General features: G+C 33.3%; 103 protein-coding genes and 1 tRNA gene (1 of these 104 cut by a window edge). 49 read left to right on the top strand and 55 right to left on the bottom strand.

Annotation, left to right across the window (positions count from 1 at the left end; translation table 11 throughout):
• The 3 genes from DMB71_RS10465 to DMB71_RS10455 all read left to right on the top strand — a co-directional run.
• On the top strand, window positions 1-531 hold the 3' end of the coding sequence (locus tag DMB71_RS10465; RefSeq protein WP_111365895.1) for a serine hydrolase. It extends 978 nt beyond the left edge of the window; 531 of the gene's 1,509 nt are visible here — the last part of the coding sequence; its start codon lies beyond the left edge, outside the window; its stop codon occupies window positions 529-531.
• Between the two features lie 328 nt (window positions 532-859).
• On the top strand, window positions 860-2,308 hold the full coding sequence (locus tag DMB71_RS10460; protein WP_111365894.1) for a serine hydrolase domain-containing protein: 1,449 nt from the start codon (window positions 860-862) through the stop codon (window positions 2,306-2,308).
• A gap of 161 nt (window positions 2,309-2,469) precedes the next feature.
• Window positions 2,470-2,913, top strand: coding sequence for a hypothetical protein (locus DMB71_RS10455; RefSeq protein ID WP_111365892.1), 444 nt, complete (start codon window positions 2,470-2,472; stop codon window positions 2,911-2,913).
• Window positions 2,914-3,012: 99 nt separating this feature from the next.
• Here DMB71_RS10455 and DMB71_RS10450 read toward each other — a convergent pair whose 3' ends face one another.
• On the bottom strand, window positions 3,013-5,403 hold the full coding sequence (locus DMB71_RS10450) for a penicillin acylase family protein (protein ID WP_111365891.1): 2,391 nt from the start codon (window positions 5,401-5,403) through the stop codon (window positions 3,013-3,015).
• A gap of 107 nt (window positions 5,404-5,510) precedes the next feature.
• Here DMB71_RS10450 and DMB71_RS10445 point away from each other — a divergent pair, with 107 nt between their 5' ends.
• Complete coding sequence (locus tag DMB71_RS10445; RefSeq protein WP_111365889.1) at window positions 5,511-7,067, top strand: hypothetical protein; 1,557 nt, start codon at window positions 5,511-5,513, stop codon at window positions 7,065-7,067.
• A gap of 278 nt (window positions 7,068-7,345) precedes the next feature.
• Window positions 7,346-9,142, top strand: a complete 1,797-nt coding sequence (locus DMB71_RS10440) for a hypothetical protein (protein ID WP_111365888.1) — start codon at window positions 7,346-7,348, stop codon at window positions 9,140-9,142.
• A gap of 58 nt (window positions 9,143-9,200) precedes the next feature.
• Here the strand turns inward: DMB71_RS10440 and DMB71_RS10435 are convergent, their stop codons facing one another.
• The 17 genes from DMB71_RS10435 to DMB71_RS10355 all read right to left on the bottom strand — a co-directional run bounded on the left by DMB71_RS10435 (window position 9,201) and on the right by DMB71_RS10355 (window position 31,833).
• A complete protein-coding gene (locus tag DMB71_RS10435) occupies window positions 9,201-9,626 on the bottom strand; it encodes a YMGG-like glycine zipper-containing protein (protein WP_111365886.1) in 426 nt (141 codons plus the stop codon).
• A 358-nt stretch (window positions 9,627-9,984) separates the two neighbouring features.
• Entirely contained in the window at window positions 9,985-11,259 is a 1,275-nt protein-coding gene (gene kynU / locus DMB71_RS10430) for a kynureninase (protein WP_111365885.1), read from the bottom strand.
• A gap of 320 nt (window positions 11,260-11,579) precedes the next feature.
• Window positions 11,580-12,629 carry a tRNA preQ1(34) S-adenosylmethionine ribosyltransferase-isomerase QueA gene (gene queA / locus DMB71_RS10425; RefSeq protein WP_073415911.1) on the bottom strand — a complete coding sequence of 350 codons (1,050 nt, stop codon included), beginning with the start codon at window positions 12,627-12,629 and terminating at the stop codon, window positions 11,580-11,582.
• A gap of 320 nt (window positions 12,630-12,949) precedes the next feature.
• Window positions 12,950-14,179: a 3-phosphoshikimate 1-carboxyvinyltransferase gene (gene aroA / locus DMB71_RS10420; protein ID WP_111365883.1), complete on the bottom strand. Its 1,230-nt coding sequence runs from the start codon at window positions 14,177-14,179 to the stop codon at window positions 12,950-12,952.
• A 134-nt stretch (window positions 14,180-14,313) separates the two neighbouring features.
• Window positions 14,314-14,640: a nucleotide pyrophosphohydrolase gene (locus DMB71_RS10415; protein WP_012022600.1), complete on the bottom strand. Its 327-nt coding sequence runs from the start codon at window positions 14,638-14,640 to the stop codon at window positions 14,314-14,316.
• 3 nt (window positions 14,641-14,643) lie between these two features.
• The gene (locus DMB71_RS10410; protein ID WP_111365881.1) at window positions 14,644-16,632 is read right to left on the bottom strand and encodes a DUF3857 domain-containing protein; all 1,989 of its coding nucleotides are present in this window, start codon (window positions 16,630-16,632) and stop codon (window positions 14,644-14,646) included.
• A gap of 3 nt (window positions 16,633-16,635) precedes the next feature.
• On the bottom strand, window positions 16,636-18,651 hold the full coding sequence (locus DMB71_RS10405) for a DUF3857 domain-containing protein (RefSeq protein ID WP_111365880.1): 2,016 nt from the start codon (window positions 18,649-18,651) through the stop codon (window positions 16,636-16,638).
• A gap of 33 nt (window positions 18,652-18,684) precedes the next feature.
• Window positions 18,685-20,592, bottom strand: a complete 1,908-nt coding sequence (locus tag DMB71_RS10400; RefSeq protein WP_111365878.1) for a DUF3857 domain-containing protein — start codon at window positions 20,590-20,592, stop codon at window positions 18,685-18,687.
• A gap of 64 nt (window positions 20,593-20,656) precedes the next feature.
• Window positions 20,657-21,109: a D-aminoacyl-tRNA deacylase gene (dtd, locus tag DMB71_RS10395; protein WP_111365877.1), complete on the bottom strand. Its 453-nt coding sequence runs from the start codon at window positions 21,107-21,109 to the stop codon at window positions 20,657-20,659.
• Between the two features lie 140 nt (window positions 21,110-21,249).
• Window positions 21,250-22,227, bottom strand: a complete 978-nt coding sequence (gene rsgA / locus DMB71_RS10390; protein ID WP_111365875.1) for a ribosome small subunit-dependent GTPase A — start codon at window positions 22,225-22,227, stop codon at window positions 21,250-21,252.
• A gap of 266 nt (window positions 22,228-22,493) precedes the next feature.
• A complete protein-coding gene (locus DMB71_RS10385) occupies window positions 22,494-23,576 on the bottom strand; it encodes a bifunctional 3-deoxy-7-phosphoheptulonate synthase/chorismate mutase type II (RefSeq protein WP_026728420.1) in 1,083 nt (360 codons plus the stop codon).
• Between the two features lie 12 nt (window positions 23,577-23,588).
• A complete protein-coding gene (locus tag DMB71_RS10380; protein ID WP_111365874.1) occupies window positions 23,589-24,449 on the bottom strand; it encodes a prephenate dehydrogenase in 861 nt (286 codons plus the stop codon).
• 106 nt (window positions 24,450-24,555) lie between these two features.
• Window positions 24,556-25,701 (bottom strand): pyridoxal phosphate-dependent aminotransferase, encoded by a 1,146-nt coding sequence (locus tag DMB71_RS10375; RefSeq protein ID WP_111365872.1) that lies wholly within the window; start codon window positions 25,699-25,701, stop codon window positions 24,556-24,558.
• 189 nt (window positions 25,702-25,890) lie between these two features.
• On the bottom strand, window positions 25,891-26,730 hold the full coding sequence (locus tag DMB71_RS10370) for a prephenate dehydratase (protein ID WP_111365870.1): 840 nt from the start codon (window positions 26,728-26,730) through the stop codon (window positions 25,891-25,893).
• Window positions 26,731-27,288: 558 nt separating this feature from the next.
• A complete protein-coding gene (locus DMB71_RS10365; protein ID WP_111365869.1) occupies window positions 27,289-29,682 on the bottom strand; it encodes a ribonucleoside-diphosphate reductase subunit alpha in 2,394 nt (797 codons plus the stop codon).
• 264 nt (window positions 29,683-29,946) lie between these two features.
• On the bottom strand, window positions 29,947-30,924 hold the full coding sequence (locus DMB71_RS10360) for a ribonucleotide-diphosphate reductase subunit beta (RefSeq protein WP_111365867.1): 978 nt from the start codon (window positions 30,922-30,924) through the stop codon (window positions 29,947-29,949).
• 339 nt (window positions 30,925-31,263) lie between these two features.
• Window positions 31,264-31,833, bottom strand: a complete 570-nt coding sequence (locus DMB71_RS10355; RefSeq protein WP_111365866.1) for a DUF3109 family protein — start codon at window positions 31,831-31,833, stop codon at window positions 31,264-31,266.
• 321 nt (window positions 31,834-32,154) lie between these two features.
• Between DMB71_RS10355 and DMB71_RS10350 the strand changes: the two genes are divergently transcribed.
• The 3 genes from DMB71_RS10350 to DMB71_RS10340 all read left to right on the top strand — a co-directional run bounded on the left by DMB71_RS10350 (window position 32,155) and on the right by DMB71_RS10340 (window position 33,650).
• Entirely contained in the window at window positions 32,155-32,733 is a 579-nt protein-coding gene (locus DMB71_RS10350) for a MarC family protein (RefSeq protein ID WP_008465051.1), read from the top strand.
• A gap of 106 nt (window positions 32,734-32,839) precedes the next feature.
• Window positions 32,840-33,043, top strand: coding sequence for a hypothetical protein (locus DMB71_RS10345; protein ID WP_095928256.1), 204 nt, complete (start codon window positions 32,840-32,842; stop codon window positions 33,041-33,043).
• Between the two features lies 1 nt (window position 33,044).
• Complete coding sequence (locus tag DMB71_RS10340) at window positions 33,045-33,650, top strand: FAD-dependent oxidoreductase (protein ID WP_111365940.1); 606 nt, start codon at window positions 33,045-33,047, stop codon at window positions 33,648-33,650.
• Window positions 33,651-33,758: 108 nt separating this feature from the next.
• Here DMB71_RS10340 and DMB71_RS10335 read toward each other — a convergent pair whose 3' ends face one another.
• The 5 genes from DMB71_RS10335 to DMB71_RS10315 all read right to left on the bottom strand — a co-directional run bounded on the left by DMB71_RS10335 (window position 33,759) and on the right by DMB71_RS10315 (window position 37,197).
• Entirely contained in the window at window positions 33,759-34,076 is a 318-nt protein-coding gene (locus DMB71_RS10335) for a hypothetical protein (RefSeq protein ID WP_111365864.1), read from the bottom strand.
• A gap of 131 nt (window positions 34,077-34,207) precedes the next feature.
• Window positions 34,208-34,573, bottom strand: coding sequence for a nuclear transport factor 2 family protein (locus tag DMB71_RS10330; protein ID WP_111365862.1), 366 nt, complete (start codon window positions 34,571-34,573; stop codon window positions 34,208-34,210).
• A gap of 16 nt (window positions 34,574-34,589) precedes the next feature.
• Window positions 34,590-36,167, bottom strand: a complete 1,578-nt coding sequence (locus DMB71_RS10325; protein ID WP_111365860.1) for a S41 family peptidase — start codon at window positions 36,165-36,167, stop codon at window positions 34,590-34,592.
• Entirely contained in the window at window positions 36,167-36,598 is a 432-nt protein-coding gene (locus DMB71_RS10320; RefSeq protein WP_008465062.1) for a deoxycytidylate deaminase, read from the bottom strand. Before DMB71_RS10320 ends, DMB71_RS10325 begins: the two co-directional genes overlap by 1 nt.
• Before the next feature lie 5 nt (window positions 36,599-36,603).
• Window positions 36,604-37,197: a HupE/UreJ family protein gene (locus tag DMB71_RS10315; RefSeq protein WP_111365859.1), complete on the bottom strand. Its 594-nt coding sequence runs from the start codon at window positions 37,195-37,197 to the stop codon at window positions 36,604-36,606.
• A gap of 169 nt (window positions 37,198-37,366) precedes the next feature.
• On the opposite strand from DMB71_RS10315, the gene DMB71_RS10310 reads away from it, so the two are divergent.
• Complete coding sequence (locus DMB71_RS10310; RefSeq protein WP_095928262.1) at window positions 37,367-37,798, top strand: TerB family tellurite resistance protein; 432 nt, start codon at window positions 37,367-37,369, stop codon at window positions 37,796-37,798.
• Between the two features lie 73 nt (window positions 37,799-37,871).
• Here the strand turns inward: DMB71_RS10310 and DMB71_RS10305 are convergent, their stop codons facing one another.
• Both DMB71_RS10305 and fbp read right to left on the bottom strand, forming a co-directional pair.
• The gene (locus tag DMB71_RS10305) at window positions 37,872-38,285 is read right to left on the bottom strand and encodes a hypothetical protein (protein ID WP_162614812.1); all 414 of its coding nucleotides are present in this window, start codon (window positions 38,283-38,285) and stop codon (window positions 37,872-37,874) included.
• 277 nt (window positions 38,286-38,562) lie between these two features.
• Window positions 38,563-39,570: a class 1 fructose-bisphosphatase gene (fbp, locus tag DMB71_RS10300; RefSeq protein WP_111365855.1), complete on the bottom strand. Its 1,008-nt coding sequence runs from the start codon at window positions 39,568-39,570 to the stop codon at window positions 38,563-38,565.
• Between the two features lie 171 nt (window positions 39,571-39,741).
• On the opposite strand from fbp, the gene DMB71_RS10295 reads away from it, so the two are divergent.
• The 3 genes from DMB71_RS10295 to DMB71_RS10285 all read left to right on the top strand — a co-directional run bounded on the left by DMB71_RS10295 (window position 39,742) and on the right by DMB71_RS10285 (window position 41,928).
• A complete protein-coding gene (locus tag DMB71_RS10295; RefSeq protein ID WP_111365853.1) occupies window positions 39,742-40,230 on the top strand; it encodes a GNAT family N-acetyltransferase in 489 nt (162 codons plus the stop codon).
• Window positions 40,231-40,333: 103 nt separating this feature from the next.
• Window positions 40,334-41,593 carry an aspartate kinase gene (locus DMB71_RS10290; protein ID WP_111365939.1) on the top strand — a complete coding sequence of 420 codons (1,260 nt, stop codon included), beginning with the start codon at window positions 40,334-40,336 and terminating at the stop codon, window positions 41,591-41,593.
• A gap of 143 nt (window positions 41,594-41,736) precedes the next feature.
• Window positions 41,737-41,928, top strand: coding sequence for a hypothetical protein (locus DMB71_RS10285; protein ID WP_111365852.1), 192 nt, complete (start codon window positions 41,737-41,739; stop codon window positions 41,926-41,928).
• Between the two features lie 3 nt (window positions 41,929-41,931).
• Here the strand turns inward: DMB71_RS10285 and DMB71_RS10280 are convergent, their stop codons facing one another.
• Both DMB71_RS10280 and DMB71_RS10275 read right to left on the bottom strand, forming a co-directional pair.
• Entirely contained in the window at window positions 41,932-44,172 is a 2,241-nt protein-coding gene (locus DMB71_RS10280; RefSeq protein WP_111365850.1) for a TonB-dependent receptor domain-containing protein, read from the bottom strand.
• A 116-nt stretch (window positions 44,173-44,288) separates the two neighbouring features.
• On the bottom strand, window positions 44,289-45,347 hold the full coding sequence (locus DMB71_RS10275; protein WP_111365849.1) for a helix-turn-helix domain-containing protein: 1,059 nt from the start codon (window positions 45,345-45,347) through the stop codon (window positions 44,289-44,291).
• Between the two features lie 186 nt (window positions 45,348-45,533).
• On the opposite strand from DMB71_RS10275, the gene DMB71_RS10270 reads away from it, so the two are divergent.
• From DMB71_RS10270 to DMB71_RS10260, 3 genes are all read left to right on the top strand, one after another.
• The gene (locus DMB71_RS10270; RefSeq protein ID WP_111365847.1) at window positions 45,534-48,968 is read left to right on the top strand and encodes a hypothetical protein; all 3,435 of its coding nucleotides are present in this window, start codon (window positions 45,534-45,536) and stop codon (window positions 48,966-48,968) included.
• Window positions 48,969-49,031: 63 nt separating this feature from the next.
• On the top strand, window positions 49,032-49,607 hold the full coding sequence (locus DMB71_RS10265) for a hypothetical protein (protein ID WP_204251783.1): 576 nt from the start codon (window positions 49,032-49,034) through the stop codon (window positions 49,605-49,607).
• A 597-nt stretch (window positions 49,608-50,204) separates the two neighbouring features.
• On the top strand, window positions 50,205-51,284 hold the full coding sequence (locus tag DMB71_RS10260; RefSeq protein ID WP_111365846.1) for a glycosyltransferase: 1,080 nt from the start codon (window positions 50,205-50,207) through the stop codon (window positions 51,282-51,284).
• A gap of 151 nt (window positions 51,285-51,435) precedes the next feature.
• On the opposite strand, the gene DMB71_RS10255 is transcribed toward DMB71_RS10260, so the two are convergent.
• The 3 genes from DMB71_RS10255 to DMB71_RS10245 all read right to left on the bottom strand — a co-directional run bounded on the left by DMB71_RS10255 (window position 51,436) and on the right by DMB71_RS10245 (window position 54,894).
• Entirely contained in the window at window positions 51,436-52,746 is a 1,311-nt protein-coding gene (locus DMB71_RS10255; RefSeq protein WP_111365844.1) for a porin, read from the bottom strand.
• A 163-nt stretch (window positions 52,747-52,909) separates the two neighbouring features.
• A complete protein-coding gene (locus DMB71_RS10250) occupies window positions 52,910-53,995 on the bottom strand; it encodes a sensor histidine kinase (protein ID WP_111365843.1) in 1,086 nt (361 codons plus the stop codon).
• Between the two features lie 215 nt (window positions 53,996-54,210).
• Window positions 54,211-54,894, bottom strand: coding sequence for a response regulator transcription factor (locus tag DMB71_RS10245; protein ID WP_008465097.1), 684 nt, complete (start codon window positions 54,892-54,894; stop codon window positions 54,211-54,213).
• A 242-nt stretch (window positions 54,895-55,136) separates the two neighbouring features.
• On the opposite strand from DMB71_RS10245, the gene DMB71_RS10240 reads away from it, so the two are divergent.
• From DMB71_RS10240 to DMB71_RS10220, 4 genes are all read left to right on the top strand, one after another.
• On the top strand, window positions 55,137-57,941 hold the full coding sequence (locus DMB71_RS10240; protein ID WP_111365841.1) for a TonB-dependent receptor: 2,805 nt from the start codon (window positions 55,137-55,139) through the stop codon (window positions 57,939-57,941).
• 197 nt (window positions 57,942-58,138) lie between these two features.
• Window positions 58,139-59,326, top strand: coding sequence for a hypothetical protein (locus DMB71_RS10230; protein ID WP_111365837.1), 1,188 nt, complete (start codon window positions 58,139-58,141; stop codon window positions 59,324-59,326).
• A 106-nt stretch (window positions 59,327-59,432) separates the two neighbouring features.
• Window positions 59,433-59,771: a T9SS type A sorting domain-containing protein gene (locus DMB71_RS10225; protein WP_111365835.1), complete on the top strand. Its 339-nt coding sequence runs from the start codon at window positions 59,433-59,435 to the stop codon at window positions 59,769-59,771.
• A 193-nt stretch (window positions 59,772-59,964) separates the two neighbouring features.
• Complete coding sequence (locus tag DMB71_RS10220; protein ID WP_111365834.1) at window positions 59,965-60,945, top strand: LuxE/PaaK family acyltransferase; 981 nt, start codon at window positions 59,965-59,967, stop codon at window positions 60,943-60,945.
• Window positions 60,946-61,164: 219 nt separating this feature from the next.
• Here the strand turns inward: DMB71_RS10220 and tyrS are convergent, their stop codons facing one another.
• On the bottom strand, window positions 61,165-62,460 hold the full coding sequence (tyrS, locus tag DMB71_RS10215) for a tyrosine--tRNA ligase (RefSeq protein ID WP_111365832.1): 1,296 nt from the start codon (window positions 62,458-62,460) through the stop codon (window positions 61,165-61,167).
• Window positions 62,461-62,713: 253 nt separating this feature from the next.
• On the opposite strand from tyrS, the gene DMB71_RS10210 reads away from it, so the two are divergent.
• The 3 genes from DMB71_RS10210 (at window position 62,714) to DMB71_RS10200 (ending at window position 65,172) form a co-directional block, all read left to right on the top strand.
• Window positions 62,714-63,031 (top strand): hypothetical protein, encoded by a 318-nt coding sequence (locus DMB71_RS10210; RefSeq protein ID WP_111365830.1) that lies wholly within the window; start codon window positions 62,714-62,716, stop codon window positions 63,029-63,031.
• Window positions 63,032-63,058: 27 nt separating this feature from the next.
• A complete protein-coding gene (locus tag DMB71_RS10205; protein WP_111365829.1) occupies window positions 63,059-63,946 on the top strand; it encodes an outer membrane beta-barrel protein in 888 nt (295 codons plus the stop codon).
• A gap of 224 nt (window positions 63,947-64,170) precedes the next feature.
• The gene (locus DMB71_RS10200; protein ID WP_111365937.1) at window positions 64,171-65,172 is read left to right on the top strand and encodes an NAD-dependent epimerase/dehydratase family protein; all 1,002 of its coding nucleotides are present in this window, start codon (window positions 64,171-64,173) and stop codon (window positions 65,170-65,172) included.
• Here the strand turns inward: DMB71_RS10200 and DMB71_RS10195 are convergent.
• Genes DMB71_RS10195 through DMB71_RS10185 form a run of 3 tightly spaced genes read right to left on the bottom strand, consistent with a single transcriptional unit; the run spans window position 65,167 to window position 67,729 of the window.
• Window positions 65,167-65,643 carry a DUF4296 domain-containing protein gene (locus DMB71_RS10195; protein WP_204251782.1) on the bottom strand — a complete coding sequence of 159 codons (477 nt, stop codon included), beginning with the start codon at window positions 65,641-65,643 and terminating at the stop codon, window positions 65,167-65,169. The two genes, DMB71_RS10200 and DMB71_RS10195, sit on opposite strands and share 6 nt — an antisense overlap.
• Before the next feature lie 9 nt (window positions 65,644-65,652).
• Window positions 65,653-66,993 (bottom strand): dihydroorotase, encoded by a 1,341-nt coding sequence (locus DMB71_RS10190; RefSeq protein ID WP_111365827.1) that lies wholly within the window; start codon window positions 66,991-66,993, stop codon window positions 65,653-65,655.
• A 10-nt stretch (window positions 66,994-67,003) separates the two neighbouring features.
• Window positions 67,004-67,729, bottom strand: coding sequence for a polyprenol monophosphomannose synthase (locus DMB71_RS10185; protein ID WP_008465116.1), 726 nt, complete (start codon window positions 67,727-67,729; stop codon window positions 67,004-67,006).
• 106 nt (window positions 67,730-67,835) lie between these two features.
• Here DMB71_RS10185 and DMB71_RS10180 point away from each other — a divergent pair, with 106 nt between their 5' ends.
• From DMB71_RS10180 to DMB71_RS10170, 3 genes are all read left to right on the top strand, one after another.
• Window positions 67,836-68,504, top strand: coding sequence for a DUF4271 domain-containing protein (locus DMB71_RS10180; RefSeq protein ID WP_111365825.1), 669 nt, complete (start codon window positions 67,836-67,838; stop codon window positions 68,502-68,504).
• A 14-nt stretch (window positions 68,505-68,518) separates the two neighbouring features.
• A complete protein-coding gene (locus tag DMB71_RS10175; protein WP_111365823.1) occupies window positions 68,519-69,268 on the top strand; it encodes a uroporphyrinogen-III synthase in 750 nt (249 codons plus the stop codon).
• 325 nt (window positions 69,269-69,593) lie between these two features.
• Window positions 69,594-70,064 carry an Lrp/AsnC family transcriptional regulator gene (locus tag DMB71_RS10170; protein ID WP_111365821.1) on the top strand — a complete coding sequence of 157 codons (471 nt, stop codon included), beginning with the start codon at window positions 69,594-69,596 and terminating at the stop codon, window positions 70,062-70,064.
• 202 nt (window positions 70,065-70,266) lie between these two features.
• Here DMB71_RS10170 and DMB71_RS10165 read toward each other — a convergent pair whose 3' ends face one another.
• The 3 genes from DMB71_RS10165 to DMB71_RS10155 all read right to left on the bottom strand — a co-directional run bounded on the left by DMB71_RS10165 (window position 70,267) and on the right by DMB71_RS10155 (window position 73,688).
• A complete protein-coding gene (locus DMB71_RS10165; RefSeq protein ID WP_008465123.1) occupies window positions 70,267-70,953 on the bottom strand; it encodes a zinc metallopeptidase in 687 nt (228 codons plus the stop codon).
• A gap of 103 nt (window positions 70,954-71,056) precedes the next feature.
• Window positions 71,057-71,686 carry a response regulator gene (locus DMB71_RS10160; protein WP_239452955.1) on the bottom strand — a complete coding sequence of 210 codons (630 nt, stop codon included), beginning with the start codon at window positions 71,684-71,686 and terminating at the stop codon, window positions 71,057-71,059.
• The gene (locus tag DMB71_RS10155; protein WP_111365817.1) at window positions 71,676-73,688 is read right to left on the bottom strand and encodes an ATP-binding protein; all 2,013 of its coding nucleotides are present in this window, start codon (window positions 73,686-73,688) and stop codon (window positions 71,676-71,678) included. The genes DMB71_RS10160 and DMB71_RS10155 overlap by 11 nt, the downstream gene beginning before the upstream one ends.
• A 168-nt stretch (window positions 73,689-73,856) precedes the next feature.
• Between DMB71_RS10155 and DMB71_RS10150 the strand changes: the two genes are divergently transcribed.
• Window positions 73,857-74,255 (top strand): MmpS family transport accessory protein, encoded by a 399-nt coding sequence (locus DMB71_RS10150; RefSeq protein WP_111365815.1) that lies wholly within the window; start codon window positions 73,857-73,859, stop codon window positions 74,253-74,255.
• Between the two features lie 71 nt (window positions 74,256-74,326).
• Here the strand turns inward: DMB71_RS10150 and DMB71_RS10145 are convergent, their stop codons facing one another.
• The 4 genes from DMB71_RS10145 to leuS form a co-directional block, all read right to left on the bottom strand.
• Window positions 74,327-74,923 (bottom strand): hypothetical protein, encoded by a 597-nt coding sequence (locus tag DMB71_RS10145; protein WP_111365813.1) that lies wholly within the window; start codon window positions 74,921-74,923, stop codon window positions 74,327-74,329.
• Window positions 74,910-75,383 carry an RNA polymerase sigma factor gene (locus tag DMB71_RS10140; protein ID WP_111365812.1) on the bottom strand — a complete coding sequence of 158 codons (474 nt, stop codon included), beginning with the start codon at window positions 75,381-75,383 and terminating at the stop codon, window positions 74,910-74,912. Before DMB71_RS10140 ends, DMB71_RS10145 begins: the two co-directional genes overlap by 14 nt.
• A 1-nt stretch (window position 75,384) precedes the next feature.
• Window positions 75,385-76,233 (bottom strand): alpha/beta fold hydrolase, encoded by an 849-nt coding sequence (locus tag DMB71_RS10135; protein WP_111365810.1) that lies wholly within the window; start codon window positions 76,231-76,233, stop codon window positions 75,385-75,387.
• 334 nt (window positions 76,234-76,567) lie between these two features.
• The gene (leuS, locus tag DMB71_RS10130) at window positions 76,568-79,432 is read right to left on the bottom strand and encodes a leucine--tRNA ligase (RefSeq protein WP_111365808.1); all 2,865 of its coding nucleotides are present in this window, start codon (window positions 79,430-79,432) and stop codon (window positions 76,568-76,570) included.
• Between the two features lie 444 nt (window positions 79,433-79,876).
• Here leuS and DMB71_RS10125 point away from each other — a divergent pair, with 444 nt between their 5' ends.
• The 4 genes from DMB71_RS10125 (at window position 79,877) to truB (ending at window position 82,740) form a co-directional block, all read left to right on the top strand.
• Window positions 79,877-80,752, top strand: coding sequence for a cell division protein FtsX (locus tag DMB71_RS10125; protein WP_111365806.1), 876 nt, complete (start codon window positions 79,877-79,879; stop codon window positions 80,750-80,752).
• An 83-nt stretch (window positions 80,753-80,835) separates the two neighbouring features.
• Complete coding sequence (locus tag DMB71_RS10120) at window positions 80,836-81,093, top strand: DUF3098 domain-containing protein (RefSeq protein ID WP_111365805.1); 258 nt, start codon at window positions 80,836-80,838, stop codon at window positions 81,091-81,093.
• Window positions 81,094-81,253: 160 nt separating this feature from the next.
• Window positions 81,254-82,051 carry an undecaprenyl-diphosphate phosphatase gene (locus DMB71_RS10115; protein WP_111365803.1) on the top strand — a complete coding sequence of 266 codons (798 nt, stop codon included), beginning with the start codon at window positions 81,254-81,256 and terminating at the stop codon, window positions 82,049-82,051.
• Window positions 82,051-82,740 (top strand): tRNA pseudouridine(55) synthase TruB, encoded by a 690-nt coding sequence (truB, locus tag DMB71_RS10110; protein WP_111365802.1) that lies wholly within the window; start codon window positions 82,051-82,053, stop codon window positions 82,738-82,740. Before DMB71_RS10115 ends, truB begins: the two co-directional genes overlap by 1 nt.
• 334 nt (window positions 82,741-83,074) lie before the next feature.
• On the opposite strand, the gene DMB71_RS10105 is transcribed toward truB, so the two are convergent.
• Entirely contained in the window at window positions 83,075-83,692 is a 618-nt protein-coding gene (locus tag DMB71_RS10105; RefSeq protein WP_111365800.1) for a thioredoxin family protein, read from the bottom strand.
• Window positions 83,693-83,887: 195 nt separating this feature from the next.
• Here DMB71_RS10105 and pyrH point away from each other — a divergent pair, with 195 nt between their 5' ends.
• The 3 genes from pyrH to DMB71_RS10090 all read left to right on the top strand — a co-directional run bounded on the left by pyrH (window position 83,888) and on the right by DMB71_RS10090 (window position 87,852).
• Window positions 83,888-84,595 (top strand): UMP kinase, encoded by a 708-nt coding sequence (gene pyrH, locus DMB71_RS10100; RefSeq protein WP_008465141.1) that lies wholly within the window; start codon window positions 83,888-83,890, stop codon window positions 84,593-84,595.
• A 78-nt stretch (window positions 84,596-84,673) separates the two neighbouring features.
• Window positions 84,674-85,237: a ribosome recycling factor gene (frr, locus tag DMB71_RS10095; protein ID WP_111365798.1), complete on the top strand. Its 564-nt coding sequence runs from the start codon at window positions 84,674-84,676 to the stop codon at window positions 85,235-85,237.
• A gap of 119 nt (window positions 85,238-85,356) precedes the next feature.
• A complete protein-coding gene (locus tag DMB71_RS10090) occupies window positions 85,357-87,852 on the top strand; it encodes a DUF5686 family protein (RefSeq protein WP_111365797.1) in 2,496 nt (831 codons plus the stop codon).
• 222 nt (window positions 87,853-88,074) lie between these two features.
• On the opposite strand, the gene DMB71_RS10085 is transcribed toward DMB71_RS10090, so the two are convergent.
• The 4 genes from DMB71_RS10085 to DMB71_RS10065 form a co-directional block, all read right to left on the bottom strand.
• Window positions 88,075-88,515 carry an ankyrin repeat domain-containing protein gene (locus DMB71_RS10085; protein WP_111365795.1) on the bottom strand — a complete coding sequence of 147 codons (441 nt, stop codon included), beginning with the start codon at window positions 88,513-88,515 and terminating at the stop codon, window positions 88,075-88,077.
• Window positions 88,516-88,791: 276 nt separating this feature from the next.
• Window positions 88,792-91,062, bottom strand: coding sequence for a cation:proton antiporter (locus DMB71_RS10075; RefSeq protein ID WP_111365792.1), 2,271 nt, complete (start codon window positions 91,060-91,062; stop codon window positions 88,792-88,794).
• Window positions 91,063-91,175: 113 nt separating this feature from the next.
• Window positions 91,176-91,895 carry a LytR/AlgR family response regulator transcription factor gene (locus DMB71_RS10070; RefSeq protein WP_111365791.1) on the bottom strand — a complete coding sequence of 240 codons (720 nt, stop codon included), beginning with the start codon at window positions 91,893-91,895 and terminating at the stop codon, window positions 91,176-91,178.
• A complete protein-coding gene (locus tag DMB71_RS10065; RefSeq protein WP_111365789.1) occupies window positions 91,858-92,619 on the bottom strand; it encodes a sensor histidine kinase in 762 nt (253 codons plus the stop codon). Before DMB71_RS10065 ends, DMB71_RS10070 begins: the two co-directional genes overlap by 38 nt.
• A gap of 286 nt (window positions 92,620-92,905) precedes the next feature.
• Between DMB71_RS10065 and DMB71_RS10060 the strand changes: the two genes are divergently transcribed.
• The 3 genes from DMB71_RS10060 to rpoN all read left to right on the top strand — a co-directional run bounded on the left by DMB71_RS10060 (window position 92,906) and on the right by rpoN (window position 98,525).
• Window positions 92,906-95,272, top strand: a complete 2,367-nt coding sequence (locus tag DMB71_RS10060; protein WP_111365788.1) for an efflux RND transporter permease subunit — start codon at window positions 92,906-92,908, stop codon at window positions 95,270-95,272.
• A 202-nt stretch (window positions 95,273-95,474) separates the two neighbouring features.
• Window positions 95,475-96,920: an asparagine--tRNA ligase gene (asnS, locus tag DMB71_RS10055; protein WP_111365786.1), complete on the top strand. Its 1,446-nt coding sequence runs from the start codon at window positions 95,475-95,477 to the stop codon at window positions 96,918-96,920.
• A gap of 144 nt (window positions 96,921-97,064) precedes the next feature.
• Window positions 97,065-98,525 carry an RNA polymerase factor sigma-54 gene (gene rpoN / locus DMB71_RS10050; RefSeq protein ID WP_111365785.1) on the top strand — a complete coding sequence of 487 codons (1,461 nt, stop codon included), beginning with the start codon at window positions 97,065-97,067 and terminating at the stop codon, window positions 98,523-98,525.
• A gap of 63 nt (window positions 98,526-98,588) precedes the next feature.
• Here the strand turns inward: rpoN and DMB71_RS10045 are convergent, their stop codons facing one another.
• From DMB71_RS10045 to DMB71_RS10030, 4 genes are all read right to left on the bottom strand, one after another.
• Window positions 98,589-99,011, bottom strand: coding sequence for a type II toxin-antitoxin system VapC family toxin (locus DMB71_RS10045; RefSeq protein WP_111365783.1), 423 nt, complete (start codon window positions 99,009-99,011; stop codon window positions 98,589-98,591).
• Window positions 99,011-99,265: a DUF6364 family protein gene (locus DMB71_RS10040; protein WP_111365782.1), complete on the bottom strand. Its 255-nt coding sequence runs from the start codon at window positions 99,263-99,265 to the stop codon at window positions 99,011-99,013. Before DMB71_RS10040 ends, DMB71_RS10045 begins: the two co-directional genes overlap by 1 nt.
• Window positions 99,266-99,374: 109 nt before the next feature.
• Window positions 99,375-99,794, bottom strand: coding sequence for a hypothetical protein (locus DMB71_RS10035; protein WP_111365934.1), 420 nt, complete (start codon window positions 99,792-99,794; stop codon window positions 99,375-99,377).
• Between the two features lie 42 nt (window positions 99,795-99,836).
• Window positions 99,837-100,427: a thymidine kinase gene (locus tag DMB71_RS10030; protein WP_066033411.1), complete on the bottom strand. Its 591-nt coding sequence runs from the start codon at window positions 100,425-100,427 to the stop codon at window positions 99,837-99,839.
• Between the two features lie 236 nt (window positions 100,428-100,663).
• Between DMB71_RS10030 and DMB71_RS10025 the strand changes: the two genes are divergently transcribed.
• The 9 genes from DMB71_RS10025 (at window position 100,664) to DMB71_RS09985 (ending at window position 109,470) form a co-directional block, all read left to right on the top strand.
• Window positions 100,664-101,701, top strand: coding sequence for a hypothetical protein (locus DMB71_RS10025; protein WP_111365780.1), 1,038 nt, complete (start codon window positions 100,664-100,666; stop codon window positions 101,699-101,701).
• Between the two features lie 105 nt (window positions 101,702-101,806).
• Window positions 101,807-102,526, top strand: coding sequence for a 16S rRNA (cytidine(1402)-2'-O)-methyltransferase (gene rsmI, locus DMB71_RS10020; protein WP_111365779.1), 720 nt, complete (start codon window positions 101,807-101,809; stop codon window positions 102,524-102,526).
• 170 nt (window positions 102,527-102,696) lie between these two features.
• Window positions 102,697-103,041, top strand: a complete 345-nt coding sequence (locus DMB71_RS10015) for a HopJ type III effector protein (RefSeq protein WP_111365933.1) — start codon at window positions 102,697-102,699, stop codon at window positions 103,039-103,041.
• A 285-nt stretch (window positions 103,042-103,326) separates the two neighbouring features.
• Window positions 103,327-105,030, top strand: a complete 1,704-nt coding sequence (recJ, locus tag DMB71_RS10010) for a single-stranded-DNA-specific exonuclease RecJ (protein WP_111365777.1) — start codon at window positions 103,327-103,329, stop codon at window positions 105,028-105,030.
• The gene (locus DMB71_RS10005) at window positions 105,017-106,300 is read left to right on the top strand and encodes an MFS transporter (protein WP_111365776.1); all 1,284 of its coding nucleotides are present in this window, start codon (window positions 105,017-105,019) and stop codon (window positions 106,298-106,300) included. Before recJ ends, DMB71_RS10005 begins: the two co-directional genes overlap by 14 nt.
• Window positions 106,301-107,215 (top strand): alpha/beta fold hydrolase, encoded by a 915-nt coding sequence (locus DMB71_RS10000; protein ID WP_111365774.1) that lies wholly within the window; start codon window positions 106,301-106,303, stop codon window positions 107,213-107,215. It abuts the gene before it with no gap.
• A 151-nt stretch (window positions 107,216-107,366) separates the two neighbouring features.
• On the top strand, window positions 107,367-107,723 hold the full coding sequence (locus tag DMB71_RS09995; protein WP_091135406.1) for a hypothetical protein: 357 nt from the start codon (window positions 107,367-107,369) through the stop codon (window positions 107,721-107,723).
• 98 nt (window positions 107,724-107,821) lie between these two features.
• On the top strand, window positions 107,822-108,178 hold the full coding sequence (locus DMB71_RS09990) for a hypothetical protein (protein ID WP_111365773.1): 357 nt from the start codon (window positions 107,822-107,824) through the stop codon (window positions 108,176-108,178).
• 83 nt (window positions 108,179-108,261) lie between these two features.
• A complete protein-coding gene (locus tag DMB71_RS09985; RefSeq protein WP_111365772.1) occupies window positions 108,262-109,470 on the top strand; it encodes a cytochrome c3 family protein in 1,209 nt (402 codons plus the stop codon).
• On the opposite strand, the gene DMB71_RS09980 is transcribed toward DMB71_RS09985, so the two are convergent.
• The 4 genes from DMB71_RS09980 to DMB71_RS09970 form a co-directional block, all read right to left on the bottom strand.
• Entirely contained in the window at window positions 109,471-110,214 is a 744-nt protein-coding gene (locus tag DMB71_RS09980; RefSeq protein ID WP_111365770.1) for a UDP-2,3-diacylglucosamine diphosphatase, read from the bottom strand. It lies immediately after the preceding gene.
• Window positions 110,215-110,318: 104 nt separating this feature from the next.
• The gene (locus tag DMB71_RS09975; protein ID WP_111365769.1) at window positions 110,319-110,771 is read right to left on the bottom strand and encodes a 6-pyruvoyl trahydropterin synthase family protein; all 453 of its coding nucleotides are present in this window, start codon (window positions 110,769-110,771) and stop codon (window positions 110,319-110,321) included.
• Between the two features lie 33 nt (window positions 110,772-110,804).
• Window positions 110,805-110,981, bottom strand: coding sequence for a hypothetical protein (locus tag DMB71_RS22080; protein WP_204251781.1), 177 nt, complete (start codon window positions 110,979-110,981; stop codon window positions 110,805-110,807).
• 120 nt (window positions 110,982-111,101) lie between these two features.
• Window positions 111,102-111,866 (bottom strand): enoyl-CoA hydratase/isomerase family protein, encoded by a 765-nt coding sequence (locus DMB71_RS09970; protein ID WP_111365767.1) that lies wholly within the window; start codon window positions 111,864-111,866, stop codon window positions 111,102-111,104.
• A 269-nt stretch (window positions 111,867-112,135) separates the two neighbouring features.
• Here DMB71_RS09970 and DMB71_RS09955 point away from each other — a divergent pair.
• Together DMB71_RS09955 and DMB71_RS09950 are read left to right on the top strand one after the other, a co-directional pair.
• A tRNA-Ala gene (locus DMB71_RS09955) sits at window positions 112,136-112,209 on the top strand.
• 66 nt (window positions 112,210-112,275) lie between these two features.
• Entirely contained in the window at window positions 112,276-112,524 is a 249-nt protein-coding gene (locus tag DMB71_RS09950) for a GIY-YIG nuclease family protein (RefSeq protein WP_111365766.1), read from the top strand.
• Between the two features lie 99 nt (window positions 112,525-112,623).
• On the opposite strand, the gene DMB71_RS09945 is transcribed toward DMB71_RS09950, so the two are convergent.
• Window positions 112,624-112,845: a hypothetical protein gene (locus tag DMB71_RS09945; RefSeq protein ID WP_111365764.1), complete on the bottom strand. Its 222-nt coding sequence runs from the start codon at window positions 112,843-112,845 to the stop codon at window positions 112,624-112,626.
• Between the two features lie 776 nt (window positions 112,846-113,621).
• On the opposite strand from DMB71_RS09945, the gene DMB71_RS09935 reads away from it, so the two are divergent.
• Together DMB71_RS09935 and DMB71_RS09930 are read left to right on the top strand one after the other, a co-directional pair.
• Window positions 113,622-114,029 (top strand): hypothetical protein, encoded by a 408-nt coding sequence (locus DMB71_RS09935; RefSeq protein WP_204251780.1) that lies wholly within the window; start codon window positions 113,622-113,624, stop codon window positions 114,027-114,029.
• Window positions 114,030-114,205: 176 nt separating this feature from the next.
• Window positions 114,206-115,237, top strand: a complete 1,032-nt coding sequence (locus DMB71_RS09930) for an oxidoreductase (protein ID WP_111365759.1) — start codon at window positions 114,206-114,208, stop codon at window positions 115,235-115,237.
• The last annotated feature ends 106 nt before the right edge of the window (window positions 115,238-115,343 follow it).

The raw sequence follows: 115,343 nt of genomic DNA, 5'->3' as shown, positions 1-115,343 counted from the left end.
AGAAAATTCCACAAAACATTGGATCAATTGGCTTCAGAATTAGTTTTTGAGCCATTAAAAATGACCGATTCTCAATTAATCTGGAATGATAAAATAGACCTTTCGAGATACGCTATCAATTATGACAAAAACGGCAATGCTTATGAACCGACAAAAAATAAATCTGCAAACGCAGCAGACGATTTATTGACCACGATTGAAGATTACAGCAGATTTTTATCTAGCGTAATGAACAGCGAAGGATTAAGCAAAAAAGTTTTTGATGATATGATTTCACATCAAGTTCAGACCAAAAAGAATAAATATTTTGGTTTAGGTTTCGAAATTTACGAATTAGGAAATGAAAACTATGCTCTATCTCATAGCGGTGCAGACAAAGGAGTTCAGACTATTTTTGTTTTGCTTCCAAAAACAAAACAAGGTTTAGTCATTTTTACCAATGTTGATAACGGTTATAAAGTTTATGAAAATATCGTCGTGCACTACTTGGGAGAAAATGGACAGAAAATAGTTGATATTGAAACCAAATAATTTCCACTTCAATCAGATATTAACTTTAATCTGAAAACATGCTAAAATTATTTATACTTCTATTATTATATATAAGTAAAATTTTAACTGCTTAATTGCATTAAAAATATTTGTTAGTTATGAGCATAGATCTACTTTTAAAGTAACTGGTCTGTGCTCTTACTTTTTTATATCCTGAAAAAAAAATAAAAAAAATGGATTAATCGTGAAACCAAATCACAAATCAATCGTCTAAAGTTTTAGAGCATCTTTTTTATTTCATTTAAGAAGTTTCAATCATCAATCAAAATCGAATCATTCATTAATCTTAAACCATAATCAATCTATTATGAAAAAATCAATCAAGCTTATTGCACTTTTTGTCGCTTTTCAGTTTTCATCCTTTAGCACTTTTGCTCAAGATAAAGCACAGCAAATTGAACAGCTTCTAAACAAATATAACGAATACGGACAATTTAATGGCTCTGCTTTGATAGCAGAAAACGGGAAAGTAATTTTCAAAAAAGGTTTCGGTTCTGCTAATATGGAATGGAATATTCCGAATCAGCCTGATACTAAATTCAGATTGGGATCCATAAGTAAACAATTTACTGCTCTTTTAATTGTAAAACTGGCAGAAGAAGGAAAAATTAAATTAGATGTTCCTATAACTACTTATCTTCCAGATTATCCAAAAGAAAATGGCGATAAAATCACAATTCATAATTTATTGACTCATACCTCTGGAATTCCAAATTATACCAACGCGCTAAATTTCCTTAGAGATAAAGCAAAAAACCCTTATACTCCAGAAGCATTTGTAAAAACATTTTCTAGTCTTCCATTAGATTTCGCTCCAGGTGAAAAGTTCAATTATAGCAATTCAGGCTATTTTCTATTAGGATATATTATCGAAAAAATTACAGGCAAAACATACGAGCAGAATTTGCAAGAAACTATTTTCACCCCTTTAAAAATGGTTAATACAGGTTATGATCATAGTGAAGTTATTATAAAAAACAGAGCTGCTGGTTATGAAAAAGAAGGAAAGAAAATTGTCAATGCCTCTTATATTGACATGAGTATTCCGTATGCTGCAGGATCTTTATATTCTACCGTAGAAGATTTGTATTTATGGGATCAGGCACTTTATACCAATAAATTACTTTCTGAAAAATCAATGGAATCTTTATTCAAACCTTACATTAAAGCTTGGAATGGCTTTTACGGATATGGATGGTCAACTTATGAAGTGCCAAACGGAAACGATAAATTAACTGTTATTGAACACGGCGGCGGTATCAACGGATTTAATACGGTCATTTCTCGTATTCCAGCAAACAAAAATCTTGTTGTTTTATTGAACAATACTGGCGGAACTGTTTTAGGCGAAATGAATACTGCAATTCGCAATATTTTATACAATCAGCCATTTAATCAGCCGAAAAAATCTCTAGCTCTTGATCTATTGGATGTTTATACTGAAAAAGGTACAACAGCAGGAACAGAAACTTATAAAAAACTAAAAAATGATCCAACTTATGCCATTAAAGAAAGCGATATCAATAGAGTTGGATATCAATTATTGCAAACTGGAAAAAAGAAAGAAGCAATTGAAGTTTTCAAAATCAATGTAGAAACTTTCCCAAAATCTGGAAATGTTTATGATAGTTTGGGCGAAGCTTATCTAGCAGATGGAGACAAAAAACTAGCGATAGTCAACTATAAAAAATCTGTTGAATTGGATCCTACAAATGAAGGCGGGAAAAAGGTTTTGGAAGAACTTTCTAAAAAATAAAAGCAGGCAATTATAGATAAATTGCTTATAAATGGCTCCGAAAAAGTAGATTTAAAATCTATTTTTTCGGAGTTTTTTTTGTTACAACTTGGGACATTCAAATTTGGTGAATTATTCTTTTTTCACACTATTTTAGCCCGCCCAAAATAACTGAATAACCCATGAAAAATCTAAAAAATTACAGTTTCTTAGTTGTATTGTTGTGCCTTTTTATTTCTTCTAAAGCTGCATCGCAAAACAGTCAGCCGTTGATGCCAAGTCAGCAAAACAAAATTGTAATCGATAAAATTGTTGAAGCAACTCGCTACAAAAACTATGTGATTGATTTCTGCTTATCTAAAATAAATGAAGCTTCTGCAAAAGAAGGTTGGAACGAGCAAAAGTCTATGGAAATTACCCAAAGCATTAATTACAAAAATTTCAGAGATGCTATCTATAATAGTTTTGTTGTTTTTGACGAAGTGGAACTGGAAACTTTATTAAAAGCCTATGAAAAAGACTCAGCTTATCAGACCCAAAATGTAATGACCAATAATAAAGTGCTTATTAATAATCTCAACATTTTTGCTGATGATATTGTTTTAGGAAAATATATTTCTAAGTAAGCTACAGAGTTACAAAGGAACAAAGGCTCAAAGATTTTTATAAACTTAAATCTCTGAGCCTTTATTTTTTTGAATCAACATGAAACTTGAAACCAAAAACTATTTCTTCGGTTTCAAAACTAACTTGGTAGATGTTTTTACAATTTCATCTTTGTTCAATTTCATTTTTCTGAACTTTCCTGCGTTGTACATTTCGGCTTGATCATCGTAATGCTTACTAAACGGATTCCCAGATTGTCCAGTTGGTAAAATACTCCAGCTGTTTTCTACATCAGCAAAATCGACAATTCTTCTTGTTGAAGGTCCGCCTTTGGTGTAATACTTTCCTTCATCATTAAATCCGAAGAATAAATTATTGATTACTTCATTTGAACCTGGAGAATTGAACGGACCAACATTAAACAATCCGCGAAGCGCTTTGACTTTTCCTAACGGATGTTCGTGTTCTACGGTGTGTACTTTCCCCCAATTCCATTCTGAAATATTTTCTCCTAACTGATTTTGTAGAGCAATAACAGCGTCATGAAAAGATTTTGAAACAATGTCTGTTCTCGTTTCTTTTACATTTTTTGTTTTGATATTATCCCACCAAATCGAATTTTCGTTTTTTATCTGGTTGGCAATAACTTGCTTTCCTAGAGAAATTCCCAAAAATAAATTGAAATTATCTTTGCCCATTTCATCTTCAAACGTATTTTTCAAATACAGATAAATCCATTTGTTGTAAATCGTTGGTGCAACGTCTTCAGTATCTGTTGTTCCTTTCCAAGATTTTAAAACTCCTAAAACCTCTTTTTCATTATAGGAAAGCGACTTATTATCTAAAGCTGCAATTAAGTTTTTAGTAGTTTCGACCGCAACATCAGAAGTATTATCATAAATCATTTTACTGATGGCTTCTTTATCCCAATCTGATTTAGCATCTAAAATTCCTGAGATTCTTTTGGCACGATCTTCTGGCAGATAATATCCCGGATATAAATAGCCATTATCTATAGCTTCTGGCTGATTATTGGCAGAATAAACATATCCCCATTCTGGATTTTCAGCTGATGGATTTTCTTCAAAATCTAAAAACTTCGTAATATCATCTTTTCCGCTTGAACCGTCTAAAATCAAATGTGTATTAACACCTTCATTATGTCTGTATAATTTCCCGCTCGCCCACCAAGCTACGTTTCCTTTGGCATCGCCGTACATCACATTCAATCCAGGCGCAGCAATTAAGCTAACAGATTTCTTAAAATCCGTAGTATTTTTTGCGTGCGAAAGTCCGTAAGCAGCGTCGAGAATCAAGATTGGTTCTCGCGTATACGTCCAAGACATTGCAATTGGATTTTTCTTATCCAGACGATCTATAAAATCATTCATAACTGGACCATGATGTGTAATTTTAACCGTCAAAACCACATCTGAAGAATCTTTTACTTTTATCGTTTTTTTTCTGATTTCATATTTGCTGAAACCTGTCGGTGTCTGATATTGCGAAGCATCATCTGCTTTGTTTTTTTCTTGATAAAAATCGATATCATCATTTTCAAACATGGTCAAACCATAAGCATAATCTCTATTGTGCGCTAAAAGCGGAAATGGAGTTCCTGCCAAATAGCAGCCGTATAATTCATGTTTTGGTGTTACTATATGCGCCTCGTACCAAGTTGCTGGCTGCGAAAATCCGATATGCGGATCATTGGCAAAAATAACTTTACCCGTTTTCGATTTATGTGGCCCAACAACCCAACTGTTACTTCCAACAAATGGCGGAATTGGAGACTGATCCAGCATTGCAGTTATAGATTTTGAAATCTCAGTGTATTCCTCAGTTTTTTCTTTTGAGATTTTAATTCTAGTATTATTGAATTCTCCTTCAATACCTAAATCTTTCAAATAAGCAACGCCGTATTTATTTTTAATATCTGTCAATAATGGATCGGTTTTCTGCGCCATAGCAAAACTAAAAGACATGTAACCAAAAATATTATAAACGTCTTTTATGGTAAACTTTTGCTTTTTTACGCCAACCAAAGTAAATTCTATTGGTGTCACTCCTTCTTCTAGATATTGATTAATTCCGTCCAGATAAGCTTGAGTCAGTTTATAGCTTTCACTGTTTTTATCCAACTTTGCAATGGCTTTTGCTGAAGCTTCTTCAATTCCTATTCCAGCAAAAAACTTGTCGTTTTTAAGCGCGACGCCACCAAAAATTTCAGAAAGGCGACCCGGAGCAATTCGACGTAACAATTCCATTTGCCACAATCTTTCCTGCGCATGAACATAACCAAGTGCCGTCATCGCATCTTTTTCAGAATCCGCATAAATATGAGGCACGCCAAAATCATCAAAATAAACTGTTGTTTCTTTTTCAAGATTTTTTAATTCTAATGAGCCTTCATATTTAGGCTTTAAATGAAAAATATAGGCGCACAAACCAATCGCAAGAATCACAATAAGAACCAATAAGGTCAACAAGATTTTTTTAATTATTCTCATATTCTAAAAAGGATGAAATTTGTAATAATGTAATTTTTCTAAAAAATTTTATAAGAAACAACCGTCTTTAAAACTCTAAATTTATGTATTTAAAATTAATACTATAAATGTCAATCTATAAAAAAATAGCGATTGTAGTAATTTCTCTTTTTGCAATTGTAATTCTCGCCAATGTCGGACTGAATTATTGGATCAAAAAACAGCTCCCGATTATTATTCACGAAAAAAATAAAACCGCATACAATATCAATTATGAAAAAATTGAAGTTTCTCTTTTTTCTAGAAATATCAATGCCCAAACTTTGCTTGTAAGTCCGAAAAATGAACCGAAAGACAGTAAAAACGGGCTTTTCTCCAAAATTGAATCCATCACTATTAAACATTTTAATATTTGGGATTTAGCTTTTCGCGATATCATTCAGGCAGAAAGTATCATTATCAATAAACCGAGAATCATTTTATACAAAAAAGGTGAAAAATTAATCAATAACAGTAAAAGCATTGAAAAAGAAATTGTTGATCCGTTCCGAAAAATTATAGCAGTTTCTAATATTTACCTCAACGAAGGATCGGTTGATGTTGTTTCTTTAGACACGGAAAAACCTATTTTCAGTATAAAAAAAATCCTCCTAAAACTAGAAGGCATTTTAATTACAGATGCAACTTTAAAAGAAAAAATTCCGATTCGATATGAAAAGTACGCTCTCGTTTGCGACAGCTTGTTTTACAGACCAAATGGCTTTTATTACATCAATATTGGAAAAATAAGCACCGAAAAGAATTTCCTAAAGATTAATAATTTCTCTAATCTGCCTCAATTTGAACGATACGAATTTGTAAAACGTCTAGAAAAAGAAAAAGACATCTACAATTTAAAATTTGACTCGGCGCAAGTTGCGAAAATGGATTGGGGTTTCAAAAATGACCGTTTTTATTTCAAAGCCAATTCGCTTGTAATTCATCATTTTGATGCCAATATTTACCGCGGAAAAATGCTGAAAGACGATCCAAGCAAGAAATACCTTTACAATCATTTATTACGAAATCTAAAATTTCCGCTTCAAATTGACACCTTGCAGGTTCTAAAATCGAAACTGGTTTACGAAGAAGAACTTAATGTTTCTAAAGGACCTGGAATTTTAACTTTCGACAAATTCAATCTTCAGGCAACCAATTTAAAAAGCGGTTTTGATTTAACAAAAACAGACGATGTAAAAATCAAAGTCAAATGTATTTTTATGAAAAATTCTCCTCTCGATGTCGATTGGAGTTTTAATGTTTTGGATAAAAGTGACGGATTTCATATTCAAGGTGTGATTTCAAATTTTGATGTTAGAGGAATGACCAGATTCACAAAGCCATATATCAACACTACCTTTACTGGAACTTTTCATAAATATCGTTTTAATTTCTACGGAAACGATAATGGCTCAAAAGGAAATGCTTCTCTAAATTACGATGACCTCAAAGTAAAATTATATAAAAAGAATAAACCCGAAAAAGAAGCCAAACTCAAAACTGCTGTCGCCAATTTATTAGTTAAAAACGATTCAAAAGATGGAGCCAAAACTGCAGAAGTCGAAGTAGAAAGGCTTCAAGACAGATCGTTCTACAATCTTTTATGGAGAAGCATTGCGGAGTCTTTGAAGAAAATTTTGATTTAGTTTTTTTTTCTCCACGACCCGAGCGACAGCGAAATGGCGAAGCAATTCACGAATTAGCTCAAATCTTAGAGGTTATTTATTTCAAATTACACAAATTAAAAGAATAATTCATGAATTCGTGGAGAAGCGAAACTATTTAATTCAAACTACACAAACTAAAAGAATATAATTCGTGAATTCGTGGCGAAAAAACCTTTCTCCCAACGTGAACCTGACATTTATCAGGTTTTAGGAGAAAATATTTTTTTTCATTTGTCTCTATTTTAATCCGAATACAAATGACAAAAAATAGCCTGCATACTTTTCATATTCCGGTTATGGGACTTGCGTATACAATTGACAGTCCTATCCGAGTAGCGCAGTACGGAATTTCATCTGTTATTGCTTTGGCAGACGATGATCTGATTGAGAAGATGCGTAATTTTTACAGCACAAAATTCAACATTCCCTACGAAGAAATTACTCAAAAATTTCATGATTACCGCGCTGAAAGAATTACCTCTTATTTAAATTTAGTCGATAAAATTGTAAAAGAGAAATTCGAAAATTTCAAAACAGAATTGGCAGAAAGTAAAACAGCTCTTGAAAACTTCATGTCGATGCTGCCAAACACTTCTGATATTAAAAAAGGATTTCAGACTTTATTGGATGACGGAATTGCTTTTAAGGAAAACATTCAAAATTACATTGAATCACATCTTTTTCCTGGAGAAATTGATGTAAACATTATGACGAAATTAGACAAAGATAATTTTGTCAAAAATGAACAACTTCCAATTGAGTTTAATGACGCGCATGCCGCATTAAGAGGTTTCGCTAATAGTAATTTAGAATCTTCTGTAGTGCTTTCTGCTGGAATGAATCCGAGATTGTTTGGTTACTTCGAAAACTTCAACGATTTTTTCCCGAATGAAAATAACGAACTTAAAAAGAAAATCATCTTAAAAGTAAGTGATTTTAGATCGGCGATGATTCAAGGAAATTTCTTGGCCAAAAAAGGACTTTGGGTTTCAGAATACCGAATCGAATCAGGATTAAACTGCGGCGGACATGCTTTTGCAACTGACGGACTGCTTTTGGGTACCATTTTAGAAGAATTCAAGCAGAAAAAAGATCAATTGATACAATCTGCCCATGATTTAATGATTAAAGCTTTACAGGCCAAAAATCAGCATACTCCAAAAAATCCACTCAAATTAAAAATTACAGTTCAAGGCGGTGTTGGAACAGCGACAGAGCATGAATTTTTATTAGATGAATATAATGTTGATTCTGTTGGTTGGGGTTCGCCATTTTTATTAGTTCCCGAAGCTACTTCCGTCGATAAAGAAACTCGTAATTTATTAATGAAAGCCAAAGAAGATGATTTTTATTTAAGTAATATTTCGCCTTTGGGAGTTCCTTTTAATACTTTGAAGGGAACAACTAATGAATTTTTAAAACAAAAACGAATTCATGAGAATAAAGCAGGAAGTTCATGTCCGAAGAAATTTTTAGCTTTAAGCAAAGAATACGATCCACATGGAATTTGCACAGCATCAAAAAAATATCAAGATATAAAACTAGAAGAATTAGAATCAAAAAAAGATTCTTTATCTGCTGACGAATTTGAAAAGAGCAAAATCAAAATCACCGAAAAATCGTGTTTGTGCGTTGGTTTGGCCAATGCTTCTTATTTAGAAAATGACATTAAAATAAAAGGCCAAGCGCAAGGAGTTGTAATTTGCCCTGGACCAAACTTGGCATATTTTGATCAGGAAGTTTCTTTAAAAGAAATGATTCAGCACATTTATCAAGGAAAATCGGTTATTAGAACTGAACGTCCAAACTTGTTTATAAAAGAGCTTAAAATGTATGTTGAATATTTTAGAAACGAAATTCAATCTGTTTCTGGAGAATTTACAGCAGCTCAGCTTAAAAAATGGAATTCTTTTAAATCTAATCTGTTAGATGGAATTGAGTATTATAAAAATTTATTTGAATCGACGACAGTCTTTAAAGGTCATCTTGATCAACTCGATTCTTGTAAATCAGAATTAGTTGGTATAAAAATTCCCGTTTCAGAGTTGGTTTAAAATTGAAAACCCCAAATTATCATCTAATTTGGGGTTTGTTTTATCTATAGAATTTAAACTATTCTTTCTTCTTGTTTTTACTATCAATAACAGCTCCTGTTCCTGTTCCAACTGCAGCTCCAGCTAAACCACCAATAATAGCACCTTCTCCTTTTTTCTTACTGACAATTGCTCCAGTTGCCGCTCCGACTCCAGCGCCAATTACGGCACCTTTAGCAGTTGCACTCCAACCTTTCTTTTTAGCTGGCGCTGCTGCTGTCGCGTCTTGCTGATGTACTACAACTACTTTTTCTTTTTGAGCTTCGATCTTCTCTTCATTCATTTTAGCCATTTCGGTCTTCATCGAATCGATAACACGCTGTTTGTTAATCTCAACTTTCATTGAATCAATGCTGGCTTGTTTGGCTTTATTTATATCTTCTTTATTTTGCTGTTGGCAAGAAGTTAAAAATATCACGGTCAATAAAATATATAAGCCTTTCATGATCTTGTAATTTTAAAGTTATACAATACAAAATAAGCAAGATCTGTTATAACAGTTGTTACAGAATTTTTTTGAAAGGTTATAAGATTTGAAGATTAATGTCTGTTTTGCGCTGAGTTTTATTCGTCAAGCTGAAAGAAATTAATCTCGCAAAGTCGCGAAGACGCAAAGTATTTTCTCAGTTTTGTCATTTCGAGGAACGAGAAATCGCACTAGAAACTCGACAAAGATTGACGACATACCTTGCGGAATAACTAGTGCGATTTCTCGTTCCTCGAAATGACAAATGGTACGCTTAATTATTTCTTTTAAATAAAAAAACTTTGCGCCTTCGAGACTTTGCGAGATTAATAAACTCTTACTTCCCTAAAATTCCTTTTTTCAGAATTTGTCCAAAGTCGTACATATCTTCATAAGAACAATACAACGGAACTGGCGCTAAACGAATAACATTTGGTTCACGCCAATCTGTAATTACTCCATTTTTCATTAAATAATCAAATAAAGCTCTTCCTTCTCCATGAAGGAAAACAGATAATTGTGAAGCTCTTTCTTCAGGATTTGTTGGCGTAATAATTTCGAAAGTACTTTCTACTTCTTTATCAATTTCATGAAGAATAAATTCTAAGTAAGAAGTTATGTGATCACGTTTTTTAATTAAAGCATCCATTCCAACTTCAGCAAACATTTCTACTGAAGCTAAATATGGAGCTAAAGACAGAACTGGTAAGTTACTAATCTGCCATCCGTCTGCTCCATGAACGGGATCAAAAGTAGGTTCCATTTTAAAACGGCGCTTTTTGTTGTGTCCCCACCATCCAGCGAATCTTGGTAAATCTGAATTATGATGCTTTTCGTGAACAAAACATCCAGACGCATTTCCTGGCCCTGAGTTCATATATTTATAACTGCACCAAGCAGCAAAATCTACATTCCAATCATGAAGTTCCAATTTGATATTTCCGGCAGCGTGTGCCAAATCCCAACCTACTTTTGCTCCAACTTTTTGTCCGGCAGCAGTTATGGTTTTAATATCAAAAACTTGTCCCGTATAATAATTTACTCCGCCAATTAAAACTAAAGCCAATTCATCACCAACTTCTTCAATTTTTGCCAAAACATCTTCTAGGCGAATATTGTGTTCTCCCTCTCTACGTTTAATTTCTACAATTGCATCTTCAGCTTTGTATCCATGAAAGTTTACTTGACTTTGGAACATATATTGATCTGATGGAAAAGCTTTTTCTTCACAGATAATTTTGTAACGTTTTCCTTTTGGCTGGTAAAAAGAAACCATCAACAAATGAAGATTTACGGTCAAAGTATTCATAACGGTAACTTCTGATGGAAGCGCACCAACAATTTTACTCAATGGTTCTGCAAACCTTTCTTGATAATCCCACCAAGGTTTTTCAGCATAAAAATGACCTTCAACCGCCAGTTCTGCCCAATCATTCATTACTTCATCGATGAATGCTTTGGTACGTTTTGGCTGTAATCCTAATGAGTTTCCAGTAAAATAGATAACTCGTTTATCGTTTACTTTCGGAAAAATAAATTGTTCTTGATAATGTTTTAATGCGTCTTTCGAATCTAGCTCTCGTGCAAATTCGCGTGTATTTTGAAAAGTCATTGTTTTTTGTTTTGGATGCTAAAATAACAAAAATTGTTTGTTTTGTTTCAGGTTTAAAGTTTCATGTCGATATATCTTGTGTGATTTAACGCAAAGTTCGCAAGGATTTTTTGCTCAGTTTGTGTTTGTCAGATGCAAAAGAACGCAAAGCTTTGCGAACTTTGCGTTTGTAAACGTTAACCTTGATATAAAATCTTTGCGAACTTTGCGTTAAATCACACCAAACTTCAAACTTCAAACCTGAAACTTGAAACGTTAAAAAAACAAAAACCCGACAGCTTATAAAAACTAGTCGGGTCTTTTTATATGATAAATGCTAATTACAAGATTAACATCGCGTCTCCGTAAGAATAGAATTTGTATCCTTCTTTGATTGCTTCTTCGTATGCTTTTTTCATTAAATCGTGTCCACAGAAAGCAGAAATCATCATTAATAAAGTTGATTTTGGTGTGTGGAAGTTTGTAATCATACAGTTTGCAATACTGAAATCGTGAGGAGGGAAAATAAATTTATTTGTCCATCCTTCATAAGGATTTAAAGTATTAGCAGAAGAAACCGAACTTTCAATTGCACGCATAGAAGTTGTTCCTACAGCACAAATACGTTTTTTCTTTGCTTTTCCTTCGTTTACAATATCACAAGCAGCTTGAGTAATAATCAATTCCTCAGAATCCATTTTGTGTTTAGATAAATCTTCAACCTCAACTGGATTGAAAGTTCCTAAACCAACGTGTAAAGTCACCTCAGCAAAGTTCACTCCTTTGATTTCTAGTTTTTTCAAAAGGTGTTTTGAGAAGTGTAAACCAGCAGTTGGCGCCGCTACAGCTCCCTCTTCTTTTGCGTAGATCGTTTGGTATCTTTCTGCATCTTCTGGAGTAACATCTCTATTGATGTATTTAGGAATTGGAGTTTCTCCAAGTTCTGTCAATTTATTTCTGAATTCTTCATAAGAACCATCGTATAAGAAGCGTAAAGTTCTACCACGAGAAGTTGTATTGTCGATTACCTCAGCAACTAACGAATCGTCGTCACCAAAATAAAGTTTGTTACCAATACGGATTTTTCTAGCTGGATCAACTAAAACATCCCAAAGGCGTTGCTCTGAATTTAATTCTCTTAATAAGAAAACCTCAATTCTAGCTCCAGTTTTTTCTTTGTTTCCGTACAAACGAGCAGGGAAAACTTTTGTATTATTAAGAATTAAAACGTCTCCGTCATCAAAATAGTTGATCACGTCTTTAAACATTTTATGTTCGATTGTGTTTTTTTTACGGTCAATTACCATTAAACGAGATTCATCTCTATTTTCTGCTGGAAATTCAGCCAAAAGTTCTTTCGGTAAATTGAAATTGAAGTGTGATAATTTCATATTTGAAGTTAGATTTTAAAATATCAATCTTAGATTTTTTTATCTAAAATTTTAAATCGACTGCAAATATACGATTGTGAAATAGGCGTTGTCAAGTGTTTTTGCTATTATTTTCAAAAGTCCTTGATTTACTGAGGTTTCAGATTGGCTTAAAAAGCTATCCTTTAAGTCAATTTTAACTTTTTAATGTCATTTCGACAAACTTGGAGATAATAAAATTTGCATATAAAAAAACCTCTGGTAAAACCAGAGGTTATGTTTTATAAGCTTTGCATTGAGCTTTTATTTATGAACTTATATATCTTATAGGTTCAAAAAAATTATAATTCTGAGATTTGGAAATTTAAAGCTTTTAAATCATTCCAGAAATCTGGATACGATTTAGAAACAACTTCTGCATCATCAATAATAATTGGTACATTGATCGCTAAAGGTGCAAATGCCATTGCCATACGGTGATCGTTGTATGTTGCAATATGCACATCGTGTTTTATATTGTCAGATTTAACTAAAGTTAAACTGTCATTAGTCACCGAAATATTAGCGCCTAGTTTTGTCAACTCAGTTTTTAAAGCCTCAAGACGATCTGTTTCTTTAATTTTTAAAGTATGAAGTCCTGTTAAATGACATCCAATTCCTAGGCCTAAACAAGTAACAACAATTGTTTGTGCGATATCTGGAGTATTGTTCAAATCAAAATTTACATCTTGATAATTAAATCCAGCCACTTTTTCCAAAGTCATTTTATTGTTTTGGAAAGTCGTTTTCACACCCATTTTTTGGTAAAGAGAAACTAATTCTGAATCTCCTTGAAGACTGTTTTCTTTATAACTGCTTAAAGTGATTTTTGCTGCATCAGACAAAGCAACTAAGCTAAAGAAATAAGAAGCCGAACTCCAGTCAGATTCTACAACCATTTCTTTAGTTTCAACAGTTTCTTTTGGATAAACTTTGATTACGTTTCCTTCAAAACTTGTTTTAATATCTAAATCATTTAGCAAAGCTAAAGTCATTTTGATATACGGAATCGAAGTGATTTCTCCTTCTAAAGTCAGTTCTAAACCATTATCTAACTTTGAAGCTACAAGCAAAAGTGCCGAAATATATTGACTGCTCACATTTGCTGCCAAGGTTACTTTTGATGCCGTTACTTTTTTCCCTTTAATTCGAATTGGCGGATAACCTTCTTCTTTTTCATAAGAGATTTCAACTCCCAATTGTCTTAAAGTATCAACCAAAATTTTGATTGGGCGTTCTTGCATTCTGCTTGAACCCGTCAGAACTACTTCTCTACCTTCATTAACAGAAAAATAAGCCGTTAAGAAACGCATTGCAGTTCCTGCGTGGTGAATGTCTACAATTTCGTCATTTCCAGCTAAAGCTTTTTGCATTACTTCGCTGTCGTCTGAGTTGGAAGTATTCGCTAAAGTAATATTTGGAAATAATGCTTTTAATAACAATAAGCGGTTCGTTTCACTTTTTGAACCGGTGATATTTAGTTGCGAATCATCAATAGCAAATATTGGATTCGTGCTTAATTTTAAATTCATTTTTTTAATTGTAAGTTGTGACTTATGGATTATGAATGATTAGAAACATAATTCAGCCCTGCAATTTACCACTCCCCATTCATAATTCAAAATTCAAAACTCATAATTCAAAACTTATGAGTGATATTTCACAATTATTTCAATTTATCATTGTTTTTGTGACGATCTTTATCTCTGACCGATTTCAGATCCATTTTTTTGTCGAAAGCAGCTTGTAAATCAATTCCTGTTTGATTAGCCAAACACAGCACTACAAAAACAACATCTGCCAATTCTTCTCCTAAATCTTTGTTTTTATCGCTTTCCTTTTCAGATTGTTCTCCGTAACGGCGCGCAATGATTCTCGCAACCTCTCCAACTTCTTCTGTAAGCTGTGCCATATTGGTCAATTCGTTAAAGTAACGGACACCATGTTCTTTTATCCAGGTATCAACATCTAGCTGTGCATTTTTCAAATCCATCTTCTATATCTTTTTAAGAATTATTTTTTCATTTTGGCTTACGATCATCTTCTGAAAAAATTCTTTTATCATTCCGTAATCCTCTGCTGCAAAAATACTATTGTTGATTTCTTTTTGGCTCACAATTTGAATTTTGTTTTCTGTAACTGAAAAATTTAAAATAAACGACATCTGTTTGTCCTCTGAAGTTATCTTTACCGGTTTTGGAATAGATTCTACAGCGTAACCTTCTGGAATCTCAATACTAAAATTATACTTTTCCATGTTTTTATATCCGAAATAAACTGGCATTTGTCTTTTTTCCTGATTGAAAGGATTTTTACTTCGGGTAAAAAACAATAAAGGATTGACAAAAATCTTACCCTGGATAATATCTGAACGACTGCCTGAAGCAAAAGAAAAAGTTTCAATAACAGACTGATCTAAATTTGATTTCTGATTCTCTATTTTATAATTTGAAATATTCAAACCTCCCAAATTATTTTCAAATTTTTCAAGATAAGCGTCTTCCGTTTTGGCTTTGTTTTCTTCTCTAAAACTATATGCATCGTATTCTGTTCGCTGCACTCTACCTTGACCATTCATTTTTCCATCAGGATCAATTTTGACGATAATGCTGTAAATTTCTTTCGACTGTGTTGCTGGATCTAATTCAATTTCTTCTGAATTTCCATCTTTTTTAATCAGTCTTCCTTTCCAGTTTAAAACATTTAATGGCAAAATGTTAGGCGCTGTAAGCTTACGAGATGCATCCAAAAGGATTCTTTTACCATCAATTTCGGCTGCCGCTATAACGTAATTAAATCCTGTTCTTGTGGGATAAATCGGAAGTCCATTTTGGATTGTACTTACTAAAACAGGATTTGCTTCTATACCAGCGGCGCGAAGCATGTTTATCAAAATAAAATTTATTTCTGCAACATTTCCTGTTTGTTCTTTATAGGCCTTTTCAACTCCTTTTTCTGTGTAACAGCTATTAATCTCATTCCAGTTCATTCGATTTTTAACATACATAAAAATCAGATTCAACCTTTCTTTTTTATCTTCTACGTTAGTCAATAATTTATTCAAATCATCTGTAAATAAATTACCTTGATTAAGCTGTTTTCCAAAACTTTCATCTTTAAAAATAGTTTTAGCAACGCCTTCCCAGGTTAAACTGTAGTCTTTAACAGGCTGATCAGGAAGTCGAACTCTCTCTAATTCTTGCTGAATACTTCCTCGATAATTTTCTAGATTATTAACATAAGGTTCTTCTTTTAAAGCAGGAACGTCTTTTCCTTTAAAAAAAGTTTCAATTTGTTTATAGGTAAATGAGCTTGTCTGGCTGTAAGCATTATCAAAACTCTGACTACCACTTGTAAATTTAGATTCCGTTTCCAGAGGGATTCCTCCAATCAAAAGCGGTTTATAGATATAAAACTCTGGAATCTGTGTTTTATAATAAAAATAGTCAACAGGAATATCAAACTGAATATCAAAATCTGGAAATTTCACAAGGTTTTCTGATCTTAAAACATACTTGTACTCAATAATAGATCCGACTTTTACATTTGGTAAAGTAATCGTCTTTTCTTTCCAATACTTATTAATCTTCGTTTTAAATTCTCCTTGATTGTTTAGTTTTGTTTTTACAATGTTTCCATTCTCCAAATTATACGTGACGGCTTCTGAAAACTCTAAGCGGTCTTCGTTTAAATTTTCATATCCAATATAAAAACGCACTTTCTGGTCGGCCCAGCTTAGACCTTCTTTTTTATAGATTTTGATTTTTACTTCACAAACATGATTGGCATAAAATCCGACATCTTTATTATACCCAAAATAAGTTCTCCCTTTTTTAAACAAGATAGCAGCGGGTGCGCTGCTATCTTTCGGATGAATTTTCTCATTTAATTCTGCAATTGTCACTTTGCCTAATTCATAATTTTGAGCTTGAATTGTTATTGTGCTCCAAAAAAAGGCAATACATATTAGAAGAAATCTCGGCATAATTTAAATACGTTTTAAAACAATTTTTTCTGCTTGTTTAGCAGTCATCGCCTTATAATATTCTTTTAGCATATCATATTTTTCAGCAGAAACAATTGCTTCATTTATTTGATGTACAATAGACAATTGTAAAATATCTCCATTTGCTACAATGTTAAATTTAAAAGCACCTAGATTATCTTCCATTGTTATAGCTGCAGGAGCAGGCAATGTTTCAACTGTAAAACCTTCTGGAATTTTAACCGTGATATTATACTTATCAGCAAAAGGATAACTAAAATCAACTGGATATTCTCGTACTTCCTGCTTGAAAGGGTTTTTATCATTGGTGAAAAATAGCATTGGACTTACATATATTTTATCGCCAATGAGCTCACACAGATTATTTCCGGTAAAAGAATAGGTTTCTATAATAGGAAGGAGAATATCTTTTTCATTTGTTTTTGAGTACTCACTAATTTCTATTTTATTGTTTTGGTTTTCTAGTTTTTCTAAATATTCTTCTTCTTTTAAGCTTTCAATATTACTTCTTGTTATCATTGCATTATAATCCATGCATTGTCTTCTTGTTTTGCCTGTAATTTTTCCTGTACCATCAATACTATAATTCATAAAGACATTATCAGCCGAAGTTTTTTCTGGCATTAGATTAATTTCTTCCGATGACCCGTCTTTTCTGATCAATCTTCCAGACCAGTTTAAAACTCTTAGCGGTAAAATATTTGGAATCGAAAATTTTTCTGAAGCATCTAGTAAAATATTTCCGTTTGGTGTTTCAACTGCAGCAATTACATAATTGAATGCCGTTCTGTTTGGAAACAGAGCAATTCCGTTTGAGCGTGTGCTCACTAAAACCGGATTTGCTGTTAAACCTGAATAGCGCAGCATTGCTGTTAGCATCAAGTTTATATCTGCAATATTTCCTGTTTTTTCTTTGTATGCTTTTTTAACTCCATTATCACAGCTATAACCTGTGTAATTGTTCCATTTCACGTTTGATTTTACATGATTAAAAATAACCCAAATTTTTTCTTCTGGTGTTTTAGTATCTGCAAGCAGCTTTTTCAAATCCTCTTCAAAATATCCTGTCTTATTTAATTCAGGGCCAAAATCATCATATTCATAAATTGTTTTTACAACAGAATTCCAATCTGTAGAATATTCTTTCATCGGAGAATTTGGAAATTTTGTCAATGATAACTCATGAGAAACCGACGACATATAGTTTTCTATATTATTTACATAAGCTTCATCTTTCATTGCTGGTAAATCTACTGCAATAAAAGTGGTTTGATTCTCTATATAATCATGCTTCTCTGTTGAAAAAGAAGTAGCTCCAGAACCATATCCGCTGTTTCTTTCTTTAACATTAAAAGTTATAGATTTTGGATTTTTTAATGTCGTAACTTTCGGAAAAACATATCCTTTTTGTCTTGAATTAAAAACATAATACTCAGGAATAAAAGTTGAGAATTCAGAATAATTAACAGGAATACTAGATTGAAAAGCCCATTCTCTAATGATTCTATCACTCGGACATTTTATAGTGTATCGAAACTCTATTACAGCCCCTTCTTTTACATTTGGCATTGTCATTTTCTTCTGGCCTCTGTATTTACTCAAGACTTCATCAAAAATTCCATCACTTTTTAGCTTTGTTTTCTCAATTTTACCATTCACTAAATTATAAGTAACGGCATCATAAAAAAAAACTTTTTCTTTTAAATTAGTAGTATTGTAATACCATACTTCCTGATTGGCCCAATCGTATCCTTCTTTTTTATAAATTTTAATTCTAGTTTCCACATCAGTTAATGTGACAAAACCGTCATTAGGGTCATATTCAATTCTTGCTGTTCCTTTTTTATACAAAATAGCTGCAGCGGCTGCAGAATCTTTTGGATGTACTTTTTGTTCCAATTCTGCGATGGATACTTTTCCTAATTTAAATTCCTGTGACATCGCTTTTGAAGCGATCAATAAAATCACAGTGAGACTAAATAATTTAATAATTTTCATTGGTAATTTTTGGTTTGCTTTTGGTTATACTTGTTAGTTTTTGGTCAATATTATTTTAGCGTTATCGTTTCGAGAAACTTGTTCCATAAAAAGGCGATACTCATCATATTCTTTGTTCGAATATTTTCCTTTGTTTACAAACATTGATCTTTTATAAGTCAATTTGTTATTGTCTTTTTTAATAATTTCTGTTTTGTATTCACCAAATTTTCCCTTTAACTCATAATTTGAAGGAAGAAATTCAATGTTATAACCTTCTGGAAGATTTATCTCAATTTCATCTGTATCTAAATAGCCACGCTGAATTTGAAATGGATTTTTACGGTTTCGAATTCTTTTTAAATTTCCTGTATACTGATTAAAAGCATCAACTACAAAAATCATTTTATTACCCGTCAGTGTTCCATAATTTGCAGCGCTTAACTGAACATCTTCAGTAAAACGAATATTCTCTTTATCGTTGGTAAAAGTTATTTTACCCAATTTCAAGTTATTTATATTATCCCAGTAATTTTTGTAATGCTCTTCTTTTTCGTTTGGCTGCATGGTCTCAACTCGTGATTTAGTGGCGTACTGGCTTCCCTCTGATGCTATTTTTAATGTTCCCGAAAAATTTCCTGCTCCATCAATTGTGTAAACTCCTTTACCGTCTTGAGTATTTCCTTTGTCATCGTAGATTTTAGTACGAACAATTTCTCCACCTTCTGGCTTTACAACCAAAACATCACGATCATCAGTAAAAGTTCCTTGATAACCAAAAGGATCATCTTGACTTGTGCACTCTAGCCAGATGTAATTATCTTTATTTGGAATTGCGAGAATCATATGATTTCCTTGCATCGATACAAAATCAGACTGAATATCGGCTTTATACCGATCACCATATAAAATAGTGTTGTACGAAGGAACATCTACAACTTGTAAAAGTGCTTTTGTATAATTTGATAATGCTTTACAGTCTCCGTATCCTAAACGATCGACATCATTGGCTAACATAGGTTTCCAACCACCAATCCCCACAGCAATGTTTACATATCGTGATTTTTTCTGCACATAATCGTAAATGATCTTGGCTTTCTTGACAGGATCTTTTTCGTCTCCAACAAGAGCTTTGATTTTTGTTTTGCTTTCTTCGGGTAAAATAGTAGTTCCCGTTAAGATTTTATCACCATACCATTTCCCGAATGCTTCCCAAGTAGTAGCATTTCCATCGACTCCTTCTAAATGGAAGTTTTCTAATCCCATCATAACTTTAGGAAAAAGATCTGAAGGAGAAGGACTAAGATCTTCTTGTTTTTGAGCAGCAATATTGGTTGCTGTATAACTTAAACTAGTATCGGAATCGGCTGTTTTTTGTATATTAAAATTGTCAAATCGAAACTCTTTTTTCTTGAATCCCAATCCTTTCGGAAAAGTAACATTCAAAATACATTTTTCTACGCTTACGTAATAATTGCCAATAAAATACCATTGTGGTATAAAAGCAGTATTTGAAGTTTCAGTCTCGCACGAAAAAGCAACTGTAAATGGATACGAAATTGGGGTATAATCTAAATAAAGCACTCGATTATCTGAGAAAAGTGTACTCCCGCTTACTGCACTCTGATCTCTAAAATCTTTTCTTTTTATTTTTTTGATTTCATTTCCTAAAGCATCATAAACTACAGCTTCAATATTCTTCACCGAAGTTGTTTTATCATAATGACTAAAGGCATCGATATCTTTTAAACCTTTTTCATTTAAAACCGAAACGACCCTTTGAGTTTTGATATTCATACTTCTTTGCGAAGCAATGACGATATCCATTTGATCTAAACGAAGAACAGCATTAGCATTTTGTTTTAAGCTATCAGGAATGGCAACTATAGGATAAATGTTCTTTTGAGCAGAAATATTGGCGGTAAATAATATAAAAAATAACGCGCAAAACAGGTTTTTCATTAGTAGGTATTTTCGTCAAATATATATTATTTTCAGAAACCCTTAACAAATGTTTAAGAATATTTTACTCCCTGTTTTTGCTATCCATTACAATCGTAACTGGCCCGTCATTTAGAAGAGTGATTTTCATATCTGCTCCAAAAATTCCTGTTTGCACTTTCTTACCAAGTTCTTTTTCCACTGCCTGAACAAAGTTCTCGTACATTGGAATTGCGAAGTCTGGCTTAGCCGCTTTTATATAAGAAGGACGATTTCCTTTTTTAGTCGATGCATGAAGCGTAAACTGACTTACAACAATAATATCTCCGTCGATATCTTGAACCGAGCAATTCATAACATCATTTTCGTCTCCAAAAATTCTCATTTTTATAATTTTTCCAGCAAGCCAATCAATGTCTTCCTGTGTATCAGCTTCTTCAATTCCGACTAATACTAATAATCCTTTTTTAATGTCTGCTGTTTTTTTATTATCAACGGTTACTGATGCTTCTGAAACTCTTTGGATTACAACTTTCATTTATTTTATTTTTTAGCCACAGATTAAAAGGATTAAAAAGATTTTAAATTCTAATGTTAGATGCACTGCAGTACATTTCTACAGTTAGAATCGGTCTCACCTTCTGTTTGGAATTTGTTTTTTTTAAAATTGGAATTTATTTACTTTCTTGTTTCATCGCTCGCAGCGCGATCTTCTCCATACGTATCGGTACGATAATGCTCATCGTCACCTTCTAGAATTTTAAGGTAGCTATTGTAGCGTGACCAAGCAATTTCATCTTTTTCTAAAGCTGCTTTTATGGCACAATGCGGTTCTTCTTTATGAAGACAATTATTAAACTTACATTGATCCTTCAACCTAAAGAATTCTGGAAAATAATCGGTGATTTCTGTCGGTTCCATATCAACGATTCCGAAACCTTTGATTCCTGGAGTATCGATAATTCGGGCATCAAAAGACAAATCATACATTTCTGCAAATGTTGTAGTGTGCTGTCCTTGTTTGCTTTGCTCTGAAATTACTGTTGTTTTTAAATGAAGACTTGGTTCTAAAGCATTTACCAAAGTTGATTTTCCAACACCAGAATGTCCAGAAAACATACTTACTTTCCCGATCATCATTTCTTTCAATTTGTCAACTCCTTTATTTTCTGTTGAAGAAATTCTCAAACACTTATATCCGATTTCCTGATAAATGTGTTGTAGATAAAGCTGATCATCTAAAGTCTGATCATTTAGAGTATCGATTTTATTAAAAATCAAAATAGCTTCAATTCCGTAAGCTTCGGCAGTAACCAGAAAACGGTCAATAAAACTTGTAGTTGTTGGCGGGTTATCAATTGTGACCAATAAAAAAACCTGATCAATATTGGAAGCAATAATATGAATCTGTTTAGACAAATTAACCGATTTACGAACGATATAGTTTTTCCTTTCATGAATATTATGAATCATTCCAGTAACAGCATCAGAAGTTTCTTCTAATTCATAATCAACTATATCGCCTACAGCAATTGGGTTGGTACTTTTGATACCTTTTATTCTAAATTTCCCTTTCATACGGCATTCTATAAAATCTCCTTTTTCAGATTTTACGGTATACCAGCTTCCTGTAGATTTATAAACGGTTCCTGTCATTCTTTTATTTTAGATTGCTGATTTTAGATTTTTAGATTCTAAACCTAAATCTTTGCAAAGATAAATGAATAATTTAAACCATATAAGTTATATAAGTGAATATAAATAGCCACTTTTTAAAACAAAAAAAATCCCCATCACTTTTTTCAAAGCAAAAGGGATTTTTAAAAAACAATCTAATTTTAAATGTGTGATATAATTAAACTCAATAACAAAGTTTTCAAAAAGCTAAAATTATCTTATATCACTTATATAATTTAAGAAAATTATGCGTTGAAAATTTTCTCTTGGTGACCAATACTTTCTTGGTGAATTGCTTTGAACATTCTCAAAACGAACTCTTCAGTAAGACCTTTTTTCTCACCTTCAAGAATCATTTTTCCTAAGATTTCGTTCCAACGGTTGTTTTGAAGAATCGCAACGTTTGCATCTTTTTTCACCTGACCAATTTCGTCAGCAACTTTCATACGTTTTCCTAACAATTCTAATAAGTTAGCATCCAAAACGTCGATGTTAGCTCTTAGTTTTTTCATTTTTTGGCTGTACTCATCTGTAGTGTCATCTGTTTTTCTGATAGTCAAATCTTTAATGATTTGTTTCAATGCATCCGGAGTAACTTGCTGCGCAGCATCAGACCAAGCGTTGTCTGGATCGATATGCGTTTCGATAATCATTCCATCGTAGTTCAAATCTAAAGCCTCTTGAGTTACTTCGAAAATCATTTTACGATCTCCTGTAATGTGAGATGGATCAATGATTAATGGCAAATCAGGGAATTTATTTTGCAACTCGATAGCAATTTGCCATTCTGGAATGTTTCTGTATTTTGTTTTTTCGTAAGTAGAGAAACCTCTGTGAATAACACCTAATTTCTCGATTCCAGCCATATGTAAACGCTCAACACCACCTAACCATAAAGCTAAATCTGGGTTTACAGGGTTTTTAACCAAAACAATTTTATCAGTTCCTTTTAAAGTATCGGCAATTTCTTGAACTGCGAAAGGGTTTGCCGTTGTACGTGCTCCAACCCATAATACGTCGATATCGTGTTCTAAAGCCAGTTTACAGTGAGCTGCAGTTGCAACTTCAGTCCCCATTAATAAACCTGTTTCAGCTTTAGCTTTTTGCAACCATTTTAATCCAATTTCACCAACACCTTCAAATCCTCCTGGACGAGTTCTTGGTTTCCAGATTCCAGCTCTGAATACGCTAACTTTTGAATCTTTTAATTCGTGAGCGATTTTCAAAACTTGATCTTCAGTTTCTGCACTACAAGGTCCAGCTATCACAAGTGGGTGATTTAAATTGAAATCTTCTAACCACTTTCTCATTTCTTTCTTATTTTCCATCTTAATTCTAATTTACTTTTTAGTTGTTGTTAATCCGTTTAGTATTTCTTTAATTTTATTTGTGCTTTCCATTTCTTCAAAAATGGCATTGTAATCTTCTTCTTTTAGCAAATCTCTAAACCGACTCAGGTTCGAAATATAAGCTTCTAATGTTTCTAGAACGTATTCTTTGTTTTGTTTAAAAATTGGTGTCCACATGGCTGGCGAACTTTTTGCTAAACGAACGGTACTTTCAAATCCACTTCCCGCCATATCAAAAATATCCTGTTCGTCTTTTTCTTTATTCATTACCGTTTTTCCAAGCATAAACGAACTGATGTGCGATAAATGCGAAACGTAAGCAATGTGTTTGTCGTGCGAAACGGGATCCATATATCGAATCCTCATTCCGATTGAGGTAAAAAGATTCAATGCTTTTTCCTGTAATTTAAAAGCCGTCTTTTCGACTTCACATATAATGTTTGTTTTTCCTTGAAACAAACCTCTTATTGCTGCTGATGGCCCAGAAAACTCTGTCCCCGCAATTGGGTGCGTTGCAATAAAATTTCTTCTTTTCGGGTGATTGGCTACTGCTTCACAAATTGGCTTTTTAGTAGATCCTACTTCAAAAACAATTGTTTTATCTCCTACTGCATCCAAAACTTTAGGTAAAACCGTCAACGCTACATCTACCGGAACCGAAACGATTACAAAATCTGCTTTTTGTAAATCTTCGAAGCTTCCTGCTTCATCAATAACTCCAAGATCAATTGCTTCCTGCAAATGCTTTTCGTTATTATCGATTCCTAAGATAGTTGCGTCAGGATAACGTCCTTTGATGTCTAACACCATCGAACCGCCTATTAACCCTATTCCTATTACGTATACTTTCATAATTTTTCTTTTTCCTGCAAGGTTTTAAAAACCTTGTAGGTTTATAATTAAAGCTTTCGAATTCATACCTACAAGGTTTTTAAAACCTTGCAGGAAATCTTAATACTTAAAATCTATCAATCGCTTCTTGTACTTTTTCTTCTTTTACACACAATGAGAATCTGATATATCCTTCGCCGTTGCTTCCAAAAATGGTTCCCGGTGTGATGAAAATATGTTTCTCATATAATATTTCGTCAATGAACTTCTCCGCTGATTCGATTCCTTCTGGCAATTTTGCCCAAACGAAAAGACCAACTCCTTCTTTATATACTTTACAGTTTAACTTTTCAGCTAACTTTTCGGTTAATTCTCTTCGTCGTCTGTAAATTTTGTTTTGGTCTTCGAACCAAGATTTATCACATTTTAAAGCTGCGATTGCACCTTTTTGGATTCCGTAATACATTCCGCTGTCCATGTTGCTTTTTACTTTTAGGACTGCATCGATAATTTCAGGATTCCCTAAAACCATTCCGACTCTCCAGCCTGCCATGTTGAATGTTTTACTTAACGAATTCAATTCTAACGCTACATCTTTCGCTCCTTCAACTTGTAATAAACTTATCGGATTATCATTCAAAACAAAACTATACGGATTGTCGTTAATCAATAAGATGTTGTGTTTTTTAGCAAAAGCAACCAATTTTTCAAATAACGCTAAACTTCCTCTTGCTCCTGTCGGCATGTGTGGATATCCCAGCCACATAATTTTTACTTTCGAAAGGTCTAATTTTTCTAAAGCTTCAAAATCTGGTTCCCATCCGTTTTCTTCTTTCAGATCATAATAAACTGGAACTGCCTGAACCAAATTGGTTACCGAAGTATAAGTTGGATAACCGGGATTCGGAATTAAAACGTGGTCGCCTTCATTTAAAAAGGCTAACGAAATGTGCATAATTCCTTCTTTCGAACCCATTAATGGCAAAATCTCATTGTTCGGATTCACTTCAACACCAAACTGATCACGATAAAAATCGGCCATCGCCTGTCTCATTTCTGGCAATCCCTGATAGCTTTGATAGCCATGCCCGTTTTCGTCTTGAATTGCCGCAGCGACTGCTTCAATTACTGCTTTTGACGGACTCAAATCAGGGCTTCCAATTCCCATATTGATGATCGATTTTCCTTCAGACATCAACTGACGAACTTCTCTAAGTTTTGATGAGAAGTAGTATTCTTCAACTGTGTCTAATCGTTTTGCTGTTGTAATCATTTCTATTTTTATTAAAAAATGCTTTAGGCTTTATGCCGTAAGCTATATGCTTTTTCTCTTCTTGACTTGTCACCCTGAGCGATCCCGAGGCTTCGGGAGAAGGGCCTTCCAATTGGAACTTGGGCTTCGACTTCGCTCAGCCTGACAATTTAAAATCTTAATTCGTTAATCTTCAATCTAAAATCAACTTTATGACTCAGTCAAAGGTTTTGTATTCTTATATTCTCCCAACACTTTAAAATACTCCGCCATAATATTTAATAACGTTTTGGCTTTTGCAAAATCTTCATATTTCTCAAATGTTACGTCAACGAAGAATGAATATTTCCAAGGTGTCTCAATTTTTGGAAGCGACTGGATTTTTGTCAAATTCAGTTTGCAATCACTCATTACATTTAAAACCGCTGCTAAGCTTCCTCTTTTATGATCCAATTCAAATTTTACAGATGCTCGGTTGATTTCGCTTTCTGGCAAAAATGAATTTTGCTTTTTAATGATTACGAAACGCGTCATATTGTTTTTGATCGTTTGAATCGATGACGCGATAATATCAAGATCGTACATTTCAGAAGCGGTTACACTCGCAATTGCAGCAATTCCTGTCAACTGTTTTTCCTGAATTCTTCTTGCTGTTTCAGCTGTATCTTTATCCTCAACCAATTTGATATTTGGATATTGTTTCAAGAAATCCATACACTGCAAAAGTGCCATTGGGTGCGAATGAACTTCTCTGATATCTTCAATTTTCTGACCTTTTAAAGCCATTAAATTCTGCTGAATATTTAAATAATGCTCTCCAATTATGTGTAAATTATTCTTGTCAATCAATGCATAATTCGGAATAATTGGCCCAGCAATTGAATTTTCGATCGCCATAACGGCCTGATCTGATTTTCCGGCAATAAGGCTGTCGATCAATTCTTCAAAAGATAAGCACTCATCAATATCCACATTTTCAGAGAAATACTCTTTCACAACCTGATGATGAAATGATCCTTTTATACCTTGTATTGCAATTTTCGTTGTCATATAGTCAAAAAAAAATCCTGATTTGCATCAGGATTGTATATTAGTTTTATTTGTCTTAAAATTCGATCTCAAATAACCATAGCACAATCCTGACTTCTACTAAAGAAGAAATAAAAATTGTTGCTAAAATAAAAACGGTTACTTGCCATTTTGTTTGTGTTTTGTTTTAAATTCTCTGCGAATGTATAAATTATTTTTAGTGCACCAAAAAAAAGATTGCATTTTATTAAACAAAAAAGGATTTCTTAACAAATTTAGCAGGTTTTGTATGATAATATAAAAATATCGGCTTAAAATGAGATATTTACAATGGCTTTTTTTAAGATGCTAAGATACTAAGCTCCTAAGATTCTAAGTTTTTTTTTCCACGAATTCGCGAATTGACTCAAATCATTGTAGTTATTTAATTCAAATTTCACAGATTTAAAAAATAAAATTCGTGAATTTGTGGCTAAAATTAAAACATAAAAAAGCAGCTATCATTACAATAACTGCTTTCTATAACTAATAAAGAATAAAATCTTTCCTCTTTATTCTATTTTCTTTTTTCTAAAAGAATTAAGATCCACACATTTCACAATCTTCAGGATCTGCCGCTTGTGCTTTTAAAAGCATTGCTTTGTAATCCTCAACACTGATTGATTCAGTTTCCTGAACTAAAGATGGAGCTGTTTCTTCTTTTTTATCGTTGTTCAATGTGAATTTAATCGCATCTACAGCCGCTTTTGTTCTTAAGTAATACATTCCTGTTTTTAAACCAGACTGCCAAGCGTAGAAGTGCATTGACGTCAATTTAGAATAGTTTGCGTCTTGCATGAACAAATTCAACGATTGAGACTGGTCAATGAAATATCCTCTTTGACGAGACATATCGATAATATCTTTCATTGACATTTCCCAAACTGTTTTATAAAGATCTTTTAAGTCTTGCGGAATCTTATCAATATTTTGAACAGATCCATTATGACGCATAATTTCTTGTTTCAAATCTTCGTTCCATAAACCTAATTTTACTAAGTCTTCTAGTAAATGTTTGTTTACTACGATGAACTCTCCAGACAATACACGACGTGTATAAATGTTTGAAGTATATGGCTCGAAAGCTTCGTTGTTTCCTAAGATTTGAGAAGTCGATGCAGTTGGCATTGGTGCAACTAACAATGAGTTACGAACTCCATGCTCCATTACTTCTTTTCTTAATGAAGCCCAGTCCCAACGGCCAGATAATTCTTCATCTTTCATTCCCCACATATTGTGTTGGAATTCTCCTTGTGACATTGGCGAACCTTCGAAAGTAGAATATGGTCCTTCTTCTTTTGCCATTTCCATAGAAGCGGTTACAGCAGCGAAGTATAATGTTTCGAAAATCTCTTGGTTTAATTTTTTAGCTTCATCGCTTGTAAACGGCATACGTAACATGATAAAAGCATCTGCTAAACCTTGCACACCTAAACCAACTGGACGGTGGCGCATATTTGAATTTTCAGCTTCTTTTACTGGATAGTAGTTTCTGTCGATTACTTTGTTCAAGTTACGAGTTACACGTTTTGTAACGTTGTAAAGTGCTTGGTGATCAAACTGTCCATTTTCAATGAACATTGGCAATGAGATTGAAGCCAAGTTACAAACTGCAATTTCATCTTTAGATGTAAACTCCATAATCTCTGTACACAAGTTTGAAGAACGAATTGTTCCTAAATTCTTGTGGTTCGATTTGCGGTTTGCTGCATCTTTGTACAACATATACGGTGTTCCAGTCTCGATTTGAGATTCTAGGATTTTCTCCCATAATTCACGAGCACGGATTGTTTTTCTTCCTTTTCCTTGAAATTCATAATCAGTATACAATGCTTCGAATTCGTCTCCGTAAACATCATATAAACCTGGACATTCGTTTGGACACATTAAAGTCCAAGTTGAATCTTCTTGAACACGTTTCATGAATAAATCCGAAGTCCACATTGCGAAGAATAAATCTCTTGCACGCATTTCTTCTTTTCCGTGGTTTTTCTTTAAATCCAAGAAATCGAAGATATCGGCATGCCAAGTTTCGATGTAAATCGCAAAACTTCCTTTACGTTTTCCTCCACCTTGATCTACATAACGAGCTGTGTCGTTGAACACTCTCAACATCGGAACAATTCCATTTGAAGTTCCGTTCGTTCCACGAATATAAGATCCAGTCGCACGAACGTTATGAATAGAAAGTCCGATTCCTCCCGCTGATTGCGAAATTTTTGCTGTTTGTTTTAAAGTATCATAAATACCATCAATACTATCATCTTGCATTGCCAAAAGGAAACAAGAAGACATTTGAGGTTTTGGAGTTCCTGCATTGAACAACGTTGGCGTTGCATGTGTAAAGAACTTTTTAGACATTAAGTCATAAGTTTCAATTACCGATTTTAAATCGTCTAGGTGAATACCAACAGAAACACGCATTAACATGTGCTGCGGACGCTCTACGATTTTTCCGTTTATTTTAAGAAGATAAGAACGCTCTAAGGTTTTGAAACCAAAGTAATCGTAATTAAAATCTCTTGTATAAATAATATGAGAATCTAAAAAAGCAGCATTTTCTTGAATTACTTTGTATACGTCATCAGCAATTAACGGCGCATCTTGTCCGTTTCTTGGATTTACGTAATTGTACATATCTTTCATCGTTTCTGAGAAAGATTTTTTGGTATTTGAATGCAGGTTAGAAATTGCTACACGAGCTGCCAATTGAGCATAATCAGGATGCGCAATTGTCATAGAAGCCGCCGTTTCTGCTGCAAGATTATCCAATTCAGAAGTCGAAACCCCATCATACAATCCTTCGATAACTCTCATGGCTACCTTAACTGGATCTACGAGCTCATTTAAGCCGTAACACAATTTTTTGATTCTTTCTGTAATCTTATCAAACATTACGGGCTCTCTGTGGCCATCTCTTTTTACTACATACATAAGCTTACCTTTTATAGTTATTGAAAAAATGAAAGTAACTAGAGAACGGACTCCAGTACTTAAACATTGCGTGTTTTAAAATTAATTTTAGAGAATTACCAAATTCTCAATAGTTACTCGTTTCAAATTCGAAAATCGAATTTAAATGCGTCAAAAATTGCTATTGAACCTGCGACTTGGGGAAAGAGATTCAACCTTAAAATATTCTTGTAATCTTTTTTTTTAGTGTCTCTAGAAGATAGACGCTAAAATATTTTTTGTTGTCTAAAAATCTGCATCAAATGAAATTTTCTGAGCATCACTATCTGTGTTCATCACACCAGATTTTTGATACTCCGCAACACGTTTTTCAAAGAAATTAGTTTTTCCTTGAAGAGAAATCATGTCCATGAAATCGAATGGATTCGCTGATCCGTAAACACGCTCACAACCTAATTCTACTAAAAGTCTATCAGCAACGAACTCTAAATATTGAGTCATTAAAGTTGCATTCATTCCAATTAAACTTACTGGAAGAGATTCAGTTATAAATTGTCTTTCGATATCCAATGCATCGACAATAATTTCTTTAATTCTGTCTTTTGGCACTTTGTTTACCAAATGGTGATTGTGCAAGTGAACAGCAAAATCACAATGTACGCCTTCGTCACGAGAAATCAACTCATTTGAGAAAGTTAAACCTGGCATTAAACCACGTTTTTTCAACCAATAAATTGAACAGAAGGCTCCTGAGAAAAAGATTCCTTCAACTGCAGCAAAAGCAATAAGTCTTTCCGCAAATGAATCTGACTCGATCCATTTTAAAGCCCATTCTCCTTTTTTAGCAATAGCCGGGAATACTTCTAAAGCATTAAACAATTCTGTTTTCTCAGCTTCATCTTTAACGTAAGTGTCAATTAATAAAGAATACGTTTCGCTATGAATGTTTTCCATCATAATTTGGAAACCATAGAAAAACTTCGCTTCAGCATATTGAACTTCATTTACAAAGTTCTCAGCCAAATTTTCATTTACAATTCCGTCAGAAGCAGCAAAGAATGCTAAAATATGTTTAATGAAATATCTTTCGTCGTCATTCAGTTTGTTATTCCAATCTGTCAAATCTTGGTGCAAATCGATTTCTTCAGCAGTCCAGAAACTAGCTTCCATTTTTTTATACCATTCCCAAATATCATGATGTTTGATAGGAAAAATAACGAAACGATTTTTATTTTCTTGTAAGATTGGTTCTACTTGAGACATGACAATTTTTATTTAATTTTTATACCGAATTTTTTGCTAATTCAATAGACTACAAAGATTGTCAATTAACGCCAAAAATGAAAGTCAAACTTATTCACAATTTGCTGTAGTTTTTAACAACGCTAGTTTTTTGAGAAACTTTTCATACAATAATTAATTTACTGTAAATGAAACACTTAAAACCAACAATTATACCTGAAAGTCCCGTAAAATATAGACTTTTAAATATAAAAAGCAAGAAATTTTAAATAGTTTTAAAAAGTTTTTTTTTGAGTCAAAACTTTGTTTCTTTGAGTCAAAAAAGCATATAAAAAAAGCCTATAGAAATAGGCTTGTTATTTATGAATTTTTAAGTTCTTCGGCTACTTTTTCAAGCTCCAAATACCAGTCTTCACCAAAACGGCGAATCAGTGCTTCTTTTACAAATTTGTAAACGGGAACTTCCAATTCTTTACCCAACGAGCAGGCATCATCGCAGATATCCCATTTATCATAATTTACCGCTGCAAATTCTGTAAAGTCTTTTACGCGAATTGGATATAAATGACAAGAAACGGGTTTTTTCCAATTCACCACTCCTTGATTATAAGCTTGTTCGATTCCACAAAGCGCAGTTTTCCCGTCAAAAATAACATAAGCGCAATCTTTATTATCAATCAATGGAGTTTCTAGATCACCATCTGTTCCTTTTACCCAAGCTCCTTGCGCTTCGATTGCTTCAATTCCTTCTTTACGTAAAAAGGGTTTCACTTTTGGATAGATTTCTTCTAAGATTTTAGTTTCAGCCTCATTCAAAGGCGCACCTGCATCTCCATCAACACAACAAGCTCCTTTACAAGCAGACAAGTTGCACACAAATTCTTTTTCCAGAATGTCCTCTGAAATAATAGTTTTACCTAACTGAAACATGATATTCTAATACTGTTGTTTTTAAAGTGCAAAGATAGTCAAAGAAAACAGATAAAACACTGTAAATGTTTAACCGCAAAGTGCGCGGGGAATTAAGCAATCCCGATAGCTATCGGGAGCAAAGTATTATTAATTTTTAGCCTTGCGCACTTTGCGTAATTTCTTTGCGAATCTTTGCGGTTAAATTATCAATTGTTATAAATATCACTTTTTTAACCAATAAAACATGTTTTTATAACAAAAGTGCATTGTAACGAAAAAACACCTAACTTTATTAACTACTTTTGCAGCAGTTTTTTAAACCCTAAAAATCAAAGCGATATGTTAGAAATCGATTTTAAAGAAATCATTACCGTTAGTATGGTGCTTTTTGCCGTAATTGATATTGTTGGTTCAATTCCGATTATTGTGAATTTAAGAGCTAAAGTCGGACACATCGAATCTGAAAAAGCTTCTATTGTGGCGGGTGCCATCATGATTGTTTTTCTTTTTGTTGGAGAAGGTTTACTAAATTTAATTGGTATCGATGTTCACTCGTTTGCCGTTGCAGGTTCTTTCGTTTTGTTCTTTTTAGCTTTAGAAATGATCTTAGGAATCAGAATCTACCGTGACGAAGAACCAGGATCTGCCTCTATTGTACCCTTGGCTTTTCCACTAATCGCTGGAGCAGGAACCATGACCACTTTATTATCGCTTCGATCTCAGTTTCATACTATTAACATCATTATCGCGATTGTACTTAATATAATCTTAGTTTACATCGTTTTAAAGTCTTCTAAAAAAATCGAAAACCTATTAGGAGAGAACGGACTTGGAGTGGTTCGCAAGACATTTGGAGTAATACTTTTGGCAATTGCTGTTAAATTATTCGCTGCTAATGTTAAAGGTTTGTTTGTCTAAAATTTATTTTTATAAATTTACCCCATAAAATTTCTAAAATACAACTTTAAGGCAATTTCCCCATAAAGTTCTACTTTATTATTTTAGACAAAAACAAACCAATCTTATGAAAATTTTCACTTCAATCTTAGTGCTTTTGGCATTAGCTTTAATCGTTTTTAATATTACGCTATTAGACTTTCAAAACCCTTTTCAAGGAGATAGTATGGTAGCTTTTATTGGAATCGCCGCTTCATTTTGCGCTGTTTTGATTCTTTTGATTTTTAGAATTTCAAAAAGAATTGAAGAAAAAATGAATGACAACAGATAATATGTTTGATGTTTTAATTATTGGCGGAGGAGTATCAGGAATGTCCTGTGCTTTGGTCTTAGGATCCGCAAAAAACAAAACTTTTGTTACTGATAAAAAAATCGGAATTTTTACCCATCAGAAAAATTCTTCTTTACAAGAGGCCATATTTTATAACGCTTACGGAATTACACCAGGAAAATTAGGTTCTGAACTTTTAACTGAAAGCACACAGGATTTAGCGACAACTTACCCGCACATTACTCAGATCCCAAATGAAAAAGTAATGAAAATTGAGGGCGGTTATCCTGAATTTACCATAGTGACCAACAAGAATTCATACCAAACAAAAAATATCGTAGTCGGAATTGGTTCTGCCAATACTTTTGACATTGAAGGTTTAATGCAATTTGTTGAACCTCATAAAAAAGCACTCCCAGAAAAACAGCGTATTCAGCTTAAAAATGAAGATCATAAAGTAGCAGACGGCATTTATGTAATCGGAACTTTAGCGGGCTGGAGAAGTCAATTGGCAATTGCTGCCGGAAGTGGTGCAGCTGTAGCAACAGACATTCTTACTTTATGGAACAACGGCACGCAAACTCACGCTCACGATAGTATTCGATAAAATTATTAAACCATATAAGTGATGTAAGTTCATATTATACTTTGCGTATAGATTAAATGAACTTACATCACTTATATGGTTTATTTTTTTGAGTGACTGTTTTTTTTTTTATTTAACAGAAACAATCTCTGTTACTTTGATATGGTTTTCTTCTTCGGTTTTCCATTTTTCTCCTTTTACAGATACCACATCTCCAATTTTTAGCTGTTTGTAGTTTTGAGGTCCTCCTACGTTTACAATACTAATTGTGGCGAAATATACCTCTTTAACATCTGTTGTAATTTTGGCTGTGTAACCATCTTTACCTGCTTCTATGCCATCAACTTTTCCTGAAACTATAGCATTCGTGTCGTTTTTCATAGTTCTGCAAGAGATTACAAAAGTCATTAGAAGCACTAGAAAGCTTATTCTTTTTAGGTTTTTCATATTTTAAAAATTTAAATGTGAGTAATCTCCAAGATTACGATATCTTTTTTTGCCACAGATTAAGAGGATTAAAAAAGATTATAATCTGTGTTAATCTTTTTAATCTGTGGCTCTATATTTTTAACCAAAGTTTATGCCAGCTGAACACAGCTTCCTGCTATAACTTTTAGATTTTTTCCTATTTTTTTCCAGACTCTTATATACTTGAAAACTCCATTAATCGGATTGCCATCATAAGCCCCTTTTAACGCGACAGTAACGGTAACTACAGCCGAATCGCCAATTATATTCACGATTTGATCTGAACCTTCCAAAGAATCAATTTTAATCTTTCCAGAACGGTATGTTTGTAAATCAAAATCTTTAGTGATGGTTTGTCCGTCGGGCATATTAAACAATAAATCATCATGAAGGATTGTTTCCAAAGCCATAACATCCGATTTTTTAATTGCAGTTAGGAGTTCGATTTCTGCATCAACAACGGTTTCTATTTTCATGATATAAGGATTGAAGTTATTTCTTCGGAGTCAGAATTGTTTTTATCATGGCATCTTCTTTTAAGATTACATCATAATAATACAATTCTCCAAACAACTGTCGCGCAAATTCAGCAGTGATATGACGGTTTACTAGCGCTTTTGTTTTGTCTAATTTCAAATCCAGACCCGTCATCAAAATGTAATTTTTAAATCTTTTGAAATAAAGATCTGAATTCTTCATTTTAGTCAAAAACGAATTGAAATTATCGCCTGCAAAAGCATTTCTGTTTTTGTCTAATTCTTCAAAGACAAAATGGCCAACGATTCCTGTTTGCAGCAAATAAGCAACATTTTCATTTCCGTGCTCTGCTTCCATTGGTACGAAAACATCTGGAACAATTCCGCCACCGCCGTATACTATTTTTCCTTTTGGAGTTTTGAATTTTAATGAATCAGCTACTTTTATACTATCTTTTGCATACAATTCTCCCGTTGCAATTCTCGACTCTGATTCTTTAAAATATTCTTCGTTACCTTTTTTATAAGGCTTTTGAATCGATCTTCCCGTTGGTGTATAATAGCGCGCCACAGTCAATCTCACAGCAGATCCGTCATTAAAGTCCATTTCACGTTGCACTAAACCTTTTCCAAAAGAACGGCGTCCAACAATCGTTCCGCGGTCATTATCTTGAATGGCTCCAGCTAAAATTTCGCTCGCAGAAGCACTATTTTCATTAATTAAAACATACACTTTTCCAGTTTCAAAACTTCCTGCTTTTGTAGCATACGTTTTTTCAGTAGAACCGTTTTTGCTTTTCGTGAAAACGATTAACTGTTTATCTTTCAAAAATTCATCTGCAATGGCAATCGCTTCTTCCATGTAACCGCCACCATTATCGCGAAGGTCAATTACAAGCGACTGAATTCCTTTTTGCTTTAATCTTGTTAAACCAGTTTTAAACTCATTAAAAGTGGATTCTGCAAAACGGTTTATTTTGATATAGCCAATATTATTTCCAAGAAGCATAGAAGCATCGACGCTTTTAATTGGAATAACATCTCTTTTGACTTTAAACTTTAATTTCTTTTGTTCAGATTTTCTAAAAACAGTCAATTCAATTTCTGAACCTTGAAGTCCTTTTAGTTTAGAAAACAAACTATCTGAAGGCAGTTTTCTGCCATATAATTTGGTTTTTCCTGCGAATAAAATTCGATCGCCAGATTTTATACCCGCTTTTGCTGAAGGTCCGTTTTCAACTGGTTTTATAATCGCAACCGAATCTTTATACATATAAAAATTGATTCCAATTCCGACGAAATCACCTTTCATACTCTCGGCAACCTCAGCTTGTTCACTTGGCGGAATATAAACAGAATGCGGATCTAATTTGGAAAGAATATTATCGACTGTAAGATTTACAATCGAATCGGTATTGACACTATCAACATATTCTGTATTGATAAAGTCAATGAGTTTATTGAGTTTGGTTTTTGAGTAATTTTTAGCCAAAAGCTGATCACTTGCGGGAGCATTCATCAAGCTTCCGGCAATGGTTCCAAGAGCAAAAGTAGCCCCTATGACTATTGGCAAATATTTTGGATTAAATTTCATTACTCTTCTAAAACAGGAATATGTTCTACCTCTACACCTGCTTTTATTAAAAATTGAATTCCTGAATCGTCACGATATCCATCTTTGTACACCACTCTTTTTATTCCAGACTGATGTATTAATTTGCTGCATTCCTTACATGGCGAAAGCGTGATATATAATGTCGCTCCTTCGCAAGATTGTGTAGATCTTGCCACTTTAAGAATCGCATTTGCTTCGGCATGCAAAACATCCCAACGCGTTAATCCGTTTTCGTCTTCGCAGCAATTTTCAAATCCAGACGGTGTTCCGTTGTAACCGTCAGAAATAATCATTCTATCTTTTACGATAATAGCGCCAACTTGTTTACGTTTACAGTAAGAAAGCAGGCTCCACTCTTTTGCAATTCGCAGATATGCTTTATCGTATTTATTCAGTTTTTTTACTTCCATTTAATTTATCTGTTCCAAATTGGGCTTTCAATAATCATCGGAATTACAACTCCAATAATAAAAGCCGACATTACAAGCGCCCAGTCACGTTTTGAAAAACGGAAAACTGTCTGCACTATATATGAAATTACCAGAACAACAAAAACTACTACTAGCTGAGCAGCTTCTATTCCTAAGGCAAACTCTCCTAAAGGCAACAATTTTGAAGTTGCAGAACCTCCTAAAATTGTTTTGAAATAATTAGAAAAACCTAGTCCGTGAATAATTCCAAAGAATAAAGTTATGAAAAATACTAGATTTACGCCATCATTTTTTGAGGTCTTTCCTGCCGTAAACAAATGATAAAGAGCTGTTACGAGAATTGTAATCGGAATCAGGAATTCTACAACATTTACTTTTATGGCAATAATGCCGTAAACAGAAAGAACTAAAGCCAAAGTATGGCCAATTGTAAAAAGCGAAACCAATAAAAAAATTCTTTTCCAGTCTTTAAAAAGATACGGAACAGTTAAGGCGATTAAAAAAAGAACGTGATCGTAAGCATTGATATCTAAAACGTGTTTTAATCCTATTTGAAAATAAATCCAAAATTGTGACATAGGTAATCTATAATTTAAATAATTAGGGGTTGTAAACTTACGATTAATTTTCAAACTTAAAGATTCAGGCTACTAAATCGTGCAATAAAAATAAGTTAAATTTTATGAGAATTTTAAAATCGATAATTTAAAAATTAGGCTATATTTGTTTAACAAAAACTTTACAATTATGTCATTTTCAGAATTATTTGATAGCGAATTCAAGCAAAGAAACAAAGGACACTTTTCTGCTATCGTTAGAGTAGCATTAGCTGATGGAGTTGTATATCCAGAAGAAAAAGCCTTTTTAGACAAACTCGCTTCTCGTTTAGAAATTACAGAATCGGAATACGAAGAAATTCTTAGCGATCCATTAAAATATCCGATCAATCCACCTTATTCATATGTTCAACGTTTAGAGCGTTTGTATGATTTGACAAGAATGGTTCATGTTGATCATCATCTTGAAGACAAACAAGAAGTATTATTGAAAAAAATAAGTGTTGCCCTAGGATTCACGCCAAGCAACGTAGATTACATTATTGCTAAAGCTTTATCATTAGTTGATAAAAAAGTAGATGCTGATACTTTTATCTACGAAATGCAGCACATGCATAAATAGTATTTTGTTTTAAATAAAAACGAATTTAAATAAACCCGATAATTGATTTTATCGGGTTTTATTTTTTTGCCGTTTATTTTGACTGAACAACATTTATACTCTCAAAATAATTCCCCGCTTGCAATACTATATTGAGAATTCTTTCTCTACCAGTTGTATTTTTACTCATTGTAATAATCAAAGTGTTTCCATTTTTCTTTTCTACCTCAAAAACATCATTTTTAAAGATAAAATTTTCAGCATACAAATTTACAGTTCCTTTATCGATTCTTACTTTATCTAACGCAAAATCATCTACCCACCATGTTTTATATTCTGCAGTAATTGTAACTGTATTGGCCTCTGCCGTAAAAAAAGCTTCTTTTTTGGAAAGCTTAATATCATCCTCAGATCGTCCAATTGGAGGATCAATATGCTCTTCTCTACTGCAGGCAACAAACAAAACTGAAAACATTCCCAACAGAATCATCAATAGTTTTTTCTTCATAATAATTTTACTTTTTAGGTTTTGATTAGTTTTAAGGCGCTTACAAAAAATTAATCCATAATTTCTCATAAACATTTGGTTCTTTTTAAAGATTGACAAAACTAAAAATGGTTGCGTCTTATTTTTTAGTTTTCAGTATTCAGTAACAGTCAACCGTTTTACGCTTAAACTTTTAAAATTTAACTCAAAACAAAACCCGACAGGTTTTTAAAACCTATCGGGCTTGATGTTTATAGTCAAAAACAACTTGGAACCTGAAACTTGAAACAAAAAAACTTTAATTCGCTTCAGCCATAAATTCTTCAGCTTTTTCTACCATATTATAACTTCCGCAGAAGAAAGGCACTCTTTGATGCAATTCAGTTGGCTGGATTTCCATAATTCTACCGAAACCGTCTGTTGCTTTTCCTCCTGCTTGTTCTGCCAAAAATGCCATCGGATTACATTCGTACAATAAACGTAATTTCCCTTTTGGTGCTTTTGAACTTGTTGGATAAATATAAATTCCGCCTTTAATCATATTTCGATGAAAATCGGCAACTAAACTTCCAATATATCTTGAAGTATAAGGTCTGTCTCCCTCTTCTCGCTGGCAGTATTTAATGTAATTTTTTACTCCCTGCGGAAAATGCACATAGTTTCCTTCGTTTACCGAATAAATATTTCCGTTTTCTGGAAATTTCATGTTTGGATGTGAAAGATAAAATGTACCAATCGCTGGATTTAACGTAAAACCATTTACGCCATGTCCAGTGGTGTAAACCAACATCGTTGAAGTTCCATAAATTACATAGCCTGCTGCAACTTGATTGATTCCCGGCTGTAAAAAATCCTCGCTAGTTACCGGAGTTCCTATTGGAGTTACTCTTCTGAAAACAGAAAAGATAGTTCCCACAGAAACATTCACATCAATGTTTGAAGATCCGTCAAGCGGATCCATTAAGATCACGTACTTATTATTATGACTGTTGTCGCTCCCCTGAACAGTAATAAAATCGTCGTTTTCTTCAGAAGCAATACCACAGACAATCTCACGGTTTATTAACGTCTGGATAAATACTTCGTTTGCATAGACATCTAATTTTTGCTGGTCTTCACCTTGAATATTCTGTTCGCCTGCCGCTCCCACAATATCTACTAAACCCGCTTGGTTTACTTTATGATTGACCACTTTTGCTGCCAATCGAATAGAGTTGATAATTCGCGAGAGTTCTCCCGACGAATACTGAAATGCTTTTTGGTTCTCAATAATAAACTCTCCCAGTGTTTTATTGCGTTCTTCCATTTCTAAATCGTTATAGTTTTATTTTTAAGTCACAAATATCGCTTATTTTGTGAGAATGATTTAAAAATTATGTTGTTAGTTTGCTACTATTGTATATTTGCTAATAATCTGCAAAAAGCACTAGCTAAAATGAAGCTTTTTTAGATATTAAATAGTTAAAAATAGGAATATATGAATATTAGAAAAGGAAATCCTGAAGATATGAAATCGGTGTTAGGGCTTATTCAGGAGCTGGCTATATTCGAAAAAGAACCTGATGCGGTTGTCATTACAGAAGAAGATTTAGTGCGTGACGGATTTGGTAAAAAACCATTATTTAATGTTTTTGTAGCGGAAATCGAAAATGAAGAAAAACAGAAAGAAATTGTTGGAATTGCGTTGTATTATTACCGCTATTCTACCTGGAAAGGAAAAACCATACACCTTGAAGATTTGATTGTTAAAGAAAAAATGCGAGGCACAGGTTTAGGCTCTGCTCTTTATGCTGAAATCATGAAACAAGGAAAAAGAGATAATGTTAGAAGAGTAGAATGGAATGTTTTAGATTGGAATACTCCAGCCGTAAAATTCTATGAAAATTCTGGAGCAAAAATCCTTGACACTTGGAGGGTAGTGCAAATGGATCAAGCTGGAATTAATTCGTTCTTAGAAAAATTATAAAAATATTATTCGTCAAGAATTCACGAATTTTTATTCGTAAAGATTAGAAAAAATAATTCGTGAATTCGTGGCGGAAAAAAAATCTAAAAATCTAAAATTAAAAATGAGAGTATTTAAATTTGGTGGTGCATCAGTAAAAGATGCAGATGGAATTAAAAACGTATATGACGTTTTACAAAAAGTGGGTTATGAAGACGTGATTTTGGTAGTTTCTGCGATGGGAAAAACTACAAATGCTCTCGAAGTTGTAATCAAGAATTACTTTGAAAAATCGACAGAATTAAATGCTTCTGTTCAAGAAATTAAAAAATATCACAATCAAATCTTATTGGATTTGTTTGAAGATGAAAGTCATGCGGTTTTTGCAGCTGTAAATGCTCAGTTTGACGAATTAGAATATTTCTTAGCTCACAATAAATCTCCAAACTACAACTTTGTTTACGATCAGGTTGTAAGTTTCGGTGAATTGATTTCGACTAATATCTTAAGTCACTATATGAATTTCAGAGGAATTCAGACGCAATGGCTTGACGTTCGTAATTTCATTAAAACCAATGCAAATTATAGAGATGCAGAAGTTGACTGGGAAACTACGCAACAAAACATCAGCAAAAATGTACCTAGAAAACAATTAAATATCACGCAAGGTTTCTTAGGTGCTGACGAAAACAATTTCACAACAACTCTTGGCCGTGAAGGTTCTGATTATACTGCCGGAATTTTTGCCTACTGCTTAAATGCAGAAAGCGTAACGATCTGGAAAGATGTTCCTGGAGTTATGAATGCCGATCCGCGTTATTTTGAAAATGCAAGTTTGTTAAACCAAATTTCATATCGTGAGGCTATCGAATTGGCGTTTTACGGAGCAACGGTTATTCACCCAAAAACATTACAGCCGTTACAGAAAAAAGAAATTCCGTTATACGTAAAATCTTTTATCAACCCGTTATTAAAAGGAACTTGCGTTTCTAAAGGAGTTGATTTGGAACCACAATATCCATGTTTTATCGTAAAAAGAGAACAGCTTTTAATTTCGCTTTCATCAATTGATTTCTCTTTCATTATGGAAGAAAACATTAGTGAGATTTTTGGTTTATTCCACGAATTTAAAATCAAAGTAAACTTGATTCAGAACTCTGCAATTAGTTTCTCTGTTTGCGTGGAAGATAAATTTGGAAATTTCCCAGAATTGAATGCTATTCTTTCTAAAAAATTCAAAGTAGAATACAGCGAAAATGTAACCTTATATACAATCCGTCACTTTACAGAAGAGGCAGCGCAGACTGTTGAAGCTAACAAAGAAGTTTTATTGAAACAAGTTAGCCGCGAAACGATGCAGATTGTCACTAAAGAATTAATCTAATATTGCTTTATAAAAGGTAATTATTTAATTCAAAAATTATTGAAAAGGCTTCACTTAATTGTGGAGCCTTTTTTATTTCGAAAGAATTTTCTTTATTTAATCAATTTTTGATTATATTTACTTTTCTTTCTAAAGAACTTAAAATGAGCAAAAAAGGCTTTTTATTAGTTTTCATTATTCTTGGTTTATTATACATTAGTATATCTTTAAGTCCATTGCTTGCAAAGGACATAAAAGACATTTCTTATTCAGATTTTAAATTGGTAATTGGTCCGTTTTTATCTACAGTTGGAATCCTTGTAACCTATACCCAACTTAAAAGAAGAAAAAATTAATTGCTACCTCGCCCTATTATTCTCCGACTGCTCAACTTCCGATTTTTTATAAGTCGTCTTTTTTGAATCTCCAAAGCTATACGTTGCAATTAATTTAAAATAATCAGTACTATAAGTTCGGTGATAATAAATCTGAGTTTGTCCGACATTATAATCGCCAGAAACCATAAACTTATGAAAGATGTCGTTTGCAGTAAAATTAAGTTTTAATGCATCTTTAAAAAAGTTTCTCTCTATTCCTAAAGTTACTGTCGAACGTCCGTTTTCGCTTCCTAATCCATAACTTCTATCGCTTAAATACCAGGCCAAAAGCTGCAGTCTAAAAAGATTAGGAATCGTAAATGTATTATTGGTATATAAATAAATCTGGGGTTTTACAGGACTAAATTCAAACTCATAATAATTGTCTACCGATTTCTGCCATGTAATGCTCGCAGTATTGACAGAATTCCACCATTTAACATTAAAAGACCTTGAAAGGGAAGTAAAAAAAGTATGTCCTTTTTCCAGATTCAGCGCTCTTAAAATATAGCTGTTTGGCGTATCTCCGCGCAAAGCTGCTGCTGAAATTGGATCAATTTTATAAGTGTAGCCAATTTTAAAATCGAACTTTTTGTACATCGTACCTATTTCAAAAGCGTGTGTTTTTTCTGGAAGCAGATTTGGATTTCCTTCAATCGTCGTAAAAGGATCCTGATAAATCACATACGGATTTAACGCTTGATATCTAGGTCTTGTAATTCTGGAAACATACGAAAAATGTCCCTTCCAATCTTCTGAAAGATTAAAATTTAAAAGCATGTTTGGGAAAAAATTGCCGTACGATTTCTCAAATTTCTGAATTCCGTTTGCATTTGTAAATAAATTATAACTGGTTCTCTCAGCTCTGGCACCAAGCGAAAAATTGACTTTTTCATTTAATGTCATAATATAATTAAAGTAAGCGGCAGCAATTTTTTCGTTGTATTCAAAATCACTCGAAAGCTCATCATCCAACTCAAAATCTATATTATCATTAGAAATCAAAAAATCTGTTCCTGAATTTATGGTGGCGTGGCTAAACTTTGCTCCTATTTCTAGTTTTGTTTTTTCATCTATTTTCTTCGAATAATCTGCTTGAATTGCAATTATATTGATTCGGCTTCCCACATTATTCTTTAAAAATCTTTCAGAATCTGTTTGTTCTACCAAACTGCTTTCTTCAATAAAATCTCTTATGGTTTGATTGTAATTTGAAAATTGCGATCCAATAAATAATGAAGAACCTTTAGCTGTTGTCCAATTATAATTCAAATTGATGAACTGATTCAACAAAACATCATTTCGGTCAACATCTGTGGCGTAAAAACTCTTTCCTGAATTATTGGTTATTGAATTTCTACTTTCTGTAATTCCACCCAAATCATTCACATTTCCGCTATAAGCCAATGAAATATAATTATTTGGAGAAAAACTATACTGAAGTCCGAATCCGAAATTTGAATAATTATTGAATCTTCTTTTCCAATCCGTTGTCAATTCAGATTTCATAAAGTCGTCAGGATTTGGGCGAGTTCTTGTGGTGTAAAGTAACTCGCGGTTTCTTCCTAATTGCAAACCGTAATTGGTTACAAAAGAGAATTTTCCTTTAGAATAATTAAAATCCAAAAGCGTGTTATAAAGTGTTCCGCCAAATTTAGAAATCGTTACATGCTGATTGACAGAGCCCATTATGTCGCTATCCATATTTCGCTTGGTTATAATATTGATTACTGCTTTTCCTTCGGCATCGTATCTGGAAGAAGGATTAGAAATGACTTCAATTTTATGAATCTGCGAAACGGGAATTGCGGCAAAACGTTCGTAATTAATCAGAACTCCGTTAAGATAAATAATCGCTTCGCCTTTTCCGACAACGCTTATTTCTCCGTCAGCAACCACAACATTTGGCACTCTTCCAAGCAATTCGCTTACCGTACTGCTGGTTGCGAGGACAGTTCCGTTTACATTGACATCAATGTTTCCGTTGGCTCCATATTTTAATAATGAAGCTTGTCTTTTTATAATCAGTTCATTTAACTCATTGTGCTCTTTCTCTTTAATAAGCACAGTGTCTTGAGCGGACTTTAATGGCTTTTTTCCGAGGATTACATCATCGCTATAATAACTTTTGTCTTTAACATTTTTTATGCGTTGCGCTTTTATTTCCATTGATAAAAAAGCAAGGAAAAAAATAGAAATGATAACCAATTTTAGAAATCTCATAAACTTTAACGATTAGCAGTTTGACTTTTATTTAGAACAAAAGTCATCTGAAAATCAATAAATGAGATTCCAAAAAACGAAATCAGGAGTACGGATTTATAAATTAATACTCCTATTTACGATTGCAAAGCCTGAATCTGATAGTTAAGCGGAGTGGTTCCTTTATGTTTTTTGAACGCCGTGAAGAAGGTAGATTTAGAATTAAAACCAACATCGTAACCAATGGATTCTAACGTTAATTTATCTGAAGAAGTGATAATTTTACAAGCTTCGTTAATCCTGAATTCGTTTACATAACTTGTAAAATTCTTTCCCAAATTATTATTCAGAAACTGCGATAATTGATGGCTTGAAACATTAATTTCTTGTGACAAATCTTGAAGCGTAAGATTCGGATTTTTATATAAACTTTTTTCAGACATAACCTTTTCCAGTTTTTCTGACCACATTATTGCATCCGCTGATTCTATTTTTTTATTCGAAATCTTTCCATTCAATAAAAATAAATCGTCTGTTTTTTTTCTATACAAAAGAATTGAAATTCCTAAATATAAAATGAATGAAAAAACTACTGCCCCACTTATATAAGTTGCAGCAGAAGCTCCCATAATTGCCAAGAAGTAAAACAGGAATAATAAACAGTTTCCAAAATAGAGCATTGAAAACCACATTTCGGCAGGAGTAGTTTTTTCTTTTCGGCTGAGGATGTTTTTCAAAACACTACGAAGTGCAAAACCAGCAGAAACAATGTAAACCAACCATTGAAAATAAATGATTCTTATAAAAATGCCATTCCAAAGTTTTGGATATACTTCGTACGGATACAAAATGCCAACGACAACAATTAAAGTTCCCCAAAAAGTCAATATAAATTTCCATAGTTTGGGCATTATCTGAACTTCGTCAACTGCCGATTTGATAAAATAATACAAACAAGGTCCAATGAAAAAACAAGCTGTAAGTCCAAATTGCAAGTACATTCTTGGCAATTCGGGATGAAAATAAACAAATACAGATTTTGCAATTCGGATGCTTAGCGCAAACAAAAGCGCGCCCAGAAAATAATTCGTCAAGTATTTTTTCTTGGTAAAAAAGAAAAAATAAACTCCGAGAATAATTCCGTTGAAAGCTCCTAAAGCACTAAAAAAGAATAGAAGTTCTTTGCTAGTATCCATAATTTAAGTTAGTTATATCCTAAACAAAGCTAAAAAAAAGATTGGCTTAACATGAGATTTTTTCTGCGAATATTTTTTATTCTCCAATTTTAAAAACCTCAGAACTACTTCATTTTTCAATAAATAAAAGCCTCGTAATTTCTTGATTATAAATACTACTTTTGACTTTTTAGAGTTAGAGTATTTATGTTGAAAAAATTACTGTTTTTGACGGTTTTCTTCTGGTTTTCTGCGCTTCAGGCTCAGGAAACTGAATCACTGTACAAAACCAAAAAAGTCATCGTTTCAAAAGATACCATTCGGCTTGAAAAAATGTCCATCAACTCTGGATTTTTTCAGATTCTGAACACTAAAAACGAACCTATCGATTCGGCTTTTTATAAGGTTGATTTTCAAAAAGGATATTTGCTTTTAAATGAAAATTTTCAATCGGTTTCAGATACTTTAATTGTAAATTATCTTAATTATCCAGATCTCTTGACTAGAGAATACAGTTTGTACAAATCGGATCAAATTGTAAACGGTGATATTGGAACAGATAAACTATATAGAATAGACAATAACTCAAATGCCAAAAAAGCAACTCCTTTTGACGGACTTGAAACTTCCGGAAGTATTACTCGTGGCGTTACGGTTGGTAATAATCAAAGTACGGTTTTAAACTCCAATTTAGATTTACAGATTACAGGAAAACTTTCAGAGAAAGTAAGTTTAAGGGCTTCGCTTCAGGACAATAATATTCCGCTGCAAGATGGAGGCTATTCGCAGAAACTCGATCAGTTTGATAATATTTTCATAGAACTTTTTAGCGATGACTGGAACATTCGCGCCGGCGATGTATTTTTAGAAAACAGAAAAACTCAATTTTTAGGCTTTAATAAAAAGGTTCAGGGACTTTCTGCCAACTTTGATTTTGATACCGATAAAAGTAAAACCAATGTTTTTGCTTCGGTTGCTTTTGTAAAAGGACAATATGCCAAAAGTACTTTTACAGGTCAGGAAGGCAATCAAGGTCCGTACAAACTAAAAGGCCAGAATGGCGAATTGTATGTTCTCGTTATTTCGGGTTCAGAACGTGTTTATGTAAATGGTGTTTTGCTAAAACGTGGTGAAAACAATGATTATGTGATTGACTACAATGCAGGAGAAATTGTCTTCACTTCCCTTTTTACCATCACGTCAGAAATGCGTATTAATGTCGAATACCAATACTCTGAAAGAAATTATAATCGTCTCGTAACATACGCAGGTGCAACGCACGAAAATAAAAATTGGAGTTTTGGCGGATATATTTATTCTGAAAATGATATGAAAAATCAGCCTTTGCAGCAAAATCTTTCTCCAGAACAAATTCAGATTTTAAGTCAGGCGGGCGATGATGTGAATTTGATGAAAGCGCCTTCTGCCTATGAAGATACTTATGCCGAGAATAAAATTTTGTACAAAAAAATATTGGTCAATTCGGTTGAAGCTTATGAATATTCGAATAATCCTGCCGATGTTTTGTACAATGTAAGATTTAGCCAAGTTGGGGCAAATGCTGGAAATTATATCATTCAAAACAATAATTCTGTTGAACGAATTTATCAATATGTAGAACCAGTTAACGGAATCCTGCAAGGAAATTACGAGCCAATCGTTCAGCTTGTCGCACCAATGAAACTTCAGGTGGCGACTTTTTTAGGAAAATATAATCCGAATGAAAAAACTCTGGTTGATTTTGAATTGGCTGTTAGCAATAATGACCAAAATTTATTTTCTGGAATTGATGATGCTAATAATCAAGGAGTCGCTTTTAAAACCAATCTTAAAAAACGTCTTTTTTCTAGAAGCTGGAATTTAGACGCTTTCGCAAATTATCAATTTGTACAGCAAAATTTTAAATCGGTGGAACGTTTGTATAATATTGAATTTAATCGCGATTGGAATTTAACGGGAACTCTTTATGGAAATCAGAGTCTTTTGGTTACGGGTTTGAATTTTGATTTATTTTCGAAAAAAGAAACTTCAAATATTGGTTTGCTAACCTATCAATTTGAGAAATTAGATTACAGCGAAAGCTATTCTGGAGCAAGACATACAACAAACGCTTTATTCAAATTGAAAAATTGGACTATTGAAAATAATGGAAGTTTCCTAAATTCTGATGAGATAGCTTCGACTTCAAAATTCATTAGAAACCAAAGCAGAACCAAATATCATTTTGGAAAGAATTGGGTTGGAGGAACTATGCAGTTGGAGGATAATCAGCAAAAAGATAAAATTACCGATCAGTTTTCGGCTTTAAGCCAAAGATTTTCAGAATATGGTGTATTTACAGGACGTGGCGACAGCACTAAAGTTTTTGTTGAAGTTGGTTTTCTTCAAAGACGAAATGATAGTTTGCAAAACGGATTATTACAGCACGTCAATAATTCGCAGACGTATTATTTAAAATCAAAATTAATTCAAAACAAAACAACCGATTTGGCGGTTTATGCGAGTTATCGAAATTTAGATTTTACAGACAAATCGAGACAGAACGAACCTTCATTAAATTCGAGAATTTTGTACAACGATCGTTTTTTTAATCAGTTCATGCAGATTGGAACAGCTTACGAAACCAGTTCGGGAACTATTGCTCAACAAGAATTTACATATGTAGAAGTGCCAACAGGTCAAGGAGTTTACACTTGGAATGATTATAATGGCAACGGAATTCAGGAATTGGAAGAGTTTGAAGTTGCCGTTTATCAAGATCAAGCGCGTTATGTCAGAGTCTTTTTGCCGAATCGGATTTATATAAAAACCAATCAAAACAAGTTTTCACAATCATTAACTTTGAATCCGTTGCAATGGCAAAATGAAAAAGGATTTAAAAAACTGCTGTCTTATTTTTATAATCAGACCTCATTTATAATGGATCGAAAGGTAAAAAGCGAGGGCGGAAAACTAGAACTTAATCCGTTTAATTCATCTGAAGACAATATTTTGGGTTTAAATTCGAGTTTCAGAAATAGTTTATTTTACAACCGAGGCAAACAGAAACATTCGGTTACGTATTCTTATCTTATAAATAAAGGTAAAATTCTGCTTTCTGTTGGTTCGCAGCATGTGCAGAATTATTCGCATCAAATTCAATACACCCATTTATACCAAAATAGCTGGCTATTTAATTTCTTCACCAAAACCATAAAAACCGATTTGGTTTCTAAAGATTTCGCGGAGAAAAATTATGATATTCAAGGCTGGCAGCTGGCACCAAAAGTCAGTTATTTATTTTCTAAAAACACCAAATTGGATTTCTTTTATGAACTTCAAAACAAAAAAAACCAAATTGGGAATCTTGAAACTTTAGACCAAAACAGAATCGGAACTTCTTTTTCTTATGCAGGCGAAAAGAAAGTTACGGTTAATGGAGAATTTTCTTTTTATGAAAATAAATTTAATGGAAATGAATTTTCGTCAGTCGGTTTTCAGATGCTCGAAGGACTTCAGGCGGGATCAAATTTGGTTTGGAAACTGCTTCTGCAAAAGAACATTACGTCTTTTCTCGATATTAATTTAAATTATCAGGGAAGAAAAAGCGAAACAGGAAATACAATTCACACAGGAAATGTGCAGCTTCGTGCATATTTTTAATGTAACACGAAAAAGATGACAATAAATTGCTTAATTTTAATTGAAATTTAAACTTTTAGCCTTATGAAAAAATTAGTATTATTATGTTTAATGGTGGTTTTCTCTTCTAATTTTTACGCACAGGAAACAACTGCAAAAACTACGAAAAGTAAAACAGAAGCTTCGGCAAAAAAAGCTAAAGCAAGCGCAGACAAAGCTTCGGCTGACGCAAAAAAAGAAGCTGCAAAATCTAAAAAAGCTGCAGATGACGCAAAAACTGCTTCAACAAAAGCCAAAAAAGAATCTGCTGACGCAGCTAAAAAGACTGCAGACAAACAAACATCTAAAGCTAAAGCTGATGCCAAAAAAGCTACTGTAGAATCTGACAAAGCAAAAAGTACCGCTGACAAAGCAAAAAGCTCTGCCGACAAAGCAAAAGCTGACGCAAAGAAAACAACTGCAAAAGCTGACGCTACTAAGAAAGATGCCACAGCTGCTAAAAAATCGGCAACAAAAACTTTAAAAGAAACTAACGAAAAAGCGCCATCTGTACCAGATAAAGTTACTGGCGAGTACAATGGCAAAAAAGTATATACTGGACCAAGAGGCGGTAAATACTACATTAACAAAAATGGAAATAAAACGTATATTCAGGATTAAATAAAGGTGCTGAGGGACTAAGGTTCTGAGGTGCTAAGGTTTTAATACGAAATTTTAAAGAAGCTGTCCTTTTGGACAGCTTCTTCTTTTTGTAAGCTTTGAAAAAGCGAAATATTTATAGTTAAAAATATTTTTACAATATAAAGCTCCAGTGGAGCGACATATTTTATTGCGAAAAATTATATGTCGCTCCGCTGGAGCTCTTTGTCTTTTCGCAATAGATTTCTATAGATATGTTACCCCGCTGGGGCTTTTTAATATGTTTGTAAAATCTTTTTTTAGGTAAGCTTCGGAGAAGCGAAATGTTTATAGCCAAGGATGTTTTTTGCAATCTAAAGCTCCGGAGGAGCGACATATTTTTTTATTTGTCTTATTGGAATTCTATAAATATTTTACCCACTGAGGCTTGCTCGTAAAAAAAATTATAAATATTCTTTTAACTCAAAATGACTGTATTTTTGAGATAACTTCTTTTTATTCAAACCAACAAACCTTAGTCCCTCAGCTCCTCAGAACCTTAAGTTAATAATTTAGTAATACCTTCGAAATAACATAGAAAACATATTTGTCTATCTTCGTTTTTAAAACGTGTTAAAAATGAGCATAGATTATTCTGCGAATAAAACTATTTTAGTGGCTCCATTAAATTGGGGACTTGGACATGCTACTCGATGCATTCCGATTATCAAAGCGCTTCAAGAGAATAATTTTATTCCGATTATTGCTTCTGATGGAGTTGCTCTGGCTTTATTACGAAAAGAATTTCCTTATATACAGACTTTAGAACTGCCTTCTTATCATATTGAATATGCTAAAAATGGTAAAAACTTTAAATGGAAGCTGATTAAAAATCTTCCGAAAATGATTACTGCTATTTTGGATGAGAAAAAAATGGTGAATCATTGGATCAAAAAACATGGCATTGACGGTATAATTTCAGATAATAGATTGGGAGTTATCAGTAAAAAAGTGCCTTCTGTTTTTATTACACACCAGTTGAATGTAATGACAGGAAACACAACGTGGTTTACCAGCAAATGCCATCAGCATTTTATTAAAAAATACAATGAGTGTTGGGTTCCTGACACTAACGAAAAAATAAACCTAACTGGAGATTTAGGCCATTTAAAAAATAACGAGCTGAATCTAAAATACATCGGCCCATTGAGTCGCATGAAAAAGAAGGATACCCCAAAGGTATTTGATCTCATGATTATATTGTCTGGCCCGGAACCGCAGCGTACTTTCTTGGACGAAAAACTGCAGAAAGAAGCGGCAAAATATCCTGGAAAAGTAGTTTTTGTACAAGGAAAAGTAGAAAAATCGCAGGAAAAATGGCAGGCTGGAAATGTTACCTATTATAATTTCATGAACTCCAAACAGCTTGAACAGACTTTTAACGAAAGTGAGTTTGTATTGTGCCGTTCGGGTTATACCACTGTTATGGATTTGGCAAAGTTGGGCAAAAAAGCCTTTTTTATTCCAACACCAGGACAATATGAGCAGGAATATCTCGCAGTAAAACTTCAGGAAGAAAATCTTGTGCCTTATGCCATGCAAGACGACTTCACTCTTGAAGATTTATCAAAAGTAAAATCGTTTAAAGGATTATCTCAATTTGAAAATAATATTGATTGGGATTCACTATTTAAAGTTTTCGAAGACAAAATTGCGTAATTGAACGCGGATAAAACGGATTTTATCTATTGTTTCTTCCTATAAAAAAACCTCCAGCTAAAGCTGGAGGTAATTGAATTTTTTCTCAAATATAAATCAGTTTTTATCCGCGTCTTTGCAAAAGCAAATCCGTTTTATCTGCGTACTGATTTTAGAAGTTAAACTGCACTTGCAATCTTAGAACATTTCCTTGCTGTCTGTTTATTGGCAGTGCGCTATCTTCAAAAGTTCGGTCGGCTACTACGTATTCTGCAGTAAGTTCGAAAGCTTTAATCGGCTGCCATTCTACACCAAATTCATAATCTCTAACTATATAACTTCTTGCATCTTTCTCATATTTTTTTCCTCCATCATAATATTGGAATTTGGCGAAAGGATAAATACGTTGCTTTTTTAGATCCCATTTATAGTTTAATAAAACGTAACCTCCGTTCAAATCGGTTTGGTCAATTCTATTTGTTGCTGGATTATATCGAGGCCCAGTTCCGATATTGTATTCAGTTTGGATTCCGAAAGGTCTTGGGTATAAAACAAAAGTTGCTCCAACTCGCTGATCTTTTACATATTGAGGATCGTTAACCGTAACTCCCGGTGAAACTTCTCCAGTAAAAGCCCATTTTCCAGTGTAAGCCTGAATTCCAGGTTCTATAATCTGACTTCCAATAACAAAAGGATAAGTTACTCTCCCGACAACATTTAAGTCTCTATTTCCATCCAATTTGTTTGCAATTTGACCGTTGTAAACACCAAGCGCAAAAACACCAAAATCTCCAGAACCTTTGTAACCGTCTTTAACGAGCATTTCAAAACGTTGTCTGATTTCGGCTGGAGCCCAATAAAAGAATATTCCCAAATCACGCTCATTTAAAATTGAAGAGTTAATCGCATCAGCACGGTCTAAAGTTAAACGCTGCGAACTTGACTGCATGTTTTCAAATCCGTATGGAATTTTACTCTGTCCAACACGTACTCGATATTCTTTTTTCTTATCGAAAGAAAGATCAAAATACAAGTCACGAATCTGTACGAAGTTATTAATTCCGCTTGACGGCGAACTTGCAAAATCAGGCTGAAAGTAGAAAAATACATTTGGATGAACTTGTCCAGAAAACACTAAACGAGCACGACGAATAAAAAGCCCGTTGTTTGCTTTTGCATCTGGAGCCGTAGAAGTTGTTCCCCAAGATCTATCACATTGCTCGCAAGAAACTTTATCGTTTGTAGAAAGTAGGCCATTGTACCTAATTTGTGCATAACCTCTTAAAGAGATTCTATCGTACCAATGTTCCTCAACTCCTCCTCCAGATTTAGTTTCCGGAAGTTTTGCTTTGTTTATAGAATCTAAAATACGCATTACCTCGTTTTTTACATCCTGTTTATTCAGCTCTTGCTTATTTGTTTCTTGTGCATTGGCCGCACAAGTTAGCAGTAATAAAACGGCTAATAGTTTTCTTTTTATCATTAGTTCTGTAATTCCCTTAATTTCAGGATGCAAAGATGGAGCACCTATGTTAAGAAATCATTAACCAGATGTTACTATAATAAAAATTTAATGTTATGACCTAAACTGAAATGTTTATTTATTGTTAAACACCTTTGTTTTAGGGCTTTCAGCAAAACTGACGTTACGATTTTTTAACGTCAGTTTTTGTTATTTTATTTGCTTTTTCGAGTGTAAAAGAGAATTCAGAGCCAATTCCGAACTCACTTTCTACATAAACTTTCTCTTTATGTGCTTCAATAATATGCTTTACAATTGCCAATCCTAAACCAGAACCACCTTCTGATCTTGTTCCGCTTTTATCCACTCGATAGAAACGCTCAAAAAGTCTTGGAATATTTTGTTTTTCAACACCTTCTCCGTTATCGCTAATACGAATTAAAACTTTTTTCTTGGTTAAATTTACGACGCCAACTTCAGTCAGACCGCCTTCTTTTCCGTACTTAATAGAATTCACAATCAGATTCTCGAGCACTTGCTGAATTCTGTCCTGATCCCCTCTAATCATTACTGACTGAACATTTTTGCTTTCAAAAGCCAATTTAATTTTCTTTTTATCAGCTTTCATTTCAAGCAACTCAAAAACGTTTTGAATTAATTCGACAATATCAAAATCAGTCATGTTTAGATCTAAATCGCCCGATTCTAATTTGGTAATCATATCCAAATCTTCTACAATATAGATAAGACGCTCTACACCTTTTTCGGCGCGTTTTAAATATTTTTTTCTAATATTTTTATCGTCCATTGCGCCATCAAGCAAAGTCGAAACATAACCTTGAACGGTAAAGAGAGGCGTTTTCAATTCGTGCGAAACGTTTCCTAAAAATTCTCTTCTATATTGCTCACGAATTTCAAGCATTTCGATTTCTAGTTTTTTATCGGTTGCAAACTTTTTCACTTCACGTGAAAGCGTTTCCATATCGGTATTAATCGGCTGATTGATTAATGTTGTTGATTCTAACAACGAAACCTCATCGTAAATTTTCTTTACTCTTCTATAAATAAATCGTTCTACACGATATTGCAAAACCAAAAAAGAGAAAATATAGACTGCAATTATAAAAATTATTCCAAACGCAACTTGATGTTTTAATTGATTTTTATAAAATAATGACATTAACATCAGTACAAATGCCGTTGTAAAGAGACTGATATACAATGCCGATTTTATGGCAAACTTGTATGTTTTTTTAAAATTAATCTTCATTGAAAAAATTGAACCATTAAGAAATTAAGAAAATTAAGTTTTGCTTTTAAATTATTTTCTTTTGAATAAACCAGAAAACAAAAAAGGAATAACTCAAAAACCATATAAGAAAATGAAGATTGTACAACTTCAATTCTTATATGGTTTAAATGTATTGAATATTTTTAAAAAAATTTGAAAGGGTTTAAATCTTAGCAACTTAGTATCTTAAAAATCTAAACTTCAAATTTGTAACCAACACCTTTTATGGTTTTAAAAAGATCTTCGCCTATTTTTTCGCGCAGTTTTCTGATGTGAACATCGATTGTTCTACCTCCAACTACAACTTCGTTACCCCAAACTTTATCCAAGATTTCGTCTCTTTTGAAAACTTTCCCAGGTTTTGAAGCTAATAAATAAAATAATTCGAATTCTTTTCTTGGCAAGGCAATTTCTACATTGCCTTTTATGATTTTGTATTCCTCACGGTTAATTTCGATTCCGCCTACATTTAAAGTATCTGTAACAACTTCTTGTTCTTTTAACCTTCTTAACAGCGCCTTTACTTTTGAGACCAATAATTTTGGTTTAATTGGTTTTGTAATATAGTCGTCGGCACCGGCATCAAAACCAGCTACTTGAGAATAATCTTCGCTTCTTGCTGTAAGGAATGTTATGATAACATTATTTAATTCTGGAATTTTTCTAATATGCTCGCAAGCCTCCATTCCGTCCATTTCTGCCATCATTACGTCCATAATGATTAGTTCTGGCAGCTCTTTCTGTGCTTTTGCTATAGCATCTTTTCCGTTAGAAGCTGTAACAATCTGGTAGCCTTCCTGAGCAAGGTTATAGCCAACGATTTCTAAGATATCTGGTTCGTCGTCAACTAATAAAATCTTAGTTTGTGTTTTTTTCATAAATAGCAAAAATTGAGATTTTTATATCGAAACTTCTTCATTAAACATTCGATATTTCTTATTTCACAGGGTAAATATACTAACAAAAGAACCTTTAAAAAATGGTGTTAACCGTAATTTAATCTCGTAACAATTTGATAATCTTAACAACACAAAAACATAACAAGTCGGTAACATGGACTTCACAGAGCGGTTCTTTCTTTGCACAAAAATAATAAGACACAAACACAACACTGAAAAAAATGAAATTCAATTTAAGATTTCTCTTTATTGCATTATTTATCTGTACGATCTCGATCGCGCAAAACAAAGGTACGATTTCTGGAGTTCTAACCGACAAGGACATGAACAACGAAGCGCTGCCATTTGCTAATGTTTTAGTTAAAGGTACAAATATTAGCGTAAATACCGACGTAGATGGAAAATATTCCTTAAGCGTAAATCCTGGAAATTATACTTTAATCTTTAGTTTTTTAGGATATGAATCTGTTGAAGCTCCAGTAGCTGTAAAAGCAAACGAGACTGTAACGATTAACAAAGGACTTTCTTCTGGAAGTTATACTCTTAAAGATGTAGTTGTAAAATCAACTGCTAACAAAGAAAAAGAAACTGCTTTACTTTTAGATCAAAAAAATGCTGTGGTAATCAAGCAAAGTATTGGTGCACAGGAAATGTCTCGAAAAGGTGTAAGCGATGTTGAAGAGGGTTTGACAAAAGTAACTGGAATCTCAAAAGTAGGTTCAAGAGGGATATTTGTACGTGGTCTTGAAGATCGTTACAATAACTTATTGATTAATGATCTTGCCGCTCCATCAAACAGCCCATATTCAAAAATCGTTCCGCTAGATTTATTTCCAACGAACATTGTAGGAGTAATTGATGTTTACAAAACTTTCAATCCAAATATTTACGGAGATTTTGCTGGAGGAACTTTCAATATCCAAACTTCAAAACCAACGAAAGATATCACTAAAATAAATATTGGAGCAGGATACACAACTGGAAACAGCTTCAAGGATTTCTTGCTTTCTGGAGATGCAGATACTGCTGCTGGTTTCTTCGGATTTAATGGTAAAGACAGAGAATTGCCAAGTTTCTTAGGTGAAACTGCTGGAAGAACAACTTTCACAAAAGATCAGGCATTAAACTCTGTAAGCGGAGACAAAGGTTTTAACGTAAGCAAAAGCAAAAGCCCTCTTAACTCAAGCTTCAATTTTCTGCATGCTGAAAAATTTGACTTAAGCGACAACCGTAACATTTCCTATTTATTATCTCTTAATTTTGATAATAGCTATGCAGTTAGAGAAGGTGTTAATAGAACATTGCAAACACTTGGTGATAAATATAACAATGACTTCATCAACACTGAATACCGTTTCAAAACTAGCACTTCTGCTTTAGTTGGTGTAAATTATTCAGCTGAACGATATAAATTATCTTTCAACACTTTATACTTAAAAACCACATTAAACTCAATCTTAGATCAATACGGGGTTTTAAGCAATAATGGTATCACGAATAACTTTATCCGTACGAATCAATTAGACAAAACGGATTATTTAAATGCTCAATTATTAGGTGAATACAATTTGACAGAAGATAAAAACCAAACTTTAAAAGGTGGTGTATCTTATGCAAATACTAAATACGGTCAGCCAGACAGAAAATTCTATACTGGTACTCAGGAAGCAGATAACCAAATCAACACTTCTTACGGAGGTAACAACTTCTTACGTCAATATTTAACTGTAGACGGAAATGTATTTGTTTCTGGATTATTAGAATACAATTTGAAATTCGGAAAAGACAAACAAAACAAATTGACTGTTGGTTATAACGGAAATGCATCTAAAATGGAATCTTCTTACCGTTTTGTATCAAGTTATGGTGGTACTTTTTCATCAAACGATATCAACAATATCGATTCGAAAATTACAACTGACATTAACAACAACGTAGTTGCTTTTGCTGAAAGTTCAAACACAACTTATAAAGTAAAACTTAATGAAAGCGCAAATGCAGGATACGCAAACTTATTCTGGAAATTTGCTGACAAGTTTGAACTTAACGGAGGTGTAAGAGTTGAAAACACAATTAAAGAAACATACTTCAGAACTTTAGGTTCTTTTGATGATCCATTCAAAAAGAAAACATACAACAATCTTTATGTTTTGCCTTCTGTAAACTTGAAATACCTAATGACAGAAACGTCTAATATTCGTTTCGCTGCAAGTAAAACATATACAAAACCAGTTGTAATGGAATCTTTCCCTATCTCATATATCAATGCAGATAACACTTCAACACAAGGTAACTCATTATTAAAAAACAGTGACAACTATAATGTTGACTTGAAATACGAATTGTTCCCAACTGCTAAAGAAATGATCACTTTTGGAATATTTGGAAAATATATTGACAATCCAATTGAAAGAACCTTTATTGCAAACGCTACATCGGGAACAGTAACTACTTTCTTAAATTCTGACAATGCAACTTTGTACGGAGCAGAAGTTGAATTCCTTTTAGGATTAAACAGAATTAGCGAAAATCTTGAGCATTTCTCTTTCGGATTAAATGCCTCATTAATGTCTACGAAAGTAAATGTTGCAAAAACTTACGAATCTCAGGATGAGGACGGAAATGTAACGGTTAAAAATTCAATCGAAACACATAGCTCTAGATCATTGCAAGGTGCATCAGATTGGTTAGTAAACTCAGATTTGAAATATGAATTCAATTTAGGCAAAGACTGGACAAACACGATGTCTCTTGTTTATGGAGTATTTGGAAAAAGAATTTATGCAGTAGGAACAAACGGTCAGGATAATACTTACGAATTGCCTGTATCTCAATTAGATTTTGTTTGGGGAAGTAAAATCTCAGAACATTTTGATGTGAAATTTACAGCAGACAACTTATTAAACCCTGCAAGACAATTAGAATTTGGAAATAACGGAACTGTAAAAGTTGATGAGCCATCTTTATTAGCAAACAGCTACAAAAAAGGCGTTGGATTCTCAGTAAAACTTGGTTATACTTTTTAATGTTAATAATAAAGATATCAAAAGCCCCAGAAATTCTGGGGCTTTTTTTATGGCAGCAATTTGCATAAACCCACTTAACATTCCCTTCACATTTTGGTCAATTTTTGATAACCGTAATGTAATACTCAGATAACACCCTAAAAAGATTAACCTCATAATTTTGACAAAAATAAAAACGAATAATACAACACAAAACTATGAAAACTAAAATTCTTGCTTTAGCACTTGCTACAGGTTTATTTTTTAATTCTTGCTCAAGCAGCGACGATCCGACTCCTGCACCGACACCTGCTACAGGAGAAATTACAGGTCCTATCACTGCAAACAAAACTTATGCTTACGGAAACTACACATTAAAAGGAATTGTAAAAATTAATTCTGGTGTAACTGTAACTTTTGATGCAGGATCTACAATCACTATAGACAAAGCTACTGGAGACAACGCTTTAGTTGTTTTAAACGGAGGAAAACTTATCATCAACGGAACTGCTGACAAACCAGTTGTTTTTACAGAAAAATCTAAAGTTCCTGGTTCTTGGGGAGGTATCATCATGTACGGTGATGCACCTGCAAAAGTTGCTGGAGGAGGAACTTCTTCTACTTCAGAAGATGGAAACAATATTTCTTACGGAGGATCTAACGCAACTCACAATGGTGGTTCATTAAACTACGTAAGAGTTGAGTACGCTGGTTCTAAATTAGCTGACGGAACAAAAGAAAACAACGCTTTCACATTCTACTCTGTAGGTTCTGGAACAACTTTAGATCACTTAGTAGCTTACAAAGGTGCTGACGACGGATTCGAATTCTTCGGAGGAACTGTAAGTATGACAAACGCTATCTCTTATGGTAACTATGATGACGCTTTTGACTGGCAAGATGGATGGCAAGGTACTGCTAATACAAACTGGTATGCTTACCAAACTGGAAAAGGAAACTACGGAATGGAAATCGAAGCATCTGCTAATGACAATTCTTTCGGACCAAAAGTTACTAACATTACTTTAAAAAGAGAAGCTGGAAACGTTCCTGAAGTTGGTGATAACCAAGTTGATGCTTTCCAATTCAAAAGAGAAGGTAACGGAGAATACAGCAACATCATTGTTGATGGTTATGGAAACTTCACAACCGGAGCTACAACTTACCAAGGTTCAGTAGTTAGCATCTTAGACGCAGCTACTAACACACACCAAGTAAATACATCTAAAATTAAAATTTTAAATGTAAAAATTTCTAACACAACAAATGTAACTCCAATTGCAGGCGCTGCTGGTTTTACAGTTGCTTTCCCTACAGGAACTTTTACAACAAGCACTACAGCTACTGGAGCTTCATTAGCAGCAGGAGCTTGGGCTTCAGTTGATGGAGCTAGCTTAATCAAATAAGAATAGCCTTATACAATGTTAAAAACATCCTAAATATTTAGGATGTTTTTTTTTGGCGTCATTTTTGTAATTTTTTTTGTATATTTACGGTAATCAAATACATGCGATGGCAAAAAACTACTTTTATATTACTTTCTTATTGGCATTTTTCTTTACTCTAAGCGTTTCGGCGCAAGATAATAAGCAATTACCAAAACCTCAAGAATCTACTTCTATTGAGGGTCTAAGCTTGTATCCTAACCCAGTTACAAATGGAAAAGTGTACATATCATCTAAAAACGATTTAGAGAAAGAAATTATTGTGTTTGATCTTTTAGGCAAAAAAGTATTGCAAGCACATTTAGTATCAAAAGAACTAAGTGTTTCAGAACTGCCTCCAGGTGTTTACATCATCAAAATAAGCGAACAAAACGCATCGGCAACACGAAAACTCATTATAAGATAAAGCTCCTTTGGAGCTTTTTTAGTTTTCAGTCACAGTCACAGTTTTCAGTTTATATGCTTTGCTGAATACTCCGACTAAAAACCGAGACTGAATACTTCTTTCAATTATACCCTTTCGTAAAAATCCTCACCGAAAACTGAGACTGAAAACCGAGACTGAAAACTAAAAAAAAGTATCTTTGCAAAAAAAAGTTTTGATTACAGCCAACGATATCTTTACCATTTCAAGTCAGAAGCAATTTGAAAAAATAGCATTAAAAGTTTTTCGTTTTCAGTACGAGAACAATAAAGTTTATCGTGAATTCTGTGATTTTTTGAATGTTAATCCACAACAGGTAAAATCACTGCAACAAATTCCATTTTTACCTATTCAGTTTTTCAAAAGTCACGATGTGGTTTCTAATACTGATCCTGCACAAGTAACTTTTACCAGCAGCGGTACAACCGGAATGATTACCAGCAGACATTTAGTGACCGATATTTCCCTATATGAGGAAAGTTACCGCAAAGGATTTTCTCAATTTTATGGCAATATAGAAGATTACGTTGTTTTAGCCCTTTTGCCGTCTTATTTAGAACGCGAAGGCTCTTCGTTAATTTATATGGTAGAAGATTTGATAAAACTCTCCAATCAGCCTGAAAGCGGGTTTTATTTGCACAACCACGACGACTTAATCAAAAAACTTCTTGAATTGGATGAAGCAGGTCAAAATGTAATTTTAATTGGAGTTACGTATGCTTTGTTGGATTTGATCGAAAAACACCAATTCAATCTTCGAAATACCATTATTATGGAAACTGGAGGAATGAAGGGAAAACGCAAAGAAATGATTCGTGAAGAACTGCACGAAATACTTTGCAAAGGTTTTGGCGTTTCTTCTATTCATTCAGAATACGGAATGACAGAACTTTTAGCGCAAGCCTATTCTCTGGGTGAAGGTGTTTTTGAATGCCCTTCTTGGATGCATATCTTAGTTCGTGATCCAGAAGATGCTCTTACTTACGTGAATGATGGAAAAACGGGTGGCATAAACGTAATTGATTTAGCCAATATCAATTCATGCTCTTTTATTGCTACGCAAGATTTAGGCAAAAAATATTCAAACAACTCTTTTGAAGTATTGGGACGTTTTGATAATTCTGATATTCGAGGTTGTAATTTGATGGTACTTTAAATCGGTTAATCGTTGATTTGATTAATCGGTTAATCGATATTCACTGTGCTGTTCAAACGTTCCTACGGAAACTGCAAAACAAATTTTAATTCTACCGACGAGACATTCCTACGGAATGTTTTTTTCAATAAAAAATCCCAATATTCTTTCGAACATTGGGATTTATATACTCAAAATTAAGATTTCATGAATCGATTAAACAATTAACCGATTAAACGCTTAAACGACACGAATCACAAAATAGTTTTTCTTTCCGCTTTGCAATAAAACGAATTGATTGTTGATTAAATCATTTGCTGATAAAACGAAATCTTCTTTTATTTTTTCTCTGTTTACAGAAATTGAGTTTGCAGTTAAAGCTCTTCTTGCTTCTCCGTTAGATTTAAAAAAACCTGTTTTTTCGTTTAAAACCGTAATAATATCCAATCCGTTTTCTAAATCTGCTTTTGCGATTTCAGCTTGTGGAACTCCATCAAAAACTTCTAAAAAAGTTGCTTCGTCCAATTTTTTCAAATCTTCTGCAGTTGAATTTCCGAACAAAATATTCGAAGCCTGAATTGCTTTTTCTAGTTCTTCTCTATTGTGAACAAAAACAGTAATTTCTTCTGCTAATTTCTTTTGTAAAACTCTTAAATGCGGAGCCGTTTTGTGCTCTTCAATTAAAGCTTCAATAGTATCTTTATCTAAGAAAGTAAAGATTTTAATGTATTTCTCAGCATCAACATCTGTGGTATTTACCCAAAATTGGTAGAATTTGTATACAGAAGTTTTATCAGCATCCAACCAAACGTTTCCACCTTCAGATTTACCAAATTTAGATCCGTCTGCTTTTGTAATAAGAGGAGTTGTTAAGGCGTAAGCTTTAGCATTCTCACCTCCCATTCTGCGCACTAATTCTGTTCCTGTGGTAATATTTCCCCATTGGTCAGAACCTCCCATTTGCAGAATACAATTGTTGTTTTTATATAAATGATAGAAATCGTAACCTTGAATTAACTGATATGTAAATTCTGTAAAAGACATTCCCTCACCTTCTCCGCTAAATCTCTTTTTTACAGAATCTTTAGCCATCATATAGTTTACGGTAATTCTTTTTCCAACTTCACGTGCAAAATCGATAAAAGAGAATTCTTTCATCCAATCGTAGTTATTCACCATTACAGGTGCATTTGCTTCGGTTGAATTAAAATCTAAGAAACGAGACAAAACACTTTTGATTCCAGCTACGTTTTTAGCCAGAGCTTCTTCATCAAGCAAGTTTCTTTCATCAGATTTACCAGAAGGGTCACCAATCATTCCTGTTGCTCCACCTACTAAAGCGATCGGTCTATGCCCGAAATTCTTTAAGTGAACCAATAAAATAATCTGTACCATACTTCCGATGTGCAGTGAATCTGCCGTTGGATCAAAACCGATATAGGCAGTGGTTGCTTCTTTTAGCAATTGTTCTTCCGTTCCAGGCATACTATCATGGTATAACCCGCGCCATTTTAATTCTTCAACTAGATTCTTCATTTTTTTAAATAATTTGCGCAAATGTAATCAATGTCAATGGCAATCACAAAAAGCAGTTTCATTATCAACCATAAAAAGCAGTTTCAATATAAAATTTAATCATTTAAGCTAAAAACATGGTAATGAGATTAATTCAAAACTCAATTTTCTAACGCAAAAGTCCAAAAGGATAGTAAAAAATCATTTTACGTAAACCCGTAAAAATCTATTCTATTTTTTCTTTAGATTCGCCCACCAAAAACTACCAAAAAAAATGAAAAAAACTTTATTACTAATTCTTTTTCTTTACTGCACCTTTAGCAATGCACAGATTTCATTTGAAAAAGGATGCTTTATTTCCAACAATGGAATACGAACAGAATGTTTCATCCGAAATTTGGACTGGAAAAACAATCCAACCGATTTCAAATATAAATCCCAGATTAGCGATAATGATTACAAAACAGAAACCATTGCTAATGTTCAGGAATTTGGTATCGACAATACTGTAACTTTCAAAAGAGCCAAAGTAAAAATGGATCGTTCCAGTGACAATTTAGACAAACTATCAGAAACCGGACAACCTGTATAGGAAGAAAACACTCTTTTTCTAAGGTTATTGGTTCAGGGAGAAGCAACATTATACTCGTACACAGAAGGAAATCTTATCCGATATTTTTACGAAACAAAAAGTACTCCATTAGAACAATTACTATACTTAAAATACAATTTGACAGAAGGTAGTCTCGCTAGAGAATTAAAAGAAAACAATTCCTACAAACAGCAGTTAAACAATAATGTAAGATCTGCAAATATAACCGATAGCGAGATTACGAATCTAAAATATAAAAAATCTGATCTTACCAGATACTTTCTAAAATACAACAATACTGACAAGAAAACAAAAAACAGCGTACTATCAAAATCTAGTGAAGGTCATTTTCATTTAAAAATAACACCTGAACTTAGTTTCATCTCAGGATCTATGAATGATGGAGACAGCCCATCATTAGATGTAAATTTAGATAGCAATACTAATTTCAAAATAGGTTTAGAAGCAGAATATCTTCTTCCTTTTAATAAAAACAAATGGAGCCTCTTTGTAAATCCTGCTTATCAAAAATACGAAACCACCAAACAATATAGCAGACCAGGCCTTTTTGCGGGATCTCCGACTATAACTCGAAATGTAGACATTAAATACACTAGCATCCAGCTTCCGATAGGACTACGTTATTATTTTCTTATCAATAGTAATTCAAAAGTTTTCATAAATGCCGCTTACTCTTTTGATATAAATGGTAAAGCGAGTTTATCCTTTGATAAAAATGCAGAACTTGAAAGCAAAACAGGATCCAATTTTGCTTTTGGCGTTGGCTATAACTTCAAAAACAAATTCAGTGCTGAAATTAGAACAAATACAAATAAACAGCTATTAGGAGATTACAACACCTTTTCTGTTGAATATAATGCAATTGATTTGGTATTTGCCTATACTATTTTCTAATAAACAACAGAAATTCTATAAAAGATAATAAAGCAATGGGTAAACATTTATCCGTTGCTTTATTTTTTAAATAATTTACGCAAATGCAATCAATGGCAATCGCAATTACAAAAAGCAATTGCAATATCAATAACAAAAAACACTTTGAAACTCTGCCTTTGAAATTTTGCAACTTTGTCCCTCTGCAACTTTGCACCTTTCCAACAAAAACTTATCTTTACAACATGATATTAGTAACTGGAGGAACTGGTTTAGTAGGCGCGCATTTATTGCTTCATTTAGTTGAAAATGGAGAAAATGTTCGGGCAATTTACAGAACCGAAAAGAATATTCAGAAAACAAAGTCGGTTTTTGATTTATATAAAAAAACAGATTTGTTTGAAAAAATCAATTGGCTTGAAGCTGATATTCTAGACATACCTTCACTTGAAACCGCATTTATTGGCATCAACCAAGTCTATCATTCAGCAGCATTTATTTCTTTTGAACCAAAAGACGAAGAAACCCTTAGAAAAACCAATATAGAAGGCACTGCAAACATGGTCAATTTTGCTATTGCTAAAGAAGTAGAAAAATTTTGCTACATCAGTTCGATTGCCGCTTTAGGAGATATTACTGCTCACGAAACACACATTACCGAAGAAACAGACTGGAATCCTGAAAAACCGCACAGCGATTATGCCATTTCTAAATATGGTGCCGAAATGGAAGTTTGGCGCGGACATCAAGAAGGCTTAAATATTATTATTGTAAATCCAGGTGTAATTTTAGGCCCGCCAAAAATGATGGATATTTTTGATGAAGGCAGTAGTGAGATTTATGGGAAAGTTTCAAAAGGGCTTCCATTCTATACATTAGGAAGCACTGGTTTCATCTCTGTTGATGATGTCGTAAAAACTACTTCTGAACTAATGAAAAGCGACATAAAAAACGAACGCTTCTCATTAATCTCTGATAATATCGTTTTTAAAGACCTTTTAAACACTGTTGCTGATGCTCTAAAAGTAAAGAGACCACATATTCATGCCACACCTTTTTTAATGAATTTCTTGTGGATGGCTGACGGAATATTTTCGACTTTATTCTTTAGAAAAAGAAGCATTACAAAAGCAACAGCAAAAGCTTCTTACTCAAAAAACCTCTATAGTAATGAAAAAATAAAAACCGCTCTAGGAACGGTTTTTACAGATATTCATCAATATATTATTAATAGCTCAAAATTATAGTTTTCTTCTATTTCTGTGAGCTTGTTGTATAGAATCAATATTAACTTTTGGAGTTGTTTTTTGAACAGGATCTTTTGACATTTCTTTCAGTTTTTTTCTTGCTTCCTTCGCTGCTTTTTTCTCATCAATTTTAACTAAAGAATCAGCTGCTCTCTGATTGACTTCAATTCTTTTATTGACTTGATCAAACATGTCTTTATAACTATCATAATCAGAAGCATAATACATGTTACTCTGCGCAAACTGAAGACTGTCTACTTTGTATTTTTTCAAAATAAACCTTTTCGGATCATTATCTACTGAATCCATAGACAATGGTTTCTGATATCTCATTGCTTCCAAAAGAGATAAATCATACATAATATCAATCATTTTATCTTTCTCGATAAGCTTTGCAGGCTGTTTTACCACATCTTTTTTACAGCTGATAGAAAGAAACAAAACCAATATTATTACTATAAAATTCTTCATAGTTGCTTTTTATCTGTCAAACAATAATCTTTTACCCGCTCTGGTATCTTTTACTTTGAAATTATTGTAAACCAATTCACCATTTACAAAAGTATGCGTAATTCTAGATTTGAAAGTATAACCTTCAAACGGAGACCATCCGCATTTGTATAAAATATTTTCTGGTTTCACGTTCCAAGGCAGACTTGGATTTACGATTACCAAATCGGCGTGGTAACCTTCTCTGATAAAACCTCTTTTTTCTATTTTGAAAAGCTTAGCTGGATTGTGGCACATTTTCTCCACGATTTTCTCCACACTAATTTTTCCTTGATGATGTGCTTCAAACATTGCCACAACAGCGTGCTGCACCAACGGACCTCCAGAAGGAGCATTCAGATAAGATTGCTGTTTTTCTTCTTTGGTATGTGGGGCGTGATCTGTCGCGATTACATCAATTCTTCCGTCATTAAGAGCTTTCCAAAGTTCTGCCCGATCTTCGGCTGTTTTAACGGCAGGATTCCATTTAATGAAATTTCCTTTTGTTTTATAATCTTCGTCAGTAAACCAAAGGTGGTGTACACAAACCTCAGCAGTGATTTTTTTCTCTTCTAATGGAATTTTATTCGTAAACAATTCCATTTCTTTTGCAGTTGAAAGATGGAAAATATGCAATCTTGCGCCAGTTCTTTTTGCTAAAGCTACTGCTTTTGATGAAGAAATATAACAAGCTTCTGCACTTCTAATTAAATTATGCGCCGTAACAGGAACGTCGTCTCCATATTGCTCTTTAAAAGCCGCTAGATTATTTTTAATCGTAGTTTCATCTTCACAATGAACTGCAATTAACATTGGTGTGCTTGAGAATATCTTTTCTAAAACTGCTTCATTATCAACCAGCATATTTCCCGTAGATGAACCTAAGAAAATCTTAATTCCAGCAACATTTTTTGGATTGGTTTTTAAAACTTCTTCCAAATTATCGTTTGTTGCGCCCATCATAAACGAATAATTCGCAAATGATTTTTTAGACGCAATTTGATATTTATCTTCTAAAATTTCCTGAGTAACCGCATTAGGAACTGTATTAGGCTGTTCTATAAAAGAGGTAATTCCGCCCGCAACTGCCGCACGAGATTCCGATTCAATATCTCCTTTGTGCGTTAAACCTGGTTCTCTAAAATGCACTTGATCGTCTATCGCGCCTGGCATTAAATAATTTCCTTCAGCATCGATTACAATACAATCTGAAGTTTTTAATGAAATGCTGTCTGCAATTTCAACAATCAGATCGTTTTCAATTAAAACATCACCTTCAAAAATTGTCCCTTCGTTTACAATTTTGGCATTTTTTATTAAAATCCTGTTCATTTCGGTTGGTTTATAATGAATTGACTAATTTTCTTAATCTAAGTGAAATCACTCCAAGAATAGCTTCTTTGATAATGGCATTACTCATTTTAGAAACTCCTTTTGTTCTATCTGTAAAAATAATTGGGACTTCGGTAATTTGAAATTTGGCGCAATACGTTCTGTACTTCATTTCAATTTGAAACGCGTATCCGACAAACTTTATTTTATTCAAATTGATTTTCTCCAGAACTTCTCTTTTGTAACATACAAAACCCGCAGTTGCATCGTGAATTTTCATTCCGGTTATGAATTTCACATAAACCGATGCAAAATAAGACATCAAAACTCGGCTTAAAGGCCAGTTGACAACATTTACACCTTTTACATAACGAGAACCAATAGCAAGATCTGCTCCTCCAAAATGACAAGCATCATATAATTTTTCTAAATCATTTGGGTTATGCGAAAAATCGGCATCCATCTCAAAAATAAATTGATAGTCGCGCTCCAAAGCCCATTTAAAGCCGTGAACATACGCTGTTCCTAATCCTGATTTTTTAGTTCTCTGCTCTAAAAACAGTTTTCCTGGATATTCTTCCTGCAATGCAATTACTTTTTTTGCAGTATGATCAGGAGAATTATCGTCGATAATCAGCAGATGAAAAGATTTATGTTGTGAAAGTACAGCTCTAACTATACTTTCTATGTTTTCAATTTCGTTATAAGTGGGAATTATGACAATGCTATCATTCATTTTTTCTCGGTAATTTCACCGCAAAAGTAAACTTTTTATAGCATTTGATTCATAATAAATATATAATAAAAGTATTGCATCAAAAAATTACTAATTTTGTATCGCTATGATTGAACAATTACACCCTCGAATTCTTGAAAACAAAGACTGGGCAACACTTTTATTTGTGCTGACCTTTGCTGTTGTTGCCATGACAAAATCGGCTTACGAAACAAGATTTAGTGAGTTTAGTAAACTTATTTTTTCTGACAAATACGCCAAAATTTATCGAGATAACAGCCACATGAAAAACAGCTTTACGGTTGGATTATTTTTTGTGCAGGTTGTATCGTTTGCTTTTTTTATTCTGCTAACGATGAATATTTTTGGCTATGCTTCAAAAACCGACTGGCTTTTATTTATCCGAATTGCAACTTTTCTGCTTTATTTCATTCTTGGAAAATATTTAATCGAGAAAATTGTAGCAGCTTCTTTCAACATTGATGAATTTGTAGAGCTTTTTAACTTACAAAAAGTAACGTACAGAACTTATATTGGCGTTTTAATCCTTCCAATCAATGCCGTTTTGTTTTATTACAACAATATTCCGCAAATTATACCCTTAGCAATCATAGGCATTTCGCTGTGTATTAGCGTATACTCTTACTTTATTTCAATTAAAACGTATCAAAACGTAATTATCGGCAAGTTATTTTATTTTATTTTGTATCTTTGCGCTCTTGAAATAGCCCCTTATTATTTTCTCTATTATTGGATAACAAAAGGGAGTGCTTAGAAAATATTTATAATATGAAAGTGAAAACAATTTTGGTGTCACAGCCTGAACCTAAAGTGGAGAATTCTCCTTACTTTGAGCTCCAACAAAAACACAAAATAAAAATTGATTTCAGACCATTTATTCATGTAGAAGGGGTTAGCGCAAAAGAGATTCGATTACAAAAAATCGATCTTAATCATTACACTGCGATCATTTTAACAAGTAGAAATGCTGTAGATCATTTTTTTAGAGTGGCTGATGAAATGCGTTACAAAGTTCCTGAAGGGTTGAAGTATTTTTGTCAATCTGAGGCTGTTGCGTTTTACCTTCAAAAGTATGTTGTGTACAGAAAACGTAAGATTTACGTTGGAGCAAAAGATTTTGCAGATTTATCTCCGCTAATTAAGAAGTACAAAGATGAGAAGTTTTTACTTCCTGCATCTGACCAATTAAATGCAGATGCTCCTGTTACATTAAACGGTTTAAAAGTAGATTGGGCACAAGCAATTTTCTACAGAACTGTAATGAGTGATTTATCTGATTTAGCAGATGTTTATTATGATGTCTTAGCTTTTTTCAGTCCGACAGGAATTAAATCATTGTTTAAAAATTTCCCAGATTTTAAACAAAACGACACCAGAATCGCCGTATTCGGAAGCACAACTCAAAAAGAGGCTTTGGATCATGGTTTAAGAATTGATATTCTTGCTCCAACTCCTGAAACGCCTTCTATGACAATGGCTTTAGAAAAATACGTTGCAGAAGCAAACAAAGGGAAATAATCCTTTTTAAAATATACAATTTTTAAAATTCCAAATTCCAAGTTAATCGCTTGAAATTTGGAATTTTTGTTTTTATGATTTATTCGATACGTTTCCCGTGGTTTCAACCATGGGAACACAACGCATATCAATACGTCTCCAGTGGTTGAAACCACGAGCTATGTTTAAAAACGAACTTGAGCGATAACGAACAGGTGAAGCAATTTGAAGTTTGGGATTTGGGATTTGGGATTTCAATATTGGAATTTCCATTTCTACAGCATTTTGACTACATTTGATTTCTATTGATAACCCAAATCTTAAAAATAGTTTCAAATTATAAGTTATGAAAATCAACTCCCTTTTAATTGAAATTGACGGAATCGACAAAGAAATACTTCGCTATCTCATGGACGATGCCCGAAAACCAATCTTGCAAATTGCTAATAAAATAGGAATTTCAGGCGCCGCAATCCACCAGAGATTAAAAAAGCTAGAACAATCTGGTGTTATTTCTGGATCTAAATTTACTGTAAACCCAAAAGTTTTGGGATATAATACAATGGCATTTGTTGGAGTTTATCTAGATAAAGCTTCAAGAAACTCTGAAGCCGTAAAAGAACTTAGAAAAATCCCAGAAGTTTTAGAATGCCATTATACTACAGGAAACTGGTCGGTTTTAATTAAAATTATCTGTCGTGACAATGAACATTTAATGCAACTTTTGAATAATAAAATCCAAGCCATTGAAGGAGTTTCGAGAACTGAAACGTTCATCTCATTAGATCAGCAGATTGATAGGCAAATACAGCTTTAGAATTAGATAATGTGCCAATTTGAAAATTAGATAATTTTATGTTAGCTGTTATCCTGAGTGAAGTCAAAGGGCTTAATTACCTATAAAGGCTTCGACTCCGCTCAGCCTGACAACTTAATAAAAAAACAAAACCCGACAGATTTTAAAAAACTGTCGGGTTTGCAATAAATTATCTAATTGACTAATTATCTCAATTAACTAATTAGTTCCTTCTACTTCCAGAATAAATTGATATATAGTACAGCAACGTTGCAATAGAACCAATTGCTGCTACCACATAAGTTCTTGCTGCCCATTTTAAAGCATCTTTTGCTCCTGCTTGTTCTTCTTGCGTCAGCATATGCTTATTTTCTAACCAAGCCAACGCACGGTTACTAGCATCATATTCTACCGGAAGTGTAATAATTGAAAACAAAGTTGTAGCCGCGAAAATGATGATTCCTATTAATAATAAACCTGGAAAAACTTTAATCATTAGAATTCCTGCAATCAAAATCCATTGTACAAAATTAGAAGCCACGCTTACAATCGGCACCAATTTAGAACGCATCGTCAGCCACTCGTAACCAATTGCATGCTGCACTGCGTGACCGCATTCGTGTGCTGCAACAGCCGCCGCTGCCGCGTTACGATGATTATAAACTGCTTCGCTTAAGTTTACTGTTTTATCTGATGGATTATAATGATCTGTTAACTGACCTGGCGTTGAAATAACACGAACATCTGTAATTCCGTTATCGGCAAGCATTTTTTCAGCAATTTCACGTCCGCTCATTCCGTTTCTTAATTGCAACTTCGAATACAATTCAAATTTGCTCTTCAGCTGCGAACTTACTAGCCAGCTGAACAACATTATAGCTCCAGCAATAATTAAATATCCTGATCCCATTTTTTTTGTGTTTTTAGATTGATTTTTAAATTTACAAAACAAACTGCAAAATGCGAACCATTTTAACAAAATGCCATTTTGACATTTTTTTACCACTTTTGACTTAATTCAACATGTTGTTTTTAAGCAAAAAGGCAATCAATTCTGCCACATTTTTCATTTTATACTTCTGAAGAATATTGCGTCGGTGTGTTTGAACGGTTAGAAAGCTCAAAAACAAATCATCGGCGATTTCTTGAGTCGATTTTCCTTGCGAAAGCAATAATGCAATATCGCGCTCTCTTCGGCTTAACCCTGGAATTCTTTCTAAATCTTCAGACAAAGGCTGGCTAATTATGGTTTTCACTTCTTCGCTAAAAACAATTTCGCCATCAATAGCTTTATAAATACATTCTTTAAACTCATCAAAAGAAGCGTTTTTCAGAATATATCCGTTTCCGCCATTCTGAATAAATTGCATCACCAAACTTCTTTCAGATTGGCTGCTCATACCTATAATTACAATTTTAGGATGCTTTTGCTTGATGGTTTTACATAGATCAACTCCATTTATTACAGGAAGAAAAATATCCATTAAAATCAAGTCGACTTTATTGTCTTCTATATAATCTAAAAGTGCAATTCCCGATTCGAATTTTTCGACAATTTCTATATTATCTAAATCTGAAAGCAAACCTGAAATTCCAGAAATCACAATCGGATGATCGTCTACTATTACCGTTTTATACTTCATAATCATGATTTGGGTTATATTTTAATTCGATATAAGTTGAAGTTCCTTTATCCAGAACCGAATCAATTTCTATTTTTCCATTCAAAAAAGCCACGCGGTTTTTAATATTCCGCAAGCCCATTCCGTCCCTTTTTTCAGCATATTCTACATTAAAGCCAATTCCATTATCCTCTACTGTAATAAAAAACACATCTTTATTTTGCGAACAGGAAACTAAAATCTGCGATGCTTTGGCATATTTTAAAGAATTATTCAAAAGTTCTTGAATAATTCTGAAAATCATGATTTTAAAATGCTGTGGCAAGGTTGTCTTTTTAATCAAATACTGAAATTCGATTGTGGTTTCGGTCGTTGAATGCGAAGCGCACAAATCTCTAAGCGCATGCTCTAGACCCAATTTCATTAAACTTTCGGGCATTAGATTCTGAGAAATATTGCGAAGTTCTTTTATCGAATCATTTAATAAACCATTAATGTTGGGCGCATTTTCTTTATTCTCGCGATCAGCAAGATTCAAATGCATTTTAAGACCAGAAAGCATACTTCCAAGTCCGTCGTGAAGATCTCTGGCAATTCTTTTACGTTCAATTTCTTCCCCTTCAATCAAAGCGTTTGAAACAGATAATTTCTGCTGATTTTCTAATGCTTCAAGTTCTTGTTTGTGATTGACTTCTTTTTGAAAACTTATTTTTTTCTGATAGTTATTCCAGCTCCACAAAAACAAAACTGTCAAAAACAAAACAAACGAAAGCACTGCGAAAAGCAACATATTCAAACGGTTATTATTAACCTGCAAAACTGCTTTTTCATTCTCCGACTGCAGCAAACCAATTTTCTTTTCACTTTCGGCTTTTTTATATTTTGCTTCAAGCTCAACAATTTCCGTTTTCAGTTTAGCATCGTTTAAACTATCGTTTATAACATTGTATTTATTCGAATAATAATAAGCTTTCGGATATTCTTTTGTCGCATTATAAACTTTAGACAGCTCTTTGTAATAATTTTTTTTATCTACAATAAAAGGTGTTTTTGCAATTAGATATTCTAAATTGCTTTTAGCTTTATCGTAATTTTTCAGTTTAAAAAGCACTTCATATTCTGCAAATTTCAATCGGTTTACTGCAATGGCATTTTGATGGTTTTCTGCCGATTTTATTCCTTTTTCAAAACTCACTAGTGCTTCTTTGTGTTTGTTCTGTTTCGCATAATAAAGCCCTTCCGAATAAAAATAAGAATCATTCAAATTGGATTCAGGATATTTTTCTAAAGTCTCATAAGCTTTATCCAGAATTTCTTTAGCGTCATAAAAATGTTTCAGCTCAACTAAATTTTCCGCATTTATAATATACGTTTCCATCTTAGACTCTGCTAAAGTTGCAGATTTTTTGGTAGCACTCTCGATATATTTCTGCGCTTGATCTAGATATTCAGCTGCTTTTTCGCGTTCATCATTATTCATAAAAATAATGGCAACTGCTTTATTTAACGCACTGATCAATTCGTAATCGCCACTTCTTTTAGCAATCGGAATAGCCTCATTAACCAGCAATTTCATATAAGCGTTTTCGTTGTTCTTGCGCTGTTGCATAATTCCATAATTCTGAAGTATGACAGCACGAAGTTTATAAGCTTCTTTATTACGGTATTTTTTAAGTTTAGAATTGGCTTCTAGTAAAGCTTTTTCAAAACCTTCCAAATCGCCCTTTTCTATAAAATTATAGGCATTATAGAAAATAGAAGCATCTTTTAGAAAAGGAAATTTGGCTTTAAGCTTATTTGCCTGTTCCAAATATTCTTTAGACTTTTTTGCATCCTGCGCCATCAAAAACAGTTTTGACAATCTGAAACTATTCAAACTTTTGACACTATCAGATTTTGTGTTTTTTGTGATTTTAACAATACTGTCAATATAAACAGTATCATCATCTAAGGAAAGAATTACTTGTGAATTGGAAATTGCAGTGAAAAACAAAAAAAATAAAAAGGCGTAGAGTTTCTTCATAAATGTGGCATTTACCCAAAGTTATTAAAGCTTAATGACTTTCAAAAAGAAATTGCTTGCTTTTACCTGATATCAGGTAATAAAAAATACACTTTATCAGGTATTGTTGTCTCGTAGGTAAGGGTCTAATTTTGTTGTAGATCTTACTATTAATTAAAAATATATACTATGAAATCAATTTTGAAAACCTTAGCAATTGTAATGACTCTTGCTTTTACAGCAGTTTCTTGCAGCAGTGATGATGATAATAAAGGAGGAAATAACTCAAGAGACGTTAAATATGAGATAACAGGAAACTATTCAGGAACAACATCTGTTACCTATTTTGAAAAAGGCGGTAACGCATTGAATGAAGATCTTACTAAACTTCCATGGACTAAAGAGTTCACTGCAGAAGCAAAATCTATGGGAGCTTCATTAAGCGCTGGTGGATACGGTGGAGTTGCTGGACAAACATTAACTGGAAAAATTTACATTGGAGGAAAACTAGAGAATGAATTGACTGCTACAGCAAATAGTGATGGAATAATTGTATTATCTCTTACACCTTACGTTTTCGGACAATAGTTTATAGAAATTTAAAATTTTAGATTTTTGTTTTTGGTAAAAGAAAGCTTCGCAATTGCGAAGCTTCTTTTTTATAACTCTAATTGATGATTAACTTCTTCAAATTTTTCAATTAGACTATTTATTTTTTCTTGCTGTTTTTTGGTTTGTTTTGGATGAATATACAACCAGTTAAACAACATCCAGAACAATGTGATTCCATAAGTTAAAATCGCCATCCAAGCTGCCATCCTGCTTGCATATTCATACATATACAAACAAATTCCAACCGTTAACAAAACAAAATATAAAGTCATCAGTTTCGTCTGCATGAAGTTTTGTTTCTTTTTAATTAAAATTAAGTTTTGCAAATACTCCTGATTGGTTTGATTTGCTTCTATATTTTTATAATTGCCTAATAGTTTGTTGTAGACCATTAAATAAATCACCATTGCCAAAATCACCAAAACAATTCCGATTTTAGTCGAAATAAATTGTGGCTGATAATAAAACCAAACAAAAGCAATGAAGGCGCTGGTTGCTAAAAGCAGAATATTGGTAATCCATAAACAACGCAGTCCAGTTTTTTTAAACTTATTTATTCGTGCCAGCAAATCGGTCATATCTGGCTGACTTACGGATTGTTTTTTCCATAAATCTTTAAAATCTATATTATTATCGTTGTCCATTTTCTTTAAATTTTTGAGTCAGTTTTTCTTTTATTCTGTGAATTTTCACTCTAACATTGGCTTCAGAAAGTCCGACGATTTTGGCAATTTCATTTTGTTTGATATCCTCTAATTCTAACGAAATAATAATACGATCGGTTTCTGGAAGCTCGGCAATACATTTATACAAGAATTGAATCTGAGGTTCTAATGAGGTTTGTTTTTCTTCAGAAAGATGAACAGGAAGTTCAGATTTTGGAAAACGTTTCTGCTTTTCTATCTGCCTCAGGCAATTATTGGAAGCGATTCTGAAAATCCACGTTCCAATAGAAGATTCATTTCTGAAGGTTTCCAGTTTCTGCCAGACAATTATAAAAGTTTCCTGAGCCAAATCCTGAGCGGCATCATAATCGTTTACGAAACCCATACAAAGCCTGAAAATTCTATCCCAATAAGTTTTATATATCTGTTCGAATTCCATTTTAAGATTTTAAAAAATTATTCAATTGTGCCAAATACCAATCTTTATCATCATACATAATAAAATGAAGGCCTTTATTAGCGTATTTAAAATCGGCTGTTTTCAAATTTGCATATTGTGTTTCAATTGCTGGTTTTAAATTTATAAAATAAGATTCTAATAAAACTAAAGATGGACATTTTATCTGTGAGATTTTCGCTCTTAAATCGGTATTATAAAAATCACAATACATTTGTCCAAAAGTGTTTCGGTCTGACTTTACGCTCCAGCTTACAACTGTTTCCAACTTTGATTGATCTTGCAAAAGCCTTGGCATCATTTGTTTCTGCATATCATAGAATTGAGTTTCGTTCATTCCCGTCATTTGATTTACAGTTGCCGAACAGTCATTATTTTCTTTTGATTTAAAAGATGGATCGCTCAAAGCCGCCAAACACGGAAGCGCATCCACAACCACAATTTTTCCAATTAATTCTGGATAATCTGATGCAATAGCAAGTGCTAATCCTCCTCCCATACTGTGGCCAATTACAATTGGCTTTTCAATTTTATTGTCTTTTATATAAGCTGCAATTTCGTTTTTCCAATTTTCAAATGATGGATTTGCTTGTGGTTTTACTCCTGCAAAACCTGACATTGTAAGCGTATAACAAGTGAAGTCTTTTTCGAATGCTGTTTTGGTATCATTCCAAACTTCTCCAGAAGAAGCAAACCCAGGAATGAAGATTATTGATTGTTTCCCTTTTCCAGTTTTTAAAACTTCAAACGGATATGATTTTGTTTGTGCAAAAACATTTAGACATAATGCTGAGAATAAGAATGCGATAATTAAGATGATATACTTTTTCATTTTTAATAGTTTTAAGTTGTTAAAATTTTAATAGCAATAAATTGTTAATTAAATCGGATCCATGCTTTTGATACGGCAACTACTAAAATGTTACAAAAGTTTTTAAATTTTTAATGAAAAAATTACAAATCCCAATGTTTACGGGGGAAATTCCAATACTAAAATTCAAAATTCCAAACCGATTTGGGTAATTTTTCGCCACGAATTCACGAATTTTTAGTCTCAAAGATTGTCAAAAATAATTCGTGAATTCGTGGCGAAAAAAAATTACACAAAAAAAATCCCAAACTCCAACAATTGGAATTTGGGATTTTAAATATTTGAAATTTAAATATTAACCTACTAGGTTAATTATTTTCCCAGGAACAATAATCACTTTATTTGGCGTTCTTCCGTCTAAGTGTTTTTGCGTTCTTTCGTCTTTCATTACGATTTCTTCGATTTGTTCTTTGGTTAAATCCAAAGGCAATTCGATTGTGAAACGCATTTTTCCGTTGAAAGAAACTGGATATTCTTTATTTGTTTCAACTAAATGTTTTGCATCAAAAGCTGGGAAAGCTACTTCAGAAATTGAAGTTGTATGTCCTAACTGTGACCATAATTCTTCAGCGATATGAGGAGCATAAGGCGACACCAAAATTGCTAAAGGTTCTAAAATTGCTCTAGAATGACAGTTTTGAGAAGACAATTCATTCACACAAATCATAAACTGAGAAACTGAAGTATTGAAAGAGAAATTCTCGATATCTTCTGCTACTTTTTTGATGGTTTTGTGTAACGATTTCAAGTTGTCTTTTGTTGGCTCGTCGTTGTTTACAATTAAACCGTTATCATCAAAATACAATCTCCATAATTTTTTCAAGAAACCAAATACTCCAGAAATTCCAGCAGTATTCCAAGGTTTTGCCTGCTCTAATGGCCCTAAGAACATTTCGTATAAACGTAATGTATCAGCACCGTATTCTGCGCAGATATCATCTGGAGTTACAACATTATAGTATGACTTAGACATTTTTTCTACTTCACGTCCTACAATGTATTTTCCGTTTTCGTCTAAAATAAATTCTGCTGTATTGAAGTCTTCTCTCCAAGTTTTGAACTTTTCGATATTCAATTCATCAGAAGAATTTACAAAATGAACATCAACACGAATTGGTTGTACATTTTGACCTTCAATTTTATTTTTAGACACAAAAGTATTAGTTCCTTCCAATCTGTAAACATAAGCCGTCGTACCCAAAATCATTCCCTGATTGATCAGTTTTTTGAATGGCTCTTCAGTCGGAGCAAATCCTTTGTCTTTTAAAAATTTATTCCAGAAACGAGAATACAATAAGTGACCCGTTGCGTGTTCGCTTCCTCCAATATATAAATCTACATTTTCCCAATACGCCAAAGCTTCTTTGCTTGTAAATTCATTTTCATTGTGCGCATCCATATAACGCATCCAATACCATGAACTTCCCGCCCAACCTGGCATTGTGTTTAATTCTAAAGGAAAAATCGAAACATTATCAACTAAATCAGTTGCAACAACTTTATTTTGTTTTGTATCCCAAGCCCAAACCGCTGCGTTTCCTAATGGTGGCAAACCGTCTTCAGTTGGCAAATATTTCTCAACTTCAGGCAAAATAATCGGCAAGTGTTGTGTGTCAATCATTTTAGGCAATCCATTTACATAATAGACTGGGAATGGCTCTCCCCAGTAACGTTGGCGAGAGAAAACTGCATCACGCAAACGGTAATTAGTTTTACCTTTTCCTTGACCGATTTCTTCTAATTTCTCGATCGCTTTTTTAGTTCCTTCTTTATAATTTAATCCGTTTAAGAAATCAGAATTTGCGATTTCAACGTTGTCTTTTGATCCATAAGCAGCCTCAGAAATATCAACATTCGCGAAGATATTTTTGATTTCCTGCATTCCGTTTTGACCTTTAAAGAAATTAGCAAAAGCGTAATCTCTTTCGTCTCCGCAAGGAACCGCCATTACAGCACCAGTCCCATAACCTGCCAAAACATAATCTCCAATCCAAACCGGAATTGGTTCTTTTGTAAACGGATGTTCTGCATAGGCTCCTGTAAATGCACCAGAAATCGTTTTTACATCAGCCATACGCTCACGCTCAGAACGTTTTGCTGTTTTTTCGATATACGCTTCAACTTCTGCTTTTTGTTCTGGAGTTGTAATTTTAGCAACCAAATCGTGTTCTGGGGCCAAAGTCATAAAAGTTACTCCGAAAATTGTATCAGGACGAGTAGTAAAAACCTCGATTACTTCATTGTGATCTTTCACATTAAAAGTTACCAATGCTCCTACTGATTTTCCAATCCAGTTTCTTTGAGATTCTTTGATAGACTCACTCCAATCAATATCATTTAGACCTTGAAGCAAGCGTTCGGCATAAGCAGAAATTCGCATACTCCATTGTGTCATTTTTTTTCTTATAACAGGAAAGCCTCCACGTTCTGAAACTCCGTTTACGATTTCGTCATTTGCCAAAACAGTTCCTAAGCCTGGACACCAGTTCACTTCAGTTTCTGCCAAATACGTTAATCTGTATTGCAAAAGGATTTTTTCTTGCTCATCTTTAGAAAATGCATTCCATTCGCTTGACGAAAAAACGGCAATATTATCATCAGAAACTGCATTTACATTTGCATTTCCTTCTTTTTCAAAAACAGCAACTAAAGTTGAAATATCTTCTGCTTTGTCAGCCGTTTTATTATACCAAGAATTAAACAACTGGATAAAAATCCATTGTGTATGTTTATAGTAATCAGGATTCGATGTACGAACTTCACGCGCCCAGTCAAAAGAAAAACCGATTTTATCTAATTGTTTTCTGTAACCCGCAATTTGTTTTCCTTCTTTATCAACTCCACCATCAATATTTACACGCGTTGTATCTTCTGGACGCTGACCTGTCTGGATTGCATATTGTTCTGCTGGCAATCCGAAACTATCGTAACCCATTGGATGCAAAACATTGAAACCTTGATGTCTTTTGAAACGAGAATATACATCTGAAGCAATATAACCCAGCGGATGCCCTACGTGTAATCCTGCTCCAGACGGATAAGGAAACATATCGAGAACATAATGTTTCGGCTTTTCAGAGTTATTCTTTGCTGCAAAAGTTTGATTTTCTGCCCAATATTTTTGCCATTTGGCTTCAATTTCGTTTGGATTGTACTTCATTTTTTAAAGGTTCAAAGTTGCAAAGTGACAAAGGCTCTAAGGTTTTCTCACTTTGTGAATTATGGCGCAAATTTACATTTATTGCGCATTGTAGCAAAGCTATTTCACTGACAAACAAATAAAATAATAAATTACTTGTTCAGGATTAAGTAAAAACAGGCATTATTCCGATTAAAAATACGTACTTAATTCTTTTTCTGCCACAGATTAAAGAATTTACGCAGACTTAAAAATCATTTTTAATCTTTTTAATCTGTGAAAAACTTCTTACTTTTCAGACCTTATGAAAGACTTTGCGTTCTTTGCGTTAATTTTTCATGCAACACTTTGCACTAAATAAAAACTTCTTTTCTAGATTTAAATCGTACTTTTAAGTATAAAAGTTTGTTATTAACTTTAAATAAAGAAATTCTTTATTATTTTTACCACATAATTTAAGTATCTATGAGTTCTAACTTTGATAAATTTCAAAAGCGCAGGTTAATTTCCTCTTATTTTTCGGTAGTTTTAAGTGTATTCTTGGTTTTATTCCTTTTGGGAGTATTAGGATTATTCATCATTAATTCTAAACAATTGGCTGACGATTTTAAAGAAAAAATCGCCATGACGGTTTTCTTCAAAAATGAAGCGAATGATAGTATTATCAAAGCATTTAATACAGAACTTAAAAGAGCTCCTTTCGCTAAATCTTTTGTTTATGTAACGAAAGAGAAAGCGGCAAAAGAACACACTGATATTATCGGAGAAGATTTCTTAACCTTTTTGGGAGAAAATCCGTTATTGAATTCATACGACATTCACTTAAAAGCAGACTATGTTGAAAGAGATAGTATTGTAAAAATTGAAAGTCGTCTTCGTAAAAATGCTATGATTTCTGACATTGTGTACGACAAACAATTGGTGAATCTGGTAAATGACAATATCAAAAAAGTAAGCATGTGGATTTTGATTATTAGCGGTTTCTTGACAGTAATTGCAGTTTTACTAATCAATAGTTCATTGCGTTTATCGATACATTCAAATCGTTTTATTATCAAAACCATGCAGATGGTTGGAGCAACAAAAGCATTTATACGTAAGCCTTTTGTAATGCGAAGCGTAAAATTGGGAATGCTTGGTGCTGGTTTGGCCATTATTGCTTTAATCGCGCTTTTATTATATGTAGACACTAATTTCCCTGGTTTAGGAATTCTAGAAGACAAAGTTTTAACTGGTTTGGTTTTGGTTGCTGTTTTCGGATTAGGAGTTCTAATTACTTGGGTTAGTACACATTTTGCAACACAACGTTTCTTGAATTTAAGAACTGACGACCTTTATTAATTTTTGATTCCAGATTTTAGATTGCAGATTTTAGATTTAAAAAAAATGCCTTTGACTTCGCTCGGGCTGACAAATACATAAAAATGAAAAACAACAATAATAAAGAAGAACAACAAGTTCAAAAACAGGAATTCCTTTTTGACAGCATCAATTATAAAATTTTATTGGTTGGTATTGCTGTAATTGCGCTAGGATTTATTTTAATGTCTGGCGGAGGAAGTAAAGATCCAAATGTTTTTAACGAAGAAATTTTCAACTTTAGACGTATTCGTTTAGCACCAACAACTGTTTTAATCGGTTTTGGAATCACGATTTACTCTATATTTAAAAAATCTAAATAGACTTTATCAGACATCTTAGACATCTTAGACATCTTAGACATCTTAGACGTCTTAGACAAGTTAGACAAGTTAGAATTTTAGATTAAACTTTTCTGAAAATCTAAGAAGTCTAAATAATCTAAAGATCTAAGAAGTCTAAATATCTAACAATCTCAATTAAATGAACACATTACAAGCTATTGTTCTTGCCATTATTGAAGGAATTACAGAGTTTTTGCCTGTTTCTTCGACAGGACACATGATTATTGCTTCTTCTTTTTTCGGAATCGCTCATGACGATTTCACAAAACTTTTCACCATTGTAATTCAGCTTGGCGCGATACTTTCGGTTGTAATTTTATACTTCAAACGTTTCTTTCAAACTTTTGATTTCTATTTTAAACTTTTAGTCGCTTTTATTCCTGCGGTTGTTTTAGGATTACTTTTAAGTGATTTTATTGATAGTTTACTAGAAAATCCAGTAACGGTTGCGATTTCCCTTTTAATTGGAGGTATTATTTTATTGAAAGTAGACGAATGGTTTAATAAACCAAACGATCCAGAAGTTTCAAATGAAATTACTTATGCAAAAGCTTTTAAAATTGGATTATTCCAATGTCTTGCCATGATTCCTGGGGTTTCTCGAAGCGGTGCAAGTATTGTTGGAGGTATGGCGCAAAAATTGACTAGAACTTCTGCAGCAGAATTTTCATTTTTCCTAGCTGTTCCAACTATGTTAGGTGCAACTGCAAAAAAATGTTACGATTATTACAAAGCTGGTTTTGAATTATCTCATGACCAAGTTAATATGCTGGTTATTGGTAATATTGTTGCTTTTGCTGTAGCATTATTAGCTATAAAAACGTTCATCGGATTTTTGACTAAAAACGGATTTAAAGTTTTTGGTTATTACCGAATCATTGCTGGAATCATTTTATTACTGATTCACTTTTTCATTCATCCGCTTACGATTATATAATGACACCTGAAGAATATTTAGAAGGACAAGTTTTATTGATTGACAAACCTTTAAAATGGAGTTCATTTCAAGCTGTCAATAAATTAAAATACCTTTTAATTAATAAAGTCGGACTTCCTAAAAAGTTCAAAATTGGCCATGCAGGAACTTTAGATCCTTTGGCAACTGGGCTTTTATTAATCTGTACAGGAAAATTCACTAAAAAGATTTCTGAACTTCAAGGTCAAGCAAAAGAATATAAGGGTACTTTCTATATCGGAGCCACTACTCCATCTTATGACTTGGAAACTGAAATCGATCAAACATTTCCAACAGAACATATCGATGAAGCTTTGATTCACGAAACTGTAAAACAATTTTTAGGCGAAATCGATCAGAAACCGCCAATTTTTTCTGCTATTAAAAAAGATGGTGTTCGTTTATATGAACATGCGCGTGCGGGAGAATCTATTGAAATTGAAAGCAGAAAAACTACTATTCACGAGTTTGAAATTACAAGAATTGCACTTCCAGAAGTAGATTTTAGAGTAGTTTGTTCTAAAGGAACTTACATTCGTTCTCTAGCTTACGATTTTGGAAAAGCCATGAATTCTGGTTCGCATTTAACTGTTTTACGCCGAACAAAAATTGGCGATTACGATGTAAAAAATGCGATTGATATTACTTTGTTTGAACAAAGCTTTAAATAACAAAAAAAGCACATTACATTGTTGAAAAAGTAATGTGCCAAAGCTCTTAAGAAAAGTAATTTTATTCCATACTCATCTTTGATTTAATAGTGAGGCACATTTTTCCCTCCAAACAAAAACTTAGAAAAGAAATCATAAAATCTTTCGAATAACTTTTTCATAATAGTGTATTTTTTAATTGTGAAACATTAAATAAACACCAATAAAAAGAGTAAATCAGAAAGTTATAATAGAAGTGGGTTAACATCACTAAGTTACAAAATTCTTTTGAAGCCGAAAAGACTTTAAGATAATTTTATTAACAAACAACCTGTTTATCAACACATTAATCCGATTAAAGGCGATTATACTTAATATTTTCCATAATCTCAACCAGTTCTTCCTGAACCGAAATTCCTTTATCGGCCAGATACCATAACTGTAAATCGGTTTTTATCTTTTCATCGATAGCACCAACTTCTCTTTTATGTTTTTCCATTAATTCGGTTGCTCCTTTTGGTCTTGGTCCCCAATCGGCACGCACAATTCCAGCTTCTTTACAAATCACGATTATTTTTGGAATTGCTCTTCCCCCATTTGTTAAATAATGACTCATCAAATCGTCGTTTTCATCGCGAAATGCAATTCTCAAATCGATCTTTTTATGAGAAGCCAAAGCCATTTTATTTAAAATAGGAAGTATCTGCGCCGCGTCTCCGCACCAGCCTTCAGAAAGTACCAGCCAGATATAATGATTATCCAAGTTTTGAAGTTTCTCAGCAACAGAATCTGAAATAGTTATCGTTTTTTCCAGCCTGTTCATTCTGGCTTCATTCAATTTAGAATAATTGGTAAGACTTTCAGATTGTTCGTTTCCCGTTGATTTTCCTTCGGTCAATAAATCGGTTACTATTTTTCTGTATTCAGCATAAGAATGACTATTGAATAATGCTTTGGCTACGATGCTTTTCATATTTGTTTCATTTTTTAGGATATAATAAAAATACAAAATTTAGGAAGATGAAGGAAATGACATATGTCACATTTCAAATAAAATAACTGCAAAGCCGTTTTAAATCTAAAATTGAAGCAATAATTAATTTTTTGCAAACATTATTTTTAAAAATCAGAATATGTCTATATTTGCACAAATTAACGCAACACACACATGAAATATAAAAGAATTCTTCTTAAACTTAGCGGCGAGGCCTTAATGGGTGATTTACAATACGGTATTGACCCGAAAAGATTAGGCGAATATGCAGATGAAATCAAGCAGATTCACGACAAAGGAGTAGAAATTGCTATTGTTATTGGAGGAGGAAATATTTTTAGAGGCGTTGCCGGAGCAAGCTCAGGAATGGACAGAGTGCAAGGAGATTATATGGGAATGCTTGCAACTGTTATCAACGGAATGGCTTTGCAAGGCGCTCTTGAAGATAAAGGAATGAAAACGCGTCTGCAGACAGCTTTAAAAATGGAATCTATTGCAGAACCATATATCAAAAGAAGAGCTGATCGCCACCTTGAGAAAGGCAGAATTGTAATTTTTGGTGCAGGAACTGGAAATCCATATTTTACAACTGACACTGCTGCTGTTTTAAGAGGTATCGAAATCAATGCTGATGTTATCCTAAAAGGGACTCGCGTTGATGGTGTTTACGATTCTGATCCAGAGAAAAATGCTTCTGCAGTAAAATTTGATTTTATCTCGTTTGACGATGTAATCAAAAAAGGATTGAATGTAATGGACACTACTGCGTTTACATTGAGCCAAGAAAACAAATTGCCAATCGTTGTTTTTGATATGAATAAAATCGGAAACCTTTTGAAAATCTGCGAAGGCGAAAACATCGGAACTGTAGTAAATATATAGTCATCAGTAACAGTTTTACAGTCGCATAATAAGACTTTAACTGAAAACTGAGAATGAAAACTGAAAACTAAAGAAAAAATGACTGAAGAAATAGACTTTATTTTAGAAAGTACTGAGGAATCAATGAATGGTACTATTGCACACTTAGAGAAAGAATTTCTTAATATTCGTGCAGGAAAAGCTTCTCCAGCAATGCTTGGAGGTGTTTTTGTAGATTATTACGGATCTGCAACGCCGCTTTCTCAAGTATCTAAAATTAGTGTTCCAGATGCTAGAACAATTACATTACAGCCATTTGAAAAAAATATGCTGCAAGCAATTGAAAAAGCAATCTTAATCGCTAACATTGGTTTTAACCCAATGAATAATGGAGATATGGTAATCATTAGCGTACCGCCATTAACTGAAGAGCGTCGTCGTGATTTGGCTAAACAAGCAAAATCTGAAGCAGAAGATGCTAAAATTGGTATTCGTAACTCTCGTAAAGATGCTAATACTGATATCAAAAAATTAGAAAAAGAAGGAACTTCAGAAGATATCTGTAAATCTGCAGAAGATGAAGTTCAAAACTTAACAAATGCTTACATTAAAAAAATTGATGAGTTATTGGCTGCAAAAGAAGCTGAAATCATGAAAGTCTAAGTAAGATTTGGTTATAAAATAAAAATCCGTCTGGTTTATTGCATCAGACGGATTTTTTTATTGCTATTTTTGCATACGAAAATTAATTTCTTTTCGTTTTTGAAACTATATCATTCTGTATGAAGCTATTTTGTTTTTTGACTTTGTTTTTTACGCTTACACTTCAAGCGCAAATTCAAATAAACGGAATCGTAACCGATTCAAACAACAAACCTCTTCCGTTTGCCACCATTACCACTTCAGAAAACAATAACACGATTACAGATGTTGACGGAAAATTTATTTTTAAAATCAGTTCCTCTGCGACCTCTCTTACGGTTTCTTATATCGGTTTTCAATCAAAAAATATTGCCTTAATTAACAGCAAAACCTTTTATTCGATTTCACTTTTACAGAAAACAGACGATTTAAAAGAAGTTGTAGTTTCTAATGAAAACCCTGCTTTAACGATAATAAAAAAAGTTATTGCCAATAAATCGGCAAACGATCCGCAGAAGAAACTCAATAATTTTGAATATAAAACCTATAACAAACTTATCGTAACTGCCAATCCAGATTCGATTGACGGGCGTATCGATACTTCGGCAGCATACAAAGATTTAAACAAAAAGATCATTAACATTGACTCTTCTGATTATAAGTTTAAAGAAATTGTAAGCAAACAGCATTTGTTTCAGACCGAAAAAGTTTCTCAATATCAGTTTGGAAACAACAAACTGAAGGAAACTGTTTTAGGAACAAAAATAGCGGGTTTCAAGCAGCCTATTTACGAAGTTTTGGCTTTCAACCTTCAATCTATTTCGATTTATGATTCTAATTATGAATTATTCGAAACCAAATACGAAAACCCAATTTCTAAAAATGCTCCTTCAAGCTATAATTACAAATTATTGGACACTGTTACCATAAAAGGCCGTGATGTGTATATGATTTACTTCAAAAATAAATCTAAATACAGAACTTCTGGACTGGAAGGGGTTTTATATATCGATAAAGAAAATTACGCTGTCGCGAAAGCGGTAATGCGAATTAAAGGCGTTTTGGACATCAGCGGCATTCATGAATTTGAATATATTCCGAAAGAAAAAATCTGGTTTCAGAGCAATACCACTTTTAAAATCGTAAAAGGAAAAAATGACGACGATATTAGAATTTTAGGAGGTACCATTCAATTTGACGGAGATGTTGAGGACAATTTCGAACGCAGAAAAAAAGTGGCTTCAGACTTTACCTATCTGCTTTCAGAAAGCAATAGCTTTGATATTCGCGTAAATACTGACACTCCAATAAAAACCCCGTCGCTTTATATCGAAATTAAAGATGATGCAGCAAAAAAACCTGAAAGTTTCTGGGAAGCTTATAGAAAAGAAAATCTTGATTTAAAAAGCCAAAAAACATATTTACTACTTGACAGTCTTTCGGTTCGAAATAGGATTGAAAAACGTTTAGGAATTGGCCGAAAAATCATCAATGGTTTTTATCCAATTGGCCCTATCGATTTAGATTTAAAAAAAATCATAAGTTATAACAATTATGAAGGTTTTCGCTTAGGTGTTGGAGGTATTACAAATGATCGTTTGTCTAAATATTTCCGTGTTGAAGGTTATGGCGCTTATGGAACAAAAGATGGTGTTTTTAAATATAGCATCGGCGGTGGCGTTTTGCTAGACAAACATACCAACACTTGGTTTAATGGATATTATGCAGATGATGTACGAGAGATTGCAAGTACAGTTTTTTCTGTTGATAAACGCGTTTTTAAAATTTACGATCCGCGTCCAATCAACATTAGTACTTTTTATGAATATGTTGGATGGCGTGCCAATGTTCAAACCAAATTTATTCCGAAAACTGAGGCTGTTCTAGAGCTTTCAAGAAATTATATCGAACCAAAATTTGATTATCTCTATAATCTTAACGGAAAACTGTATTCTAACTATATTATGACTACAGCAATGCTTTCTATAGTTTGGGCGCCTTTCAGTAATTATATGCAAACTCCAACTGGAAGAACTGAAAGTGATAAAAAATTTCCTCGTTTTACGTTCCAATACACACAATCATTGCCAAATGTTTTTGAAAACGATTTTACTTTTAGCAAAATAGATTTTAAAGCTGAATACGAAAAACAGTACTTAAACCGTCAGAAAACAAGTTTGCTTTTACAAGGAGGTCTAGCAATGGGAGATGTTCCTATTACGCATTTATACAACACAGCTCCTAACAACTTAACAAAGGAAACAGTTATTCAGCGTATTACTTTTGCAGGGAGAAATTCTTTTGAAACGATGTTTTTTAACGAATTTTTTTCGAGTCAATATCTGATGTTTCAAATTAAACATGGCTTCGACCGAATTAGAATAATGAGGAAAGTTCGTCCATCATTGGTTTTAGTTACCAGAATGGCTTGGGGAAGCATGGAAAATCCAGAACAGCACGTTGGTCCAGCTTACAAAACGTTGGATAAAGGTTATTTTGAATCGGGATTAGAATTGAACAGAATTTTTAAAGGTTTTGGTTTAGGCGGATTCTATAGATATGGACCAAATCAGTTAATGAGGTTTGAAGACAATATCGCCGTTAAGATTTCTTATGTTCTTGATTTGGGGCTTTAATTTCTCAAAATCATTTTTTCGCCACGAATTCACAAATTTATCTACTTAAACTTTATGAAAACTTTACCGATGAATTTCACAAATTAACCTAGCGGTAATTTGTGAAATTATTGACAAGTACCGCGTAAAAAAATTCATTAAAATTCGTGAATTCGTGACTAAAAAAAATCCCAAACTTCAATAACTAAAATTGGAATTTAATCTTTAAAAATTGAAAAAATATCACCCTAAAAGATCTTTAGGAGAGACACCATTTTTGTTTTCTAAATTTACATCTGCTCCATTTTCTAATAGGAGTTTAATTATCTCTGAATCACTTTCCAATTCCATCGCAGCACGCCATAAAGCTGAATTTCCCATATTATCTACAAGATTAACATCTGCTTTAAAATCAAGTAAAATTTTAATCGAATCCGTTTTATTATTCATTGCAGATAAATGTAAAGCCGTTAAACCTTGTTCGTCTTGTTTATCAATATCGCAACCAATCAATAGAAGATTTCTCACCAATTCTTCATCACTATCTACAACTGCAGTCATTAAAAAAGTACGACCATTTCGATCAACGCTATCTAAACCGTATTTTTCTAAGAAATCTTTAATATTAGAAAAATCTTTTCCATATAATAATTTATAAAGTTGGGTATCATCAAATTTTTTCATGACAAAATTTTAAAATAAAATCCTACAAATATAGCTGCTTTATTGAACATATATGATACGAGACTTCGTAAAAAAAAATCCCAAACCCCAATTTGAAGGCAAAAATTAACACAACCTATATCTGCGTAGACGCACCACAGTGCGTCTACGCAAAGAATATCATCATGGACTAGACGCACTGCATGCGTCTCTACAGAATATTGGTACAGAATAAAAAATCCCAACTCCAATTGATTCTTGGAATTTGGGATTTTAAAATTTTGGAACTTAAAAACTCTATGGTTTAAGAATCAAAACTGATGGAGAATTATTCAGCCAAATACTTTGAGATTCTATTAGTTTTTTCCAGCTTTCTAGACTGATAATCATCAAATCTTGGCTTTCTAAAAACTCTTTCTTCAAGGTTCTGTCATTCATAACCATGATGTGATTTGGGGCAATCTGCTCAATAGAACGAATGGTTTCTTGAATATCTCTTGTATTTTTCACTTCTCCACCAGCATCTAAAACTGTAATTTGAGAACCGTTATTATTGATTAGTTTTTTAGCATAATCAATTAAAAAAGCATCTTCCTTGCTAAAAACAGGTATAAAGACTTGATTGACTTCTTCCAGATTTTTTTCGATGAAAATTCCAACTGGCATTTTAGCTTTAGCAATAATATGTCGTGTTCTTTCATCAAATGGAGAATTTTCAAACAATCCTTCTTTTCCTGTAAACTTGTCAATCAAACGATCTGGATTTACAATTCTAGTCGTAAAACCAAGAATTTTTCCGAGTAAAGTTCCTTCAAAAATAGATTGTCCTAAACCAATAAGCAGTAAATCATATTCGCCTTGATTTGCAGTATCAATAATATCCGAGTCAATATCATTAGAAACTTTAAACAAACTCACCACATTCTGATTCAAACGTTCTGATTCTTCAATTACAGGAACCAACATTTTGCGTTCGTGCTCTTTAATATCAAATGAATGGACTTCAGTACTTAAAGACAAATGCATTGCCGTTACAATAGAATTGTCTCCTTGTTTTTTGACTAAGCTATTTGCGATTTGAAGTAATTTTTTGCCTCTTTCTGGAGTGGCAAATGAAAGCAGAATTTTATACTTGCTTTTGGCTCCGATCTCTTCTGGAACAGCTGTTGCTTTATCTTTAAAAATAAATCCGATAAAATCTAATGCTGGGCCTGTCATAAAAGTAGTCACCAAAGCCATAATTACCATCATAGTAAAAATCTCTGTTGATAACACTCCTAAGTCATAACCAATATTTAAAACCACCAATTCCATTAATCCTCTGGTGTTCATTAAGGCACCAATGGATAAACTGTCTTTCCAGTTCTGTCCCATGAATTTTGCAGCCAAAGCGCTACCGAAAAATTTACCAACTACAGCAACCAAAATGATCAAACCAGTAATTTTCCATAATTCTGGATCATTCAATAACCCTATTTGTGTACGCAAACCAGTAAACACGAAAAATAATGGCAAAAGAACAATGATTGAAACGTCTTCAACTTTTTCAATAAATATATTTCTGAATTTATTGTTTTCAGGCATTATTGCTCCCGCTAAAAATGCTCCAAACAAAGCGTGAATTCCGATTAATTCTGATGCGTAAGCAGAAATTAAAAGCGTAATAAAGAAAATTGCAACAACAGGTTTGTTCAAGCTTTCGCGCGTTGCATTCAAATCTCCTACTCTTTTTAAGAATGGACGAACAATTTTAAGCATTATTATTACATACAAAATCGCCATTCCGATTACATATAGCGAACTTAAAAGCGAACCTGCTTTTACAATTGCAATAACCACTGCCAAAATACACCAAGCTGTAATATCATCTGCAGCTGCACAAGTAATAGCAATAGTTCCTAGTTTCGTTTTCTGCATGCCTCGTTCTTGGACAATTCTAGCTAAAACAGGAAAAGCTGTGATACTCATAGCAATACCCATAAACAATCCGAAAGAAGAAAATTCTACTCCCATCGGAGCATAGATTTCATAAATAAAATAAGCCAATGATAATCCTAAAGCAAACGGAATTACAATACTTGCGTGACTGATAACAACAGCATCATGCGCTTTATTTTTTAGCACTTTCAAATCCAATTCCATTCCGATAACAAACATGAAAAGGATTAAACCGATTTGGCTTAAGAACTGTAGATTGCCTAAAGATTCTTTTGGAAACAAAACCGCCGAAAATTCTGGAAAATACATTCCGACCAAAGAAGGCCCTAAGACAATTCCCGCGATCATTTCGCCAATTACAGACGGCTGTCCTATTTTTCTAAAAAACCATCCAAATAAACGTGCTACTAAAATGATGGTAACGATCTGCGCCAATAAAATGGCCAAAGGATGCTGTAGATTATCAACCATAGAATGAAGAAAGTCTTTCCAATGATTGCTTTCAACACTTTTCTTTACAATATTTCGCCCCACTTCTAATGCGGCGCCTTTTGAAATTACCCAATAGATTAGCGCTGTAAAACCACCAATAATGGTTACGTAGAATAAAGAGTTCTTAATGTTATTCATAACTCGTTCTTTTGATTTATTGCAGCAAATATCAGAACTGAGTTTTAAGTGAAAAAGCAAATTTCCAGCTAATTTTCAATGTATGTAACAAGTCGGAAAAACTTTGTAATAAGTTATAATTTTACCTTTTTCAAAAAATCAGAACGATAGGTTTCGCTCAGAATTAGAGCAGTATTTTTATTATTTTCTTCTAAATGATGAAGCACAATTTCATTGTGATTAAAGAATTTGATGGCTTTTACAGCTACAATTTCTTTTTTATTGATTCGGCAGAAATCGGAATCGGGCAATTCGTTTAAAAGTGTATCGAATTTTACGTTTTTTAAATTCAGAAAACTACCGTCAGTTAACAAAACTGTTTTATCCCGACTGTCGCTTAATGTTGTTGTGATATACTGGATTTTATTAAAATACAATAACGTTTTTCCTTTGTCAGTATTAAGTTGAATGAATTTTTTCGAATTATCCGATTTATCGAAACGTTCAAAAGCCTTAGAAACTGCTTTTTGGAGACGTTCCAATTTCACAGGTTTGGTGATATAATCTACGGCATCAATATTAAAAGCTTCTGCCGCATATTCTTTATAGGCCGTACAGAAAATAACCAATTTGTTATCTAACATTTCGGCCAAATGCAAACCATCAATTCCTGGCATTTCGATATCAGAAATTAAGAGATCAAAATCCAGTTCGGGAATATCAGACAAAAGTTTTTCAGGATTATTAAATGTTTTTACAATTTCCAATTCTGGAATTTGCTCACAAAGCATTTTCAAATAAGTCAATCCTGGAATCTCATCGTCCAGAAGCAAGCATTTCAGTTTTGTATTCAAGTAAATCTATTTTTAGATGAGCAATGTAAACGTCATTTTCTACAAACTTATCGAGTTTGAAATTATTCTTGTAAATAATTCGCAGTCGATGTTCTAAAGTCGCGTGGCCAAAACCGCTTCGCTCTTTTTTCAGTACTTTTTTATCAGAGATTTTGTTGGAAACCGTCATAAAAAAAGCATTATTTTTAAATTCAAAAACTACCGAAATAAAAGCATCTGCACTTTGAAGATCGGCGTGTTTAAAAGCATTCTCAATTAAATCAATCGAAATTAAAGGCGCCAGCAAAGGCTGATCGTACAATTTGTCTTCTTGATTGATATTGGTTTTGACTTTAAGTTCAAAAAGCGGACTGATTTTAATTTTATTGATTTCGATTAAATTCATCGCAAAATCAATTTCTTCTTTGGCCGTTACAAATTTCTTTTTGCTTTCGTAAAGAATATAATCCAGAACATTGGCCAATTTATCTAAAGCAAAATACGTCTGGTAAGCATGCGACTGGATCGAGTTTAAAATATTCTTAAACAAATGCGGATTCAGTTTTGATTCCAAATTTTCCAATTGCAAATCATTGACTTTTGATTCTAAAGCATAAAAACTTTTTTCGGCATCTTCTTTTGCTTTTTTGGTTTGCATTAATTGATACACCATAAAACAAATAATGACAACTAAAAGCAATAGAATTGCCAGAAAAATAAAAGTGGTTGTATTGTTTTGCTGCATTTGCGTGATTTTATATTTAAGTCAATTCAAGAATAAAATTACTGAATCTGCTTCAATCTGTTGAATCTGCGTGAGTCTTTTTCGTTAAGAAAACAATTCAAATTAAACTTTCTTAAAATCGAAATTGTTTGCAAATATGAGAAAACCTAACGGTTTACAGATAAAACAAGGCAAATTATCGCAAAAACAGCACTATCAAATTTGTGTTAACGTTAAGTAAAATAGAAGGGAATATTTATGATTTCGAGCACTTTTCACTACATTTGCATCCATTTTTAAAGATTTTATGAAAAACGCTGTCCAAGTTGGATTTTGGGAAAAATTGGCCCGAATCATACTTAAAAACCGAATTACGATTCTGGTTATACTTTCTGCTTTAACTCTTTTCTTTGGTTATCAGTGGAAGAATCTTTCTATGACTTATACCGAAGCCAACTTGCTTCCAAAAGATCATATTGCAAATAAAGATTATCAAAAATTCTTAGACAAATTTGGTGAAGAAGGGAACTTAATTGTTATTGGTTTTAAAGATCCTAAGTTCTTTACACCAAGAAATTATGCTGCTTGGACTGAATTAATGAACGGTTTGAAAAAAGCCAAAGAAGTTGATTTGGTAATTTCTTTGAATGATTTAAAGAAACTTGAAAAAGATACTGTAAACCAAAAGTTTGTTTTAGCGCCATTTATTGAAGAAAGCAAAGCACTTGACGCCAATTATTTAAAAAGTGTTCAATATGATTTGTTTCACAATCTTCCTTTTTACGAAGGCCTTTTGTTTAACAAAGAAAGCGGAAGCGTTCGTTCTGCGATTTACATGAACAAAGCGCTGGTAAACACGGCAGAAAGAAAGACTTTTATCTTAAATGATTTAGTTCCAAAAATCGATAAATTCGAAAAAACGACCGGAATCGACCTTAAAGTTTCTGGAATGCCATACATCCGTACAATCAATGCGGATAATATGAAAGGCGAAATCGGACTTTTCATTGGAGCGTCTTTATTGACCGTTTCTTTGATTTTCTTTTTCTTCTTCCGTTCGTTCAGAGCTACGTTTATTTCGATTTGTATTTTAATTGTCGGCGTAACTTGGTCGTTTGGGACACTGGGATTGTTTGGTTATAAAATCACGATTTTAACAGCAATTATTCCACCACTGATTATCGTAATCGGAATTACCAACTGTATTTTCCTGATCAACAAATATCAGCAGGAAATCAAAATACACAACAATCAGGCAAAAGCTTTACAGCGTGTGATTTCAAAAATTGGGCATTCAACTTTTATGACCAATTTAACTGCTGCAATTGGTTTTGCAACCTTAATGATTACAGGAAATGAACTGCTTTTTGAGTTCGGATTGGTAACTTCTATCAACGTGATTTCTGTTTATACTTTGACACTTTTTATCGTGCCAATTATTTACAGTTTTATGCCACTGCCAAAAGAAAAACATTTATATCATTTGGACAAAACGTATATTTCGACACTTTTAAATACAGTTACAACTATCGTTAAAGGCAAAAAGACAATTGTTTATTGCATTTACGCTGTTCTGTTTCTTGTGAGTTTGAATGGAGTTAGACAGATGAAAGTTTCAGGAAGTTTGATTGGTGAAATGCCAAAAAGCGCTTCTTTCTTTAAAGATATTTTATTTTACGAAAAAGAATTCAACGGTGTTATGCCTCTTGAAATCATGATTGACACCAAAAAGAAAAAAGGTGTTATGAAACCGTCAACCATTCGTAAAATGGACGAATTGCAGAATACTATTTCTGAAATTCCAGAATTGGCAAAACCTGTTTCGGTTGTCAATTTGGTTAAATATGCAAAACAGGCTTTCTACAACGGAAATCCTGAATATTATCAATTGCCGACTTCTCAAGAACAGACTTTTATTTTGGGCTATGCTAAAAATGCAACCAAAAACAGCAAAGAAAACTTAATGAAAGCGTATGTGGATTCGACGGGACAATATGCGAGAATCACGACTTTCATGAAAGATATTGGAACGGATGAAATGGCAAAAGTGGAAGGAAAACTTCGCAAAAAAATTGACGAAATTTTCCCTAAAGACCGTTATGAAGTTACGATTACAGGAAAAGCATTGGTTTTCCAAAAAGGGACAACTTATTTGGCGCATAACTTAATTGAATCATTATTGTTTGCCATTTTGACTATTGCAATTTTGATGCTGTACTTGTTTAGATCGTTCAAAATGGTAGCAGCTTCTTTAATTACGAATATTTTACCGCTTTGTATTACTTCTGGATTAATGGGTTATTTCGGAATTCCGTTAAAACCTTCGACGATTTTGGTATTCAGTATCGCTTTCGGAATCTCGGTTGATAATGCTATTCAGTTTATGGCGAAATACAAAGATGAATTAACTCAAAATAGAGGAAAAGTAAAAAAATCTGTTTTCAGCGCTTTGAGAGAAACTGGAGTAAGTACATTTTACACTTCTATCGTTTTGATCTTAGGTTTTGCCACTTTTACTTTATCAAGCTTCAGCGGAACAATTGCTTTAGGAGGATTAATTTCTTGTACTTTGGTTTTTGCGATGTTTGCTAACTTGGTTGTTTTGCCATCGCTGGTTTTAACTTTCGAGAAGAAGAAAACGAGAAAAGAGGAATTGGAGAGTTTGGAGAAGTAAGTTTTCTTCATAACCTTAAAGATATCCGCCACGAATTCACGAATAAAAAAACAAATAATTCGTGAATTCGTGGCGAATAAATTTATACGAACAATTATCAGAACAACAAAAGGAACTGGAAACAGCTTCAAAAATTAATTATTATCGATTATATTTGCAGTTGTTCAAAACGAATATTATTTAATATCAATTATATATAAAAATGAAACACACAAAAGTTAGAGACTTATTAAACAGTACGACGACGTTACAGGAAGTGAATGCAAAAGGTTGGGTGAGAACTTTTAGAAATAATCAGTTCATCGCTTTAAATGACGGTTCTACAATTAATAATATTCAATGTGTTGTTGATTTTGAAAATACACCAGAAGAGACTTTAAAAAGAATCACTACTGGAGCTGCAGTTTCTGTAATCGGAACTTTGGTTGAAAGCAAAGGTGCAGGTCAGAAATACGAAATTCAGGTAAACAAACTTGAAATTCTTGGAGATTCTGACGCTGAGAAATTCCCAATGCAGCCTAAAAAACACTCTTTAGAATTTTTACGTGAAAACGCTCACTTACGTGTTCGTACAAATGCTTTTGGTGCAATTATGCGTGTGCGTTCGGTATTGTCTTATGCGGTTCACAAATATTTTCAAGATAAAGGTTTCGTTTATGTAAATACACCAATTATCACTGGGGCCGATGCTGAAGGTGCTGGAGAAATGTTTCAAGTTACTTCTTTGCCATTGGATAATCTTCCAAAAAATGAAGAAGGAAACATTGATTTCAAAAAAGATTTCTTCGGAAAACATACGAACTTGACAGTTTCTGGACAATTAGAAGGAGAAACTTTTGCAATGGCTTTGGGTCAGATTTATACTTTTGGACCAACTTTTAGAGCAGAAAACTCAAACACTTCTCGTCACTTGGCAGAATTCTGGATGATCGAGCCTGAAGTTGCTTTCAACGACCTTGACGACAACATGGATTTGGCTGAAGATTTTATTCAGTATGTAATTAAATATGCTTTAGACAACTGTAAAGATGATTTGAAATTCTTAGAAGGAAGACTTCTTGAAGAAGAAAAATCAAAACCACAGGCTGAAAGAAGCGAAATGACGTTGTTAGAGAAATTAAGTTTTGTTTTAGAAAACAACTTCAAACGTGTTTCTTATACTGAGGCGATTGACATTTTAAGAGATTCAACTCCAAATAAAAAGAAGAAATTCCAATATTTAATCAACGAATGGGGAGCTGACTTACAATCAGAACACGAGCGTTTCTTGGTTGAAAAACACTTTAAATGTCCTGTAATTTTATACGATTACCCAGCAAACATTAAAGCGTTTTACATGCGTTTGAACGACAACACAGAACCAGGAAGAGAAACAGTTCGTGCAATGGATATCCTTTTCCCTGGAATTGGAGAAATTGTAGGCGGTTCTGAAAGAGAAGAGCGTTACGATGTTTTAGTTGAGAAAATGGAAAAACTTGGAATTGATAAAGAAGAATTATACTGGTATTTAGACACCAGAAGATTTGGTTCTGCAACTCACGCAGGTTTCGGTTTAGGATTTGAACGTTTGGTATTGTTTGTAACAGGCATGACAAATATTAGAGATGTAATTCCTTTCCCAAGAACTCCTGGAAGTGCTGAGTTCTAAGAAGTTTTAAAAAGTTTCAGGTTTCAAGTTTCAGGTTGTTGGAACTTGAACTAAAATAATAATATTTGTTTCAGGTTTCAAGTTTCAAGTTGTGGCACGTTCTGCAACCTGAAACTTGAAACTTGAAACTTTTAACAAAAACAAATGCTAAAGCAATTTTTAAATTTAAAATTATCCCAAAAATTATCTCCACAGCAAATTCAGCTGATGAAGTTAATTCAATTGCCTACGCAAGCTTTTGAACAGCGTTTATTAGAAGAAATGAACGAAAACCCAGCTCTTGAAGCGGGTAAAGAAGACGAATATGAAGCTGATGAATACGCTAATGACGACTATGACGATTATGATGATAATGAATCCGACAGAATCGAAGCAGACGACATTAATATTGACGAATATCTAAGCGACGACGATACGCCTGACTACAAAACTCAAGTAAACAATTACAGTGACGATGAAGAACGCGAAACTCCTTTTGCGGCTCCGATTAGTTTTCATCAGGATTTAATCAATCAACTGAATACTTTCATTTTAAATGATGAGGAACGCGAAATCGCCGAATTCCTTGTCGGAAGTATTGATGATATGGGTTATATCCGAAGAAGTATTCCGGACATTGTAGACGATATGGCTTTTACTCAGGGAATTTATACTGACGAAGCAATGGTCGAAAAAATGTTGACCGTAATTCATGAATTAGAACCTTCAGGAGTTGGCGCACGTGATTTACAGGAATGTTTACTGCTTCAATTAAAACATAAAACGCCAACTGAATATGTTGATTTAGCCATTGACATTATCGAAAATCAGTTTGATGCTTTTACGAAGAAACATTACGATAAGCTTTTACAGAAATACAGCATTTCAAACGAACAGCTTAAAAAAGCAATTCACGAAATTGAAAGATTAAATCCAAAACCGGGCGGTTCTTTTGCAGGAAACAATAAAGTTACAGAAAACATTGTTCCCGATTTTGCTATCAGAATTGTTGACGGCGAACTGGAACTGACTTTAAACGGAAGAAATGCTCCTTCTCTGCACGTTTCTAAAGATTATCAGGAAATGATGCAGACATACAAAGAATCTCGCGATAAATCGACTGCACAAAAAGATGCCGTTCAGTTTATCAAACAAAAACTGGATTCTGCTAAATGGTTTATTGATGCTATTAGACAACGTCAGGAAACGCTTTTTGTAACGATGAATGCCATAATGCATTATCAGGAAGAATATTTCTTAGACGGCGACGAAACCAAACTAAAACCAATGATCTTAAAAGACATTGCTGATATGGTTGGTTTAGATATTTCAACCATTTCGCGTGTGGCAAACAGCAAATATGTTGAAACTCCATACGGAACCAAACTTATTAAGGAATTCTTCTCTGAAGCCATGAAAAATGATCAGGGAGAAGATGTTTCAACTTTAGAAATTAAAAAAATTCTTCAAAATACAATTGAAGAAGAAGATAAGAGAAAACCGCTTCCAGATGATCAACTGGCAGAAATCTTAAAAGAAAAAGGATATCCGATTGCGAGAAGAACTATTGCAAAATACCGTGAGCAACTTGATATTCCGGTAGCAAGAATGAGAAAGAAAATCTAAGATTTTTAAACCATGGAAGAGATATAAGTTCATTTAAAATAATAAACCCGATAGTTTTAAAAACTATCGGGTTTTATTTTTTATTGAAGTAAGAAATTCCGAAGGAGTCATGACTGGAATTTCGGAATTTTTAAAATCTTTTTTATTTCTGGTTAGCAACACACTACATTTATGATGTAATGCACTAAAATACTGGACAGCATCTTCGAAATCATTAAAGTTTGAGATTAGACTTTTATCAATTACAATTTCATCAATATCAGAAACTTCACATATAAAACGAAATTTTCTCAAAGCTTCCAAAACAACTTTCTTTTCTACAACTTTGGAAATTACATAAACCGTATTTACAAAAGACAAAGATGAGCTTGCTAATCTAAAATTTTTATTTTCTGCAAGTGAAGCTATCGTTGCAATATCGTTAAAAAAGGGTTCTCGTTCTCCTATTAAATCAATTAAGACATTTGTATCTAAAAACAGCTTCATTACTTATATTTTTCAGACAAGTAGTCTTGTCTATCTTTTTTATAGTCAAAATCATTATCAATTTTGCCTTTCCCAACTGCAAGACTTTTCACAAAAGCGCTTATTTCACAATTCTCCGAATTACTATCTTTTTCAATTATTGTTTTTAAATAATTTTCGACCAAGAGTGACAAGCTTTGCTTATGTTCTGCGGCATATATTTTGGCCCTATCGATAACGTTTTTATCTAGTTTCAATGTTAATTTCGCATCCATAATTTTCACACTTTATTCTATACGTACAAATATACAAAAAACATCCGTACAAAAATAAACCCGACAGGCTTCAGAACCTGTCGGGTTTAATTATAATATCTATAAATCTTTATTTATATTCGTCTGGCAATATTTTTATATCAAACAAAAAATCTTTCTTTTTATCACTATAACTATAATTCAGTGTATAATCATTTTCTCTGAAAACCTGAAGTCCTGTATTTTCTTTTGCAGTACTTAGAAGACTTTTTCTAATTTCTTCTTGAATTACGCTAACTTCAGCAGTTTCTTTAATCACATTCAATAATGTCAAATTGTATTGAACTGTTTTTTCTTCATGTAAACTTACACTGTCCAAACGAATTCCTTCTTGAATATTTAATGGACAGCTTTTATTATATTTTGCAATTAATTCTACTACTTCAGTGTTTACTTCATCTTCTTTTGCGCCTAGGTAAAATTGAAAATAAACTACGAAAGCGACAGCAATTCCAATTAATACTAACAATAAAACAGTCGATTTTCTCATATTTTTGTACATTTTGTTAAGGCTTATATTAAGTAAAACAATCTATTTTTCGTGATTCTTTTTCATTGCTTTAAAATACGCTGCACGGCTAAGTGGCTCGTATTCTTCTGTTTCTCCAAGCATTACTAATTTATCATTATCAGTCTTTCTAAAACTATAATTGGCTAAATTTCCCGTTCTGGTACAAACGGCATGAACTTTCGTTACATATTCTGCCGTTGCCATAAGTCCAGGCATTGGCCCAAACGGATTTCCTTTAAAATCCATATCCAATCCAGCCACAATCACACGGATTCCTTGATTAGCCAAATCGTTGCAAACAGTGATAATTTCATCATCAAAAAATTGTGCTTCGTCAATACCGATTACATCGCATCCTTGAGCTAAAATCAATATGTTAGCTGCTGCTGGAACAGGCGTAGAACGAATTTCGTTGGCGTCATGAGACACAACCATTTCGTCATGATAACGAGTATCAATAGCTGGTTTAAAGATTTCAACTCTTTGTTTGGCAAATTGGGCGCGCTTTAATCTTCGGATTAACTCTTCGGTTTTACCCGAAAACATTGATCCACAAATAACTTCAATCCAACCAAATTGTTCTTTGTGATTTACTGTATTTTCGAGAAACATTTTGTATTTTTCTACCTTTAAAAATGAATAGTTTTTATTACTTTGTACTGGCAATAAATTGATGTAAAAATGTACTGTTTTACATTTTTTCAAAAGTAGAAAATTTTTATCAAACCTTAGATTCGCGAAAGCGTATTAACAGAAATAAAAAATTATCTTTTGAATTTCCTTGAGAATAGAGACATTCAAACATTAAATACACTAAAATACCTTATTCACTATAATTTTCAACAGTTATGAAAAAAAAATTGGAAGCTGATTTAATTAGCATTGCACATCGAATTTTAAAACTTAAAAATAAATCCGATATCAATCAATTGTACCTTGAAACTCAGAAATTATACGAGAAATTAGCGGTATTAAAATTTGTAGAAGAGAATTTCGACACTGCAAAACCAACAATCGGGCAAAATGATATTACGGCCGAATTGGAAACGATTTTTGAAAAAGAAGAAATCGCAACTCCTGCTATAATTGAACTTGAAGCTCCTGCCGAAGAAAAAGTGATTGCGCTTGAAGAATCTTACGAACCTGAAATTTCAGAGGAAAAACCAGCAGAAATTGTTGAAGCTGCTGAACCAATTGTTGAAGCTGAAGAACCTCTAATCGAGGAAACTGTTGAGCCAATTGTTGCTGAAATAGAAGAAGCTGTTATTGAAACTCCAGTTATTGAAGAAATTGCTGAACCTATTGCTGAAAAGACAGAAGAAGCAGAAAAAGCTATTGATGATCTTTCGTTCACAACTATAAATGAATTGAAACCAATTCCAGATTTCAAACCAGCTTTTGAATTGGAAACGGAACCAATCATAGAAGAAGTTAAAGAAGAACCAAAGAAAGAAACTCCTGCACAGCCAACTATTCAATTTGAAGATTTCGGAATTAATTATGCCGATGCGCAGTTTGTAAAAGTGGATAGTTTTGAAGCTATTCCATCAACTCCAACTCCTTCAATAAATGATTTCAAAGAACCTAAAAAAGTAGAAACAGCTATTCTTGAAACTCCAGTTCAGCCAAAAGCTGTAAGCTTAAATGAGAAACTGGCAAGAGGATTTCATATTGATCTGAATGACAGAATTGCCTTTACCAAAAATCTCTTTGGAAACAGCACAGAAGATTACAGCCGTGTTTTAAACCAATTAATGACTTTTGATTCTTATAGCGAAGCAAAAGATTTTATAGAAAATATGGTAAAACCAGACTACAATAACTGGGAAGGAAAAGACGATTACGCAGAACGTTTTATGGGGATTATCGAAAAGAAATTCTCTTAAAAACACAAATTTCAAGAATTCACACGAATTTACTGGATGCAGTTTTTAGATAAATTAGAATTTGTTCCAATTCGTGCAATTCGTTTTCAAACATTAAAATAAATTATGTCAAAATTATATATCGTTCCAACGCCAATTGGCAATCTTGAAGACATGACTTTTAGAGCCATTCGGGTTTTGAAAGAAGTAGATTTGATTTTGGCTGAAGATACCCGCACAAGCGGAAAATTATTGAAGCATTTTGAAATTGGCACGCACATGCACAGCCATCATATGCACAATGAACATAAAACGACCGAAAATTTAATTGCACGTTTAAAAGCTGGCGAAACCATCGCTTTAATTTCAGACGCAGGAACTCCAGCGATTTCAGATCCAGGTTTTCTATTAACGCGCGCTTGTGTCGAAAATAAAATTGAAGTTGAATGTCTTCCGGGTGCAACGGCTTTTGTTCCGGCATTGGTAAACAGCGGACTTCCAAATGATAAATTTGTTTTTGAAGGTTTCTTGCCTGATAAAAAAGGACGCCAGACTCGCTTTTTGGCTTTAGCCGAAGAAACCCGAACCATGATTTTATATGTTTCTCCGCATAAACTCGTTAAGACTTTAGCTGAATTTGTTCAGTATTTTGGAGAAGACAGACAAGTTTGCGTTTCGAGAGAATTATCAAAATTACACGAAGAAAATGTACGCGGAACGGCAAAAGAAGTTCTAGCACATTTTGAAAAAACAGCACCGCGAGGAGAAATCGTAGTTGTCGTTGCTGGAAAAACAATAACCAAAGAACCTAAAAAAAGTAAATTTTCTAAGGACGAAGAAGAATAAAAATAATGTTAGCCACAGATTAAAAAGATTAACACAGATTAATAAAAAAGTTAGCCACTAATTGCACAAATTATCACGAATTAAATTAGTGGAAATTCGTGCAATTCGCAGCAAAAAAAATCCTTTTAATCCTTTTAATCTGTGGCAAAAAAAAAAATCAAATCATAATCATGAGCATTCAAGCCTTTTTAGAAAAAGTAAAACAAACTCCAACACAAATTACATTTCCTGAAACTATTGCGGTAATTGAAGAAAATTACAATTTTACTCCAACTGCTTTTCAAAACGGAACACAACATAATGCAGCAGGCGAAAATTCAGGTTCTTGCAAATTGTTTTCATTCGCAAAACTGCAAAATTTAAGTAAAGAAGAAACTTTAGCTTGTTTTGGCGCTTTTTATTTTGAAGAAGTTCTAGGAGATCCAAATGGAACAAATCACCAAAACATTAGAAATTTCATCAACTTAGGTTGGAACGGAATTGAGTTTGAAGGAAATGCTTTAGAAGCAAAATAACATTTGTCAAGCTGAGCGTAGTCGAAGCCTTTTTTTGTACAAAATATTTCGCCACAGATTAAAAAGATTAACACAGATTAATAAAAGTTTGCCACGACCCAAGCGATAGCGAATAGGCGAAGCAATTACACAAATTAGCACGAATTAAATTAGTGAAAATTTGTGTAATTCGTGGCAAAAAAAATAATCTTTTAAATCCTTTTAATCTGTGGCAAAAAAAATTACCAATAAGATTAAACGATTTCAAAAATCTGAAGTCTAAAATCTAAAATCCAAAATCAACCCATGCGTTGGACATTAAAACCAAAACCTTCTGAAGAAAAAATTAAACATTTAGCGCAAGCTTTAAATGTAGAAGATTTTGTAGCATCACTGCTAATTCAGCGTGGAATTGAGACTTTTGAAGATGCGAAAAATTTCTTTCGTCCCTCTTTAGAACATCTTCACGATCCGTATTTGATGAAAGATATGGATAAAGCCGTTGCGCGAATTGAACGCGCCATTCAAAACGAAGAAAACATTCTAGTTTTCGGCGATTATGATGTAGACGGAACAACAGCAGTTTCTTTGGTTTCATCCTATTTAAAATCACATTATCCTCATATTGCCACTTATATTCCCGATCGTTACGACGAAGGTTACGGAATTTCATATAAAGGAATTGACTACGCAGACGATAACGGAATTTCTTTAATTATTGCTCTCGACTGCGGAATCAAATCTATTGATCATATCGCTTACGCGAAAGCCAAAAACATAGACTTTATTATTTGTGATCACCACCGTCCTGGCGAAATTCTTCCTGATGCCGTTGCTGTTTTAGATCCGAAAAGAGAAGACTGTCAATATCCGTATGATGAATTATGCGGTTGCGGTGTTGGTTTTAAACTGATACAGGCTTTAGGTCAAAATCGAAACGAGACAATAGAAGATTTAGTTCCGTATTTAGATTTGGTCGCTACAGCAATTGCTGCCGATATTGTTCCGATAACGGGAGAAAATCGTGTTTTGGCTTACTTCGGTTTGAAAGTCATTAATAGCGAACCAAGACCTGGAATTAAAGCACTTGTTCATCAAGTCAAAAAGAAAGTTTTAGATATTACCGATGTCGTATTTATTATTTCTCCTCGAATTAATGCTGCTGGAAGAATCAAACACGGGAATCATGCCGTTGAATTATTAACTGAATTTAACTTAGAACAGGCACAGCAATTCGCTTCAGAAATTGAACAATACAACGCAGATCGAAAAGATTTAGATAAAAAAATCACCAAAGAAGCTTTTCAGCAGATTTTACAAAATAACGAAGAAGAGCGTTTTTCAACCGTTGTTTTTCAAGAAGATTGGCACAAAGGCGTAATCGGAATTGTAGCTTCAAGATTAATAGAAACGTATTATCGTCCAACTTTAGTTTTCACTAAAAGTGGAGATAAATATGCAGCCTCTGCCCGATCTGTAAAAGGGTTTGATGTTTATAATGCTTTAGATGCGTGTTCAGAACATTTGGAACAATTTGGTGGACACATGTACGCGGCTGGAATGACTTTGAAAGCCGAAAATTATCAGCTTTTTAAAGAAGCTTTTGAGAAATGCGTACAAGAAACCATTCAACCCGAAATGCGAACTCCAGAAATTGAAATTGATGCTGAAATTGATTTTTCAGACATCACTCCAAAACTAATCCGCATTTTAAAACAATTTGAACCGTTTGGCCCCCAGAATATGACGCCAGTTTTTATGACCCGAAATCTTATAGATACAGGTTACGCCAAAACTCTTGGAGCTGAAGAAGAACATTTAAGACTTTTCGTCAAACAAAATAATTCTGATGGAATCGCCGCAATTGGCTTTGGACTCGGAAAAAAATTAGACATAGCAAAAAATCAAAATCCGTTTCAGCTGGCGTATACAATTGCCGAAAATGAATGGAACGGAAACATTTCAACTCAGCTTATGCTGAAAGACATTAGAACAGATGGAAGAAATTAAATCCAACAAACCTGATCCGTATCAGGCACTTCGTTACAGAGAATTCAACGTGTTTTTATTATTGCGTTTCGCGATGGTTTTTGCCTGGTCAATGCAGTTTATTGTAATCGAATGGGAAGTTTATAGCTTAACCAAAAATCCACTTTCTTTAGGAATTATTGGTTTAATGGAAGTTATCCCTGCGGTCGGAATGGCTTTATTTGCTGGACATATCGTCGATCAAAAAGAGAAAAAAGGATTATTGGTAAAATGTATTTTAGGTTTTTCTGTAATTAGTTTTGGATTATTTTTATTGACTTGGCCAAAAGTAGTTGGAGGCTGGTCTTCAAATATTATACTTTATTCTATTTACGCTTTAGTATTTTTTGGCGGATTAGTTCGTGCTTTTCTTGGACCAACTATTTTTGCTCTTCTATCGCTTATTATTCCTAAAAAAGCATATCCAAATGCCGCTACTTGGAGTAGCACCGTTTGGCAAATTGGAGCTGTTATGGGACCGGCATTAGCAGGATTTTCAATTAACTGGATTGGTGTTCATTGGTCAATGTGTCTAGTTTTCGGGTTCTCAATTCTTTCTTTAATTGCTTTGTCACAAATCAGTGCAAAACCAATTATAAATCCGAAGATTGGAGAATCAATCAAAGACAGTTTAACTGAAGGTTTGACTTTTGTCTTCAAAAATAAAATTGTTTTAGGCGCATTATCTCTTGATATGATTGCGGTTCTTTTTGGAGGCGCGGTAGCGTTATTGCCTGTATTTGCACAAGATATTTTGAAAGTCGGTTCTGAAGGTTTTGGTATCTTAAGAGCTGCGCCTGCTGTTGGAGCTTTTATAACCATGATTGTTTCGGCCTATATTCCTTTGTATAAAAATGCCGGTAAAAAACTTTTGGCCGCCATTTTTGTTTTTGGATTATCTATCATCTTGTTTGGATTCTCAACTTCGTTCTGGCTTTCTGTTTTCGCTTTATTTTTGAGCGGTCTGGCCGATGGAATTTCGGTAGTAATTCGCCAAACCATTTTACAGCTTAAAACTCCAGATCATATGCGTGGCCGTGTGGGTGCTGTAAATTCAATTTTTGTTGGATCATCTAACGAATTAGGTGCTTTCGAAAGTGGTGCAACCGCAAAACTAATGGGAACTGTTACTTCTGTAATTTTTGGAGGAAGCGTTACACTTTTGACCGTTTTAGGTTTTGGATTTGCATCTCCTACTTTTAGAAATTTAGACCTTCAAAAAGATATGGATGATCATCATAAATTGGAATAAATGAAATCATTATTCTTAGCTTTTATTTTATCGATATCCTTTTTTGCAAACGGACAAAATCTTTATATCAAAACCTACGGAAACGAAAAGAATAAAGTCATAATTTTTATACACGGTGGCCCAAGCGGCAATGCAACATTGTTTGAAGGAACAACAGCTCAAAAACTAGCTGATCAAGGTTTTTATGTGATTGCTTATGACCGAAGAGGTGAAGGAAGATCTGCAGATCCAAATGCAAAGTTTACTTATGACGAAGCTTTTCAAGATTTAAATTCGATTTATGCAACATATCATTTAAAGAAAGCAATTATTCTAGGCCATAGTTTTGGCGGTTTAATAGCAACACTTTATACTAATAAATATCCGCAGAATGTAAGCGCTTTGGTTTTGGCTGGTGCTTTGTTTTCTCAACAGGAAACTTACGATCATATTTTAGATACTTTAAAAAAGAAATACAGTAACGATTCTGCACAATTAAAAAGAATCAATATTGTAGAAAATCTAAATAAAAATTCAGCCGATTATAGAAAAAAGTGCTTTGAATTGGCAGGAGAAAACAATTTCTTCAAAATGCCAAATCCAACAGCAGAATCTAAAAAATTATATGCTAATTACGAAGCAGGAGAATTTTTCAAAACCAATATTCGAAATAAAAATGCGCCTTTAGTTTTTTATCAAAACGAAAAGCAAAACAATATTGATACGCGTCCGATTTTAAAGAAAATCAAAACCGCTGGAGTTCCGATCTATGGAATTTACGGAAAACAAGATGGCATTTTTTCATCGGCACAAATTAATTCTCTTAAGGCAATAACTGGCGAAAAACGTTTTGTTTTTCTAGACAATTGCTCGCATTATTTATTTGTTGACCAACAGACTGCTTTTCTTTCCAAGTTAAAATATTGGTTGAAATAACAATTAAGTTTTATAAAAAAGCGAACTGCAAAACCTAACATAAACAACTAAAAATCAAAACACTAATCCTTATTTTTAGCTTTTTTTTATGCTTTTCTTAATCAAGTATTAGTACAAAGAGTTCGTATCTTTGTGGCCTAAAAAAATTGCCATGAAAGATATCGAACAGATATACCGAAACGATTTTGGAATTTCATTTTATTGGAAAGAAGGCAACGAAATTATATCAGATAAAATCCAGTTGCTTTTTAAACAAATGGGATTTTATTTTTCAGTTCAAGAATTAAATGAATTTCACGATTTAATTGAAGACTGCGTAACAGACCATAATGATTACGATACAAATGGCGTAAAACGCGCCTTCGATAAATTTTTATTGAAGACTCCCTATGTTGCTATAGATTTAGAAATATCACCGAAGGAATTAGATTCTATAAAAGACTTAGTTGATGGTTCTTTATTTCGACTTCACCTCAACGAATATATTTACGGTTCAGGCATGAACTAAACCAAACCGAGCAAAGATTTTTTTTCAAACTTTTTATGATTTTTTTATTTAGAATTGATATAAATAATATTTATATTTGTTGAAATAAAAGGATTACGATGAGAGAAATTGAACAAATATATCATAACAACTTTGGCATAGCTTTTTACTGGAAAGATAACAATACTACGATTTCCGACAAAGTGCAATTGGTTTTTAAGGAAACTGGTTTTTATTTTACCGTACAGGAATTGAATCATTTTTGTGATTTGATCGAAGACAGCATGATTGAAAACGCTTGTTGCGAAGCATGCGAAATGAAATATTCTTGCCATAAGTTTTTATTGAAAACACCTTGCAATTCTATTGATCTGGCTGTAAATATGACCGAACTAAAATCGATTAAAGATTTGGTTGAAGGTTCTTTATTTAAAATTGAACTGGATGAATATGTTTATGGAGTCGGCATGAATTAAGAAGCATTCTAAATATTTTAACAGCATTCTTTCATTATTGAAATATATTTTGATTCAATTCAAAAAAAAGTATATTTACAGCAATGAAAAAAGCTGCATTTCTACTTACCTTATCACTTCTGGCAATTCTCTTTGTCAGCTGCAACAACAAATCAGAGGAATATATTGATCCGCGCGGAACTGATTATGCGGGGTCAGAAAGCTGCATACAATGCCATAAAGTTCAGTCTGAAATGGCATTCAAAAGTTCGCATTTTAAGGCGACTGCTCCAGCAATTTTAGGAAATGTTTCAGGCGATTTCGATTCTAAAAATCATACTTTCATTTACGATAAAGAGACCAAATTGGTCATGGAAAAACGTGGAGACAGTTTGTATCAAGTTGTTTATAAAAACGGTAAAGAAACTGCCAAATACAAATTTGAAATTGTTTTTGGAACCAAGCATGCTCAGACTTCTGTTTATTGGAAAGACAACAACACATACGAACTGCCAGTTTCTTTTTATCACTCCATAAACAATTGGGCAACAAGTCCTGGTTTTCCTGCCGACAAGCCTTATTTTGACCGTATGGTGGTTAAAGACTGCTATTCGTGCCATGCCTCAAATGCCAGCAGCCGAAGCGTGAATCAAAATTCTGATGAAAGAAATATGATGTCTATGGATTTTGAAGATATCATTAGAAAAGAAACAATTGTTTACGGAATTGACTGTGAACGCTGTCACGGTCCAGCCAAAAAACATGTTGATTTTCATTTAAAAAATCCAAACGTAAAAGTTGCTAATAGCATTACGAGTTTTAAAACTTTAAACAGACAGCAAAGATTAGATGCATGCGCTTTATGTCACGCAGGAAATGACGGAATGAAATTAAAATCTCGTTTTGATTTTAAACCTGGAAATAATTTATCAGAATTCTTTCGTGAGACCAAAAGCATTACCGACACAGCAAATTTTGATGTTCATGGCAATCAATACCGTTTGATGGCACAAAGCAAATGTTTTATGAAGAGCGATAAAATGGATTGCATTACTTGCCATAATCCACATGAAAATGCTTCTAAAAATATGGCTTCGTATTCTAAAATCTGCATGAGTTGCCATCAAGGTTTAAAACATAAAGAAAACACTTTAAAAACAATGTCTGAGAAGCTATTAGCTAGCAATTGTGTAGAATGTCACATGCCGAAAAAAGCATCTGGAGCAATTAAATTTCAGCTTTCAAACAGCAAACAGCTTTCAGAATATATTCTGCGAACGCATAAAATCGGAATTTATCCGAATGCAAAGTAATTACTTTTCGAATTTTTTAAGCTCGAATTTTTCACCGTCAAAAACACCGTAAGTAAAATATCCAATCCAATCGCCAAGATTTACATATTCGGAGTTTTCTCCAACTGGAATAATCATAGGCAAATGGCGGTGTCCAAAAATGAAATAATTGTAATGTTTGGTTTCTAATTTTCGTTTGGCATACAAAACCAGCCATTCGTTTTCTTCACCTAAAAATTTTACATCTTCAGCACCAGAAATTAGTTTATTTTTAACCGATAAATATTGAGCCAAACTTACGCCAACATCTGGATGCAACCAACGGAAAAGCCATTTTGAAAACGGATTTGTAAATACCTTTTTCATTCTTTTATAGCCTTTATCGCCAGGACCTTTTCCGTCGCCATGGCCAATCAGGAAAGTTTTTCCGTTAAAAGTAAATTCCTTGTTATCATGATAAACAGGAATATTCAATTCGGTTTCAAAATAATCATTCATCCAAAGATCATGATTTCCGACAAAAAAATAAACTGGGATTCCGCTGTCGCGAATTTCAGCCAACTTGCCTAAAATTCGAACAAAACCTTTCGGAACAACCGTTTTATATTCAAACCAGAAATCAAATAAATCTCCCAATAAAAAAATGGCTTCAGCATCTTCTTTAACCTCATCAAGCCAAGCCACGAATTTCTTTTCGCGCGGTAAACTCAATTCTGGAGTTGGAGCACCAAAATGCTGATCTGAAGCAAAATATATTTTTTTCATTTGTGGAGTTAGGAGTTATTCGTTAGGGGTTAGATGTTTAAAATACGTGCTAGAAATTATTCGTTTCGACATTTAACTCTTAAACATTTAACTTTTAACTTTTTTTACAAATTATCAGAAGCGTACCATTCTGCGAAAGACGATTCTGTTTCTTGAAGTTTTAATGAGAAAAGAGAAATTCCTTCTGGAAGTCTTGCCACGATTCTCTCTGCAAAATCAACCACCATATTTTCGCTTGTTGGCTGATAATCTACTAAGATTACGTGATGCCCGCGGTTTTTCAATTCATTTGCCAATTCGATATGCGGTGTGGTCTGATTGAAAACTGTAGCATGATCAAATTGATCGACGATTTCTTCTTTTACAATTTTCTTTAGATCAGAAAAATCAATCACCATTCCGAACTTTACATTCGATCGGTCTGTAATTGGCGAACCAATAACTGTTACCGATAATTTATAACTGTGTCCGTGAACGTTCTTGCATTTTCCGTCGTAACCGTACAAAGCGTGACCGGTTTCGAAACTAAATTGTTTTGTAATTCTGATATTACTCATCGATTTTTAATTTTAAGCTTGCAAATTTACAAATTAATTGCCGTTTTTAGCTCTTTTTTTAGCTCTAAGATACATCCACAAAGCAATTCCGCCCAAAACTAGAAACGGAATGAAAGATCCAATGACAACTCCAATTTGATAACCGCTGTCAGGAGCATCTTTAATTTTCTCTGCAATGTCAACTTTTTGCATTAACGAAATAAGTTTCATTTTAAAAAATGTTTTAATCCTGCAAGGTTTTCAAAACCTTGTAGGTATTTATGAAATATTTTTTCTATTCTATCAATCAAACCTACAAGGTTTTGAAAACCTTGCAGGATCTTGTTCAAATTATTTTTTAAACTGTAATAAAGCATTTTTAGTAAAATCAGACAAAACCAATTTTCCCGTAATAGCGGCACGTTCAAACAAAAGAGATTCCCATTGTTCTGTTCCTTCCCAAATAATCTTTTTCATTTCGTAAAGCGCTTCAGGATTATAAGAGCTTAATCTTTGGGCAAAACTTTCGACTTCTTCATCTAGTTTTTCAGCAGAAGTTAAAACAGAATAAAGTCCTTTTTGAAAAGCCCAATCAGCCGATTTCCATTCGTGAGCTGCCAAAGTCATTTCGGTCATTGCCGTTTTTCCTATTTTTCTAGAAACTGCTGGTTCAATCACAAAAGGTCCAATTCCAATAGCTAATTCAGATAATTTTATATCGCTTCGAGAAGTTGCAAAAACATAATCGCAAGCCGAAATAATTCCGACACCGCCTCCAACGGCTTTTCCTTGTACACGACCAACTATAATTTTATTGCAATTTCGCATCACATTCAACAAATGTGCAAAACCCGAAAAGAATTCTACGCCTTGTTCTTCATTTTCGACTTTCAAAAGTTCATCAAAAGAAGCTCCTGAACAAAACGTTTTTTCTCCTTCGCTTTTTAAGATAATAACCGAAACATTTTCATTTCTGCTTAAAGAATTAATTTCAGCAGTAAGGCTATTTAACAATTCACGCGGAAAAGAATTACTTGCAGGATGACCAAATTGCACAATCGCAACAGCATTTTGAAAAGAAGTTTCTAAGCTTCCGTTTGTATTTTCTAGGCTCATAAAAATTACATTTAAAGGTAAAGTTACGCTTTTGAAAATAATTCATCCGAAACTTCTCGAAATTTGTTTTTTGAGAATTAATTGACTTTATTTGTTAACAACTTTGGGGGATTAGCTCATTTGGCTAGAGCGTCCCGATGAAAAATCGGGAAGGCGACAGTTCGAATCTATACTCCGAAACAATAGCGGGGGATTAGCTCATTTGGTTAGAGCGTCCCGATGAAAAATCGGGAAGGCGACAGTTCGAATCTATACTCCGAAACAATAACGGGGGATTAGCTCATTTGGCTAGAGCGCTACGCTGGCAGCGTAGAGGCGACCGGTTCGAATCCGGTATTCTCCACAAATAATTTAAAAATACCCAAGCAGATACTGATTCTGCTTGGGTATTTTTTTTAATACACACTTTATGTTTTACATCTACATTATATATTCAAAAACATTAGACAAATACTATGTTGGTTCATGCCAAAATATTGAACAGCGTTTAAAAGACCATTTAAATAGCAGAAGTAAATTCACAAAAGTTGTGAAAGATTGGGAATTAAAATATTCTGAGAAATTCTTAACAAGAAGTGAAGCCTGCAAAAGAGAATTGCAAATCAAAAAAATGAAAAGCAGAAAATATATCGAAAAGCTAATAATAACAAAAAGCTAAAATATCCCGATACATCGGGACGGTATTCTCCACAAAACAAAAAAACCTTGTAAATTCTGTTTTACAAGGGTTTTATTTTTTTAGAAAAACTAATTCTATCTATTTCTCATTTGCAGCATCATCTGCATCAACTCTATCTTTCTCAGCTTTTTTAAAATCATTGTTCAGCAATTTTTCCAGTTTCTTTTTTTCTCGCTGATTTTTTCTGATTGTTAGCACAACAAGAATAATTACCAATATTGCTACAATCGCTATTATGTTCCAATTAATATCCATAATTAAAATTTTAATTAAAGGTAAATAATCAAAAATATCTTTCATGTTATCAAACAGTTAAGTCTTTTATTTTTTAATAAGACTCATTTTGATACAATTATCTTTTTTGAAAGATATTTCTTCAAAACCTGTTTTCTATTTTTGTATGAGACAAAATTCAAAACACAGTATTTTTAATAGTTTATCAAATGTTTCAAAATGAATCAAAACTTAAAAAACAAAATATTCTCAATCATAAAAAAACCTCTTATAATTGCAGTTATACTTTTCATTTTTACCTTACTAGAAATCTATTGGGCAATGGGCAGTTTTTCTAACAAACCATCGAGTGCATGTTTAGATTGTTCTTTTTTTGACGATGCTTATTTAATGACTTTGTTTTCTACTGTTTTCTTATCAATAGTTTTTCTACCTTTTTCTTTAATTAAAAACAGGAATCTAAAAGTTACACTTCAATTAGTATTGTTAATCTTAATCTGGTTTTTTTGGAATTACACCATTTTTGTAGATCGAGAATCTTCTTGGAGTACTTATCTTTTTAAAGAAGAAATAATGTATACTCTTAAATTTTCTTTTCTCCCTATTTTAACTTTATCTATTCTTACAATATTTACTTTAAACTACACCTTAAAAAAATTATGAGCCAAAGTAAAAGAATAATATTGCGAGTCTATTTCATTATCTGTGCATTTTTTGTGATGGACTGTCTTTTGTATTACTTTCAAGAAATCAGTCTACGTGGTTATTACAGCGACGTTGTTTTATCATGGCTTTGGCTGATAAGCAATTTTGTAATAATTATTGTTTTTTGGAAAAAACTCATGGCAAAACTTCTTTTGGCAGCCATAATCGTAATGTTTGCAATGAGCATTATGGCTATGATGCTTCCATTTTATGTTTTACTGCTTTCAAGCACATCTTTAGGCTTATATCAAAATAAAAATCTCAACGAAAATTACAGAGCGCAAATTGTGGGCTATGGCGTGATGGTTCAACCGTGGCTGGAAGTAATTGAAAAGAAAGGTTTGTTTGAAAAAAGAATTATTAAATGCACCGATTCGGAGCTTCTCAATGATAATCTGGATATCAAAATCAGGACGGCAAAAAATATTATTTTTAAAAGTGAAACAGATAGCACGCTGACTTTGACTCTCTTTTATGGCGGACCAAACAAAACCATTACTTTCTATAAAAAGACGGGAAATATTATCTCAATAAAAAAATTATAACAAATACTCAATCTTAAATTTTTATTCACGCCAAATGGTATAAAACAAAAAAACATTTATAAGAATAAAGACAAAAACAGCTTTTAAAACATATCAATCATTAAACTTTTGATTTTCCAATTCAAACAAATTAAAGTACTTTCGTACATAGAGAAATCCAAAACCAAATTTAAATAATGACAACAAAATCGTTTCTTTTATCAACCACTTTTATAATTCTATTATTTGCCTGCAACAAAAAAGAAAATATCTCAACAACTACACTTCCTGAAGTAACAGAACACGCAGAAACTAAAACCGATACTCTTCAAACTGAAGAAGCTTCAAAAAAAGAAAGCATTTATCTATTTAATGTTATTCCAAAAGATAGCAGCGATGTTGCTTTTGTTTCTCTTTCGGATATTTATCCTGTTAACGACGAAAAAGATACGCTCGTTTTGCCCAACATAGAAAAAATGGGAAAAGATGATGCGCAATATTTTACATTCGACAAAAACTACAGAAAAAGATTTTTGTCTAAAACCAATATTTCAGAAACCGATTCATTGTTTGTTTACGATTATGCCAAAAATAAACTGGTTTCTTTAGCAGTAAAAAACCTGAAAACAGCTGCAATGTTAAACGGGTATTCTTCTACGGAAGATTGGCCATATCATAATTATGATTTTATGATTGGTTTCGAAATCAACAAAAAACATTTAAACGGTTTCAGTGAATATTACAGAGATGCTTTGGTTTATGTAGGCAAAGAAAATCCGTTTTCACAAGAACATTTGAAGCCCATTTCATGGAAAAAAATCGCAAAAAAGGATTATCCGTCAAAACCATTGAAAAATGACTACCGTACTTTGCTAAAGAACACATTAACAGGAAATACATATTTTTTCAAAACAGAGAGTTATGAGTATTTTTTACAAGACTACCTAGATAGCAATAAAATAATTTATGGCAGACGCCTTTTGGTTGTCGATTCTAAAAGCAAAAATGTGGTAATCGAAAAACTTTTCAGCCAAAGCGAAGGCACATCTCCTTCACCATTAAATTATGAAAACGGAGAAGATTCTGTTGACCAATGGACAGGGAAACTTTTCAAAAATAAACCTGAAGTTGTTTTTGGCTTTGAATATTTTTCTTTTGGTTGTCCGAGTATTTCTATAATTGATAAATCGAATGAAGAAATTAATATTCAATGCGACAATCGTCATTAAGACCAATCTTCGAAATTTAAAATTTACGAAGAAAAAAATAAGCCTTTCAATTTATTATAACGAAAAAGCCATTTCTAGAAACAGAAGTGGCTTTTTTTCTGATTTC

This window comes from Flavobacterium tistrianum, from assembly GCF_003254545.1.
GTDB lineage: Bacteria > Bacteroidota > Bacteroidia > Flavobacteriales > Flavobacteriaceae > Flavobacterium > Flavobacterium tistrianum.
This window is presented reverse-complemented; position numbering and strand designations above follow the sequence as displayed.

What these genes read in the sequence shown, in the direction of transcription:
- DMB71_RS10060 (WP_111365788.1), top strand. Translation starts at nt 92,906, where the DNA reads ATGAAAAACGCTGTCCAAGTTGGATTTTGGGAAAAATTGGCCCGAATC.
- DMB71_RS10160 (WP_239452955.1), bottom strand. Translation starts at nt 71,686, where the DNA reads ATGAAGTATAAAACGGTAATAGTAGACGATCATCCGATTGTGATTTCT.
- DMB71_RS10340 (WP_111365940.1), top strand. Translation starts at nt 33,045, where the DNA reads ATGTTTGATGTTTTAATTATTGGCGGAGGAGTATCAGGAATGTCCTGT.
- DMB71_RS09995 (WP_091135406.1), top strand. Translation starts at nt 107,367, where the DNA reads ATGAAAGATATCGAACAGATATACCGAAACGATTTTGGAATTTCATTT.
- DMB71_RS09930 (WP_111365759.1), top strand. Translation starts at nt 114,206, where the DNA reads ATGACAACAAAATCGTTTCTTTTATCAACCACTTTTATAATTCTATTA.
- DMB71_RS10225 (WP_111365835.1), top strand. Translation starts at nt 59,433, where the DNA reads ATGGCAAAAAACTACTTTTATATTACTTTCTTATTGGCATTTTTCTTT.
- DMB71_RS10150 (WP_111365815.1), top strand. Translation starts at nt 73,857, where the DNA reads ATGAAATCAATTTTGAAAACCTTAGCAATTGTAATGACTCTTGCTTTT.
- DMB71_RS10135 (WP_111365810.1), bottom strand. Translation starts at nt 76,233, where the DNA reads ATGAAAAAGTATATCATCTTAATTATCGCATTCTTATTCTCAGCATTA.
- DMB71_RS10410 (WP_111365881.1), bottom strand. Translation starts at nt 16,632, where the DNA reads ATGCCGAGATTTCTTCTAATATGTATTGCCTTTTTTTGGAGCACAATA.
- DMB71_RS09945 (WP_111365764.1), bottom strand. Translation starts at nt 112,845, where the DNA reads ATGAAAGATATTTTTGATTATTTACCTTTAATTAAAATTTTAATTATG.
- recJ (WP_111365777.1), top strand. Translation starts at nt 103,327, where the DNA reads ATGCGTTGGACATTAAAACCAAAACCTTCTGAAGAAAAAATTAAACAT.
- DMB71_RS10305 (WP_162614812.1), bottom strand. Translation starts at nt 38,285, where the DNA reads ATGAAGAAAAAACTATTGATGATTCTGTTGGGAATGTTTTCAGTTTTG.
- DMB71_RS10400 (WP_111365878.1), bottom strand. Translation starts at nt 20,592, where the DNA reads ATGAAAAACCTGTTTTGCGCGTTATTTTTTATATTATTTACCGCCAAT.
- DMB71_RS10245 (WP_008465097.1), bottom strand. Translation starts at nt 54,894, where the DNA reads ATGAAAAAAACACAAACTAAGATTTTATTAGTTGACGACGAACCAGAT.
- pyrH (WP_008465141.1), top strand. Translation starts at nt 83,888, where the DNA reads ATGAAATATAAAAGAATTCTTCTTAAACTTAGCGGCGAGGCCTTAATG.
- DMB71_RS10075 (WP_111365792.1), bottom strand. Translation starts at nt 91,062, where the DNA reads ATGAATAACATTAAGAACTCTTTATTCTACGTAACCATTATTGGTGGT.
- DMB71_RS10435 (WP_111365886.1), bottom strand. Translation starts at nt 9,626, where the DNA reads ATGAAAGGCTTATATATTTTATTGACCGTGATATTTTTAACTTCTTGC.
- dtd (WP_111365877.1), bottom strand. Translation starts at nt 21,109, where the DNA reads ATGAAAGTTGTAATCCAAAGAGTTTCAGAAGCATCAGTAACCGTTGAT.
- DMB71_RS10175 (WP_111365823.1), top strand. Translation starts at nt 68,519, where the DNA reads ATGAAAGTGAAAACAATTTTGGTGTCACAGCCTGAACCTAAAGTGGAG.
- DMB71_RS10035 (WP_111365934.1), bottom strand. Translation starts at nt 99,794, where the DNA reads ATGAGAAAATCGACTGTTTTATTGTTAGTATTAATTGGAATTGCTGTC.
- DMB71_RS10040 (WP_111365782.1), bottom strand. Translation starts at nt 99,265, where the DNA reads ATGGATGCGAAATTAACATTGAAACTAGATAAAAACGTTATCGATAGG.
- DMB71_RS10085 (WP_111365795.1), bottom strand. Translation starts at nt 88,515, where the DNA reads ATGAAAAAATTTGATGATACCCAACTTTATAAATTATTATATGGAAAA.
- rpoN (WP_111365785.1), top strand. Translation starts at nt 97,065, where the DNA reads ATGCTAAAGCAATTTTTAAATTTAAAATTATCCCAAAAATTATCTCCA.
- DMB71_RS10210 (WP_111365830.1), top strand. Translation starts at nt 62,714, where the DNA reads ATGAAAAAAACTTTATTACTAATTCTTTTTCTTTACTGCACCTTTAGC.
- DMB71_RS10125 (WP_111365806.1), top strand. Translation starts at nt 79,877, where the DNA reads ATGAGTTCTAACTTTGATAAATTTCAAAAGCGCAGGTTAATTTCCTCT.
- DMB71_RS09950 (WP_111365766.1), top strand. Translation starts at nt 112,276, where the DNA reads ATGTTTTACATCTACATTATATATTCAAAAACATTAGACAAATACTAT.
- DMB71_RS10270 (WP_111365847.1), top strand. Translation starts at nt 45,534, where the DNA reads ATGTTGAAAAAATTACTGTTTTTGACGGTTTTCTTCTGGTTTTCTGCG.
- DMB71_RS10250 (WP_111365843.1), bottom strand. Translation starts at nt 53,995, where the DNA reads ATGAAGATTAATTTTAAAAAAACATACAAGTTTGCCATAAAATCGGCA.
- DMB71_RS10275 (WP_111365849.1), bottom strand. Translation starts at nt 45,347, where the DNA reads ATGGATACTAGCAAAGAACTTCTATTCTTTTTTAGTGCTTTAGGAGCT.
- DMB71_RS10140 (WP_111365812.1), bottom strand. Translation starts at nt 75,383, where the DNA reads ATGGAATTCGAACAGATATATAAAACTTATTGGGATAGAATTTTCAGG.
- DMB71_RS10165 (WP_008465123.1), bottom strand. Translation starts at nt 70,953, where the DNA reads ATGGGATCAGGATATTTAATTATTGCTGGAGCTATAATGTTGTTCAGC.
- DMB71_RS10015 (WP_111365933.1), top strand. Translation starts at nt 102,697, where the DNA reads ATGAGCATTCAAGCCTTTTTAGAAAAAGTAAAACAAACTCCAACACAA.
- DMB71_RS09970 (WP_111365767.1), bottom strand. Translation starts at nt 111,866, where the DNA reads ATGAGCCTAGAAAATACAAACGGAAGCTTAGAAACTTCTTTTCAAAAT.
- DMB71_RS22080 (WP_204251781.1), bottom strand. Translation starts at nt 110,981, where the DNA reads ATGAAACTTATTTCGTTAATGCAAAAAGTTGACATTGCAGAGAAAATT.
- DMB71_RS10200 (WP_111365937.1), top strand. Translation starts at nt 64,171, where the DNA reads ATGATATTAGTAACTGGAGGAACTGGTTTAGTAGGCGCGCATTTATTG.
- DMB71_RS10440 (WP_111365888.1), top strand. Translation starts at nt 7,346, where the DNA reads ATGACAAAAAATAGCCTGCATACTTTTCATATTCCGGTTATGGGACTT.
- DMB71_RS10025 (WP_111365780.1), top strand. Translation starts at nt 100,664, where the DNA reads ATGAAAAAAAAATTGGAAGCTGATTTAATTAGCATTGCACATCGAATT.
- DMB71_RS10455 (WP_111365892.1), top strand. Translation starts at nt 2,470, where the DNA reads ATGAAAAATCTAAAAAATTACAGTTTCTTAGTTGTATTGTTGTGCCTT.
- DMB71_RS10255 (WP_111365844.1), bottom strand. Translation starts at nt 52,746, where the DNA reads ATGATAAAAAGAAAACTATTAGCCGTTTTATTACTGCTAACTTGTGCG.
- DMB71_RS10315 (WP_111365859.1), bottom strand. Translation starts at nt 37,197, where the DNA reads ATGTCACAATTTTGGATTTATTTTCAAATAGGATTAAAACACGTTTTA.
- DMB71_RS10450 (WP_111365891.1), bottom strand. Translation starts at nt 5,403, where the DNA reads ATGAGAATAATTAAAAAAATCTTGTTGACCTTATTGGTTCTTATTGTG.
- DMB71_RS10045 (WP_111365783.1), bottom strand. Translation starts at nt 99,011, where the DNA reads ATGAAGCTGTTTTTAGATACAAATGTCTTAATTGATTTAATAGGAGAA.
- DMB71_RS10320 (WP_008465062.1), bottom strand. Translation starts at nt 36,598, where the DNA reads ATGGAAGTAAAAAAACTGAATAAATACGATAAAGCATATCTGCGAATT.
- DMB71_RS10335 (WP_111365864.1), bottom strand. Translation starts at nt 34,076, where the DNA reads ATGAAAAACCTAAAAAGAATAAGCTTTCTAGTGCTTCTAATGACTTTT.
- aroA (WP_111365883.1), bottom strand. Translation starts at nt 14,179, where the DNA reads ATGAATTTAAAATTAAGCACGAATCCAATATTTGCTATTGATGATTCG.
- DMB71_RS10005 (WP_111365776.1), top strand. Translation starts at nt 105,017, where the DNA reads ATGGAAGAAATTAAATCCAACAAACCTGATCCGTATCAGGCACTTCGT.
- DMB71_RS10115 (WP_111365803.1), top strand. Translation starts at nt 81,254, where the DNA reads ATGAACACATTACAAGCTATTGTTCTTGCCATTATTGAAGGAATTACA.
- DMB71_RS10280 (WP_111365850.1), bottom strand. Translation starts at nt 44,172, where the DNA reads ATGAGATTTCTAAAATTGGTTATCATTTCTATTTTTTTCCTTGCTTTT.
- DMB71_RS10375 (WP_111365872.1), bottom strand. Translation starts at nt 25,701, where the DNA reads ATGATTACAACAGCAAAACGATTAGACACAGTTGAAGAATACTACTTC.
- DMB71_RS10330 (WP_111365862.1), bottom strand. Translation starts at nt 34,573, where the DNA reads ATGAAAATAGAAACCGTTGTTGATGCAGAAATCGAACTCCTAACTGCA.
- DMB71_RS10065 (WP_111365789.1), bottom strand. Translation starts at nt 92,619, where the DNA reads ATGCAGCAAAACAATACAACCACTTTTATTTTTCTGGCAATTCTATTG.
- DMB71_RS09975 (WP_111365769.1), bottom strand. Translation starts at nt 110,771, where the DNA reads ATGAGTAATATCAGAATTACAAAACAATTTAGTTTCGAAACCGGTCAC.
- rsmI (WP_111365779.1), top strand. Translation starts at nt 101,807, where the DNA reads ATGTCAAAATTATATATCGTTCCAACGCCAATTGGCAATCTTGAAGAC.
- DMB71_RS10415 (WP_012022600.1), bottom strand. Translation starts at nt 14,640, where the DNA reads ATGGATTTGAAAAATGCACAGCTAGATGTTGATACCTGGATAAAAGAA.
- DMB71_RS10345 (WP_095928256.1), top strand. Translation starts at nt 32,840, where the DNA reads ATGAAAATTTTCACTTCAATCTTAGTGCTTTTGGCATTAGCTTTAATC.
- DMB71_RS10260 (WP_111365846.1), top strand. Translation starts at nt 50,205, where the DNA reads ATGAGCATAGATTATTCTGCGAATAAAACTATTTTAGTGGCTCCATTA.
- DMB71_RS10385 (WP_026728420.1), bottom strand. Translation starts at nt 23,576, where the DNA reads ATGGAAAATAAGAAAGAAATGAGAAAGTGGTTAGAAGATTTCAATTTA.
- kynU (WP_111365885.1), bottom strand. Translation starts at nt 11,259, where the DNA reads ATGACTTTTCAAAATACACGCGAATTTGCACGAGAGCTAGATTCGAAA.
- rsgA (WP_111365875.1), bottom strand. Translation starts at nt 22,227, where the DNA reads ATGACAGGAACCGTTTATAAATCTACAGGAAGCTGGTATACCGTAAAA.
- fbp (WP_111365855.1), bottom strand. Translation starts at nt 39,570, where the DNA reads ATGGAAGAACGCAATAAAACACTGGGAGAGTTTATTATTGAGAACCAA.
- DMB71_RS10295 (WP_111365853.1), top strand. Translation starts at nt 39,742, where the DNA reads ATGAATATTAGAAAAGGAAATCCTGAAGATATGAAATCGGTGTTAGGG.
- DMB71_RS10195 (WP_204251782.1), bottom strand. Translation starts at nt 65,643, where the DNA reads ATGAAGAATTTTATAGTAATAATATTGGTTTTGTTTCTTTCTATCAGC.
- DMB71_RS10090 (WP_111365797.1), top strand. Translation starts at nt 85,357, where the DNA reads ATGAAGCTATTTTGTTTTTTGACTTTGTTTTTTACGCTTACACTTCAA.
- DMB71_RS09980 (WP_111365770.1), bottom strand. Translation starts at nt 110,214, where the DNA reads ATGAAAAAAATATATTTTGCTTCAGATCAGCATTTTGGTGCTCCAACT.
- DMB71_RS10380 (WP_111365874.1), bottom strand. Translation starts at nt 24,449, where the DNA reads ATGAAAGTATACGTAATAGGAATAGGGTTAATAGGCGGTTCGATGGTG.
- DMB71_RS10155 (WP_111365817.1), bottom strand. Translation starts at nt 73,688, where the DNA reads ATGAAGAAACTCTACGCCTTTTTATTTTTTTTGTTTTTCACTGCAATT.
- DMB71_RS10265 (WP_204251783.1), top strand. Translation starts at nt 49,032, where the DNA reads ATGAAAAAATTAGTATTATTATGTTTAATGGTGGTTTTCTCTTCTAAT.
- DMB71_RS10120 (WP_111365805.1), top strand. Translation starts at nt 80,836, where the DNA reads ATGAAAAACAACAATAATAAAGAAGAACAACAAGTTCAAAAACAGGAA.
- DMB71_RS10230 (WP_111365837.1), top strand. Translation starts at nt 58,139, where the DNA reads ATGAAAACTAAAATTCTTGCTTTAGCACTTGCTACAGGTTTATTTTTT.
- DMB71_RS10350 (WP_008465051.1), top strand. Translation starts at nt 32,155, where the DNA reads ATGTTAGAAATCGATTTTAAAGAAATCATTACCGTTAGTATGGTGCTT.
- DMB71_RS10310 (WP_095928262.1), top strand. Translation starts at nt 37,367, where the DNA reads ATGTCATTTTCAGAATTATTTGATAGCGAATTCAAGCAAAGAAACAAA.
- tyrS (WP_111365832.1), bottom strand. Translation starts at nt 62,460, where the DNA reads ATGAAGAATCTAGTTGAAGAATTAAAATGGCGCGGGTTATACCATGAT.
- DMB71_RS10105 (WP_111365800.1), bottom strand. Translation starts at nt 83,692, where the DNA reads ATGAAAAGCATCGTAGCCAAAGCATTATTCAATAGTCATTCTTATGCT.
- DMB71_RS10030 (WP_066033411.1), bottom strand. Translation starts at nt 100,427, where the DNA reads ATGTTTCTCGAAAATACAGTAAATCACAAAGAACAATTTGGTTGGATT.
- DMB71_RS10460 (WP_111365894.1), top strand. Translation starts at nt 860, where the DNA reads ATGAAAAAATCAATCAAGCTTATTGCACTTTTTGTCGCTTTTCAGTTT.
- DMB71_RS10285 (WP_111365852.1), top strand. Translation starts at nt 41,737, where the DNA reads ATGAGCAAAAAAGGCTTTTTATTAGTTTTCATTATTCTTGGTTTATTA.
- DMB71_RS09990 (WP_111365773.1), top strand. Translation starts at nt 107,822, where the DNA reads ATGAGAGAAATTGAACAAATATATCATAACAACTTTGGCATAGCTTTT.
- DMB71_RS10360 (WP_111365867.1), bottom strand. Translation starts at nt 30,924, where the DNA reads ATGTCTCAAGTAGAACCAATCTTACAAGAAAATAAAAATCGTTTCGTT.
- leuS (WP_111365808.1), bottom strand. Translation starts at nt 79,432, where the DNA reads ATGAAGTACAATCCAAACGAAATTGAAGCCAAATGGCAAAAATATTGG.
- asnS (WP_111365786.1), top strand. Translation starts at nt 95,475, where the DNA reads ATGAAACACACAAAAGTTAGAGACTTATTAAACAGTACGACGACGTTA.
- DMB71_RS10405 (WP_111365880.1), bottom strand. Translation starts at nt 18,651, where the DNA reads ATGAAAATTATTAAATTATTTAGTCTCACTGTGATTTTATTGATCGCT.
- DMB71_RS10145 (WP_111365813.1), bottom strand. Translation starts at nt 74,923, where the DNA reads ATGGACAACGATAATAATATAGATTTTAAAGATTTATGGAAAAAACAA.
- DMB71_RS10355 (WP_111365866.1), bottom strand. Translation starts at nt 31,833, where the DNA reads ATGTTTCAGTTAGGTAAAACTATTATTTCAGAGGACATTCTGGAAAAA.
- DMB71_RS10180 (WP_111365825.1), top strand. Translation starts at nt 67,836, where the DNA reads ATGATTGAACAATTACACCCTCGAATTCTTGAAAACAAAGACTGGGCA.
- DMB71_RS10325 (WP_111365860.1), bottom strand. Translation starts at nt 36,167, where the DNA reads ATGAAATTTAATCCAAAATATTTGCCAATAGTCATAGGGGCTACTTTT.
- DMB71_RS10365 (WP_111365869.1), bottom strand. Translation starts at nt 29,682, where the DNA reads ATGTATGTAGTAAAAAGAGATGGCCACAGAGAGCCCGTAATGTTTGAT.
- DMB71_RS10240 (WP_111365841.1), top strand. Translation starts at nt 55,137, where the DNA reads ATGAAATTCAATTTAAGATTTCTCTTTATTGCATTATTTATCTGTACG.
- DMB71_RS10445 (WP_111365889.1), top strand. Translation starts at nt 5,511, where the DNA reads ATGTCAATCTATAAAAAAATAGCGATTGTAGTAATTTCTCTTTTTGCA.
- truB (WP_111365802.1), top strand. Translation starts at nt 82,051, where the DNA reads ATGACACCTGAAGAATATTTAGAAGGACAAGTTTTATTGATTGACAAA.
- DMB71_RS10290 (WP_111365939.1), top strand. Translation starts at nt 40,334, where the DNA reads ATGAGAGTATTTAAATTTGGTGGTGCATCAGTAAAAGATGCAGATGGA.
- DMB71_RS10190 (WP_111365827.1), bottom strand. Translation starts at nt 66,993, where the DNA reads ATGAACAGGATTTTAATAAAAAATGCCAAAATTGTAAACGAAGGGACA.
- DMB71_RS09935 (WP_204251780.1), top strand. Translation starts at nt 113,622, where the DNA reads ATGGCAAAACTTCTTTTGGCAGCCATAATCGTAATGTTTGCAATGAGC.
- frr (WP_111365798.1), top strand. Translation starts at nt 84,674, where the DNA reads ATGACTGAAGAAATAGACTTTATTTTAGAAAGTACTGAGGAATCAATG.
- DMB71_RS10170 (WP_111365821.1), top strand. Translation starts at nt 69,594, where the DNA reads ATGAAAATCAACTCCCTTTTAATTGAAATTGACGGAATCGACAAAGAA.
- DMB71_RS10000 (WP_111365774.1), top strand. Translation starts at nt 106,301, where the DNA reads ATGAAATCATTATTCTTAGCTTTTATTTTATCGATATCCTTTTTTGCA.
- DMB71_RS10185 (WP_008465116.1), bottom strand. Translation starts at nt 67,729, where the DNA reads ATGAATGATAGCATTGTCATAATTCCCACTTATAACGAAATTGAAAAC.
- DMB71_RS09985 (WP_111365772.1), top strand. Translation starts at nt 108,262, where the DNA reads ATGAAAAAAGCTGCATTTCTACTTACCTTATCACTTCTGGCAATTCTC.
- DMB71_RS10370 (WP_111365870.1), bottom strand. Translation starts at nt 26,730, where the DNA reads ATGACAACGAAAATTGCAATACAAGGTATAAAAGGATCATTTCATCAT.
- queA (WP_073415911.1), bottom strand. Translation starts at nt 12,629, where the DNA reads ATGAAATTATCACACTTCAATTTCAATTTACCGAAAGAACTTTTGGCT.